Here is an 84,254-nt window from a genome sequence, read left to right on the forward strand (position 1 = left end):
CGAGGCTGAACAAAACCGTCGTCCTACCGGACAATCCCCAAGTGCGGGGAATGGTGCGGAGAGTCGACCATCTGGTGGACGTGGAGGAAGTCACGGAGTAAGGAGGTGGCAAGGTTGAGGCTTGAGGAACTCGCTCCGCCGGAAGGCGCCCGCCACTATCTCAAGAGGGTGGGCAGGGGCATAGGAAGCGGTCACGGCAAGACTTCGGGGAGGGGCCACAAGGGTCAGAAGGCTCGTTCCGGCGGCGCCAAGGGCGCGATGTTCGAGGGCGGCCAGATGCCGCTCGTCCGAAGGGTGCCGAAGCGCGGATTCACGAACCGCTTCAAGGAGGACTTCGCCGAGGTCAGGCTTTCTGAGCTTAATATGTTTGAGGAAGGCTCGCAAGTCACACCCGAGGACCTCAGGAAGTTTGGTATAATAAGGCGAGCCTGCGACCGTGTGAAGATACTTGGCAACGGAGAGATAACTCGGCCGCTCACCGTGAGGGCGCATGCCTTCACGCGCTCCGCGCGTGAGAAGATCGAGCAGGCGGGCGGCAAAGCTGAGGTGATATAGGTTGCTGGGATCACTTGCGAGCGCCTTCAGGGTTCCTGACCTGAGAAAGAAAATCATCTATACCGCGCTGCTGCTCGCGGTGTTCAGGATCGGCTCGTTCATCCCGGTGCCGGGCGTCGATGTGACCAGGCTGATCGAGACCTACGGGGAGACAGGCATCTTTCAATTCCTCGACCTTTTCTCGGGTGGAGCGCTGCGCAGGTTCACCGTGTTTGCAATGGGAGTGAACCCATACATCACGGCCTCCATTATACTCCAGCTCCTCACCATCGTGATCCCGAGTTTGGAGGAGCTCTCAAAGGAAGGCGTCGAGGGAAGGCGCAAGATCGCGCAGTGGACCAGGTACGGCACAGTGGTGCTGGGCGTTATCCAGGCGCTCGGAGTTACCATGGGGATACGGGGCGCGATTGAGGATCCCGGCATCCTTCCGGTGCTTCTCATCGTTGTGACCCTCACGGCTGGCACGTCGTTTCTGATGTGGCTCGGCGAGAAGATCTCAGAGCACGGGATCGGTAACGGGATCTCGCTCATAATCTTCACCGGCATAATAGCGAGGCTTCCGGCCGGGGTGCACACGACCGTGCTGACTATCGGAAGGGGCGGCATCAGCCCGATCAACGTGGTGCTGTTCCTTGTCCTTGGGCTCGCGTCGGTCGTGGGCGTCATATGGATCACCCTTGGTGCCAGGAGGATCCCTGTTCAGTACGCGAAGAGGGTCGTAGGAAGGCGGGTCTACGGCGGACAGACCACTCATATCCCGCTCCGCGTGAACCAGGCGGGCGTGATACCGGTGATCTTCGCTTCGTCGCTCTTGACGTTCCCGCTTACCATCGCTCAGTTTGTTCCCAAGCTCGCGTTTCTCACGGAATGGCTTCGCGGCGATAGCATCTCGTACATGGTGATCTATGCGGTGCTGGTGGTCGCGTTCACATACTTCTACACAGCGATCACCTTCAACGTGACTGAAGTGGCGAACAACATGAAGAAGTACGGCGGCTTCATCCCAGGCCTCAGGCCGGGAAGGCCCACTGCCGAGTACCTCGACCGGGTGCTCACCAGGATAACCCTGGTCGGCGGGCTGTTCCTCGCTGTCGTCGCGGTGCTGCCTAACATCATGACGAGCATTACCCGGCTCAGCACGATCTATTTCGGCGGCACTGCTCTCCTCATTGTGGTAGGGGTGGCGCTCGACACGATGAAGCAGATCGAGGCAAACCTCGTGATGAGGCAGTACGAGGGCTTCATGAAGTAGCTAATGTGAAAGTCATGGGAGGCGTTGTCGCGATGCGCCTTGTGTTACTGGGCCCGCCGGGGGTCGGCAAAGGCACGCAGGCCGAGAGGCTGAGCTCGCGTTTCGGCATCCCGCACGTCTCGACCGGCGAGATGTTCCGGGAAGCGCTTGCCCGGAAAACGCCTCTGGGCCTGGAGGCCCGCAAGTACATGAACGCCGGGAAGCTGGTCCCGGACGACGTCACGATCGGGCTGGTCAAGGATAGACTCGCTCATGCGGACGCACGTTCGGGTTTCATCCTGGATGGGTTCCCGCGGAACCTCACTCAGGCCAGGGCCCTCGACGACGTGTTGCGGGATCTGGGCGTGGCCCTCGACGCGGCGGTGAACATCAGCGCGCGCGCCGAGACAGTCGTGCGGAGGCTGTCGGGGCGGAGGCAATGCAGGCAATGCGGGGCTGTGTACCACGTCGAGTTCAATCCTCCACGCGAGGCGGGAAAGTGCCCCGAGTGTGGCGGGGAGCTTTACCAGCGTGACGATGATCGCGAGGAGACCGTCAGGAAGCGGTTCAGGGTATACACGGCGGAAACCGAACCGCTCGTGGAGTTCTACCGGGAAAGAGGCCTGCTTGTGACGGTCGATGGCGAGAAGCACATCGACGAAGTGACACAGTCGATCATATCTGCACTTGAAGAAGGCAATCATCTTGAGGAAAGTAGCTCCAATGGTCATTCGTAAAACGCCTGCCGAGATCGCGAGCATGAGAAAAGCCGGGCTGGTGCTGGCCGGTCTCTTAAAGGAGCTCGCCGACTTCATCAGACCGGGCATCACGACTGGCGATATCGACAGGTTCGCGGAGGACTACATCAGGGCTCGAGGCGCGGTGCCGTCGTTCAAAGGGTTGTACGGCTTTCCTGCCAGCGCGTGCATCTCTGTGAACGATGAGGTCGTCCACGGCATCCCGGGCAGCCGGCGCCTGCGGGAGGGCGACATAGTCAGCGTCGATGTGGGCGCTATGGTGGATGGCTTCCACGGGGACTCCGCTGTGACGTTTCCCGTGGGAAAGGTATCCGCTGACGCTGTGCGCCTCCTCCGCGTGACCGAAGAGTCTCTCTACAAGGGCATCGAGCAAGCCCTGCCTGGGAAACGCATCGTCGACATCTCCAGGGCCATCCAGGAGCACGTGGAATCGCACGGATTCTCCGTGGTCAGGGCGCTGGCGGGGCATGGCATCGGGCGAAGCGTCCATGAGGAACCCAGGGTGCCCAACTTCGTAGTCCGAGGCGACCCGGGGCCCGAACTTAGGCCAGGCGCCACGCTTGCCATCGAGCCCATGGTGAACGCGGGGAGTTTCGACGTAGTCACTCTTGACGACAACTGGACGGTCGTCACGCGCGACGGCTCGCTGTCGGCTCACTTCGAGCACACCGTGGCGGTGACGTCGGATGGTCCTGAGATACTGACCGCTCTGTGAGTATATGGGAGGTCGGTGCGCAAGTGGAGATGCGACCGGGTCAGGTTGTCGTATCGATCGCGGGGAGAGACAGGGGGAGACGGTACATCGTAATGCAGGTGATCGACGACACGTTCGTCGCGGTCGTTGACGGGACTTACCGCCGAGTGTCCAACCCAAAGAAGAAGAACGTGCGTCATCTGATGTGGACGCGAAAAGTGGACGGCCATGTCGGATCGAAGCTCCTTGCAGGGGCGCGCGTAACCGATGAGGAGGTCCGGGAGGCTTTGAGGTCGGTTGAGAATGATTCCTGCGGGAAGGCGGACTGGTCTCATGAGTAAGAAAGATGCCATTGAGGTCGAGGGAACCGTCATCGAAGCGCTGCCCAATGCGATGTTCCGGGTTGAACTCGAAAACGGGCACAGGGTTCTTGCTCACGTTTCGGGCAAGATGCGCATGAATTTCATACGCATTCTGCCTGGAGACAGGGTGAGCGTCGAGCTGTCACCCTACGATCTGACCAGGGGCAGGATAACTTACAGGTTCAAGTGAATTGCGTCGGAACCAAGCCCGAACTAGGCTGTGCGTGGTCTCCTGGGGGCTGGGCATCAATTGGCACTAACCGGGGACACCAGGGGGGGTTAAGATGAAAGTTCGGCCGTCGGTCAAAAAGATATGCGACAAGTGCAAAATAGTAAGGCGCAAAGGCGTGCTCCGGGTCATTTGCGAGAACCCCAAGCACAAGCAGCGCCAGGGCTAGGGCGGAGGTGAGATGAAGGAATGGCTAGGATCGCGGGGGTTGACCTTCCGAGAGACAAGAGAATCGAGATAGCCCTGACTTATATATACGGGTTGGGCCTCACGACTTCGAGGCAGATTCTCGAGAAAACCGGCGTAAACCCCGACACCAGGGTCCGTGACCTTACCGAGGAGGAGATCACGCGTCTACGGGAGGTCATAGACAAGGAGTATAAGGTCGAGGGCGAACTGCGGGCCGAGCAAGCAGCCAACATCAAGCGGCTCATCGATATCGGCACCTACAGGGGCCTTCGTCACCGAAGGGGCTTGCCAGTTAGGGGCCAGCGCACGAGGACCAATGCCCGGACGAGAAAGGGCCCCAGGAAGACAGTGGGCGTGAGGAGATCCAAGTGAGAAAGGAGAGCATGAAGCGTGCCGAGGAAGACGACCAAAGCGAAAAGGCGTGAGCGCAAGAACGTCGAGAGCGGGGTTGCCCACATCCGGTCGACGTTTAACAATACCATCGTCACGATAACAGATCCTCAGGGCGCTGTGATCGCGTGGTCGAGCGCGGGGAAGCAGGGTTTCAAAGGCTCCAGGAAGGGCACTCCGTTTGCCGCGCAGATGGCTGCGGAGGCAGCCGCACGGGCGGCCATGGACCACGGCATGCGCCAGGTGGAGGTGCTAGTGAAAGGCCCTGGAGCGGGCCGGGAAGCGGCGATCAGGTCTCTGCAGGCTACGGGGCTTGAGGTGAACATGATCCGCGACGTGACCCCGATCCCTCACAACGGGTGCCGGCCGCCGAAGCGCAGGAGGGTTTGATTGAACGGGACGGCGTTGGCAACATCAGGAGGTGGAAGCTCAAATGGCCAGGTACACAGGATCCGTGTGCAGGTTGTGCCGGCGTGAAGGTATGAAACTATATCTGAAAGGCGAGAGGTGCTACACCGAGAAATGCTCGGTTGATCGCAGGCCTTACGCCCCCGGCGAACACGGGCAGGGGCGCAAGAAGATGTCCGAATACGCGATCCAGTTGCGGGAGAAGCAGAAGCTACGCCGAATATACGGGGTTTTCGAGAGGCAGTTCGAACGCTACTTCGAGATGGCCTCCAGGAAACGGGGCGTCACAGGAGAAGCGCTTCTTCAGATACTCGAATCTAGACTGGACAACGTGGTTTACCGGCTTGGTTTCGCGAGCTCCAGGGCCGAGGCGCGACAGATGGTCAGGCATGGTCATATCGCCGTGAACGGCAACAAGGTCAGCATACCGTCGTACCTCGTGGAGCCTGGAGATACTGTGTCCGTGCGCGAGGGAAGCCGCGAACTTCCGCGGTTCAAGCAAGTGGCGGAAGCTGGTCAAGGTCGTACGGTGCCCGCGTGGCTGTCCCTGCATCCGGACGGCCTGAGCGCGACCGTGCTCAGCTTGCCCACAAGGGACCAGATCGACGTGCCCGTTCAGGAACACATGGTGGTTGAGCTGTACTCCAGATAAGATGACAGCGCCATCCAACGGGTCGCAGGGGCGTGGTGCCGCATAGTGGCAGGCTGATGGCGAACGGCGCGCGGTCCGCACAAACCAGAAGGGAGAGCTGCGGATGATCGAGATTGAGAAGCCCAGAATCGAGTGTGAGGAGGCCACAGAAAAGTACGGCAGGTTCGTGGTCGAGCCTCTCGAGAGAGGTTACGGCATAACCTTGGGGAACGCGCTCCGGAGGGTTCTTCTTTCGTCCCTCCCGGGGGCGGCGGTCACGTCCGTGAAAATAGAAGGGGTTCTTCACGAGTTCTCCGTGATACCCGGGGTTGTGGAAGACACTATCGATATTCTCCTAAATCTTAAGGAACTCCTCGTCAAGCTGCACTCGGACGGGCCGAAGGTGGTAAGGATCGAAGCCCAGGGCGAGGGAGAGGTCAGGGCCGCTGACATCATCGCTGACCCGGATGTCGAGATACTCAATCCCGAGCTCCACATCGCCACGCTCGATAAAGACGGCAGGCTCTTCGCCGAGATAACCATCGAGAAGGGCAGGGGCTACGTCCCGGCCGAGAAGCGCAGGGGCGAGCCGGTGATCGGTGTCATTCCCGTGGACTCGATTTTCACGCCCGTCCGCAAGGTGAACTATCAGGTTGAGAACACACGTGTCGGCCAGATCACGGACTACGATAGGCTCATACTGGAGGTTTGGACCGACGGAAGCGTGTCACCGAAGGAGGCCACGAGCCTCGCGGCCAAGATCCTGTCGAGTCATCTCGCGCTCTTCACAGGCTTGACTGAGACGTCCGACCGGGTTGAGATGATGGTGGAGAAGGCGGAGGACGAGAAAGACAAGGTCCTGGACATGCCCATCGAGGAACTCGACCTGTCGGTGCGGTCCTACAACTGTCTGAAGAGAGCGGGCATAAACACCGTGCAGGAGCTCATCAGGAAGACCGAGGAAGATATGATGAAGGTCAGGAACCTCGGAAAGAAATCGCTCGAAGAGGTCAAGGGGAAACTCGCGAATCTCGGCCTTTCCCTCCGTCCGTCTGACGACCAGGAGGACTAGAGGGCAGAGGATTAGGGGCATCGGAACGCGAAGCCGGACGAGAACGAGACCGCAAGACCGTTTAGGACCTCTGGTCCGGGAGGGATCTCGATATGAACCAGGCGAAATTGGGGCGTACCAGCGCCCATAGGAAGGCAATGCTTCGGAGCATCGTGACCTCGTTGTTCGAACACGAGCGCGTCCGAACGACTGAGGGCAAGGCGAGGCAGCTCGAGCCGGTCGCAGAGAAGCTCATTACTCTCGCAAAGAGAGGCGACCTGCATGCCCGTAGGTTGGTGGCGGGCTACGTCAGGAGCGACGCGGTCACAAAGAAGCTTTTTGACACCATCGCGCCGCGCTACAAGGATCGCCAAGGGGGTTACGTTCGCACCGTGAAGCTCGGCGAGCGCCGCGGCGATGCCGCATCCGAGGTCATAGTGGAGCTCGTGTAGCCTTGAGCCCTCGAGCCACTGGGGGATGTGCACGCGGTGGCCGAGGGTGGATGGCAGGGTGCGGCCTGGGCCGACGACCCGGGCGGGCTCGGTGTCGCATCAACCAAGACGAACCATTCCATCCTGCAAGAGTGCGCGATTGCGCACTTTTTGTGGGTTTTAAGGGGGCACCTGCTTGGAGGAGATGATCAGGGCCGAAAACCTGGGGTACCAATATGGGTCTGCCGGGGATATGAGGCATACCGCGCTTCGCGGCATAAACCTCTCCATACGGCCTGGCGAGTTCGTGGCCATAATAGGGCACAACGGGTCGGGCAAATCCACGCTTGCGAAGCACTTCAACGCCTTGCTCGTGCCCACCTCAGGGACGGTGACCGTCAAGGGTATGAAGACCAGCGACCCGCGGAACCTGTGGAGGATCCGCCAGACTGTGGGGATGGTCTTCCAAAACCCTGACAACCAAATCGTGGCCACCACCGTCGAGGAAGACGTGGCGTTCGGCCCCGAGAATCTCGGTGTGCCCCCTGCCGAGATCAGGCGGCGGGTGCGGGAAGCGCTTGAATGCGTGGACATGGTGGAGTATGTGCGACACGCCCCGCACCTCCTTTCGGGCGGGCAGAAACAACGCGTGGCCATCGCGGGCGTGGTCGCGATGCGGCCTGAGTGCATCGTGCTAGATGAGCCCACCGCGATGCTGGACCCGTCGGGCAGACAAGAGGTGATGCGGACCATCACCCGGCTGAACCGGGACGAGGGCATCACCGTGGTCCTCATCACGCACTTCATGAATGAGGCCGTCCAGGCCGACCGGGTCATCGTGATGGAAAGCGGCAGGATAGTGCTGGACGGCCATCCGCGCAAGGTCTTCAGCGAGGTTGAAACCCTGAGAGCTCTCCGTCTCGACGTTCCGCAAGTGACCGAGCTTGCTTACGAGCTGAACAAGGAGGGTGCCGGGCTTCCCGATGGTATCCTGACGGTGGAGGAGTTCGCCGACGCGATCGCCGGCGCGAGCCACGAGTCCCGCGCGATGGAAGGCGCAGAAGATGGGCGCGCACATCCGATGAGCATCGTACGCGAGGGCGCTGATCCCGCCCGGGACAGAAGGGCCAAGAACAGTGAGGGGAGCGATCGGGCGGGCTGCCGGGGTCGTGCTGCCACGGCCTGGTGCGGGGGCGGGTGATTGGTGACCGTGCCTATCAAAGTCGAGAACCTTTCCTACACGTATAATCCGGGCACGCCGCTCGCACGGACGGCGCTCGACGACGTTAACCTAGAGATTGGTGACGGTGAATTCATTGGCCTCATAGGAGCGACTGGGTCGGGGAAATCCACCTTGATCCAGCACTTCAACGGGCTTCTTAAGCCCACCCGCGGGCGTGTGCTCGTGGACGGCGTGGACATATGGCAGAAAGACGTCAGGCTCAAGGACATCCGCACGAAAGTGGGCTTGGTCTTTCAGTACCCGGAGCATCAGCTCTTCGAGGAAACCGTCTTCGCGGACATAGCGTTCGGCCCCCGAAACATGGGGCTGGGTGATGACGAGATAAACGCGCGGGTCAGGCGGGCGCTCGAGTTGGTGGGCCTTGATTTCGAGGCCGTGAAGGGGCGATCCCCGTTCGAGCTCTCTGGCGGCGAAATGAGGCGAGTCGCCATAGCCGGGGTGCTTGCCATGGAGCCGTCCGTGCTCGTGCTGGACGAACCAGTGTCGGGACTGGACCCGCGAGGCCGCGACGAGTTGCTCGAAGAGCTTGCGAGGCTGCACCGCAGGTCTGAGTGTACGGTCATATTGGTGTCACACAGCATGGAAGATGTCGCGAGGCTCGCGAAAAGGCTCGTGGTCATGCACAAAGGGAAGGTCGTGGCAGACGGGCCTGTGCGCGAGGTGTTCCGCATGACCGACCTTTTGAAGGAGGTAGGTCTCGGAGTGCCACAGGTCACCGAGGTCATGCACGAGCTCGCGAGACGCGGAAAGGACGTCAGGACGGACGTTCTCACGGTCGAAGAGGCCAAGGCGGAGCTCCTCAGGCTCTTGCGAGGTGAGGGCCGTGTTCGGTAATCTGACCATAGGTCAGTATATACCGGGCGACTCGCTGGTGCACAAGCTGGACCCGAGGGTGAAGATATTCATCACCTTGGTCGTCATTACGGTGCTCTTCCTTGTCAGCACGATGGCGGGGTACGGGTTGGTTCTCCTTTTCATCCTGGGCGCCGTGCTTCTCGCCCACCTGCCGATGAGGTTCGTGATGCGAGGCGTGCGACCGCTTCTTTTCATCCTCGTGCTGACGTTCGGGCTTCACCTCTTCATGAACGAAGGCCGTGTGCTCTTTCGGGTGGGGCCTCTGGTGGCGACGTACGAGGGGGCGTTCAAGGGGTTCGCGATGTCGATGCGGCTGGTGTTGCTCGTGCTGGCTACGTCCATATTGACGCTCAGCACGTCCCCCATCGAGCTCACCGACGGCATCGAGAGCATTCTCTCGCCGGCGAGAGTTCTGGGGGTTCCAGCGCACGAGCTCGCGATGATGATGACCATCGCGCTGAGATTCATCCCAACGCTCCTCGAGGAGACCGACAAGATAATGAAGGCCCAGATGGCGAGGGGTGCGGATTTCGAGACCGGCAACGTAGTGCAGAAGGCCAAAAGCCTGGTCCCGCTGCTCGTGCCGCTCTTTGTGAGCGCGTTCCGGCGGGCTGACGAACTCGCCATGGCAATGGAGGCCAGGTGTTACCGCGGGGGACAGGGACGGACCAGAATGAAGCAACTTCGCGTTGGGGCGAAAGACATCCTTGCAGCTATCGGCTCGACGGCCGCGCTGGTCGCCGTGGCGGTGTATCTCTAAACACGGCACGGTGCGTTTTCGTCCCTTCGCTTGGCAGGGGCGCCAGGGCTGCGCCGGTGCTTACACAACGGGCTGTGGGCGTTTGTCTGTTCTTGCGCCGAACTCGGACGACTCGCGCCCACGCTCGCGCGCCGCGCGCCGGGTGCCGGGCGCCGCGCGCCGGGCGCGCCATCCTCGGAGAGCGAGGAGAGCGAGGCTGGCAACCCTGAATGGATTTGGGTGCTGAGAAGTGGCGCGGACTTCTGGTGGAGCTTAGACGAGCAGCCTATGAGAAACATCAAACTTGTGCTCGAGTACGACGGGACCGCGTACTGCGGGTTCCAACGTCAAGACGGCCTGCGGACGATCCAGGCAGAGCTGGAGCGGGCTGTGGCAGTGATAACGAAGTCGCCCGCGAACGTGATCGGTGCGGGACGCACCGACGCTGGGGTCCATGCTCGGGGCCAAGTCGTGAATTTCCGTACAGACGCGAGGATGCCCGCGGAGAAGTTCGTTCCGGCGCTCAACAGCGTGCTTCCTGCTGATATCAGGGTGCTTCGGGCCGAGGATGTGCCGCTCGAGTTCAATGCGCGGTACGACGCCCGCGGCAAGACGTACGAGTACACGATGGATACGAGGCCCGTACCGTCGGTCTTTCTCCGGAACTACGCGTACCACGTGCCATTCCCTCTTGATCTCGAGGCGATGCGCGAAGGATGCAGCCATATCGTGGGGCGCCACGACTTCCGGTCGTTTGCTGCATCGGGCGGGGGGGCCAAGACGTTCACCCGGGAGGTGAGGCGGTGCGCCCTCGAGGCTGGAGAGGGTCTCGTCAAGATAACCGTGGAGGCGGACGGGTTTCTCTATAACATGGTGCGGATAATCGTGGGGACGTTGGTGCTCGTCGGTGTGGGCAAACTCACTCCACGCGACGTGGCAAGGATTCGTGACGCTCGCGACAGGCGTGTCGCGGGGCCCACTGCCCCTGCGAAGGGGCTGTGCCTAGTGCGTGTCGACTATGACGCGTGACGCGTGGGCGGCCGGGCCCGCCCGAGGCCGGAGGGGGACGGCAGGCCGAAGACTGAAGGGCGGGCCGAAGGCGGAAGGCGCCGGCGGGCCGGAAGGCGGCGGGATAGCGGGCGGGCGCTGCAGCGAGGTAGCTTCGTTCTTGACACGTTGCCCAGGCTATATTAGAATACGCCTTGGGGCTTGCGGCCCGCATTTGGTTTATCCAGCCGCGATTTGCGGCAGGGTGACATGAAGCTTTAAGGCTCGCGACGGAGCGGGCGAACGTGTGAATCGAGTTAAGAGGTCAAAAGTCTTGTGAGGTGGATCTTCTATGGCTGGCACTGGGCCCAGGCCCGAGGCACAGGGCGGAGAATGGTACGTGGTCGACGCCGAGGGAAAGACCCTTGGCAGGCTGGCGAGCCAGGTCGCCAGCGTCATACGGGGAAAGCATAAACCGACATATACCCCTAGTCTTGATACTGGCGATCACGTGATCGTCATCAACGCCGAGAAGGTGCGGGTAACCGGGAACAAAGAAAAGCAAAAGTTCTATTACCGGCATAGCGGCTATCCCGGAGGGCTGCGGGCTGTTCCCTACGAAGTTATGATGGCGAAGAAGCCTGAGGCAATTATCGAGCACGCGGTGAGAGGGATGCTTCCGCACAACCGGCTAGGGCGTTCGCTGTGGAGAAAACTTAAGGTGTACCGCGGCGCGGAACACCCGCACGCCGCGCAGAAGCCGAAACCCCTTGAGATCAAGGAGTAAGGGGGCCATGGCACAGGCACGAAAGGGGGGTAAGGCATGGCATTAGCTGAGATCGGGAACGCGCCTGCCGTCCTCGCGACAGGCCGGCGGAAGTGTTCGGTGGCGAGGGTGCAGTTGAAGCCCGGCCGTGGCGACATCATCGTCAACGGGAAACCCGTATCCGAGTATTTCGGCCGCAAGATCCTGGAGATCCTTGTAAGGCGGCCGTTTGCAGTGACGGACACCGCTGGCAAGTACGACGTGATCGCGAAGGTCGAGGGCGGAGGCCCCACCGGCCAGGCTGGCGCGGTGACGCACGGCATCGCGAGGGCCCTCGTGGCTCTGAACCCCGACCTGCGCCAGGCCCTAAAGGGAGCCGGGCTTCTTACGCGCGACCCGCGCATGAAGGAGCGGCGCAAGTACGGGCTCAAGAAGGCGCGCAAAGCACCTCAGTACTCCAAGAGGTGAACGGCGCCGGCTGATAATGGCTCAGAGCGTTCACACAACCGGTTCTTCCGACGCGCAAGCGGGGTTGAACCGGTTCGCTGTTTTGTTCGCTGTTTTCACGAGGGATTGCGTCTCCCGCACGGGTCGCGTCCGGTTGGCCACAGAATGTCAGGACCCCCTCAGCGCCGGTGGTCGCCGGGAAGGTTGAAGTCCGGCTGCTGACGAGAGAGGTCGGCGATAGGCGGCCGGAGGTCGGCAAAGCGCGCGAAGCACCTGGAATACTTCGTCCGCCCACGTAGGTGCGTCCATCTCGGGAGGAATGGCGAACCATATCCCGAACTATAGAACTGACTGTGGCGTCGTATGTTTTCGTCTCCTTCTTTTCTTTCTTTGATGACGTTGGGGTTGGGTTGCCGGTGCTCTCTCGACAGGGCGTGGAGAGCACGGCTGTGTCGCGCGCCAAGTCCGAGCCAGGCGCGCCGCGAATGCGCCGTCCGCGGGGGGCAGGACGGCAGGACCGGCAACCCTGGAGGGATAGAGGGAACCCCCGCGCCGGAAGAAACGCGAGTCTCTGGCGTACTTAGCTAGAACGAAAGCGTCCAAACCCGACCTGCTCTGGAGGGAGAGTCTTGCGAAGGTACGTGCCGAGAAGAACCAAAGCGCGACGGCGGGTCCTCGTCACGGTTATGCTGTGGTTCATCGCGGCGTGCGTCGTCGCCGGGTTCGTCGTCGCGAGGAACCCATCGCTCGTTCCGGGCGCGCCGGAGGCTCTGGAACGCGCGAGCGTGATCCGGGACCTCCTCTGTCTCAGGCGCACGGTGCAGGTGAACGTGCGGCGCGCAGAGTTCTGGGGATCGGACCTCCTCATCGTGGACATGGAGATTCGCAACCACTCCCCGGTCGTCATCCTGTGCCAAGACTTGCGTCTTGTTGACAGACGGGGGCAAGTCTTCTTTCCCAGCAGCACCAGCGTGTATTACGTGAATCGCCAGGAGTCCTTGTGGATGCGCCAGGTGAATCCTGGCCGGAGCGTGTCAGGGAAATTCGCCTTCGTGGTCCCCGACGGCACCTTTGGCCTCGCATGCGCCATTGAGACCGAGATCGGCGTGATCAAGCTCTCACCCGTGAAGGAGGTGTCGAGGCGAGACACGTGACCGCGCCTGTGTGACGTGGCGGGGGCACGGGCGTCCCGCCGGAGCCTGAGAGGAGACGTCTCGGAGACGTGCCAAGACGCTTGGAAAGGGGGCGTGTGATGTGGAGCTCGAGTTCGTCAGGGTCCGCCGGGACACCCGGTGCGGAGGAACGGTGGTCGTGACCATCGACCGACCTCCTGTGAACGCGTTGAACTTTCAGACCGTGAACGAGCTGGCATCCGCGTTCACGGAGCTGCGCGCGGACCCGAGCGTGATGGTCGTGGTGGTGACGGGAGCAGGGGAGCGCGCGTTCGTTGCGGGGGCGGACATCAAGGAGTTCCCTGGCCTTACGCGTGAGGCCGGGGTCGAGATGTCTAGAAGGGGCCAGGCCGCTATGGGCCTTATCGCTTCGTTTCCGCGCCCGGTCATCGCCGCCGTGAACGGCCTCTGCCTGGGTGGAGGGTGCGAGCTTGCGATGGCGTGTGATATCCGAATAGCATCGGACTTAGCAAAGTTCGGCCAGCCAGAGGTGAACCTCGGGCTCATCCCCGGCTACGGCGGCACGATGCGCCTCGCCAGACTCGTAGGGCCGGCCGCGGCGAGGGAGCTGCTCTTCACGGGCAGGGTGATCGACGCCCAGGAAGCATTGGCCATCGGCCTCGTGAACAAGGTCGTGCCTCATGCGGACCTGATGGACGTGTGCCTTGAGATGGCGGAGGTCATCGCCTCGAAAGCTCCGGTAGCAGTTAGGCTCGCGAAAACGGTGCTAAGCCAGGCCGAGGACGCGCGCTTCGAGGACGGGTTGGAAGTGGAGGCACGCTGCTTTGGGGACGCGTGTGCAACGGAGGACATGCATGAGGGAGTGAGGGCGTTCCTCGAGAAGCGCAGACCCGAGTTCGCGGGCAAGTAGCCGGGCGGGCTGCGCAAACTAAGTGTGGCGCCATAAGTTTTCGTCTCATTTCTTCACGGCGTTAGGGTTGCCGGTGCTTGCGCGACGGGGCGTGGAGAATTCGGCCGCCTTAAGCTCCGAATTCGAACGAGGCGCGCCGCAAGCGCGCCGTCCCCGGAGGGCAACACCGATAGCCTTAGGCAGGACCGCCCCGCCGAAAAGTAGCGCGAACTTTCGGTGACATACGACATACTTAGTCGTGATCCGTTTGAGGAGGCTTCGAAATGTCGTCGGAGTATCAATCCATCAACGTGACTGGGCTCGAGTTGGATCTGGACGAGGTTCAAGACGCTTTGGTTGAATTCGTGCGTGCCGAGGTGGCTCGGGCAGGCTACCGAAAGGTCGTGATAGGCCTCTCCGGCGGTCTGGATTCCTCGGTCGTTGCCTACTTGTGCGTGCGTGCGCTGGGCGCCGAGAACACCTTCGGTGCCATGCTGCCGTATCGCACGTCCAACCCTGCCAGCCTTTCGGACGCCAAGGAGGTCGCCAGTGTGCTTGGCATTGAGTACTGCGTCGTGGACATTACAGGCCCGGTGGACGCGTACTTCGCAGCCCTGCCACCCGAGGCAGGGCCCGAGGCGGACAAGCTCAGGCGGGGAAACAGGATAGCACGGGAGAGGATGGCGGTCATCTACGATCTGTCAGCGGCAAAGCAGGGGCTCGTGGTGGGCACGAGCAACAAGACCGAGCTTCTCTTGGGCTATGGCACGCTCCACGGCGACTTGGCGTTTGCTTTCGACCCCATCGGCGACCTTTACAAGACACAGGTGCGTGCTCTCGCCCGTCATCTCGGCGTCCCGCCCAGGATCATCGCGAAGGCGCCAAGCGCGGACCTCTGGTCCGGGCAAACTGACGAGGGAGAGCTCGGCTTCACTTACGACGACGTCGACAAGCTTCTCTATTTGATGGTCGACGAGAGGAGAAAGAAATCCGAGCTCGTCGCCATGGGGTTCAAACCCGAATTCGTCGATGCCGTGCAGAGGCGCGTCAGGGCTACGCGTTTCAAAGCGCGTATGCCTGTGTTGGCGAGGATCATGACCCACGGCGTGGGGGGTGATTTCCGATACTGGGAGAGCACTATTTCACGGAGACACCGACCTCGGCCCATGCCGAACGAGAGATAGAGGTCGAGCTCAGAGGCCGCCGCTTTCGCTTCGTGACGGACGCCGGCGTCTTTTCCAAGGGCAAGCTGGATCGGGGCACGCGTCTTCTGGTTGAGGCGATGGACGTGCCCGAAGGAAGCCTTGTCCTGGACCTCGGCTGCGGTTACGGCCCGATCGGGATCGCGGCCGCGCTTCTCTGCCCCACGTGTCGAGTGTGCATGACGGACGTGAACGAGCGGGCGTGTGAGCTTGCAAGGAGAAACGCGGTTCTCAACGGCGCCACGAACACGCGAGTCGTGTGCGGTGCCGGTTTTTCGCCGGTCCAAGACTTGAAGTTCGACCTCATTCTTTCAAACCCACCCATTAGAGCGGGGAAACAGGTTCTGTTCGAGATCATCGAGGGCGCCGCGATGCACCTCAATCCCGGTGGAAGGCTCGTTCTCGTGGCACAGACTAAGCAGGGCGCGAGGAGCCTTCTCCGCAAGCTTGCTGAGGTGTTTCCCGTGGCGCGCGTGGTGGACAAGGGGGGCGGTTACCGGGTCATGGAGGGTGTGATGGAGGCGTAAGGGCAGGGCCTCGTGCAGGGCCTCGTGCGGGGGAGCCCCCGCACGTGACGCGAAACACGATGGGATGAGGACAGGCCCGCGGCCTTCGTACACCGCTCGGAGGGCATTTTTCGGGGCTGGCACGCATAACTGTGGTAGCGGGCGGGTGGTGGAACGCACCGGGCGGGGTGCGCAGGGACGGGACGCTCGTCACAGAGGGTGAAGCCCTGTTGAGGAAGCCCATCGTGCTCATATGGACCCCGAGAGCGTGGCTCGTGACTTGTGCCGCGATAGGAGCGGTGGTGACCATGTTGCTCGTGCTCGCTCGCACGGCTGTAAGAGTGAGCGCTCCGCTCTCGGACGCCGTGTGCGGGAAGGTCGTGGCCATTGACCCGGGACATGGCGGTGATGACTGCGGCGCGCGGGGGCGCTCCGGCCTTGCCGAAAAGGACGTGGTGCTTGATATCGGCCGCCATCTGGCGGGGCTTCTCAACCGTGCGGCCGTGTACACGGTGATGACGAGGGATGATGACGACGACCTCGTCCGGGACGAGTCACTGGGGCCCGTGCAGCGGAAGCGCCTCGACCTCGAGAGCAGGGTGGACCTTGCGGCAAGGAGCCGTGCCGACCTCTACATAAGCATCCACGCGAACAGCTTTCCAGAGCCCGTTTGGTCCGGAGCACAGACGTTTTACCACAGCAGGTCCGAGGAGAGCAAGGCCCTCGCTCAGGCTATCCAGAAAGAGCTTGCAGCCCAGCTAGGGCCGAATCTCCGGAGGGCCAAGCCGGGCGATGACTACTTCGTGCTCAAGCACTCGAAAATGCCCGCAGTCATCGTGGAGGTTGGCTTCCTGTCGAACCCCCGCGAGGAATCCCTCTTGGCGCAGCCCGATTACCGGAGACGCGTGGCGGAGGCGATCTTCCGGGGGACCGTGAACTACCTGATAGAATCATACAGCGAACGCACCAAGGGCCAGGAGCGCCGCGGGGGCGAGCCGGGCCAAGGAGCCGAGCCGGCATCGGACAGCGGGATGCAAGTGGATAGGATGCCCCAGGAAGGCCCAGGCGAGGTCCTGAGGTCGAAAGCGCGGGCCGCCCTGAAACCTTCGGAGGATGAGGCCATACTCTATTTCGCCGGTCCCACCAATTTCGACGACGACCTTCTGCCTGAGGTGCGCAGGATCCCCGGGATGGCTGGCTCGCTGCCGCCGGAGGAGCGCGCCACCAGGATCGTCAACGAACTCATCAAGGGGCCGGCCGGGGGGAGCGTGTTGTGCCCGACTGTGCCGAAGGGCACGCGGCTCAGGTCGCTGCGGATCGTGGATGGCGTGGCCTACGTGGATTTCAGCAGCGAGCTCGTCTCGAGCCACTGGGGAGGAAGCAGGTCGGAGGAGATCACGATCTATTCGATCGTCAACACCCTGGCGGAGTTGCCCGAGGTGGAGCGTGTTCAGATCCTCGTGGAGGGCGCCTGGCCGGTCACCATCGCAGGGCACGTGATTCTTGACGCGCCCGTGAGCCCCAACTACGATCTCGTGAGGTTCGCAAAGTAGGCCGCGGCGTTGCCGGCTCTTGAACGATTTGCGGAGCGGCGCGACTCCGTGGTCATACCCAGAATGCCCGTTCGTCTGCTCTTTCCCTCATCCGTGCCCTCGTATGCCCTCGGATGGCGGTCCCTCCGAGAAGCCGATCCAAGGCAGGGTGGATAGCACAAAAAGGATATGATGATGGTCTGTAGAATACTGTAAGGAACGGGGACAGCCTTCCTTCTTCCCGCAGGGCTCGCGGTAGCGCGACCCGGGCAACCCGGGGTGGTCGTCACCGTCACGGACGGCTGTCGCCGGAGACGTAAAGAGAAGTAGGGGGGAGCGCTTTGGGCCTGCGAGACGAATACTCCACCATCGTGAAACGGCTCATGAACGAGATCGACTCAGCCGAAGCGGACGCAATCGAGAAGGCTGCGGACGCCATCGCCACGACGGTAAACGCAGGCGGGGTGTTGCACGTGTTCGGCGCGGGTCATTCCCACATGCTTGCTGAGGAGATTTTCTACCGCGCGGGCGGTCTCGTGCCGGTGAACGCCATATTCGACTCCGGGCTCATGCCCCACAGCGGCGCAGCCAGGAGCACGCTCCTGGAGCGGCTGCCCGGGTATGCCGCCGCCATCATGGGGGATCACGAGACCTCCGCGGGCGAACCTATTGTCATCGTCTCGTATTCCGGGATCAACCCAGTGCCCATCGAGGTAGCCTTGGAGGCACGGGCGAGGAGCCTCGTTGTGATCGCGCTCACGTCGGTGCAGGCTTCCGCGGCAGCGCGGCCTCGGCACCCGTCAGGGAACCGCCTTTACGAGCTCGCGGACGTCGTGTTGGATAACCACGCGCCCCCCGGTGATGCGCTAGTGGACGTTCCGGGGTATCCAGGCCTTAGGACGGGGCCCGTGTCGACCATACTGGGAGCGTACATCCTGAACAACGTCATTGTTCGGGCGGTGGAGAAGCTGGCGGGCATGGGCCAAGAGCCGCCGGTGTTCACCAGCGCCAACGTGCCGGGCAGCGCCGAGAGAAACGCGTGGCTGATCTCGCACTATAGGCGCCAGGTCAAGAGCTTCTAGGGTAAGGCTCCGCAAGTCTTCGTTCTTAGGATGGTGCGGAGATGTCCGTCCGTGGACCTGCGGCAGTCCCGAGAGTTGAAATAGACCTTGCCAAAGTCGAGGGGAACGCCAGAGCAGTCGTTGAAATGTGCGCGAAACACGGCATCCGGGTGGCGGGGGTCACGAAGGTCACCTGCGGTCACCCTGATGTGGCGAGGGCCATGTTGAGGGGCGGGGTGAGATGGATCGCCGAGTCCCGCCTTGCGAATCTTGAGCGTCTTCGCCGCGCCGGCGTCTCGTGCGAGACGATCCTGCTCCGCGCCCCAATGCTCCATGAGGCACGGGATGCCGTGCGCTTCGCAGACATGACGCTCGTCTCGTCAGTGGAGACCGCGAGAGCGCTCGGCGAAGCGGCCAGCGCCCGCGGCACGGAGCACAGGGTTGTTCTCATGGTAGACGTGGGCGACCTGCGCGAAGGAGTCCTCCCGGAGGACGCCATGGATGTTGCGGCCCGCATCGCGGGTCTACGCGGCGTCCGGCTGTATGGTCTAGGAACGAACGTAGCATGCTATGGCGGGGTGATCCCGACCCGCGAGAACATGGGGGTGCTTCTGACCTTACGGGATCGCATCCGTACCGACCTCGGAATAGACCTGGAACTGATATCGGGTGGCAATTCGAGCGCGCTTCCGCTCGTCAGCGCGGGCGAGGTGCCCCAGGGCATAAACCAGCTTCGCGTCGGCGAGTCCATGCTCCTCGGCAGGGACGTCACGCACCGGCGGCCGCTCCCGGGCATGCACCTCGACGCGTTCGTCTTCGTGGCCGAGGCGATCGAGGTGGAGAGGAAGCCATCGGTGCCGCGAGGAGAGATCGGGCAGGATGCTTTCGGCAAAGTCCGCCGATTCGAGGACAGGGGCGTGAGAACGAGGGCGCTCCTCGCGTGCGGCCGGCAGGATGTGGATCCCGAGGGCCTGAGGCCGCTGGAACATGGCGTGGAGGTGCTTGGCGCGTCCAGCGACCACCTGATCCTCGATGTGGAGGAGGCTGGGCGAAGGATAAGAGTCGGCGACGAGGTCAGGTTTACCATGAGTTACGGTTGCCTCCTTGCTGCCATGACTTCGCCGTACGTGCACAAGGTCGTTGTATGACTTTGTCGTATATCTGCAGCGCAGGACGGGTGTTCTGTGTTTGGGGAGGGGTTACAGGTGGCAAAAGCCGGGGGTGTCGTGTTGTGTGCGCTTGCCCCGCATCCGCCGCTTCTGATCCCGGAGATCGGCTCCAGGCATGACCTTGATGCCGTAAAGAACACGACGGAGGCCATGAAGAAGCTCGCGGCCACGGTGAGAGATGCCGACCCCGAGGTTGTGGTCGTGATCAGCCCACATTCACCGTTGTTCGAGGACGCAGTGGCGATACGGACCGCGAATCCGCTCGAGGGTGACTTCTCCATGTTCATGGCGGGCCAGGTCCGGCTGTCGTTCGAGAACGACCTGGCTCTGGCGAGCGAGATCGCCAGGCGCGGGGAGATGGAAGACGTTCCCGTGATCCTCTTGGGGGACCGCGAGCGCCGTGCGTACCGGCTGGAGAACCGCCTGGACCACGGCGTTCTCGTCCCGATGCACTTCGTGGCAGAGGCTGGGGTGAAGGCCCCGCTAGTGGTCATGGGCATGGCGCTGCTGCCCCGAGAAAAGCTGTACGCGTTCGGCAGAGCGATCGCGAAGGCCGTGGAGGCATTGGGCCGCAGAGCCGTGGTCATCGCGAGCGGTGACATGTCGCACCGCCTGAGCGCGGAGGCTCCGGCTGGCTACGATCCGCGGGGCGCCGAGTTTGATGCGCGAATAGTCAAGCTTATGCGGGCCGGAGACGTAGAAGGCATCATATCCCTCGACAATGTGCTCGTGGAACGCGCGGGAGAGTGCGGGTACAGGTCGCTCCTGATGGCCCTCGGAACCCTCGACGGGCGGCGATTCGAGCCGGAAGTCTTGTCGTACGAGGGCCCGTTTGGCGTGGGTTATGCCGTCGCCGTTTTCAGGCCTGGTGAGCCCGCCCCAGACAGAGCTTTGGTCGAGAAACTCATCGCCAGACGCAAGAAGACGCTGTCAAAGACGAGGGAGTCCGAGAGCCCTCTGGTGAGGCTAGCGCGATCGGCGGTGGAGGAGTACGTGAGGACCGGACGCGTGATCAAGCCTCCTGAAGACCTTCCCGAGGAGATGCGTGGCAGGGCCGGGGTGTTTTGTTCGATCAAGAAGGCAGGCCAGCTCCGTGGGTGCATCGGGACGATCCAGGCCACGACGCGCAACGTTGCCGAGGAGATAATCAGGAACGCCATCGCGGCCGCCACGGACGACCCAAGGTTCATGCCAGTGGAGCCCCGCGAGCTCGACGAGCTCATCTACTCCGTGGACGTCCTTACCCCTGCCGAGCGGGTCTCCGGCATCGATGAGCTGGATCCCAAGGTGTACGGGGTGATCGTCAAGAAGGGCCAGAGAAGCGGGCTTCTTTTACCGGATCTCGAGGGCATCGACGATGCGCGGGAGCAGGTGGCGATAGCAAAGCGAAAGGCGGGAATAGCGCCCGACGAAGACGTCGAGCTCTTCAGGTTCAGAGTAAAGAGGTATACCTGATGCGTGAAGCGTCTTACTGGACAAAGGAGAGCGGAGAGGAGGGCGTTGTAACGTGTCTCCTCTGTCCGCAGCACTGCAGGATCAGGCCGGGTCACGTCGGAGTGTGCAGAGCCCGCAAGAACGTTGACGGGCGGCTGTACTCTCTGATCTACGGGGAGGTCACGTCTTTCGGGCTCGACCCCATCGAGAAGAAGCCCCTTTACCATTTCTACCCCGGATGGGCGATCCTCTCAGTCGGCACCAGGGGGTGCAACCTCGCGTGCGGGTTCTGCCAGAACTGGCACATCTCCCAGGCGGATGCCAGGACTAGCACGCTTACGCCCAAGGAGCTGGCCGCCGTCGCAGCGGAGTACGGCCGGCGCAGGCGCTCGATCGGCGTAGCGTACACGTACTCCGAGCCTCTCATCTGGTACGAGTTCGTCATTGACGCCGCGAAGCTCGTGCATGATCTTGGGCTGAAGAACGTCCTGGTCACCAACGGCGAGGTTAACGAGGACCCGCTGAAGGAGCTCCTGCCCCACATCGACGCGATGAACATTGACGTGAAGGCGTTCACCGAGTCATTCTACGCGAAGGTGTGTCACGGAAGGCTCGCCCCCGTTCTGCGCACTGCGGAGCGGGCAAAGGCCGCTGGATGTCACGTAGAGATAACGAACCTCATAATCCCCGGCCACAACGATGCCCCGGACGAGATACGCAGGCTCGTCCACTGGGTCGCCTCGTCGCTAGGGGATGATACGCCTCTTCACTTTTCGAGGTACTTCCCGGCGTACAAGTTTGACGCGCCTCCGACGCCCATCAGCACCCTGCGCACAGCGGTAGAGATCGCCAAGGACGAACTCAAGTATGTGTACATGGGAAACGTGCCCGGCACCGAAGGGAACGACACCCGTTGCTACATGTGCGGGGAACTGCTCATCGAGCGGAGCGGATTTGACCTCGTGGCGTACAGAATAAAGGACAGAACGTGCCCAAAGTGCGGGGCGGAGATCCACATCACCGGTGCGCCGCCATCCTAGGCTCATCTTCCGTGGTTTCAGAGCGGAACCCGGTAGCCTTCGTCCTCCACGGCCCTCACCATGTCATCGCGAGTGGCCTTGTGCGGATCGAACGTCACTCTCGCGGTTCCCGATGCCAGGTCCACCTGCGCCGTCTTGACCCCGGGCACCTTGAGCAGCGCCCTTTCCACAGCGGCGCGGCAGTGATTGCAGCTCATCCCCTCGATGCGCAGCACGAGTATGTCTTCGTGATCGGGTCTGGATACGGTTGGATTCATGCCGAAGTGCCAAGGCGGCTTCCACTCGCAACCTCAGGCGCGTCGGGACCCCCGGCTACGTCTTCTGATCGAGGAAACCGCTCCTCCTTCCTGAAAAAGGTATGTCGTCCGGCCGCGAACAGGCTATTCGATCTTGATAGCTTCCACAGGGCACGACTCCGCGGCTTCCGCGCAACATGCAAGCGCGTCACACTTTTCCGGATGCGCGGCGTGGGCCTGCCCGTCATCTCCCATCTCGAACACCTCGGGGCAGATCTCCGAGCACAGTCCGCACCCGATGCAGAGGCTCTCGTCAACTGTCACTTTCGCCATGGGTTACGCGCGGCGCCCCGGCTGTTCGGTATCGGCCAGGCCGGGTGCCCGCTGCCCTCCTCTCGCTGCTCATCGCTCACCCTGGTCATCGCGGGGCGGCGATGTGCTCATCTCATGATGTATGTTCCTACAGGCGACACGGGGTTATACATGAGCCGGGCCGCCCACGAGCGCCTTGGCTGTGCGTTCGCGGCCCAGTCCTGTGTTCACCCCGCTCCTTTTGATGCCCGTGCGCTCGACGCTGAGCCCGTTGAGACTCCCTTCTGAGTCCGCGGCCGGGGCGGCCCCAGTGGTGATTTGTGGCCGCGCGCCGCCCCGGCCGATGCCACTATCCTGCAGTTCGCTTCGCAGTTCGGGGTTGAGAAACTTCACGAACATGCCCTTCATTCCCAGGGATTTTGTTCTGACGAGGCCCGCAGAGGACAGCTTCCGGAGAGCATTGACGACCACAGAACGCGTCATGCCCGCAGCGTCAGCGATCCTGCCGGCTACGACGAACCCTTGGTCGCCCGTGATGCTGTCAAGGATGGCGTGAACCGCCACGAGTTCGGAGTAGGAGAGGCTCCGGATCGCGGACCTCGCAACACGCTGGTTTGTCTCGCGATCCTCTTCGTCCCTCCGGCGTCTCGCCGCGAGCACTGCGCCGGAGGCCGCGGCAAGGGCTCCGAGCGCATCACGGTCATCTCGCGAGAGCTCGCGATCAAGCTGGACGACAAGCATGCCGAGGGCCTCGCCTAGCACCGTGATGGGCGCCGCCGCGTATGTGTGGCGATCGATCATCGCCGATACCGGTGTTTTGCGGGCTGCCACCGCCGCGCCGAGCGATGCTATCGTGCGAGGCGTGAGAGCGTCTCCGGAATGGTCCTCATGCGCATTGGGGCCTGGGGAATCCGCCAGGGCTTTCGCGGCGGAAGCGCCGGCCGCCATGCCGGCCGCCACGGAGTGCCCGGTGACGTGCCCTTTGGCGTTCACCAGGTAAACACGGGCACCGCCAAGACAACGGCTCACGACGGAGCACACCCCGTCGCCGATCGGGCCTGGAAAGTCATGCTGGAGGATCTCCGTCATAGCCTTCAGGGTTTGCCGGCACTTCACTTCAGGCGCCTCCCTTTTGTCTCCGTCTCGTCCCTTCGAACTTCCTTCTAACTAAACGTCCTCTCAAGCCTCCCTGGGGACGGCTCGCGCAGCACAGGGCATGGTCAACACTGTGTCATCGGCGGTTTCGGACGGGCAAGCAAACCGGCGCTGAGGTGACCCTTGGGCCCGGAGAGGGCCCTGGACGTACCCGCCGTAGGACACACCTGCCGCAGGCGCCGCAGGCTCAGTTAACCATAAATGGAAAGGTGTTCATGTTTCCGGACACATTTTACGACATCGACTTGATGCGTGTCAACGGATGTCGCGCACCATGGCGGTTTATGTCGACTCCCGGCCCGGACGTCCCACGCTTCGGCAAGGTTCGACCGCTAGACAGATCGCCATGGGTTCGTGCCGGGCTTGAGCGCGCAACCCTGTTCGGGCTTGCCGGCTTTGCCCTCGGGGGATGGCGCGCCTGTGCCGCACCTCGTTCGAATTCCGCGGGCGAGATAGCTGTTGGCACGGTGGCCGGCGACTCCTTCCGGGAGCCGCGAGCCGGAACCCGGAATCCGGGAACCGAGAGCGTCGTTGAGCGTTGTTGATGCGCCCCTAAGGAGGTTTCCACGTGTGTTCCTGGAAGTATCCCAAGAAGGGGGTGCGGAGGAAGAAAGGCATTCTCCCTGCCGCGCGCTCCGCTGCGACGAGACTGGGGCCGCGAAGCTGAAATGCCGAGACAAAAGGGAGGTTGGGATCTCTGGTGGGAAAGCTGGTTTTGGGGTGGCAGGTAGCGGGCTCCTGTGAGGGCGAGCGCTCATACAGGGAACATGCAGACGTGATAACTCACATCAGCCCTTGTTGGTACTCGATGAGCAGGGACGGAAGCATCAGGAGAGACGAGAACGGAGCAGCGGGCATCATCGAGCTGGCGAGGGCTTCGGGGACCGCCGTTGTGCCTCTCGTGGCAAATGAAGGCTTCAGCCCTGAGGTTGCCCACGAGATACTCCTCACAGCGCGTACCAGGCGGCTCGCGGCGGAGGCGATCGCCTCGCTCGTCCTGGAGCGCGGTTTTGATGGCATCAACATGGATTTCGAGGGCGCTTTCATAAAGGGCGACAGGGAGAGGTACACGCTTTTGATCACCGAGATCGTACATCTCCTCAAGCCTCACGGCAAGCACGTCTCGGTGGATGCCGTGGCGCAGACGGCGCCTCCACGGCCGGACGAGACAGGATGGGCCCAGGCGTACGACTATCCAGGCCTTGCCGCCGTCGCGGACTTTCTAATCATCATGGGATACGATTACTCGCCTGCGGGCGGCCCGCCCGGGCCGGTCGCCCCGCTCTGGTGGCTCGAGAAAGTGCTCGACTATGCGACTTCGTGCGTTCCGAGAGAGAAGATAGTGGTCGGCCTCCCGTTCTACGGGCGTCACTGGACCATTGAGAAGGGCGTGATATCGCAGGGCAGGGGGATTGACGCGAAGAAGGCCGCTGAGCTTGTGGAGCGGCAGGGGGTCGCTGCGGCCTGGGACGTCCGAGCGGCATGCCCTGTGCTCCGGTACTACGAAGGCGATGTCGAGCACGTGGTGTACTACGAGGATGCGGAAAGCCTTAGGCTCAAGCTGAGGCTTGTCAGGGAGTGCGGGATCGGCGGAATAGCGTTCTGGCGGCTTGGTTCAGAAGACCCAAGGATGTGGGAGGTCGTGCGGGAAGAGTTCCTCTCTTGATCCAGAGAATGACTCGCCGGTGAAGGAAGGACTTCGATTCTCATCGTCGAATCAGGTTCTAGACTTAGATCCAAACGAGGGGGGATAGTGATGAGGAAGGCGTTCCTATTGACGATCGCCGTGGCCATCGTGTTGGCCCTGGCCGGCGGCGTATCTGCGGCGGGCAAGATCGGTGTGGGCTACTACTTCCACCAGAGTGACTCCGCCATGTCGCTCGCGGGCGAACTAGGTCTCTCTGACAGACTGGCATTCGGGTTCGATTATGTGGCGCAAGCCGGCGAAGAGCCCAGCAAGACCGAGCTATACGGCAAACTTGCGCTGAAGGACCTGGGCGTCACCTCGGTTGGAGCCTTCGGGGGTGTGAAGATGACCGGGGCTTCCAATACGAGCTTCAAGGTCGGACTATACGGTGAGCAGCCGATCACGCCGCAGATCGACGCGTACGCCCGGGCGGGCGCGGCATTTGAGGGCAGCGCCAGCAGCGTATGGCTTGAGGCGCTCGGCGGCGTGAAAGTCAACGTGATGTCTCCGTTCTGGCTCGCGGGTGAGGCTCTTTACAACAGCCGGGAAGGTGCTGACGGCACTGCCTTCCGCGTGATCGTGGGAATGAACTTCTAGGGCCCCGAGTCCTGTGGAGGCGGGCGTCCCGGTACGTGCAGGCGGGCTTTCGCCGGGCCGGGGCATGAGGACGGAACAACGGCCCGGCAACGCAGGTCGAATGAACGGCGAACAAGAGGTTCATGAGTGGTAAGCAGGCTGCGTCACGCTTTGTTGCGGGGCGTAGCCTGCTTGGCTTTGCGCTGAGACCGGGCCTGTGTGATCGTTCGTATCGTTTGTTTCCTCGAAGCTGGAAGGATTGCGGTTTCTGGAGTAGAATCATAGAACAAGCCCGCAGAATCCGGGCCTTCGTGACGTCATCATGGAGGTGGTCGAGTTGATAGTCGGGGTCCCGAAAGAGATCAAGAATAACGAGAACCGGGTGGCTATCGTGCCATCGGGAGTGATGGCGTTGTCGGACAGAGGCCACACGGTGCTGGTGCAGAAAGGGGCGGGGATGGGAAGCGGCATATCCGACGAGGACTATGCGCGCGCTGGCGCACGCATAGTGGACAACGTAGCTGATTTGTGGGCCGAGGCCGAGATGATTATGAAGATCAAGGAGCCGTTGCCGCCTGAGTACCCGCTCATGCGGCACGGTCAGGTGATGTTCACGTACTTCCACCTCGCGTCCGACGAGACTCTGACTAGAGCGGTGCTTGATTCCGGCATAGTGGCTATCGCCTATGAGACGGTTCAACTTCCCGACGGCAGCCTTCCTCTCCTCTCTCCGATGAGCGAGGTCGCCGGCGCGATGGCGGCCGTTGTGGGGGCGAACTACCTCGCGGGTCCGAACGGCGGGCGGGGCGTGTTGATGGGCGGCATTCCAGGTGTGGAGCCGGCTCACGTGGTTGTCATCGGGGGAGGGACGGTCGGGACGAACGCTGCACTCATGGCTGCAGGGCTCGGTGCTCAGGTCACGGTGTTTGAGGTCTCCATCAGCCGCATGCGATACCTCTCCCACGTGTTGCCCAAGAACGTGAAGATACTGTATTCCAACAGGCATTCGATAGAGGCTGCGCTCGCCGACGCGGACCTCGTGATCGGGGCCGTCCTCATACCCGGGGCGAAGGCGCCGAAACTCGTCACGCGCGACATGATAAAGCTGATGAAGAAGGGCTCTGTCATCGTGGACGTGGCGGTGGATCAAGGAGGATGCATTGAGACTACCCACCCGACGACCCATGCCGAGCCCACGTACTTCGTGGACGGCGTGCTCCACTACGCGGTTGCGAATATGCCCGGCGCTTTCCCGAGGACATCGACGTTTGCCCTCACAAACGCGACTCTTCCGTACGCGATCAGGATCGCGGATCTCGGCGCGGAGGAGGCTATGAGACGTGATCCGGCTCTCAGGCTCGGTCTGAACGCCTACAAGGGCAAGCTGACGTGTAAAGGCGTGTCCGAGGCGTTCGGGATAGAGTATCATTCACCCGAGGAAGTGCTCGGCTAGGAAGCCCTCGGCTCAGAGTGAATCCTAACCAGAGCCGGGTGTGATGTTCCGACCACGGCCGCGGATAGAAAACGGCCGTGTTTTTTTCGCTATGGGTTGCATAGATATGCATCAATGATGTATAATTACCACAACCCCTGCCCAAACCTGGCTAGCAAGGAAACCACGGGCAGGCGTGGCGGAGGGTGCACTTTATGGTTCGAGTGGGAGTGGTCGGGGCGTCCGGTTATACCGGCGGGGAGCTTGTGAGGCTCCTCATTGGGCATAGGGAGGCGGCCCTCACAGTCCTCGCTTCTCGCGGAAGCGCCGGGAAAGCGGCTGCCGAGGTCTACCCGAACCTTCGTGGGTACGACCTTCCCCCTATCTCTGGCATCGCTGCGGACAGCCTCGCTCGCGACTGCGATGTGGTCTTCATCGCGGCGCCCGCGGGTGTGGCCGCATTGCTTGCGAAGGAGATCCTGACCGCACGCCCTTCGGTGAGGATCGTTGACCTCGGCGCGGATTTTCGGCTCAAGAGCCCGGCGTCGTATCAGGAGTGGTACGGCGTCCCTCACGAAGCCCCAGATCTTGTTGCGGAGGCTTCGTACGGTCTTCCAGAGCTTTACCGAGACGAGATACGCAAGTCGAGGATCGTGGCGAATCCGGGATGCTACCCCACAGCCGCCTTGCTTGCGCTGGCCCCGCTTGTGAGCCGCGGCATCGTTGATTTGCGGAGCCTCATCATAGACGCGAAGTCCGGGGTGTCCGGTGCCGGAAGGACGCCGTCGCCGGGATACCATTTTCCAGAGTGTGAGGAGAACCTTCGCGCGTACGGAGTCCCGCGACACCGCCACACGCCCGAGATAGAACAAGAACTGCGGCGGCTCGCCATGCAGGGTCTGGGCCCTCGAGGTGAAGCCGGCTGCGGCACGGGGACGGCCGCCGGGGCACCCGGCAGGGCTGATACGGATGAGGACGGGATCACAGTCACGTTTACGCCGCATCTCGTTCCGATGAGCCGTGGGATCCTGGTGACGGCGTACGGCCTGCTTAAGACACCGGCGCCCGCCGTCGCCGTGAGAAGCGGTGCGTCGAACAAGACCGGTCTACCCGGATACGTGCCACGCGATGCGGCTCCTTGCCCGGAGACCACCGGCGAGGGCCCTCGTCCCGATGCACTTACCGCCCTGTACGAAGAGTTTTATGCCCACGAGAGGTTCGTGAGAGTGCTCCGCGGGAGTCTCCCCGAGACGAAGGCGGTCCGTGGGTCGAACTTCTGTGACATCGCAGTGAGAATCGACGTGAGGACCGGTCGGGTCGTCGTGTTCTCTGCCCTCGACAACCTGGTGAAGGGGGCGGCCGGCCAGGCGATTCAGAACATGAACGTTCTGTTCGGGTTGGAGGAATCAACCGGCCTTGAGGCCCCTCCTGTCTGGCCGTGAGAGGCCGTGAGAGGCAGTATTCAAGACGCGAGGCTGAAGGGAAGGGAGCGTGCGGCATGATTTCAGTGGAAGCAGCGGCTATCGAACCAGCGGGCGCGACCGATTCGACCTGGCGAGAGATTCCTGGCGGGGTTACCGCTCCTCTGGGGTTCCGCGCTGCCGGGCTGCACTGCGGGATAAAGCGAGCGCGTCCTGATCTCGCCCTCATCCTCTCGGACGTGCCAGCGGCATGTGCGGCGGTGTTTACCACTAACAGGGTGAAGGCCGCGCCGGTCTTGGTCAGCATGGAGCACGTCAGGTCCGGAAAGTGCAGGGCTGCTGTGGTGGCGAGCGGCAACGCGAACGCATGCACTGGCCCGAAGGGCCTCGAGGACGCGCGGACCATGGCGAACGTAACAGGAGAGGTCCTGGGGATCCCGCCGGACGAAGTCATTGTCGCGTCGACGGGCGTCATAGGGGTCCCTATGCCCATCGAGAAGGTGTGCGAGGGAATCCGCCTCGCCGCCGGAGCGCTTGACCCGGGACCAACGGGCGGCGCGGCCGCCGCTGAGGCTATCCTCACCACGGATCGCACTCTGAAGGAGGTAGCCGTGGAGGGGGATGTGGGTGGACATAGGGTGCGGATAGGGGGTATAGCCAAAGGCTCGGGGATGATCCACCCCAACATGGCCACTATGTTGGCGTTCGTGACGACGGATGCCGCGATAACCCCCGGCATGTTGCGCCGAGCTCTCGCGCGCTCGGTGGAGAGATCGTTCAACATGATCACGATCGATGGCGATACGAGCACCAACGATATGGCCGTGGCGTTTGCAAACGGGACGGCCGGGAATCCCACGGTTGCGTCGGAGGACGCCTCCTTCGACGCGTTCTCGAAAGGGCTCGATCACGTGACGGGAACGCTCGCCCGCATGATAGTGCAGGACGGCGAGGGCGCAACCCGCATCATAAAGGTGGAAGTCCGGGGCGGGAAGACGGAGTGGGATGCACGGCGCATAGCAAGGACCATCGCTTCATCGAACCTAGTGAAAACCGCGGTATTTGGCGCCGATCCTAACTGGGGCAGGGTGCTGGCGGCGGCAGGGCGCGCGGGGGTGGAGTTCGATGCGGACCTCGTGGACGTGTTCATCGGCGATGTGCTCGTTGCGCGGTCCGGCGCGGCGGTGGAGTTCGACGAGGGGCGCGCGAGGGACGCAATGGCCCGCAAGGAAGTCCTCATCGTTGTTGACCTGCACGCAGGCGCCGAAAGCGCGTGCGCGTATACCTGCGACTTGACATACGAGTACGTGCGTATCAACGCAAGCTACAGGAGTTGAGGAGGTGAGACCGATGGACTTTCACAGCGCGATGGCTGGCGCGTCCGTCCCGTCCGTGACACGAGGCCTTTCCGGCGCGGACAAGGCGCAGGTCATCGTGGAAGCTCTGCCCTACATACGTACGTTTTTCGGAAAGACGGTGGTCATCAAATACGGCGGTGCTGCGATGACTGACGCGACCCTCAAGGAAATGGTGGCTCTAGACATAGTCCTTCTAAGGTATATCGGCATGAACCCAGTGATCGTACACGGCGGCGGCAAGGAGATCACCGACGTCATGAGACGCCTGGGCAAAGAGCCCGTCTTCGTGAACGGCCTGCGGGTCACGGATGGCGAGACGGCCGAGATAGCCGAGATGGTCCTAACTGGCAGGATCAATCAGGATATCGTCACCTTGATAAACCGGGGCGGCGGCAAGGCACTCGGGCTTTCCGGGAAGGACGCGAACCTGGTCGTGGCGCGGCGGATGGGCACGGAGGTCTGCGGCGAGACCCACGTCGATCTTGGATATGTTGGGAGCGTGACCTCAATCAATACCGAGATCATCGATGTGGTGTGCCGCGAGGGCTTCGTGCCTGTGATATCCCCCGTGGCGTGTGACGACGATGGGGCCACACTCAACATAAACGCCGACCATCTGGCCGGTCACCTCGCTGGGGCGCTCGGCGCGTTTAAGCTCGTGGTCCTCACCGATGTGGAGGGGATCTTTGCGGATCCAAGCGACCCCAGCTCGCTGCTGCCACAGGTGACCGTGGCCGAGGCAAAGGACATGATCGCCAAGGGACGCATCGCGTCTGGCATGATCCCTAAAGTGGACGCCTGTGTCACCGCCCTCGAGAGAGGGGTGCCGAGGACCCACATTATCGACGGCAGAAAGCCTCACTCGCTCCTGCTGGAGATGTTCACCAATGAGGGCATCGGCACGATGATCATCGGGGGACAGGGATGGCTGCCTGAAGGGGCGGGGCGATGAACCCCCCGGGCGTCTCCCCCACCACGCACGAAGGCTCGCGTCCGCTCCAGGGCGGAAATGGTCGGCTTGCGAGATTCGGCTGGCAGGGAAGGGATCCGTCCCGATGTCAGGCGGCGACATACGGTCGGTAGCGTTTGAACGCTGCACGGCATCGCTGGAGGCAGGGAGGGATTACGCATGGCAGAAACTGGCGTCAAAGAGCGCCGCGCCGCACCGCGCGACGGGAACACGCCAAGCGGACGTCTGGCGACCGAAAGCATCGCGGAGCTTGCGCGCATGTATCTGATGAACACGTATTCGAGGGCCCCCGTGGCCCCCGTGCGTGGCTCCGGAGTGCGCATCTGGGACGCTGACGGCAGGGAGTATCTGGACTTTCTCGGCGGGATCGCGGTGTGCGCGCTAGGTCACTCCCACCCCGCCGTGGTCTCGGCCATTCAAAAACAAGCCGCCACGCTGCTTCATTGCTCCAATCTGTATCTCGTCGAGCGGCAGGCCCTCCTTGCGAAGGCGCTCCTGGAGGGAACGCCGTTCGGAAAGGCATTCTTCTGCAACAGCGGGGCGGAGGCCAATGAGGCGGCGATCAAAATCGCCCGAAAATACGCCAGGGTCGTGCGGCGGGAGCAAGGCCGATACGAGATCATCACCGCGCTCAACTCCTTTCACGGGCGTACCCTGGCGACGGTCACGGCGACCGGCCAGCCCAAGTACCGGAAGGATTTCGAGCCCTTGCCGCCCGGGTTCAGGTACGTGCCGTTCAACGATGTTCCTGCCCTCGAGGCGGCCGTTGGCGAGCAGACCGCTGCGGTGCTTCTCGAGGCGGTCCAGGGCGAGGGCGGGGTCCACGTGGCAGACGAGGCTTACTTGAAGCGTGCGAGAGAGCTCTGCGACGAACGCGGCGCCCTCCTCATAATCGACGAGGTTCAGACGGGCATGGGGCGCACCGGGAGGATGTTCGCGTTCGAGCACTACGGGATCGAGCCCGATGCCGTGACGCTTGCCAAGGCCCTCGGCGGGGGGGTCCCCATAGGAGCGCTGCTCGCGAAGGACGAAGTCGCGGCGGCGTTCACTCCCGGCACGCACGCGTCTACGTTCGGTGGGAACCCTCTGGCGTGTGCAGCGGCTCTCGCGGTCGTGGAGACCATCAGGAACGAGCGCCTCGCTGAGCGGGCTACGGAAATGGGGGCCTACTTCGCCAAAGCCCTGATGACCCTCGCACGCAGATTCCCGCAGGTGGCCGAGGTGAGAGGCAAGGGCCTGATGATCGGCCTCGAGCTCAGGCCATCCGGGTGCCGTAGCGACGCACCGGCGCGCGCCGTGGCCGCGGCATGTCTTGAGGCGGGGCTGCTCATAAACGCGGTGAGCGACACAACCCTCCGGTTCTTGCCGGCGCTCGTGGTGAGCAAGGCGGACATCGACGAGGCGGTAGGCATTCTGGAGCGAGTGATGGAGGATGTGCTCGGCTGATGCTGATCCCTTCTCGCGATGTCAATGAGCCTTGTCACGTGAGTGCCGGCGGGCGCGACATGCGAGGTTGGTCGATTTTGTGCGCTGGCGCGGGCTGGGAGGTGAGGGCTAGGGACACGTGAGCGCCGTCCTCCTCGGTGTGCTGGCAGATCGAGGCCGGGAAGGAGTTTCTACCCGATCCTTGAATATATGTCGGTGCGCCGCGAGATACAAATGGCGGACGCACGGCTGGGATAGCACTTCACGAAAAGGACGGTGTTCAGCGTGACGGAGACACGGGATTACCTTCAGGACGAAGTCGCCCTCGGGATGAGGGGCAGGAGCCTCCTATCCATCCACGATCTCTCCGTGGCTGAGGTCGAGAAGATCTTCGAAGTCTCGGCGAGGCTGAAGGAGGAGACGAAGGCCGGGGTTGAGCACCATCTGCTGCGGGGGAAGACCCTCGCGATGATATTCACCAAGCCCTCCACACGCACAAGGGTTTCGTTCGAAGTTGCCATGTGGCAGCTGGGAGGGTACGGGCTCTTCCTCAGCGCGCAGGAGCTGCAGCTCCGGAGAGGGGAGACCATCGCTGACACGGCGCGCGTGCTTTCGCGCTACGTGGACGGCATCATGATACGAACGTTCGATCACAGGGATGTCGAGGACCTTGCCAGGTACGGCACGGTGCCTGTGATAAACGGCCTGACAGATCTCTTACATCCCTGCCAGGTTCTAGCTGACTACTTTACCGTGTACGAAAAGAAAGGCAGGACGAAGGGCCTGAAGATGGTGTACGTGGGGGACGGCAACAACGTCGCGCACAGCCTCATGTTCGGCGGCGCGAAGGTCGGCATGAACGTCACGGTGGCGTGCCCGCCGGGATACGAGCCCCTGTCTCACATCGTCGAGCTCGCCCGGGAGGACGCCAGGGCCACTGGCGCCACTATCGAGGTGACGCACGATCCTGTGGACGCCGTGAGGGGCGCTGACGTGATATACACTGATGTGTGGGCGAGCATGGGGCAGGAAGCCGAGCACGAGAAGAAGGCGCAAGCGCTCGCGGGGTTCCAGGTGAACGAGGCGCTCGTCAAGGCGGCAGGCAAGGAGGACGTCATGGTGATGCACTGCCTCCCCGCGCACCGGGGCGAGGAGATCACCGACGAGGTGATGGACGGCCCTCATTCGGTGGTGTTTGACGAGGCCGAAAACCGGCTCCACGTTCAGAAGGCCATCCTTGTCCTGCTGATGCAAGGGAGGAAGGCCGGTGAAAGCGGCTTGTAAATCAGCTCGTAAGGTTGTGCTGGCTTATTCGGGGGGCCTGGACACATCCGTGGCCATCCGGTGGATCAGCGAGCGTTACTCGGCGGAGGTCATCGCCGTCGCGGTCGACGTCGGCGCCAAGAAAGACCTGGATTTCATCAAGGAAAAGGCCCTCAAGGTAGGGGCGTCTCGTTCGTACGTGGTGGATGCGCGGCGGGAGTTCTTGGAGGACTATGCGTTCAAGAGCCTCAAGGCCAACGGGCTGTATGAGGGCAAGTACCCCTTGAGCGCCGCGCTTTCCAGGCCCCTCATAGCAAAGATCCTGGTGGACATAGCGCGTGCTGAGGGCGCGGACGCCGTCGCCCACGGGTGCACCGGGAAGGGCAATGACCAGGTACGGTTCGACGTGTCCATAGCCGCGCTCGCCCCTGACCTACGGGTCATAGCCCCGGTGCGCGAGTGGCCCATGTCACGCGAAGACGAGATAGAGTACGCGAAGGAGCACGGCATACCCGTCCCCGTGACGTCAGCAAGCCCTTACAGCATAGACGAGAACCTCTGGGGCAGGAGCATAGAGTGCGGCGTTCTCGAGGACCCGTGGTGCGAGCCTCCGGAGGACGCCTTCATTTGGACGTCCGGGCCGGACCAGTGCCCAGATAGCCCCACTTATGTCGAGATCGGGTTTGAGGCCGGCGTTCCGGTGAGCCTTGACGGCGTAGAGATGGACCCGGTGGAGATAGTCACCCGACTGAACATGCTCTGCGGTGCGTGCGGGGTGGGCAGGATAGACCAGGTGGAGAACAGGCTCGTGGGCATCAAGTCCAGGGAGGTCTACGAGGCCCCGGCGGCTGTCGCGCTCATCGCGGCCCATAAAGACCTGGAGAGCCTGACGCTCCCGCGGGAGACGTATCACATGAAACAGCTCATAGACCAGAAGTACGCTGAGATGGCCTACTTCGGTTTGTGGTTCTCGCCGCTCCGCGAGGCCCTTGATGCGTTCATAGAAAAGACCCAGGAGACGGTGACGGGCGTCGTTCGCCTGCGGCTGTTCAAAGGTTCGGTGGCCGTGGCTGGACGGAAGTCGCCGCATTCTCTCTACGACCACGCGCTCGCCACGTACGACAAGGACGACGCCTTCAACCACGCTGCGTCCGAGGGCTTCATCCAGATCTTCGGGCTTCCCACGGTCGTCGCCGCGAGGGCGAGGATGCGCGCAGCGGGTGCCGCGGAAGCCCTTTCGCCGGCTGCGGCGACGTCCGCGGCTGTCTCGGCCGCGACCGCGGGGCGTCGCGTCGCGCCGTGACGGCTGACTTGGCCGGAAAGAGGATTCAGAAGGGTTGCGGAAGGGCGACGCCCTGTGGGTGGCGGGATCATGTCCCCGACGAGCCACGAGCCGGGCGCGCGGTTCTCGGCGGCGCACGGCTCGTGGTCTTGGTCTTTGGGGAGGGCGGGCCCGGGAAGGGGAGCGGAGGCGAGGCCGTTGAAGCTGTGGGCTGGGAGATTTGAGAAGGAGACCTGTGGTAAAGTCGAGGAGTTCACCGCGTCGGTCCGATTTGACAGGAGGCTCTATCGTGAGGACATCGCGGGAAGCGTCGCCCACGCGCGCGCGCTTGCCGCGTGCGGCGCGATTTCCGCCGAGGAGGCCGAGACGCTCGTCGCGGGCCTCGGCGAGGTGCTTCGCGACATCCAATCGGGGGCTGCTGACTTCTCAGCGTCCGACGAGGACATCCACACCGCGGTTGAGAGGATGCTCGCTGCCAAGGTTGGTGAGGTCGCCAAGAAGCTGCACACGGGGAGGAGCCGCAACGACCAGGTCGCTCTCGACACGAGGCTGTACGTGACGAGCGAGGCCCGGCGATTGGCCGCGCTCATCGATGACGTGCGCCGCGCGCTCGTGGACGTGGCGGAGGCCAACGCGGATGCGGTTATGCCTGGGTATACCCACATGCAGCACGCCCAGCCTGTGCTTTTCGCCCATCACATGCTCGCCTATTTCGAGATGTTCACGAGGGACAAGGAAAGGCTGGCGGATGCCGCGCGCCGAGCGAACGTCTCGCCATTGGGTTCGGGCGCCATCGCAGGCACCGCTTACCAGGTGGACCGGGCGAAGGTGGCACGCGAGCTCGGATGCCTCGGAATTACGAGGAACAGCATCGACGCTGTCTCCGACAGGGACTTCGTCATGGAGTTCCTTGCTGCGGCCGCGATCATCATGATCCATCTCAGCCGACTGGCTGAAGAGCTGGTCCTTTGGTCGTCGCAGGAGTTCGGGTTCATTGAGCTGGATGACGCTTTCTGCACGGGCAGCAGCATGATGCCGCAGAAGAAGAACCCCGATGTGGCCGAGCTCGTGAGGGGCAAGGCGGGACGGGTCGTGGGAGACCTCGTGGCAGTGCTCACCGTGATGAAGGGGCTACCTCTGGCGTACAACCGGGACATGCAGGAAGACAAGGAGAGCCTCTTCGATGCGGTGGACACCGTCGCATCGTGCCTTGAGATAGTGGCGCCCATGCTCCGAACGATGAAAGTGAAGTCTGAGGTGATGCGGGAAGCCGCCGGGCGCGGGTTCACGACGGCCACCGACATTGCGGATTACCTGGTGCGGAGGGGCGTGCCGTTTCGGGAGGCTCATGCGGCCGTGGGACGGCTGGTGCTGAAGTGCGTACGCGAAGGGAAGAGATTCGAGGACCTTCCGCTGGATGACTGGAAAGCGTTGGCGCCATCGGTATCTGAGGATGTGTTGCGAGCAGCAAGCTTGGAGGCGTCTTTGGAAGCTCGAGCCGTTCCGGGTGGAACCGCGCCGGAGCGGGTGAGGGCGGCCATTCAGGAAGCCAGGGCCGCGCTTGAGATCGGGGACAAGAGCCGCCTGCTGGCGCGGCGCGGCGCTGAGGGCGGAGACAACGCATAAGGTACAAATGAGTGTCGCCTCGCCGATATCCCAACAATTGTTCTTTCATTTCCAGGGCCCGTTGTGTTATCCTCGTTGCGAAGCAGATCGCCATAAGCTTGCGCCACCTTTCGGCGCGCGGGTTCCGCCGAAGGCCGCTGGCCTCGGTCTCCCGGGCGGTACGCCCGCCGTGCGCGTCGTCCGAGCTCGGCGCGCCCTCTGCGAGATTCCAGGCGCGCCGCCGAACAAGAGCACCGGGGAGTACCGGCGACTCCAGCGCCCTCGGGGAAGGAGACGAGAGCTTATGGAGCCAGACTCAACGCTGCCGACCACGCGGGTTTTTTATTTTGGGGCCACGGCCCGGCAGGACAACGTCGTTTTTCGGCGTATCCTTATGCAACACCCATATGCATCGAGGCAGCGCGCGACCGGGGCGAAGGGGCGTGACGGTACGAAGCCCCGTGTCGGCTTCCCGATGTCTAGCATGAGGGGTACGGGAGGTTCGTGACGAACGGTGCGTGTGATTGTGCAGAAATTCGGAGGAACGTCCGTCGGAGACGATGAGGCGCGCCTGAAGGCGCGCGACAGGGTGGTCTTCGCAAAGAAGCAGGGATTCGACCCGGTTGTCGTCGTATCAGCCATGGGGAGGCGTCCCGGGCCCTATGCCACCGACTCGCTCCTTGACCTCGTAAGGGCCAAGGACTTGCCCGTGGACGCGAGGAGTCTCGACCTCCTCGCATCCTGCGGGGAGGTGATAAGCTGTGTGGTGATGGCGGGATATCTCAGGGCGGCGGGGTACGAGGCGGTCCCGCTCACTGGGGCTCAGGCCGGCATAAGGACGGACGCTCAGTTCGGCGATGCGAGCATTCAGGGCATCAACACAGCGCGGCTGCTCGATGTGCTTGCGTCCGGACGGATACCGGTTGTGGCGGGCTTTCAGGGCGTGACCGACGACGGGGAGGTCACGACGCTCGGGCGGGGCGGGAGCGATACCACTGCGACCGCGCTCGGGGTCGCGTTGAGGGCTGAGTGTGTTGAGATCTACACTGACGTTGAGGGCGTCATGACCGTGGACCCGAAGATTGTCCCCGAAGCTAGGCTCATCTCGGCTATAACCTATTTCGAAGTCGAAGAACTCGCCAACAACGGCGCGAAGGTGGTCCACCCACGGGCGGTGCAGATAGCGCAGCAAGGCGGCATCCCGGTGAGAGTCAGGAGCACCTTCGCGGAGTCCGAGGGGACCTTCATCACAGATGACGTTGCCCGCCGGGTGATAACCGGCATCGCCCATGTGGACGGGCTCGCCCGCGTCGAAGCGTTGTACCCGAACCCTGCCGAACCGTCCAAAGCGAGGGTGGCTATACTGAAGGCTATAAGTACCATAGGGATCAACGTTGACTTCATCAACGTCACGCCTAGGGCCATTTTGTTCACAGTGAAGGATGAGGTGGCCAAGGCGGCTGAGGAGGCGCTGAGGTCGGAAGGTTTCGCGTGCCACGTGATGGCCGAGTGCGCCAAGGTATCGGTGGTTGGCGCGGGCATGCAGGAAGTGCCAGGAGTCATGGCGAGAGTGGTCGAGGCCCTTCACCGCGCGGGAGTCCACATCATGCAGACGGTCGACTCGGAGATAACCATCTCGTGCTTGATAGACCAGGCAAGCGTGACGCGGGCCGTGCGGGCCCTCTACGAGGAGTTCGATCTCGGCCGTCCGAGCGCGTGAGCGCTTGAGAGCGCTGGCACCAGCCGGCACTGCCGGCGTTCGGAGGCCCAGATCGCGCGGCGTCCGCACGCTGGGAGTCGGCAGAGGCGGGAGGACGAGGGGGCTGACGGCTCCGCTCGCGCACGGGAATCGCGCCCGCCGCCGGGGCGCTCGGGAGTGCGTTGCCAGGACAGGAGACATCATCCTGTCCTGGCATTTTGCTTCCCATGATGCCATCACTTACATCGGCGCAATAACGAGCTCCATAGAGGAATAACGAGCAATGCGGAGAATTACGGGAATCAAAGGGGCCGCGCAACCAACGCTTGCGCCTGACAACTGCATAAGCCATGATCGCCGAAACAGGCATGACAGCAAGACACGCACAACAGACGAGGACTAGACGCAGCAGGAATTCCAGGCCCGGCAGGCGCGGGAAAGGAGGTGCTCCCTGAAGGGCGCCGGAGGCCGGCATCGATAATACGCACAACACGACGCAGCCGGGGACCGAAGCAAGGAAACGAGGATACTTGCCTCGCTCCCCAATCGCAGCATCAGTTGCAGCAGGTTCGGACCAGAAGACACACCAAGGGGGATGAACAATGAAGAAAACAGTCGCTGCACTAGCCGTCATCATGGCACTCGCCATAACGGCGCCGGTGTGCGCGGCCCCCAACATCGACTTGGGCGGGTCTCTCGAGACCACGCTCCAGATTGCACCACAGAACGCGCAGGACATGGGGCTTAGCGCCACATCGGATCTTCGTCTCAACTTCTCCATGGAGCTGTCCGGCGGCCAGCAGATCCGGGCGTTCGTCGGATTTGAGCCTCTGGAATACGCTCCCTTCGGCCCGACAGCCGCTCCGAACCCGGGCTCGGACGACCTGGTGGGCGGCAACATGGACCAGAAGGGCCTGACGCCGGTGACGCTCGGCCAGCCGAATCTGACCATCGAGAAGGCCTACCTCGAGACCACAGGGCCGTTCTACACGGGCGGACAGGACATCACCACCAGGTTCGGAGACCTTGCCATTGACTACTCGCCTTACATCGCCGATGTCTCTGCAACCGACGGCGAGATCGAGGGCGCTCAGCTGAGCGGCGTGCAGGTCGGCCCGGTGGAACTCGGTGCGTTCTACGGCTGGGCGAATCGCGAGGTCGCGGAAAACCAGCAAGAGAGGTTCGCGGCGGCCGGCGTGTCGGCAAAAGCTGACATCCAAGGCATCAGCCTTGCTGGTGCGGCTCTGAGGACGGGCAAGGACATAGCTCTTGCGGGGTCCGTTCAGCTTGCGCCCCTCCCGGGCCTCGACTTGGTCGGCGCGGCGGCGTGGGACGGCGCGAACGAGGCTTCGGCGGTAAAAGCCGAGGCGGGCATAGCCCAATTGCCCATGCTCCCTGGAGTCAGCGCGAAGCTAGGCTTCCGGAACTTCGATCCGAAGTTCAACCCGCTCTACCGCGATGACAGCCAGGACGAGGACGGCAACGACATCAACGTTGTGGACCTCAATGCGGGCAAGCGCGGCGTGAGCGGCCAGATCGCCACCACAATCAGCGGCGTGAAGCTGGTCGGGACCGCCGACTGGCACGAGCAGAGGAATGCCGATCGCCAGCTCGTTGGCGAGAGGAAGACCATCGGAGCCACCGCCGCCACCCAATACGCCGGCCTGGACATCGAGGCGGGCGTGACGAGCATGTGGTCTACGGTGAACGCGGACTACACCATACTCGACCGGCAGGAGAAGGCCGACCCTGGGCAGGAGACCACCGTGACGCTTGGTCTCGGGTATGACATCCCGGTCGGTCCCGTCGTGGTGGATGCCAGGTATGACCTGACGATGTCCACCGTGGATTCGACCGTCCACGAACTCGCGGCTTCCACAACCTTCGACACGCCCATGTTCTCGGGCGTCGGGTTGTCGGGCAACGCTAAGTGGGCGAACGGGGAGCTGGCGTACATCGGCCAAGCGCAGTACACGGCGCCCTGCGGCATCCAGTTCATCGGCAGCTACGCTAGCTACGATGAGAATAACTTCGAGGACTTCACGACCAGGCCGAATGGGCTCTGCCTGACGGCCGGCATGAAGGTCGAGTTCTAAGACAGAAAACCCACCTTCTCACTTGTCACGCCGCCGGGTGCGTCGAACCCGGCAACGCCCCCGGGCCTGTTCGTTGGGCCCGGGGGCTTTCGCACGTTGTGGCGGCGTCGCGAGGCAGGCCATCCGTCTCCATGAATGCCAGTTTCAGATCTGGTTAGCAAGTGTTGCTTGACATGGCTTATGGCTGGATCCTATAATGAGGGTGGGCTACAACGTTGTAGCAGCGGCGGCTGCGACGTGCGACAATGAATCGACAACGAATCGGCCTGGGCGCGGGCTGAACGGTGAGCACGTGCCGAACGCCCTGAGTCGGTCGGGCTGATTCGGGCGGACCGGGCGCACACTCGGCGCGGGCGCCAGTCCAAGCAGGCCCACGGGCACATGAGACTGACGTGGCGAAGAGGGGCGAGGCATTCAAGGCAGCAAAGCAGCAAGGCAGCAAAGGAGCTACAAGCGTGGCGACCATAAAAGACATCGCGAAGAGAGCGGGTGTGTCCGTTAGTACGGTTTCCCACGTACTGAACGGCTATGGTGACATAAGCGCAGACACCGAGAAGCGTGTACGCGCGGTCATGAGAGAGCTGAACTATCACCCGAGCGCCTTGGCGCGGCGCCTCGTGCGGAAGAGAAGCTATGTTGTTGAGTTGATGCTCTTTTCCGTGGAGGGCTTGCGCCATCCGTTCTTCTATGAGGTCATATGCGGTATCACCGCTGAGATAGAAAAGGCTGGCTACGACCTGGTGTTGAGCGTGAAGGATGCAGGGGACAGACGCTGGAGGGAGAGTCTGAGAAGGTGCTATGAATCCAAGGTGGAGGGACTTTTCCTTATGGGAACCCTACCAGGGCCCGCGATTCTCGATGAGGTCGCGGCCAGCGGCATTCCTACGGTGCTCATTGACATACCCTACGAGGGTCCGAGAATGACCTACGTTACCTCAGACAACGTCGGCGGTGCTGCGTCTGCTGTGGAGCATCTGATATCCCTGGGGCACCGGCGGATTGCATACATAGACGGACACACTCCGTCCGCCATTTCTGAGGGAAGGTTCATCGGGTACAGACAGGCGCTTCTCCGACACGGCCTGCCGCTTGATGCTGCGCTTGTTGCGAACGGCGACTTCACCGAGGAAGGCGGCAGGGCGGCCATGAAACGTATCCTTGAGGCCTCCCCTGACATCACGGGAGTCTTCGCGGCGAGCGACCTCATGGCGATAGGTGCAATGAAGGCGCTGCGCGAAGCGGGGCGAAAGATCCCGCACGACGTGGCGGTCATTGGCTTCGACGACATAGAGGCGGCGTCGTACGTGAGGCCCGCGCTGTCCACCATAAAGCAGCAAGGAGATGTCATGGGCAGGAGCGCGGCCAAGGAGGTTCTGAAGCTCATAAACAACCCCGCCAGGAAGCCGAGGAAGATCGTTCTCCCCACCACCCTTGTGGTCAGGGAGTCATGCGGGGCGAAAGCCAGGTCGTCCGAGGGAGGTGGTGCGGTGGAAAAGGCCGGTTCAGCCTCAGGTGATCGAGCGTGACTCGGTGAGCGCCGGCCTGGATCATCAGGTTTCTTCGGGGTGCGGCGGACGCTCGTGGTCTAGTGGATCTCAGTGGGCAGCGATTGCGGAACACGCGAAACGATAAGGGAGGGGACCCATAGTGAGAAGGACTGTTGTTTGTGTGCTGGTTCTTCTGATGCTGGTTGCCCTGATCGTGCCCGCCGGTGCGATGGCCCAGAAAAAGGTGTCCCTTACGATCTGGACCAAAGAGGGTGAGGCAGAAGGCGTTCTGCAGGAGATCATCGCGCTTACACAGGAGTATTCTAAGAGCCACGCGGGCGTGACGTTCGAAGTGGTGAACTATGGTGTCGAGGACTTGCGCCAGAACTTCCAGTCCGCGGCGTTCGCGGGCACGGGCCCGGACCTTCTTTGGACAGTCTCCGACCATGCCGGTCCGTTCACGGCCATGAAGCTCATCAAGCCAGTGGATGAGATCTTCCCCGCAGGCTACATGGGGAAATTCGTGAAGCCGGGCGTGGAGGCCGTCGAACTCAATGGGAAGGTTTGGGGAGTCCCTCTCAGCGTTGGCAACCACCTGATGCTGTTGTACAACAAGAAGCTTATCAAGACGCCTCCCAAGGACACGGACGAACTCATCAAGGTCGGCAAGGAGCTTACCAAGGATCTCAACAACGACGGCAAGCCCGACCAGTACGGGCTCGTGTATAACCTCAATGAGCCTTTCTGGCTCGCTCCATGGTTGGGTGGGTTCGGTGGATGGCCTCTCGACGGGACGAAGCCCACTCTCAACACTCAGGCCATGGTTGACACGCTCCAGTTCCTCCACGACCTGAAGTTCGTGCACAAGATAGTGCCGACTGAAGCGGATTACAACGCTGCCGATTCCCTCTTCAAGGAGGGGAAGGCAGCCATGATCATCAATGGCGACTGGTCCCTTGGTGCCTATGTCACAGAGGACGTCAAGAAGAACGTGGACCTTGGGGTCGCCCGGATTCCAAAGGTCACGAAGACCGGCCTGTGGCCTTCACCCATGACCAGCGGGATCTACCTCATGTTCCCGGAGTACCTTGAGGGCGATAAGTTGGACGCCGTGAAAGGGTTCGTGGATTTCCTCGTTTCTGACGAGGTGCAACTCAGGTTCTTGCAGAAGTTCAAGAGGCTTCCGGCGACGGATAGCGCGCTCAAGAACCCCCTTGTTACACAGGACCCGATCCTCAAGGGCTCCTCTGACCAGATGGTCGTGGGCAAGCCCATGCCGACGGTGCCTGAGATGCGAGCTTGCTGGGACGCCATCAGACCCAACCAGGAGGCCGTGATGGCTGGGAAGATGTCCCCGAAGGATGCTGCCAAGGCGATGCAGGAAGCCGCTGAGAAGGCCATACGCGAGATGACCAAGTAAACGAGCTTTCGCACGACAGGGCTCGATGCACAGGGCGGGCCCGGAGACCGAACTTGCCAAGCGCGGCGCCATGGGTTTTCATCTCCTTTCTTGACGGCGCCAGGGTTACCGGTGGTTGGACGACGGGGCGGGAAGAATCTCGCTATCTCGCGCGCCGAATTCGAACGGGGCGCGCCGTGAGCGTGCCGTTCCTCCCCGGATGGTGGCACCGGCAACCCTGGGCGGCGGCCCCGGGCCGGAAAGTGGCGCGAACTTCTGGTGGTGTGCTTGGTTCGCCCGGGCCCGCTCGTTTCCAAGGTGGTGATAGTGTTGATCCCTTTGACCTGGGATGTCGTCGTGCGGGGACTAGGCGAGATCGGTAGGCTCCTCGGGATCGTTGCCGCAGTCGTAGTTGTCCTCGAGATCGCGGCTTACATCGTCCTTCACAAGCTTCTGAAGTGTAAGTACTCGTTGCCGCTCATGCTGCTGCTCCCCGCGCTGGTCGGGGTGATGGCGCTGATCGTGTATCCATTTGGGTTCAACATCTACCTTGCCTTCAGCAACATGAACATGTTCCGGTTCAAGGATTTCTCTGTGGGCCTCTCGTACGGTATCAGCAACTTCCTGGACGTCTTCAGGTCGCCTGTGCTTCAGAAAGTCACCTTTTTCCAGCTCCTTGGGCGGACGATCCTTTGGACGGTCGTCAACGTGGTGTGTCATGTGCTGGGCGGCCTGGGCCTCGCGCTTCTCCTCAACAGACCCATGAGGGGAAAGGGCGTTTACAGGACACTCCTAGTTGTGCCGTGGGCGCTTCCGCAGGTTATCTCGGCGCTCGCATGGCGTGGCGAATTCCACTACCAATACGGTTTCGTCAACCTCTTGCTGGAGAGGCTGGGCGTTCAACCGGTGCCGTGGCTGAGCGACCCGAAGTGGGCTTTTGTGGCTGTCGTGCTTGTCAACGTGTGGCTTGGGATCCCGTTCATGATGGTGGTGCTGCTGGGCGGGCTGCAGAGCATCTCTCAGGATTATTACGACGCAGCCCAGATCGACGGGGCGTCAGGATGGCAGCAGTTCCGGTCCATCACGATGCCTCTCTTGAAGCCGGTCCTGACGCCCGCCGTGATCCTCGGGGTGGTGTGGACCTTCAACAATTTCAACGTCATTTACCTTGTGACGAAGGGCGGTCCAATGGAGGGCACCGACCTCCTTGTGACATCCATGTTCAAGGCGGTGTTCGAGTTCTATCGTTACGGGTTCGGAGCCGCATACGCTATGGTCATCTTCGTGTTCCTGTTCATATTCTCCGCCGTGTACCTGCGTCTTAGCGGTGGCTTCAAGGGGGCCTGGGAGTCGTGAAACTAGTGGCGAGGCGAAGCTTCTTCAGGAGGGCGAGGGGCGACAGCCCGGCAAAGAGGATAGCGATTCACGCCGTGCTTATACTTGCCAGCATCATTTCGATCTACCCGTTCCTTCGCGTCATCAGCATATCTTTGCGCCCGAGCAACCAGTTGCTCTCGACGAGCCTCGCGATCATACCGCCCGGTGCAAGCCTTGAGAACTACCGTGCGCTCATCTTCGAGAGAGACTTCACGATATGGGTTTGGAACAGCCTAATAGTGAGCGCGGCATCGGTTCTCGTGGGGCTCATGCTTGCTGCGACGGCCGCGTACGCGTTTTCGCGCTGGCAGTTTCCTGGCCGAAGGCAAGGGCTGCTCTTTCTCCTGACCACTCAGATGATCCCCGCAGGGATGCTGCTTCTTCCGATATGCATCATGGTGGTGAGACTGAAGCTTTTCAACACGTACACCGGCATGGCTATCGCCTACTCGGTGGGGTCAGTCCCGTTTTCCATTTGGATCCTCAAAGGATACTATGATACAATACCACGAGAGCTTGAGGAAGCGGCCCTTGTGGATGGGGCTAGCCCGCTCGGCGCGTTCTGGCGGGTCGTGATACCTCTTTCCACGCCGGCGCTGGCTATTGCCGGCCTCTTCAGCTTCATGACAGCCTGGAACGACTATATGATGGCCCGGGTGATGCTGCAGAAGCCGGACATGTTTACGTGGCCGGTGGGCTTCCAGAAGTTGATGGACCAATTCCAGACCGCATGGGGCCAGTTCGCCGCCGCTTCTGTGCTCGTGGCCATTCCAGCACTCGCGTTGTTCCTGTACTCCTCGAAGTGGCTGGTGTCTGGTATGACCCTTGGTGGGGTCAAGGGATAGGAAGTACGGCTCAAGGGCGTAAAGAAGGATTGTGGACCGATTTGTTGAATAGTTTTTCGGAGCGTCGGAGAACGAATTCTCCGGCATGTCTCGTGCGGAGGTGGTGTTGGGGGTCGCGGTAAAGCGGCATGGTTGGCGAAGTCTCTTGTGCTGGCGTTTACGCGTGTGCGGCTTGTTATCTCGAATTACGCTGCCTTGGGAGTGCGCTACGCACGGCTCCGCAAGACGGCACAGGGGGTAAGCAACAAATGGCAAGAGTTTATCTGGAGCATGTGACCAAGAAGTTCGGTAATGTCGTCGCGGTGAACGACGCTACGCTCGAGATCAAGGACAAGGAGTTTCTGATCCTGGTCGGCCCGTCCGGGTGCGGCAAGTCTACCACGCTCCGGATGGTAGCAGGCCTTGAGGAGGTCACCGAGGGGAACATCTATATCGGCGACACGATCGTGAACGACATCCCGCCGAAGGACCGAGACATCGCGATGGTCTTCCAGAACTACGCCTTGTATCCTCACATGGATGTATACAACAACATGGCCTTCGGCCTCAAGCTCCGCAAGTTCCCGCGCGCTGAGATCGACAAGCGGGTCAAAGAGGCCGCGGCGATCCTCGGCATCGAGAACTTATTGAAGAGAAAGCCGAAGGAGCTTTCGGGAGGCCAGAGGCAAAGGGTGGCGCTGGGAAGGGCGATCGTGCGCGAGCCCAAGGTGTTCCTCATGGACGAGCCTCTCTCAAACCTCGATGCGAAGCTCCGCGTCCAGATGAGGGCGGAACTCGCGAAGCTTCATAACAGGCTCCAGACGACGATCATCTACGTTACCCACGACCAGACGGAGGCCATGACCATGGGCGACCGCATAGTCGTCATGAGAGACGGCTTTATCCAGCAGGTGGGCGCGCCTATGGAAATCTATGATCATCCCGACAATGTGTTCGTTGCGGGGTTCATCGGAAGCCCTGCGATGAACTTCCTGGACGCTGTCATCCTGAGAGAGGACGGCGAACTGTGGGTCGATGCCAAGAGCTTCAAGGTGAAGCTGCCACCGACGAGGTTTGAGACGGTCGGGGAGTATATCGGCAAAGAGGTCATTTTCGGAATCAGACCCGAGGATATCGACGACAGGGACTTCGTCCCCGATGCGCCGGCTGACCGGATAGTGACGGCCGATATCGATGTGACCGAGCCGATGGGCTCCGAGGTATACCTCTACGCAACCGTCGGACCCCACTCGTTCATAGCCAGGGTGGATGCGCGCACGACGGCAAGAGACGGGTCGTCCCACCAGCTTGTGTTCAATACCGACAAGGCCCACTTATTTGATAAGACTACGCAAAAGGCCATCAGGTAACCTGGCGCAGCCTCGCGCCCAGCGTTCCCATGGCGAGAGCGATTGTGCCTGGGGATAGTTGGGGAGAATATCTCCAGCTATCCCCTTTTTCATGGTGGATGTGGTTTCGGTCAAGGAGGGCAATGAGGTGGCTGCCGACGTAAGAGATTCTGAACATGGCGATGGCGATATTGAAGGCAGGGCCGTTCTCGATAGCGTGGAACGAATGACTCGGCTGGACCCAGGCGGGATGCTGAAGACAGTGAGCGACCTTCCCCAGCAGATCCGGGATGCGCAGAACATCGCACGGCACGTGGAACTCCCGGAGGATTTCTCCGGGGCGCGCTCTATTGTCGCGGCGGGGCTCGGTGGATCCGCCATCGGCGGAGACGTTGTTCGCGAACTGGTCGCTGGCGAGCTCAAGGTGCCGATGTTCGTCGTGCGGGACTACGATCTCCCCGCGTTCGTGGACAAGGACACCTTGGTATTCGTGTCGAGTTACTCTGGAAACACGGAGGAGACGCTGAGCGCATACGGCATCGCGCGTGAGCGGGGTGCCCGGATACTGTGCATCACGAGTGGAGGGCGTCTTGCGGAGCTTGGGGCGCGCGATGGAGTGCCCGTGGTCACCATCCCACCGGGGCTCCCGCCTCGAACAGCGCTAGGGTACATGTTCGTTCCCATGCTGGTCGCTCTCGCACGGCTCGGGTATGTGAAAGAGGCTGGCGAGGGGTTTGACGAGGCGGAGCTTATTCTCCGTGACCTTGCGCTCGTGTTGGGTCCAGAGTCGCCTACTTCGGTCAACCAGGCGAAGCGGCTCGCGCTTGCGATGTACGGCAAGATCCCGCTTATCTACGGAGCGTCCGGGATCACTGCCGCAGCGGCGCTGAGGTGGAAGACCCAGATCAACGAGAACAGCAAAACGCACGCTTTCTGGAACGCATTCCCCGAGCTAAACCACAACGAGACCGTTGGGTGGGGGGCGAGGAAAGACATCGCGGGTGCTCTGCGGGTCGTGCTCCTCAGAGACAAGGGAGATCACCCCAGAGTGCAGCGAAGGATGGAGATAACCTCAACTCTGATGAGTAACGCAGCTGGCATAGACGAGGTTTACAGCCTCGGAAGGTCGAAGATAGCCAGGCTGCTGTCTCTGGTGTACGTCGGTGATTTCGCCAGCATTTACCTGGCCTTCCTCTATGGTGTAGACCCTAAACCCGTGAAGGTGATAGACTATCTCAAGGGTGAGCTCGCCAAGGGCTGACCCCTCCGCCTCCGGGTTGTTCGTTCGTGAGAGGATGCACGGGCGGAAGGCTCGAGAGCCCGTGGAGAGGAGATGTGGGGGTAAGAGATGGCTGAACCTCTCGTCGTTGGGGTGGATTTGGGGGGCACGAAGGTTGCGACGGCGGTCGCCCGGCTGGACGCCACCATCGTTTCGCGGGTGACCAGACCGACCTTGCCCGAGCGCGGCGTGGATGCCGTCGTGGCAACCATAACGGATTCGGTGCGCGAGGCCGTCAAAGAAGCCGGCCTGACGCTTGACCGTGTGGCGGGGGTCGGGGTGGGAAGTCCGGGCCCGCTCAATCCCGAGAGCGGTGTCGTGACGTTCGCACCCAACCTGAAGTGGCACGATGTGCCGCTTGCGGCGTTGATGAGAGAGGCGCTCGGAGTGCCCGTGTATCTCGAGAACGACGCAAACCTCGCCGCACTCGGCGAAGCCCGTTACGGTGCGGGTCGCGGCTCCAAGAACATGATCTACATCACGGTCAGCACGGGCATCGGTGGTGGGCTCATTCTGGGCGGACAGATCTACAACGGCTCCTCGTTCGTGGCGGGTGAGGTCGGGCACATGACCATCACGGACGAGGACGGCAGCCCGCAGTGCGGGTGTGGAAACTACGGGTGCCTTGAAGCCTTGGCGTCAGGTCCTGCCATCGCGCGGATGGCCCGTGAGCTCATACGTCATGGCGAGGAGACGATGATACTCGACCTTGTCCATGGGGATATCGAGCTCGTAACCTCAGAGGTTGTTGGCAGGGCCGCGCTGGCCGGCGACGCAGCAGCCATCGCAATCCTCGGCAAGGCAGCGGACTACCTCGGGATAGGGATTGCGAACCTCGTGAACATCCTCAATCCCGACACCGTGGTGATAGGGGGAGGGGTCTCCAAGGTAGGGGAGATACTCCTCAAGCCGGTTCGCAAGGTAGTGGCCGAGCGCGCGCTCAGGTCGGCGTTCGAGGCGGTGAGGATAGTCCAGGCAGAGCTCGGTCAAGACGCTGGGGTGGTCGGCGCCGCATGTCTCGTCTTGTCAAAGCTGGGGATGCCCGGCCTCGGAAATGCGGGCTGTTCGCTAAGCTAGCCTGGATGCCTCTCACAGAGGCCTGCGGGCGCCATGTGCCGGGCTCATTTCCCACCTTGGAAGTCCGCATTACGCGATGCATGCCCGAATATGTTCATTAAGGGCGAGCGCCACTCTCGAGCGGAGATGGGGGGCATGTGTGCGATGCGGCGTGTGTTTCTGGCTGTGGCGGCACTTGTCGTGACGGCGCTTGTAGGTGCGGGGCTGGGCGGCTTCGTCGGTCGCGCGGCGTTGGCCGAGCCGCTCGTCGTCCTCGAAATGGACGATCCCGTCGGCGACGATTACGGGCCGGGCACGTACGTGTATCCCACGCACAAGGCTTTCGTGCCGGGTCTCTTCGATCTCACCCATTTCAAAGTGAGTCATGATGCGGAGTACGTCTATTTCGACGCCACGTTTCGAGAGGTCACGAACCCGTGGAATGCGCCGGAGGGGTTCAGCCACCAACTCATCAACATATACATCGACACGACGCCCGGGGCTGGGCGAACGGACACCATTCGGAAAGGCGCACTTGTCGCCTTCGAAAGGAAGCATGCCTGGGACCTCGTTATCAAAGCCCTCGGTTGGGGCGGGTGCAGGGTCTTTACGGCGCAGGATACCGCGGAGGCCAGGGGGATATCCGAGGGGCTCTCCGCGAGCGTGCTGCCGGACGGCAAGACCGTCAGGGTCGCGGTGCCGAAAGCGATCATTGGCGAGCCGGGAAAGGGCTGGGGATATTACGTGCTCGTTGGTTCGCAGGACGCGTTCGGCGACGACGACTTCCGCCCGGTGATGGAGGAAGCTGGCTCCTGGACGTTCGGTGGCGGGACCGACCTCGACATAGATCCTAACGTCATCGACATGCTTGCCCCGGCAAGAGGACGGGGTTCGCAGGAGCGGCTTCTCGGGTCGTATGATGTGCAGAAGGGAACGCTTGCAGTGCTCACTCCCGTCGTTGCCGGTGCCGCGGGCGGCTCGCGGGTATTTCCCGCGGTTGTCGTAGTAGGCGTCGCCGTCGTGGCCGCTGGACTGGCGGCTTGGTACGTCAGGCGCCGGAGGCCGACATCGCCGCCGCGAGCGTAAGCAGAACTCTTTGCCGGTGTCGGAGGGTCACAATGGGCACAAGGGAACTCGTCTTTGGAGCATTACTCGTAGCACTGGCGCTCGTTATCCCGTTGGCATTCGGTGGTTTTCTGGGCGTCGTTGTGCCGCCGTTTTCAGCGACGCTAGCGTCCCACGTGCCGGTCATGATCTCCATGCTCCTGGGCCCTTGGACGGCCGTGTTAGTGGGCTTGGGCTCCGCCTTGGGTTTTCTCGTCAAGCTGGGGCCTGTGATCGCCGCCAGGGCCGCCATGCACGCGGTATTTGCCGGGGCCGGGGCGGTCCTCGTGAAGAGGGGCCTGCCGTTTTGGAAGGCGCTCGCGTGGACGCTCCCGGTCCACGCATTCACGGAGGCCCTCATAGTATTGCCCTTTGGATTTACGCTGGAGAGGGCCGGAATCGTGGTCGGCCTCGGCACCGCTCTTCATCATCTCGTCGACGCCGTGATAGCTCTTGCAGTTGTGAGAGCCGTGGGGCTAGCGCAGCGGTCTCTCGGTAAGACAAGCTAACGCCGAAAAAGCAGGGGTTTGCCGGAGGCACCAGGTCTCGTACGACCTGGTGTTTCTGTTGTCTCAAAGGAGGAATTCGCGCAGGCATATAGTATATATCATAATGCCAAGTGCATCATTGTTGTTATATCAACGCCCGGCCGTGTGTGCAGCGCGAAAGAAAGGACACGCCTTTTTGCGATGGTATGATGATGAGGAGGTCCGCAGGATGATTCCAAACAGAGGCATTTCGACCCCCCTGTACCACCAAATCCGCGATTTCCTGCGGGACGAGCTGCAGAACGGTACGTTCAAACCTGGCGAGAAGATTCCCTCGGAGGCAGAGCTGAGCGCGAGATACCATGTGAGCCGGATTACCGTCAAGCAGGCGATTCAGAGCCTGGTCCAGGAAGGGCTCCTTTACAGGATCCAGGGCAAGGGCACATTCGTGGCGCGCCCCAAGGTTGCTCACAGTTTGAATCGCATTACCAGTTTCAGCCAGCAAATGCGCGATCGGGGAATGGAGCCTTCCACGAAGATACTCGAGATAGAGATCGTCGCGGCAAGAGGACGAGTGCGTGAGGCGCTGGCGGTGTCTGACGGGACCCTCGTTACCAAAGTGCGCCGCCTGCGCCTTGCGGACGGCGAGATCATGGGAGTGCAGACCGCGTATGTGCCGGTGGATATGTGTCCAGACCTTGCCGATCACTTGGAAGAGAATGTATCGCTGTATGAGTTGCTGAGCGCGAGGTACGGGCTTGTGCCTGCCCGGGCCATCGAGAACTACACCGCCATCGTGTTGGACTCATACGACGCGAAGCTTCTGGAGGTGGCTGAAGGGTCGCCGGCTCTTTTTGCGGAGCGTATGACCTATCTTGCTGACAATAGAGCTCTTGAGTACGTCGTTTCCATCCTCCGCGCAGACAGGTACACGCTGAGCGTGGATCTGCAGGGCTAGCGTTTGCCATTTCAAGACGGGGCATCGGCGAGAGGGCGATGCCGCGCAAGGAGCCGAGGGCATATCTGCCGACTGCCGGCACGCGGATGATTGCGCCATGGTGGGCGAGGCAGGCTCGCGGCCCGGTCGGTCGCAAAGGGGGTGAGGTACGCAGAGCTGAGGAGTTGCTTAGACCGCGGACGCCATGTGGAGATATCCAGAGGTTCCGACCGGTAAGCCGTTTCGTGACTCGGCCAAGGGAAACACACCTAGTATGGTGAAGGAGGCTGCGGTGAACCATGAGAAGGTGTGTCGCGCTCGTCGTTTGCCTCTGCGTGTTGCTTTGGCTTGGTGCAACCACCGGCAGCGTCGCGGCAGCCAAGACCAAACTGGTATGGCAGGTGCACTGGAGCGACTTTCAAGTGGAAGGTGTGTATACAGGGGAGGGCGCCAACAGGAAGCTGGTGAGCAAAGGGCTCCGCCAGTACGTCGAAGAGTATATGAAGTTGCACCCTGACATCGAGATCGAGATCCAGTCGGTCCCCATGGAAGAGTACCTGCAAAAAGTGCTGGTGGCGCGTTCGTCCGGCGTCGCGCCCGACATATACGGCATATACTCGCTCTGGGGAGTCCAGCTTGTGCAGAACGGCATTCTGGACGCGCCGCCTCAGGCTGTGGTGAACGACGTCAAGCAGAACTATACCCCGGTGTCCGTGGCAGGTGCGACGATTGATGGCAAGATCTGGGGAATCCCGATGGAGGTAGGCAACTACTGCCTGGTGTACAACAAGGAGCTTCTTAAGGCGAAAGGCTATACCTCCCCTCCGAAGACATGGAAAGAGCTGGTTGACATGGCTTCGAAGCTCACCGTGCGTGATAAGTCCGGTGTCATCACCCAGTATGGCTTCGCGTTCTTAGCAGGTTGGGAGTCAGCTGTCGTTCATCCGTACTTCGGACTCCTCTGGGACCTGGGCGGTGACTTCCTGTCGCCCGACTTCAAGAAATGTGTGGTAAACAGCCCGGAAGGTGTGCAAGCGCTTGAGGCCGAGCTTGAACTCTTCAAGACCGGTGGCACCGACCCTGCAGGGAGCGTGTGGGCGTTTCCCGAGGGAAAAGTTGCGATGATGATAATGGCTTCGTGGTATGAACAGAGCTTGAAGCAGGGGCTCGGCAACAAGTATGACAAGGTGGTCGGCGTTGCCCCGGTTCCGTACGTAAAGAAGCCGGTGAACGCCGGGTACACTTGGTTCCTGGCGGTGGACAGTGCTTCAAAGAACAAGAAGGCCGCGTGGGACTTCCTGATGTGGTTCACTGCGGAGGTTCAAAAACCCAAGAACACCACGCGCCTGGGTGACCTAATGGTTGAGACCATAGGAAGCCTACCATGCCGAGAGATCGACCTCGCCAATCATCCGGATACCCTGAACGATCTTTACACGAAGACTTTCGTCGAAGAGCTCAAGAACTCGAGGCCTGAGCCCAACGTCGCCCAGGGGGCCGAGGTGAAAACGATCCTCGCCAACGAGATCGTGGAGGCATGGCACGGGCGAAAGACGGCGAAGCAGGCGCTGGATGATGCTGCGCTCAAGATCAATGAGATCCTTGCGGAGTTCTATTAATGTGAGGGCGGCGAAGCCCGAAATGTAATGTGTCCCTTGCAGCGGCTCGCGAGAGGCGGGCTCTCATCGGGTCCGCCTCTCGCGGAGGATCGCCAAGGTCGGGACGCGGCGCGACGAGAGACGGGCGTAACCGCTGGTTACAGGCCGCCGGGAGGTGAGGGCGTTGAGGCCTAGTGCAGTCTCCGCCAGGAGGAGTGTCCTCAGACGGACCTTCACAGGTTACCTGTTTCTTTCCCCGGCACTCGTTTTCTATCTGGTCTTTCTTGTGATACCGATTGGGATGTCCTTGTATATCTCGTTCCGAGACTGGAACATGCTCGTCCCCTTGACGAGTTCACGGTTCGTGGGGCTAAGGAACTATACGTATCTCCTGACCAGGGATGAGCTGTTCCTTATCGCCGTGAAGAATACGATCATCTACGCCACTGGGACCGTTTTTATCGGCATGGTGCTCGCTCTCGGTCTCGCCATCATGCTCTTGAGGGTGCGTGGCGCGACTTTCTGGAGATTTGTGATGTTCGCGCCGGTTGTGACACCCTCCGTCGCGGTGGCGCGGATCTGGGGAGGCCTGTACCGTCCGGCAGAAGGTCTGGCCAACGCCATATTGAAGATAGTTCACCTTCCGCCCCAACAGTGGTTGGCAGATCCCCGGATCTGCCTGTACTCCATAATGCTGATAGCGATATGGAGCGGGATCGGTTCCACAGTGATCGTGTTCACAGCGGGCCTGAAGGGTATCCCTGATGTTTACTACGATGCTGCGAAGCTGGACGGTGCGAGCCCATGGGCGGAGTTCAGGCACATCACCGTGCCGATGCTCAGGCCGACCATCCTTTTCCTGTCCGTGACCGGCCTCATAGGCGCATGGCAGGCCTTCGACCTCATTTTCATGCTCGCGGTGGGTGGCACTGAGTCAGGCACGAGCCCTGTCAGGAGCGTGATCGTGCTCGCTCTCTATCTCTACCAGATGGCGTTCAAGAACCTGCGCATGGGGAGGGCCTGCGCGGGAGCATTTCTCCTCTTCCTGATAGTGCTGGGATTCTCCTTCATAGTGTTGAGGGTGCTCAGGAAAGGAGGCGTAGAGTCCTATGAGTGAGCAACTGCCTCCAACCGTGTTGCTGGCGGCCGACGGTAAGCTCGCACAAGTGAGCGAACGAGGCGGTCGAGGCAAGCGAAAAGGGCGAATAAAGAGACAAGGTGGCCACCGTGCGCGGTTCATCCGCCGGATCATGTTGCATGTAGCGGTGATCATCATCGGGCTTGCCATGTTTCTGCCTTTCTATTGGATTCTATCTGCGTCAGTAATGACGTACGAGGAGATCACGGCGATACCTCCGAGGTGGGTGCCGTCGGTTCCTCAGTGGGGCAACTACAGCGCCGTCCTTCATGATCCCAACGTGCCGCTCTTCAAGTACTTCAAAAACAGCTTCATCGTCTCTACAGCCGTTACCCTGGCGGTGCTCTTAACGAGCTCGCTCGCGGGATACGCCCTTGCGAAGCTCAAGTTCCCAGGGCGTGACGCCGTGTTCACGTTCACTCTCTCCACGATGATGTTTCCGGTGTTCCTGTTTCTGATCCCTGTGTACTACATCCTGAAGAGGTTCCCCCTGCTCGGTGGGAACGACATCTTTGGCATCGGAGGGACGGGAGCTCTTCAGTCGTACGTGTCGCTCATTCTGCCCTTCGTGGTGAGCGCGTGGGGGATATTCTTGATGCGACAGTTCATGATGACCATCCCTGACGAGCTCATCGACGCTGCGAGGATAGATGGCGCTTCCGATCTGGGCATCTTCGGCAGGGTCATGATGCCACTAGTGAAGCCAGCCCTCGCGACGCTCGCGATATTCACCTTCATCGGGCAATGGAACTACTTCCTCTGGCCGATGATCGTGACCACGTCCGCCCCGCACCTAATGACGGTTCCGGTGGGCCTGCGGCTTATGGGAACGGCTTACAGCACAGCTGTGAACATGAACAAACTCCTTGCGGCGACCGTGATGGCGATAGCGCCCTCTGTGTGCGTGTTCCTCGCGCTCCAGCGGTATTACATCAGAGGGTTCGTCCTGAGCGGGTTCAAATGAGATCGCCATGGCGGCGGGTGGACGAGGGCGAGAGGAGGCATCGGGGTGAAGAAGCACTTTCCAATGGCCGTGTGGTATGGAGGCGGTCGCACGCGGGCAACGATGGTGAAGCATCCCGGGCCCGGCGCGGCCGACGAATGGCGGCGGGACATTGCTAACATCAAGGAATGCGGGTTCAACACGATTCGCTGCTGGGTTGACTGGGCGGCGAGCGAACCGCTGCCGGGTGAGTACAGGTTTGACGCGCAGGATCTCGTCATGGATCTCGCGCGCGAGGCGGGCCTTCAGGTCATAATCCAGCTCTACCTTGATTCTGCGCCCGACTGGCTTCTCGACGAGTTCCCGGACTCCGCGTACGTGTCACAAAGTGGTGACACGGTCATCTCACAGGGGTCGCCCGGGTACTGCTACGACCACCCTGGCGTGCGACGGAGGGCGGAGGACTTCATGACTGCCGTCGCAGCGCACGTGAGGGATCGCGAGGAGTTCTTCGGATGGGACCTTTGGAGCGAGCCGCACGTGGTCCAGTGGGCCTACTTCGATTACCTTCCGCAGCCCGCCGTGTTCTGCTACTGCCATTATACCGTGAGGCGCTTCCGCGAATGGCTTAAGGCCAAGTATGGGACCATAGACGCGCTCAATGAGGCATGGTATCGCACGTACTCGAGTTGGGACGTGGTGGACGCGCCTCGTTTTATCTCGCTCATGACGTACACCGACTTCATTGACTGGCAGGAATTCATCCTCGATAAGATCGTTCAGGACCTCGCGTGGCGGGCTAGGACGGTCAAGGCCGCCGACCCGCACCACGTGGTCACCAGCCACTCGGACATCCCGTGCATCATGACCCTTCCAATGCTCGGCCAAGGGGCGCCAGACGACTGGCGGATGGCGAAAGTCGTGGACGTGTGGGGAACCTCTTTCTACCCCAAACACGTTGGTGCGAAAGAGACCAATGACCCCTCGCTTCGCTCCGCCATGCTGTGCTCGACGCGCTCGGCGTGTGCATCGGCGGGGAGTCCCTTCTGGCTGGGGGAGCTGCAGGGCGGCCACGGGTACGTGGGGGCGTTCGCGACCACCGCGACCGCCCAGGATGAAGCCGAGTGGACGTGGCAACCAATCAGCCATGGCGCGAAGGGTTTGTGCTTTTACGCATGGTACCCCATGACACGAGGCTACGAATCCGCCGGATTCGGCCTTGCTGGACTGGACGGCACACCTAGCGAGCGGGCGAAGGTCGCAGGGGCGGTGGGGAAGATCGTGAGCGCCAACATGGAGCTCTTCCTCGAGGCCAAGCCTCCAAAGGCCGATGTGGCGATACTATACAACGTCCTCGCGAACATCATGTGGACAGCCATGCGGGAGAAGTCTACGTACATCCCCTCAAGGTCCCTGGCCGGGGCTTACCGGCCGCTCTTCGAGGAGAACATTCCCGCGGATTACGTCCATTTGGACGAGGTCGAACAGGGTGCCCTTGCGAGGTACAGAGTCCTGTACATGCCCTTCTCGCTCATGGTGACGCGCAAGTCCGCCGAGAGGATCGCTGAGTTCGTGCGCAACGGCGGCACGGTGGTGGCCGAAGCGCGTACGGGTTGGAACGATGAGATGGGTGCATGCGGGAATGCCGTGCCCGGGTTCGGCCTCGAGGACGTGTTCGGATGCAGAGAAACCGGCGCGTGCAAGGTGGACGACACCGTAACCCTAGTGATGACTCCCGAGGGGGCCGGGTGTGTTGCTTCCGTGCGATCAGGGGACGAGCTTAGAGGGTACGGCATCAAACAGGCCTTGGAGGTAACAGCGCCTTCCGCCCATGTGGTGGCCACCTTCGACGACGGCGCGCCCGCCGTGGTGGCAAACAGGTACGGCAAGGGGTTAGCCGTGCTAGCCGGCACTTTCCTGAGCTTCGCCTATGAAACGCGGCGCCATGTCGCAACCGGCAGATTCCTTGCGAGCTTCGCGGAGAGTGCAGGCGTTGCGCGCCCCGTCATCGTGGAGACCGCCGCTCCCCGCGGGACCGTGGAGGCGCGGGTGCTCCAGTCCGGACTGGGTACCGCTCGGGAGACGCACATCCTCTTCGTCTTCAACCACGGCGGTGAGCCAGTGACCGCGCGATTCCTGGTTGCGCTGGGTGGTCTGGAGGGCCGCGGGGCAGTCGCAGGCGTGAACCTCGTCACTTCCGAAAGGGTGAACGTGAGCGTGCGCAACGGTCAGGAGCGCTGCGCGGAACTGTGGAAGCGGCTCGACGGAGGAGAGATCTGGGTTGTCAAAATCGGCTTCGGACTTGAATGAGACTGCGAGCAAGGCGGCGGTGGGTGTTGACGTCGGTGGCACGAAGATTGCGTGCGGTCTTGTCGATGCGACAGGGGCGGTGCTCGAGAGCCGACGCGTGACCATCGACGCGAACGACCCGACAGGGAAGGGCCCGTTCAGGCAGATAGCCGAGATGGTTTGTCAAGCCGTTGACGCGGCGCGCGGCATGAGACTCGCCGTGGTCGGGTGCGGTGTCGCGGTGCCCGCGGTCCTCGACAGGGGGAGTGGCGTGGTGATTTGGGCGCCCAACATCGCCGGATGGCGGGGCTTCCCCCTCGGCGATCTTCTCCAGGATGCGACCGGCGTGCCGGTGCTGCTGGACCATGACGGTCCTGCCGCTGTCCTGGGCGAACAGTGGATGGGGGCCGCACGAGGCTGCGACCACGTGGTGTTGCTGATCATCGGCACGGGAGTGGGAGCTGGCTTCATCCTTGACGGCCGGGTGTACAGGGGGGCCCGTGGCATCGCGGGGGCGGTGGGATGGTCGTGTCTCGAGCCAGAGGCTGTCGAGGATCCGGTATATCGCGAAAAGGGCTTCCTCGAGACCGTGGCCGCCGGCCCGGGCATAGCGCGGCAATTGCGCGAGAGGATCACACGCGGGGAGCCGAGCATCGCGTTGGATATCGCGGGCGGGGACGTGTGCGCGATCACCGCGGAGGTGGTATTCAGTTCCGCGGAGAAAGGCGACGAGACGGCGAGACGGGTTGTCGGTAGGGCCGTGAGGTACATAGGTATGGCTGTCTCGAACCTGGTGAGCGCGTTCAACCCCGAGGTGGTCGTGCTGGGCGGCGGCGTCGGCCACAGGCTCGGACCTTACCTCGGAGAGATTCGACGTGTCGTTGATGCCACGGCCCAGCCCCAGTCCGCTCCCGTGGTGAGGGTCACATGCGCCAAGCTCGGCGACGACGCAGGTGTGATCGGCGCTGCAAGGCTGGCCATGGAAGCTTTCGGACCGGGCGTGAGGGCGTCGCACCATGAGGCACACTGATGCGCTGATGTGCTGGCTGCAGGCGGTGGACGCGACGGACGCCTGCGGCGATCCCGGCTACACGGTGAACGCCGCGGCATGAGAAAGGGATTTCCTGTTGTGGCCGTCCACGCAATACGAGACGCCGGTGCGCAGGACAGGAGGCAGAAATGATGGGTGCAATCACGTATTTTCGAAGGATCGAGGAGATCATGGACGAGATCCGAGTCAGTGAGTTGCGCAACATCCAGAAGGCGGCCGAGCTCATGGCAGGTTCCATAAGAAGCGGCCACCTGGTGCACCTCTTCGGGAGCGGTCACTCCGTGATCCCTGTCATGGACGTGTTCCCACGCTATGGCAGTTTCGTCGGATTCCATCCGTTGCTCGACCCTAGACTGATGTGGTGTAACGTCGTTGGCCCGGGCGGCGCCCGGGAGCTCCTCTGGCTCGAGCGCCAGGAGGGTTACGTCGCCACGTTCCTTCAGAGCTTTGAGCTTCGTCCGCAGGACACTATGTGCGTGTTCTCTCACGGCGGGCTCAACGCTGCGCCTGTCGAGGCGGCGCTGTACGCACGGGAGAGGGGTCTCCCTGTGGTAGCAGTGGTGTCCGGCGACAACCACAGAAAGGCGAAGCCCACCCACTCGAGCGGCAAGAAACTCGGCGACGTTGCCGACGTGATGATCGACACCCATGTGCCCCTCGAGGACGCACTGGTGCATGTGGACGGTCTCAACGCCCCGGTAGCAGCCGGATCCACGGTGGCAGTTGTGGCCATCTCGTGCGCCATCGTCGCGGAAGTGGCGAAGCTGCTCGTGGAGGCGGGGATGAAGCCTTCGACCTTCGTCTCTCCGAACGTGAAGGGCGTCGGCCCCGACCACAACGCGGCTGTCTTCGACGAGTACGCCTCGCGGGTGCGGAGATGACACACGCTTCGGCAAAATAGGTCGCCACAAGTTTGCGCCGCTTTTCAGCGTGCAGACCTTGCCTGGGGCTGTCGGACTCGCCCTTCAGGGCGAGGCGCTTGCAGTGCGCCTGGTTCGGATTTGGCGCGCAGGCTGGCCAAATTCTCGACCCCCCATTTGTGCAAGCACTGGCAACCCCGGTGCCCTCAAGAAAAGAGGCGAAAGCTTGTGGCGTCATACCTAGGCCGGGCGCTCGGATGCCTCACGAACCCAGGCGGGAGTGTCGTTCTGGTCGGGCGATATGGTCGGACACCGGCGCACGCGCGGATGCGCGCGCCAGGACGCGCTTGTACACTTCGAGAGTCTGGCGAGCCATCGCGTCCGCGGTGAGAGAGGCCTCGAAGCGGGTGCGCCCCAGTGCGCCCATTTCCCGCCTTTTCTCGGGGTCGCTGGCGAGGGTGAGCAGTGCTGAGGCCAGGGCCGCATTGTCTCCCGGTGGCACGAGCAGTCCGGTCTCACCGTGGACCACCGCTTCAGGGATGCCCCCGACGGGCGTAGCCACCACGGGCTTCGCCCTGGCCATAGCCTCCAAAATGGCCATTCCAAGCGCCTCCCGGAATGAAGGGAGGGCGAAGATGTCCATCGCTTCCAAGGCGTCGCTGGGGTCGTCGAGGGCACCGGTGAATACGACCCTGTCACTGATGCCGAGGCTGCTGGCAAGGCGCTCGAGCTTCGGCCTCATCGTCCCATCCCCGACTATCAGCAGGCGAGCACCAGGGCACCGTTGGGTGATGCGGGCGAACGCCGATATGAGATGTGACGTGCCTTTCCCGCGCTCAAGGCGCGACACGGTTCCGATGACAACCGCGTCTTGTTGAAAGCCAAGGCGTTCTCGGAGCTGGCGCCCCCGGGAAGACGCGGCGGGCATCGGCGGGGCAACGCCGTTTCGGATCACCGTAAGACGATCCTTTCTGAACCCATACCTCTGTGCCGTTCGCCGCTCCGCCTCGGAGACGCAGATGACCTCCTCTACGATACGGTTAGCGAACAGGCCGCTTATGACGTAGCTTGCCACGTCGGGATACCCGTGGATCGTGAAGACGATCGGCACTTTTGGGGCCGCGAGGTGTGCGGCGACGGCGCATTCCATGCCACCGTGGACGTGAATGAGGCTTGGCCGGAACTCGGTCACAAGCTCTCGGAGAGCTGTGCTATGCGCCCTCAGCTCGCGGCGCGTGCCCAAACCCAGGCTCAGGGGTTGTACGGTGCGGTAAGGCACCCCGAGGTCTCGGAAGAGCCGGAGCGCGTCTCCGTGCGGTGCAATGAGACATGGGACCACCTCGTGATGAAGCGCGCTGACCAGGGTGAGCAGGTGTTTTTCCGTCCCTCCGAGGTTTGCGAACGGAAGCTCATAGAGCACGGCAAGTTTACCCTGTGTTTCGATGATGCCTCCCTCCAAATCGTCCATACCGCAGGCTTGAGTCAAGCGAGGCGCGCCACAGGCAGGCCGCCCCGAAGGGCGAGGTCGACAGCCTCAGGCGAGACCCCCGCGCCGAAAGGTTAGCGCGAACCTTTGGCGATTCACCTAGATTGTACCATGGGATTCGTGCTTGGCAACGTGCAGCATCGGTTAGTGAAGCCGCAGACACTTCGCGCATGCATGTTCCGTCAGGGGGATCTCAAGGTCATTCTTTTGCGTTAAAATAAAGCTGAAAGGGGCTAGCTCACATCCGCGCAGCCGCTCAAGCGCAAGCGCCGCGTGCGCACGTTGCGTCGGGGCGACGCGAGGCGCACGACGCGACGAGGCAGGCAACCAGGTCCGTTCCGTCGACAGGACTTGCGCGTTGGGAAGCAGCGCGAACTCGTGGCGATCTGCTTGGGGAGGTGAAGGCGGGATGATAAGCCGGGCGAAGAAGCTCGAGGCGCTTCAGAACTTCACCATGATGGTTGGAGGCGACCCTGCGTTTGCCTACCTCATGGGATTCTTGACCGGCCAGGTGGACCGAGTTCACTTCGTCCAGGACCCCACGGGCGCGGACATTGCGGTCAGGCTGTCGCAGGGAAGGCTCACGGTTTGGCCCGCCGAGCCGTTTCGCGCAACCGTAGGTGGAGTGATCATGCCGAATCCCATAGCTTTTGTGGCGGCGGCAAGCAGAAGCGACAGACAGATCTGTGTCTCCTTGAATTTCGAGAGACAAGACGAGGCTTCATGGTATCAGGAGGTGCTCGTCCCAGACGTATCGCATGTGAAGGGCCCTTCGGAGGCGGCCGAGGAACAGGCAAAAGCGCTGCGCGCAGAGATGGATCGCGCGCTTGACATATACGCCGAGTGCAAGCGGATGCTCGAGAAAGACGAAGAAGGGCGCAAGAAGGAACTCGATTACTATATGAAGCTTGCCCAGGAGCAGATGAGGCAGCTCAGCAGCAAGCTGGAAGAGGTGAACGCGGAGCTTCGGCGTTTGGCGGCCAAGTGAAGTCCGCTGTTCGGTTGGCAGGTGATGCCGACGCTGCTCACTCAACCACCGCCCCGGCCCTGACGGAGCACCGTCTTCTCCGCGGGGACCTTGGGGATGACGCGGCCCCATCGAGATCCTGCGAAATGCCACCGGTCTTCCATAAGCAGGGACTTGGAAACCTCTCGCGAACTAGTCAGTGGGGGATGCCATGATACCGTGAGACGGAAGGCGGGGGAGGATATCCATGGAGGCAAGCGCGACAGGGTTTATCGATGGGGCCGGTGGGGTCAAGCTGTTTTACCAGTGCTGGCTACCGGGGGCGGGTGAAGGGCGGCCGCGAGCCGCTGTGGTGATCACGCACGGGGGCGCGGAGCACTCGGGACGCTACCAAAACGTGGTGGGCTACCTGGTGCCACAGGGTTATGCTGTCTGGGGGCTCGACAACCGGGGGCATGGAAGGTCCGAGGGTAGACGCGGGCACGTGGACGCGTACGACCAGCTTGTGGATGACCTCTCATTATTCTGCCAGCTTGTGCGAGAGAGAACGCCGAGCGAGGCCAAGGTGTTCCTCTTGGGCCATAGCATCGGAGGGCTTACTGCGCTGTCTTATGCAGTGAAATACGGGGCGCGCGATGGGTCATGCCCGATCGACGGCGTGATCGTCTCCGGACCGTGCCTGGCCCTGTCCATGAAGGTGCCAAGACTCAAAGAGGCCCTCGGGCGGGCGGCGGCATATCTCTTCCCAAGGGTGACGGTGGACGCCGGGATCCCAGCTCAAGCCATATCGCGGGATCCCGACGTGGTAGCAGCATATGTGAGCGACCCGCTGAGATATCCTCGCATCACGTTGCGTTTCTACGTGGAACTGGCGAAGCAGATGAAGAAGACCATGGCGGCCGCACCCTTTGTCAAACTTCCGTGCCTCATCCTTCAAGGGGGCAAAGACGCTTTGGTCTCTCCATACGCCACAAGGCGTTTCTACTCAGCCATGACCTGCCGAGACCGCGAACTGCGGTTTTACCCCGACAGCTTTCACGAGCTCTTTAACGACGTCAATCGCGAAGAGGTGCTGGCGGACGTCGGGAGTTGGCTGGCACGGCACGGCGCCTGACCGCGCCGCGGGTCTCGGCCCGCGACCAGGGCGCGACCAGGGTGCCTGTGTCGGTTACAATAAGCACCGGAGTGATCGCTTGTGGCCGCAATCGGGATGATCCTGGCAGTCCTCTTGTTTCTGCTCGGCCTTGCCGGGACCGCGCTGCCGATCCTGCCTGGAGCCCCGCTGGTTTGGCTCGGGATGCTTGTGTACGGCCTATTCACGGGCTTTGCGAAGCTGACAGCGGGGTTTTACGTGTGGCAGGCAGTCGCGGTCGCCCTGACATTGGTCATCGATTACGCTGCAACAGCGTACGGCGCTCGGCGATACGGAGGATCGTCAGCGGCCATCTACGGCAGCCTCGCGGGGCTCGTGATTGGCCCGCTCATCCTCGGTCCGATCGGTTTCGTCATCGGGCCCTTTGCGGGAGCGCTCATGGGCGAGCTCGCGACAGGAAAGCGGCTGCAAGGCGCGTTTAGGGCAGCTTTTGGGACTCTCGTGGGCATGATCGGCGGCACCCTCCTCAAAGTCGCGGTGGAACTAGTCATGATCGTGTGGTTCTTTGTGGTAGTGCTTAGTGCGTGAGACCGTCGGACCCCTGCCCAGATTGTGCCATTTCGGCCCAGTTGAAGCCGCAGAGCCGTCGATGCGGTTGCGCAAATCGGCAGTGACTTGCGAAGTTCAACAGTCTTGCGGTTCTCGCGACGGGCCAGGCGCGCTGCGCCAGTAGTGCACGAGGAAGACTCCGAAGACGCTCACCATCAAGCCAAGCACGCCCGCTATCGTGACGTTGAGGAGCTTTCTCGGGCCCGAAGGCCTAGTGGGCAAAGTCGCCGGCGCGACGACGCCGACGGCGGCCTGGACTATCGCCCCTGCGTCCTGTCCCTCAAAGTTCTGAAGCTCGGCTGCGAGCTCAATCGACCGCGACTGAGCGCTGTTGAGGGCGCTTTCCAACGCTTCTTCGACGGCCCTTTGTCTCACCAGCTCGGCCTTTAATCTCGAGATGTCTGCCTCGAGCGTGGGTATCGCCTGCCGAGTCGCTTCGAGGCGCGCCTGGATGTCGGCGAGGTCGGCGCGTTTCCGTGAGACTTCTTCCAGCAAGGATATGTACGCAGGATTGACCTGGGTCATTGTATATGCTTCACTTGCAGGCGGTTGCTGGGCGCCGCCCGCGCTGGATGACCAGCCGAGCTGGATCGTGTGGGGAATTGCGGCGAGCTGTTGCTCAAGCACCTTGAGAGCCTCTGTTGCGGCTCGCGCTTCACTGGTGAGTTGGTCAGACTCCCACCGGTAGTTCGCAAGCGCCGCGGTCTTCGCGTTGATCTCTTCTGTGATGAGGTCGCTTCCGCCGGATTCCTGCACGAGCTTCTCGACCTTCTCGACCTCCTCTGAGGCAACCGCCTTTTGGCCTGCCAATGCCTCAGAGATCGCCTGCCTGCGCGAGGTGAGCCGGGAAGCTACGAGTTCAGACAAGTAGTCCTTGTATGACTCGATGACGGCCTTCGCAAGGGCCTGTGCGTTCTCCGGAACGGAGTCCCTTACCGTGACCTCGACCAGCCGGTCTCCCTTTGCGGCATCTCCCACGACCCTGGCCGTGACTCTGTCCGCGAGCGCCGCTGCACTCAAGGAACCGTCCCTCAGTGATCGGGCAGCCCTCTCAAGAACGGCCGGATCCTGCAGAAGCCGCATCTGTGCCTGTGGCGTGCCTCCAAGGATGCCGGCAATGACGGGGTCTTTGAGACTATCCTGCACCTCCTGAGGAAGGCTCACTGTGAACATCACGCTGGACTCATACACCGGGTCCAATACGAACAAGCTTACAAGCCCGGCCGAAATCATGGCGCAGACGGTCACCGCGAGAATGAGCCATTTCCCACGCCATAAGATCTCGATGTACTGTCTCAGGTCTATTTCGTCCAGATACGCGTTATCTTGCTCCATGCCTTGTGCCACACTCGATTTCGCCCGCGCATGAGGCGAGAGCGACGTAGCTGTCTCTCCTTTCTTGCGGAGTCTGGGAATCCGAAGACTGCGGGAGCACTCCCACCCAACCACCAGTTTCGCGCTACGGGGCTGAATTCCTTCCTCCGCAGCGCAACCGTCTGTAATCAGTTCTTGCTCCCGCGCTCACGGATTCTGGGGCGTACGCCTGCCGGGATTCACAGGGCGAGAGCTGTCAGAACGCGACGCGCCCTGTGACCATCACCCTGCTTGCCACGGCGAGCGTATCATCGAAGGCGAGGGCGACGTCCGTCGATACCCGGCCCATCCGGAGCCCGACTCCCGCTGTTGCGCTAGGGCCTCGGCTCGGAGACAAATAGAGGTATCCTGTGCCTGTGAACCCGGGCATGACCTCGAATTGAGCCCCCAAGCCAACGCGCCACGGCGCTGCATATGGGACGACACCCGCCGTTCTCAACAGATCTCCCCCGCCTCCGGATGACTCGAATGAGGCTCTGAGGGCACGGAGTGTGTTAAGTGACGGCCTCATTTCCAGGGACATCGCGAAGCAAGGCGAAACGCCTTCATCTCGGCTCCATGCTTGAGTCGTCCCGTCCGAGGTAATCGAGCCTCGCCACGCCATCACACCCGCCACGCTCATCAACCCGGCCTCTGCAGCGATTTCCCTGGCAGGGTTCGCAGCGACCCTGGCTCTCAGCGCGAGGTCTACAGAGTAGCCGCGCCCACGTGCCAGAAGGGTTGTGCCCTCGGTTGACTGGCTGGAGAGGTGGTCCTCGAGCGACCCATCCAGCAGATGGACCCTTGCCCCCAAGGAGAGACTCCCCACGGGGAGTCCTGCCTCCACGACCCAGGCATTGACCGTCCGGATCTCGCCGGCCCGTTCTTCATCCTCGGACCATCCTAGCGCCAAACCCGTCTCGGTCCTGATGAGTCCCAGTCTCAGCGCGCCGGCACCGGGCACGATGAGGTCTCTCATGCCCCATGCACGACTCACTCCAGCGAGGAACCGGTAGTCGCCAGCGGGCTCTCCACGTATCAGCTCGAGACCGCGAGACCACGATATTCCTTTCGTTCCCTCTGGGACCCAGGCGCCCGCCGAAAGAACAAGCGTTCCGGGGGTGTCGGCCCCTGAGAGCTGACCAGGCCACACGGCCGGACCGGGCCATACGGCCACTGAACCACCGGCCAGTTCCGGCGCGCTGAGGGGTAAATACCACGCGCCCGTCAGGGTTTCCGTGAGCAACTCGCCAGGAACCGGCGCGGTCGCTGCGTGGCACGGTGTGGACCCTAGAGCTAGGATCATCATGAGCACGACGAGCCGTCGCACGCTCTCACTCCTTTCGGCGCCTCCGCTCCTGCGCCCGATACGCTGCCTCCCGGGCGCCTGCACTGCGCTCTCGTCCGTCAGAGCCATGGCCTCGTCATTGACCCCAGACGAACTTGAGCGATAAGCCGACGCTTGCCTCAAACGTCTCTGCTGAGGGCACATGACCTGCGTTCCGCACCTTTTCGACGATCGTCGCGAACTCGAGGGCGCAGTGGGGAGCGCCAGGGACAGCGCAGAGGGCCGAGCCCAACTGGCCCGTGGCCCACACTCCAAGGCTGGCGCGGGTCTCGACAGTGCCTGCGAGGAACTCGCGGCTTACGCCCTCCGAGGGGCTCCATGCGTGTCCGACGATGCCTTCACCGTGGCGCTCGTATCCGAGCCTGCCCGTCACCTCAACGTCTCGGCACGGCCCGAACCCGATGGTGTCATCTAGGTCGACTCTACGACTCACGAAGAGATAAAGAGCGTCCGCATCCGGGCCGAGCGGGTGCCCGATAAGCTTGCCGTCTGCGACTACGTAGGTGTTCTCCGGGTTCTTGTGGGAATACACATAGTTGTTGATCCTCACATATTCCACGGCCACACGGCACGGGTTGGTCTGACGAGGCACGTCCACCTGAATGCCTGCAAGTCCGCCGACCATGTACGGGACCCGGCCCCGCGCGCTTGGCGCCCACGGGAAGTCGTCCGCCATGAACTCTCCGTATAGCTTGACACCACGAGTCACGTCAAGACTCGCGTCGAGCGCCGCTAGGACGTTTGACCACCAGTCCTGGGTCCTCTCATCCTGCATGCTCAGGTGTTGGGCCAAGAAGTACGGGCATCCAGGAATGAGGTGGTAGGGCTGAAGGTGAAAGCCCGAAGAAACGGAGCAGGCTTCCGATATACCCACCTCGGCGCTGCTGCCAAGACGTCCCACGATGCGGTGTGCGAAGAGCCATTTGCCTTCCGACGCGTCTCGCGCCGCGGCGAGTTGCTCATAGAGAAGGCGACCGTCTGAGACCGATAAGGATACCCCATCGAGCGGGGTTGAGCCGGAGAGAAGCAACGACCCCGAGACCCCTGGGCCCCATTTCCAGGTCTGACGTCCTATTGTGATGGTGCTGCCAGGCAGCCACCTGTCTAGCGCCCCCGCAATGGTGGCGCTTACCTTGTCAAGCGAAAGATGCAGTTCATGGGCGGTGGAATCCCATTCCGCCCCAACATCGAGCGAACACGATTGAAAGAGAGCTGGCAGGGTCGCAGCGGCGCACGCCTCCAAGCTGAACAAACCTAGAGCCGCAGCAACGAGGGCTGCGAGGACATGCGGGGTGGCCGCCCCAATTACGCGCGGATGCCAGCGCTCCCTCGGCTGCCAAAGGCACCCTTTTTCTTTGTGTAGACCCTTTCGGCCGCTCTTAGGGCTTCGTTCGACCCTTGCGTCCATGTGAAGCCATCCTCTCCGCCCAGGGCAAGGGCTCGGGTATCTGCCTGAGCATGGCGCAACGAGTTCTCGTCTCTCATCTTGAGGGCGCGATGGTCACCGGTCCTTGGCACGACGGGACGCTCGGAATTCGGCCGGCTTACGCGCCAGATCCCGACGAGGCGCGCAGCGAGCACGCCGTCCCCAGAGGGTAAGGCCGATAGTATTATTAGGCAGGACCCCCGCCCCCGTACCGAAAGGCAGCGCGAACTCCCGGCGGTATACCTAGCCAAACAGGAACCACTTTCTCCGCACGAACTTTTCCGGGCTTTCTAGCTGCACCGTCTCCGCGCGAACGACCGCACGTGGGATGTCGCGCACGGCACGCAAGGCGGCCTCGCGTCCCACGAGCCTGGACGCGGCCGCAAATGCTAGGTCAAGCCTGCAGGGCCGATCCTCGGGTGAGTGTCCATCGCTTGCTATGAGATGGGCAAGCCCGTGTCTAAGAAGGGTTTCCGCCGCCTGCCGGACGGACCTGCCGAACGCGCCGGTGAGGCTTCCGGCGTTCACTTGGCCCATGGCGCCTGCCCGCACCAGCCGGTACATACGGTTCGGGTCGGTCGCGACCTCGGAGCACCGTTCGGGGTGAGCGATCACCGGGACATAGCCCGCGCTGGATAGGTCGAACACGGCTTTCTCGGCGTACGTGGGAATCTGCTGAAACGGCAGCTCAACGAGGACGTACTTTCCAGCATCCCCTATGGTCAGTGCGTCGCCGTGTCTTAGCAGTTCCAGGACCCGAGGGTGCATCGCGATCTCCATCCCCGGCAAGACCTTCACGGACAAGCCCGAGGACTCGAACACGGCGTTGAGAGCGGCAACCCTGCTTCGGATGGTGCTGGCCACACCCTGCCACCGGCGCCCCGCGAAATCGGCATGAGGCGTTGCCACCATGAGGACGCTGCCGCGCTCCTGCGCTGCCTTTGCCATGACGATGGCCTCATTCAGGTTCCTGGCACCGTCGTCCACCCCTGGGAGGATGTGTGTATGGATGTCGACGGCTCCCGGAACAGCGCTGTCACGGCTCAACCGCATCTCACCCGCCACCGCTGGCTTCTCCGTTCGAGACCGCCGCGGCCTCCTTGCTGGAGAGCGCGGAGCCGGAATCGCCCTTGTAATAGTAGTAATAGTAATAGCCGTACCCTCGACCTGGCTTTACCTGATTCAGCACCACCCCGAGAAGTCTCGAATGCGCGCCAGAAAGCAGCTGTTTAGTCCTCTTGGCGGCGTCTCTCGACGTCACTCCGATCCTGATGGTCAGAAGCACGCCATCGAGCCGGGGCGCGAGGAGTATGGCGTCAGTCACTGCCATCACCGGCGGCGCGTCGTATATCACAAAATCTGCCTCCGACGCGAACGCGTCGATGAGTGCGCCCATTGTGCTTGAGCCAAGGAGCTCCGCGGGGTTCGGAGGAATGGGCCCGCTCGTGACCAACCGCAAACCGGGAACAAACGTGTCCTGGTAGATGTCAGGCACCACCCCTTTGACAAGGGCTGTCGTGAGCCCCACGGCGTTTGGAAGCGAGAAAAGCTCATGCTGAACGGGCTTGCGCATGTCAGCGTCGACGAGCACCACCTGTTTTCCGCCCTGAGCTATCGAGATCGCAAGATTGGCTGCTACCGTGCTCTTGCCCTCGGACGGACCAGGGCTCGTTATCAGGAGAGAACGCACAGGTCTGTCAGGTGACACGAATTCAAGGTTCGTTCGAAAAGTTCGAAATGCCTCTGACACGGGAGACCTCGGGTCATGGTAGACTATGAGGCTCCTGTGGCGGCTCCTAGACTGTGGCAATTCAGAAAAACCCTCCTCTCGCGCAGGGTCAACGCGTCAACAGTGCTGAAGGAGCGGGATTCCAAGCAGGACACAACAAGTTGGCGTTGCCTCTCAGTTGCGTGCGTCCCGCCCCAGATCATTGCCCTCACCCTACGGGGACGGAGCGTTCGCGGCGCCCAGCTCGAATCCGGACGGTGCTCAGGCCATGTTCGGCCCATGCTCGGCCGCCGCGCCGTGCCTGCGCCGACAACCCTTGCGACCCTCAAGAAAAGAGACGAATACCGCGCCTCCCTATTGCGTCACGCTTAGGACGCTGCGGGTTCGCCCCCTCCCAATGGCTCGCCTTTCGGATGCTTGCGACGGAACCTCCGCATATCGGGGACAACCCCGAGCACGGGAAGCTCAAGGAGCCGTTCGACCTCCTCCTGGGTTTTGAATGACGTGTCCACGTACTCCATGACGAACGCGACACCTACTGCGACGAAGAGCCCGAGAAACGCGGCGATAGCCGTGTTGAGCAGCTTCCTCGGCTTGATGGGCTTCTCGGGAACCACCGCGCTATCTATCACGTAGACGTCCGACACTTTCATGGCCTCTGTGATCCGCATTTCCTCGTACTTCGTGCGCAGCATCACGTAGATTTCTTCATCTACACGCTGCTCTCTCATGAGGCGTGCGACGTCCATTTCTTTCTCCGGGATCGCCGCCAGTTTCGCCTCGGCGTCAAGAAGCATTCCGCGGAGCGCGGCTTGTTTCGCTTCGAGCCCCACGATGCGAGATTCGTTCTCCACTAGTTGCGTGCGCAGTGCCTGATAAATGGGGTTGAGGGAGCTAGTCTGCGAGCCGACCACGTTCTCCACTTCTTGGGCGAGTTTGGCCTTCACATCAGCGATCTGTGCCTTCAGGCTGATGACAGCCGGGTGGTTATCGGTGTATCGCTCGCGTGCTCCTGCTAGCTCGGTCTCAAGGTCCGACAGCCGGATCTTGTATTGCTGCACGAGCGGGTTATTCACAAGTGTCGTCGACGTGACGAGCGTCGGATCCGCCGACCTAAGGTTGCGCTCTATCTCCTGCCTCTCCGCCATGGCCGCGTTGAGCTCTACCTGGGCCGCGGCGAGCTCTTTCTCGATCTCGGCGATCTTGTCTATCTGAGCTTTCGTTTCTTCTGTCGGCTCCACAACCATGCTGGACTTCTTGTATTGAAGGAGGGCATCCTCGGCCTTCCGGAGCGCTTGTTCGGAGATGGAAAGCTGCTGCGCGACAAACTCCCTTGCCGCACGCGCCGATTCCTGGTTCATCTTCTGGCTGTGTTCCCTGAAGACCTCGATCAGGGCATTCAGAAACGCGGCCGACCTCTCAGCATTGTCTGATTCCACGGAGAGCTTTGCCACGTTCGTTCCCTGGACTTGCTGGACCGATAGGCTCTTCTGCCACAGGGCGACGTCCTCGGGGGACACGGGAGTGTACCAGCCCAACCGCGTTAGGACTGACTCCACAATGGTTCGGCTCTTAAGGAATTCCATGTAGTTTCTGATGTCATTTCCCGAAGTGCCCATCATCTCCTCCATGAACGGCATCGTGCCCACCGCGCTATCAGTTCTCACCATTATCGTCGCAGTGGCTTGATAGATCTCGGTCATCCCGGCGCTGACCACGTACGCGGTCAGCGCACTGGTGAGAACAAGCGCAAGTATGAGCCATTTCCTGCGGGCGAGCACCCTCAGGTATTCGAGGAGATCAACTTCCTGCTCAAGCTGATCCATAAGGCTTCGTCATCTCTCCTTAAAGCCCCGCACCACGCTATGGTGCGACAATGTCCTTGATAAGCTTCAGGCCGGATAGGAACGACAGCACTTTTTCCCAATCTATCTTGGACGTGGCCGGCACGTAAACGATGTCGCCGCCCAACACGGGCGGGTTATCCTCAGCCTTGCCGGCGAAAAACAGGTCGTCCCGGCCGAGCACGATTTCCTCACCTGCCGCGACCTGGCCGTTTCTGAAGATGCACACAGACTCAAGCGCCGCGCGCTTGGTAGGGCCGCCTGCAAGGGCCAGGGCGTCCATGAGCCGAGCGCTTTCGCGGATCGTGTAAACGCCGGGTCTGGCGACCTCGCCCACTACCACCACCTCGCGCCGGGCCTTGGGAACGAAGATGGTGTCCTGGTCGGATACGATCCGGTTGGAAGCGGGGTCTGAGCCTTTTAGAATCTTGTCCGCGTCGAGGAGGTACACCTGAGCGCCGTGTTCAGCTGACGCGGACGTGCCCGTGCCGTTCGTATGGGTTGTGAGCGTTACTTGCGAGCGGTCTGCGTCGTCAGTGAGCCCTCCCGCTACCGCCAAGGCGTCGGCAACGGAGCTCCCTGCCTTCAAATAGTAAAGGCCGGGCTTCGCCACCTCGCCGACGACATGTACTGCGATGGACCTTGGCACGTAAACGACTTCGCCCCCACGTAGAACCCACGAGGAAGCGTCCGCAGCCTCAGTCGGATGTCCCACGTCGAACTCGACGGCGTGCGGCGACCCATCTGCCCCCTGGGTCGTGACCCTCACTGCGCGGTCGTCGCCCAGTTGGGTGACTCCTCCCGCCATCGCCAGAACCTCGAGAAGAGTCGTGCCCTCGCGTATCGGATATACTCCGGGTCTTGCCACCTCACCGAGCACTGAAACCTGCCGCACGTTCAACGGGACGAACACTGTATCACCGTGATGAACGATGATGTCCCGATCGAGGCTCTCAACGTCCACTTCAAGCACTTCGCCGGCGCCGTCTTGGGTCCGCCTCGTGAGCCTGATGGCGCTGTCGTCGCCCGTGTCGGTGACACCCCCTGCCATTGCGAGCACTTCGAGCAACGTCGTCCCGTCGCGTATCTTGTATACCCCGGGCTTCATCACCTGGCCCATGACCGAGACCTCTCTCACGAGCTCGGGCACGAAGATGATGTCGCCGTCCCGAAGCGAGATGTTCTGATCCTCAGCGCCCGCCATTATAGACCGCATGTCGACGGTGTGTACCCTCGCGGTCTCGCCCTGTCGTGTGAGGGTGACTGCTGACGGGTCGCCGTCCTCGGCGACTCCCCCCGCCCGCGAGATGGCGTCCATGAACCGAGCCGTGGCTCGGAGGCTGTAAGTCCCCGGCGCTTTCACTTTCCCGAGGATCATGACTGAGATCGCCTTAGGGACATAAAGGACGTCGCCGTTTCTGACAATGTAGTTTTCATCGCCCCCGCCGGCGGCTTGGAGCCTGTCCAGGTCGACCGTGCGGCGCACCTCGCCGTCAGGGCCCTTACTGGTAAGGACCGCGCTTGTTGCATCACCCTCCGGCCGCACGCCGCCCGCGAGCGCCAGCACGTCGAGAACGCGCGTTTCCTTGTGAATCTTGTACGTGCCCGGGCGGTCCACTTCTCCGAGGACTGACACCTCCTGGATGAGTTCTGGGATGGAGATGATGTCCTGGTCTTGAAGAACGACGTTGTCCTCAGGCTTGGCACCGTTGAGTATCCCTTCGAGGTCGAGGACTCTGGCCGTCACGGATGCCGCGGCACTCGCGTTCTTTGCGGACGTGCGCGTGAGGGAAACCTGCGACGAGTCCGCGACGTCCGTGGGCCCACCAGCCTTAGCGACGGCGTCGACCAGGCGGCTGCCTGCGCGCAATCGGTAAGTGCCGGGGGATTTCACCTGCCCGAGCACCTGCACCTCAATGGCTCTCGGCACATAAACCATGTCGCCGGGTTCCAGCTTGAAGGCGCTGCCCATGATGATGCGCGAGTCACCGCCTTGGCTCGCGATGTTGCCGGAATCGCTCAAGTCTATCTCGAATACCTGGGTCGTTCCGCCCTTGCTCCGGCTCACTCGGACGCAAGTGATGTCGCCATCGAGCCCGGGCCCTCCCGCCGCCGCGATGGCGTCGAAGACTTTGGTGTCGGGGCCGACGGGGTACACACCAGGCTTTTCAACTTCGCCCAGCACGGAGATGGTACGCACCGCCTCCGGGACGTGGATTATGTCGCCGTCCGCGAGAAGGAGGTTGTCCCTGCTGTCTGGAGCGGCGACAGCAGCCCTGAGGTCCACGGTCCGCGCGCCGTCCTGTCGCGACACCGAGACATTGCTGGGGTCGCCCTCGGGAAGCACGTCTCCAGCTCTCGCGATGGCATCGGCGAGGCGGGCTCCACGCTCCAGGTAGTACGTGCCCGGTGCCCGGACCATTCCCATGACTTTGACTGCGAGCGCCCTGGGCACGAAGACCGTGTCGCCGTCGGCGAGAACGCATGCTGAGGGTTCTGCGGTGCCTGCAAGCACGGCGCGCAAGTCGACGGTGGTCGGCTCCGCGCCGGGGCCGGGCGCGGCCCCCGAAGGCGTCGCAAGCCCCGCCCTGTGCGTGACCTTGATACAAGTCACGTCAGCCTCAGCTGTGTCTCCTCCGGCCGCCGCGATCACATCCAGAATGTTGGGTGGCTCGGGAAAGCTGAACGTTCCGGGGGAGCGGACGCTTCCCATGACGTTTACGCGGACGAGCCGCGACTCGCGGACCGACACTGTGACCCTGGGATTCTTGAGATAATAGGAGAGTTTCTCGGTGAGGACCTCCTGGAGCCCTGGCACGGTCAACCCAGCCGCCTGGACCTCTTCTATGAGGCTTGTGAACGATATCTTCCCGTCCTCCCTGACCCTTACCATCGCGGACAGGTCTTCATAACCCCATACGGCTATATCGAGCAGGTCGCCGGCGGAGATGATGTAGCCCGCTGGCGACTCACGAGCGGCCGACGAGGCGACCTGGGCAGATGTGGTCTGCACGAACGCCGCGAGAAGCACGCAGATGCAGACAAGGAGCGCGGGAACACCTGTTGGCAGCGCGGGCGATACGAAAACAGAACGCAACCGCTTCATCATATCGTGTGGACGTGTCACCCTTCCGTTACCGTCTCACGTTCGTGAGTTCCGGGCACTGGCACGGTGCCGGAGACTCTTACGACACCAGAATTCTACCATCTCCGAGCGATTCCTTCCTGCGAGTCGCATTTCCTCGGATCGGCTTTTCGTCAATGCCTCTATCCTTGAGGATTTTAGAAAATGTTTTCATCTAGTCGTGTCCCGGCACTTGACACATGAAGGAAATCCTGGCGCTTGCGACGAACACATCAACGCACGGTGTTTCCGCGCGGTCGGCGCCTGTGCGGGAGCGGGCGTGGCGGTGAGGAGCCGCGGCTCGTGGCGCAAGATCCCGCTCAACCACGGAGTTGGAGTGTGAGGTCCCATGACTCGCAGGGCAAGGAGAGCTATCCTTGTGAGCTGCGACATTGCGTGCTGCCTTGCAAGCGTCTTTATGGCACTGCTCGTGCGCTTTGAGTTCAACCAGGCACGAGCACTGCCATATCTCAATATGATCTCGCCACGCCTGCCTGCACTGCTGGTACTTAGGATCGCTTCGTACCAGGCATTCGGCCTTTACGATAGACTGTGGCAATTCGCAAGCGTCCGGGAGCTCGTGGCCATCGCTGAAGCCGGCACCGTGGCATCGATCGGCGATTACTTCCTGCTACACCTAATCCATGGACCTGGCTTTCCTCGAAGCGCCACCATTCTCATGTGGCTATTCAACATCAGCCTTGCTGGCGGGCTGCGCCTCTTCGCCCGGCTGAGGCGGGAATGGATTCTGACGGGCAGGTCCCGGGCCTGGGCGACCAACGGAGCGGCGCCTACACGACCTGGGCCTGGGCCGGGTGGCGCTGAGTGGCAGGTCGGCCCGTGCCGGCGTGCTCTCATCATAGGTGCCGGCGAGGCTGGCGTGCTGGTGGCGAAGGAGCTCCGAGCCCATCCGGAGCTGTGTTACGACATAGTCGGGTTTGTGGATGACGACCGTTCAAAGCAGGGATATATGGTCGCAGACTTGCGAGTGCTGGGCACGCGCGCTGATCTCCCGAGCCTTGTCGCGCGGCACGACGTGGACGAGATCATCATAGCCATGCCGTCGGTGCCTGGCCGTGTCGTGAAGGAGATCGTGGCCGCGTGCGAAGGGCTCGGGACGCGCGTCAAGACTCTTCCAGGAGTGTACGAGCTCATTGACGGCAAAGTGGATGTGAGCCGTATCCGCGACGTCCAGATAGAAGACTTGCTGAGGCGGGAACAAGTCAGGGTGGACCTCGACAAGATCGGCGGTTACTTGACAGGTCGGCCGGTACTCGTGACGGGCGCCGGCGGATCTATAGGACAGGAGCTGTGCCGACAGATCGCGAGGTTCCAACCGGCAAGCCTCGTGCTCTTGGGGCATGCAGAAAACGACATATACGACATCGACCTCGAGCTCAGGGAGACGTGTCCCTCTCTCAACGTCGTGCCCGTCATAGGCGATATACGGGACGCGGCGCGCATGGAAAGCGTGTTCGCACGCTACAAGCCGGACGTGGTCTTTCACGCGGCCGCCCACAAGCATGTGCCGCTCATGGAGATGCATCCCGAAGAGGCGATAAACAACAACGTTTTCGGCACTTGGAATGTTGCGTGCGCGGCCGATCGGCACGCTGCTTCCAGGTTCGTGCTCATTTCGACTGACAAGGCCGTGAACCCCGTGAGCATCATGGGCAGCACCAAGCGGGCGGCTGAGCTCCTCATCCAGGCCTTGAACGAGCATAGCAACACGAGATTCATGGCGGTCAGGTTCGGGAACGTCCTTGGGAGCAGGGGGAGTGTGATACCGCTCTTCAAGCGGCAGATCGCAGCGGGCGGCCCGATCACGGTGACCCACCCCGATATGGTGCGCTACTTCATGACCATCCCCGAAGCTGTCCAACTCGTTATACAGGCTGCCGCAATGGGTGAAGGCGGAGAGGTCTTCGTGCTCGATATGGGGGAGCCTGTCCGCATAGTTGACCTCGCTCGCGATCTCGTGCGACTGTCTGGCCTTGACCCGGACAAGGACATAGAGATCAAGTTCACGGGCGTGCGTCCTGGTGAAAAGCTCTTTGAAGAGTTGCTTACGGCGGAGGAAGGGACGGTAGCCACCTGTCACGAACGGATATTCATAGCGAGGAGCACGGCTACGCTTGACGGGAGCGTCGAGGAGTTCCTCAAGACCTGCCGTGAGCTTGCGGCAGCGGGCGAAGCAGGCGGAGCCCAGTTCGTGAGCTGGGTTCGTGAGCTCACGAGCCATGACGGGGCCCGCCGTGCTGGGGCGTCAGGGGTGCGTCCCCTGGCAGCGAGGAGCGGCACGTGATGGCTCCAGCGCAAGCCGTTCCTCGGAGCCTGAGGTGAGGAGAGAGCTGGAAGAGCGAAGCCGAGGCGAGCGGGGGCTGACGAAGGGAAAATGGTGACTCCTCTTGAAGCGTTGTTCGTCCTGGCTGCCGCTGGGTACGTCCTTGGCGGCATCAGTGTGGGAAGCATGCAGCTCGGGACGTCGGGGGTGCTGCTCGCGGCGCTGTACTTCGGGCACCTGGGATACGAGATACCAGGCATCGTGCGCGATCTCGGGCTTGCGCTGTTTGTAGGTTCCGTGGGTCTCACGGCGGGCCCAAGGTTTTTCAGGAACCTTAGGCGAAACGCGCTATCGTACGGCGCGATAGCTCTTCTCATAGTGGGTTCGGGAGCAGCGGCAACGGTGCTTCTTGCAAGGGCTCTCGACATCCCGCGGGCGCTTGCAGTGGGCATTTACACGGGCGCCCTCACCACCACGCCGGGCCTTGCCGTGGCGCTTGAGGCCACGGGCGACAATGCGGCGTCGATCGGGTACGGGATAGCCTACCCCTTCGGCGTGGTAGGCGTTGTACTCTTCGTGCAGCTCATGCCGCAAATCCTTCGAAGGAATCTGAAGGAAGAGGTAGCAAGGCTATCGCGGGCGCCAGAGAGAGGCGTGAAACTCGCGGAGACGCTCCTTGTGCGTGAATTCATCGTGGAAAATCCCGATGTGGAGCGCAAAACCCTCGCTGAGCTCGGTGTGCTCTCGCGCACGGGGGCCGTGGTGTCCCGTGTGCAAAGAGGGCGCCAAGTCTTCGCGGCGCTCGGCGATACCGTGCTCATGAGGGGGGACGGAATACGTGCCGTTGGGACCGACGAGGCGCTTGCGAAGCTGGAGGCGCTCGTCGGGCGCCGCGCGTACCTCTCCATGGACGAGCCGGGGGTGGATCTGCGCGACCTTACCCTGGAGAGCCGCGAGGTCGCTGGGACCACCGTCCGCGAGCTAAATCCCAGCGAGCGTTACGGGGTGGTGCTTACCAGGGTCAGACGGGCCGGCGTTGAGTTCACGCCACGCGCAGACACCCTGCTCGAGCAAAAGGACGTCGTGCGAGCGGTGGGCGCACCGCACGCGCTTGATAAGTTCGAGGCGGCCTTGGGGCGTCAGAGGCGGCCGCTAGAACGGACGGGCATGCTCGCTTTGACGCTTGTGTTGGCCGCAGGGCTGCTCATAAGCCGGCTACGCGTGCAGATTCCCGGTGTCGGACCCCTGAGCCTTGGCATCGCCGGCGGACCTCTCATGGCAGGGCTCGTGGTCGGGCATTTCGGCGGCGTGGGACGGTGGTCCCTTAGGCCGCCAGGGCACACGCTCGGGATCACGCGCGAGATGGGTCTCATGCTCTTTCTAGCTGGCGCGGGCGTTGCTGCAGGGCGTGGGTTCGTAGCCACCGTGGCGAAATACGGTTGGCTGCTCTTCGCGAGCGGCGCGCTCATCACGTTGGTTCCGATGGTGCTCGGGTTCGCTGCATCGGCGTGGCTTTTCAAGCTCAACCTGCCCGACAACCTAGGAAGCATCTGCGGAGGGATGACGAGCACGCCGGCTCTCGGAGCACTCATAACTGCCGCCGGAAGCGACGAGGTCGCGGCTCCATACGCGGCCACTTACCCGTTCGCACTCGTGTTCGTGGTGCTCGCCACCCAGGCCCTCGCGATCGTCTTGTAGTGCGCCGGTCGCGGGCGCAGGTAGTGATGGTCTTTCTCGTGGGCCCTGCCAACATGTGCGGAGCACGGCGACTAGGGGCCGCCCGAGAAGTGCATGGCGGGAACGAAAGGAACCTGCCATCGGGCGCCAGCCCGAACCTTGCGCGAAACTGGCTGGAGGAGTCGCTCGCCAAGAACTGCTGGATTCGCATAGCCGCACTTTAACCTCCCACCCATAGCTTGCCACAGTCGCCGTCCATCCGGGATCCCCCGACCTGGCTAGGACCACATTCCTGTCCTTTGTGTCTTACATGTGCCTTACAGAATCCGCGATTGTTGCGGAAAACCATTGCACTTCGCGCGGCTGGGGTAGTATAATACTGCCAGCAGCCTGGAAAACACAATATGGAAGGCTCTTATCAAGAGCGGCGGAGGGACTGGCCCGATGAAGCCCGGCAACCGGCGGCGGACTCGCCTGCACGGTGCCAATTCCTGCAGAACTTTCCGTTCTGGGAGATGAGAGATGCAGCGCCTCTTCCTGAACGCGGAAGGGGCGTTTTTGTGCGTCTCGGGTGCAGCTGCGCGGTGCGATCGAGCGGCGCGACTCGCCGGGACAATGCTGGGCCGATTGAGACGGTTGGGCTTAGGTGACAGGTTCCGAAATACAGAGCAGGAGGGGTGCTGACATGGGAGAAACGACAGGGAGATGCTCAACAAAGGCGAGGAGGCTTGTTACGTCAGAGTCAGTGACCGAAGGTCACCCGGACAAGCTCTGCGACAAGATCGCCGACTCCGTGCTCGATGCTATCCTGAAGGAGGACGCTAATGCCCGCGTGGCGTGCGAGGTTGCCGCGACGACGGGCGTGGTCTTCGTCATTGGTGAGATCACCACGTCTTGCTACGTGGAGATCCCAGAGATCGTCCGCAATACAGTGCGGGAGATCGGGTACACCAGGGCCAAGTACGGATTTGACGCTGATACCTGCGGCGTTATCACGTCCATCCACGAGCAGTCGGAGGACATTGCCATGGGAGTGAACCGGTCGCTCGAGGTTAGACAGCTCGAAGCGGCCGGGGTCGCAAACGGTTTCGAACATTTGGGCGCTGGCGACCAGGGCTTGATGTACGGGTTTGCCACACGTGAGACCCCGGAACTGATGCCCATGCCGATAATGCTTGCGCACAAGCTGGCCCGGCGGCTCGCGGAGATCCGTAAGCAGGAGATCGTGGACTATCTGCGCCCGGACGGGAAGACGCAGGTCACCGTGGAGTATGACGGCGACACGCCTGTGAGGGTGGACGCCGTGGTGATCTCCGCCCAGCACCACCCGGAGGTCGACTATGAGACACTCAGGCGCGACATTATCGAAAAGGTAATTCGCCACGTGATCCCGCCGTCTCTCCTCGATGAGCGCACGAGGTTCTTGATCAACAACACAGGCCGGTTCGTCGTAGGCGGCCCCCACGGCGACTCGGGGCTCACGGGCCGAAAGATCATCGTGGACACGTACGGAGGTGCGGCACGCCACGGTGGCGGATCGTTTTCGGGCAAAGACCCGACCAAGGTTGACAGGTCGGCGTCCTACGCTTTGAGGTGGGTAGCGAAGAACCTCGTCGCTGCGGGCCTTGCGGACAAATGCGAGGTGCAGGCGTCTTACGTCATCGGGTCCTCGCGTCCCGTTTCGGTCGGCGTTGAGACCTTCGGCACGGGTAAGCTGGATGACGACGATATTCTGGCGCTCGTTCGCAAGCATTTCGACTTGCGTCCGGCCGCCATCATTGAGAGGCTGGACCTTCGGAGGCCGATTTACAGCCCTGTGGCGGCGTACGGCCATTTCGGAAGGACCGATCTGGACCTCCCATGGGAGAGGCTGGACAAGGTCGACGACCTGAAAGCCGATGCCTTCTAGCGCAACCACCGGTGATCCTGTCTAAGTACGGCGCCATAGGTCTTCGTCTCCTTTCTTGACGGCGGTAGGGTTGCCGGCCACGCCCTCCAGGCACGGCGCGCTTGCGGCGCGCCTCGTTCGAATTCGGCGCGCAAGCCTGCCGGACTCTCCACGCCCCGTCGTGCAAGCACCGGCAACCCTGGGCAGGATCCCTCGGCCGGAAGTAGCGCGGACTCTTGGCAACATACTTAGAACCTCGGAAAACGAGAGGGGACTAACGGGCGCGCGCGGCCCCGAGCTCCGGGGCGGGGAGGCACGGCGTGCCAAGCGCGCTGAGCTGCGGCCGCATGTCATATGCGCGCCCGCGTGCTTCGTACAGCGCTCCATCAGTGCTTTATGTAGTCTGTGCAGGGGCGCTTCGTGCAGCCCCGCTTTACGTGTGCGGCCCTGTCGGTGGGGGAAAGGGACGCAAAACGAGGCGGGGTTGCGCGAGGTCCAGCGCTTTTGTGACGGCAGGGACATACTAGGAAGAGGAATTCGGGGCTTTATGTAGAAGTAGACGTGGACATTGGCTTGCCGCGGGTGGACGCAAGCCTGTCTCATGGAGGTTCTGGTGACGGTGCGGGCTCGACCGCATCGGTCGAGTTCTATGTTGTGGTGTGTCGGCCCGTCCTGCCATGTAGCGTCGGCCTGTCGCCTCCGGGCATTGTGAGGAGGATAACCAGCGTGGTGAATGTGGGTGTGATCGGGTGTGGTAACTGGGGGAAGAACTATGTCAGGAACTTTTCCGAGATCTCCGAGGCGAAGCTGGTAGTCTGCTGTGACACCAATCAGGCCAGGCTTGCGGCAATCAGAGAGAGATACCCGCTTGTGAGGCTGACTAGGAATTTCCAGGCGGTGGCGTCTGATCCGAAGATAGATGCGGTGGTGGTGGCGACTCCCCCCGCAACTCATTACAGTATAGCTCGTGCGTGCCTTCTTCGGGGGAAGCATGTCCTCGTGGAGAAGCCGTTCACGCTTTCCTCGGAGGACGCGGATCACCTTGTGGATATCGCCGAGAAGGCGGGCAAGGTCCTGATGGTTGGGCACATCATGGACTATCACCCTGCGATGCGCGTGGTCAAGGAGTACGTCGACTCAGGCGAGCTGGGAAAGATCTACTACATGCATGCTGCCCGCACGAGCCTCGGGATCGTGCGCGAAGACGTAAGTGTGTTGTGGGACAAGGCTCCACACGACATAGCGACCCTTCTCTATTTGCTGGGCGATGAGCCAGTGAGCGTGGCGGCTACTGGTCAGGCCTACGTGAACGACGGCATTGAGGACGTGGCCTTCGTGACCATCCGCTTTGGCTCGGGAGTGATGGCGAACATCCATCTAAGCTGGCTTGACCCGTGTAAGACGAGCCGGACGACGATAATCGGCGAGAAGAAGATGATAGTGTTCGACGACGCGGAAACGCTGGAAAAGGTCAAGGTTTACAACAAAGGTGTGAACCGCCGGCGCGACTTCATGAAAAGGTCCGAAAACGGCTCCCACCCCAACGGGGTCGCGGAGGCCACCGAAACCACCGGCGATGCGCCGAACGGCGCGGACGCGCTGAACGGCTTTTCAGGTTTCCAGTACACGTTCACTTACGGCGATGTGTACATCCCCAAACTCAAAATGAGCGAACCCCTCCGAAACGAATGCCTCCATTTCTTGGAGTGTATCCGCGAGGGCAAACGCCCTCTCACCGACGGCGTGAACGGAGCGAAGGTGGTCAGGGTGCTTGAGCGAGCCGAGGAGTCGCTTCGGCGCGGCGGAGAGTATGTTCCTGTAGAGTCGGGTGTGGCCGCGGCCGCCACGAAGGAGGGGTTCATGGCTCGGGCGCGCTCTTTCTGGAAGGGCCTGGGGTTTTGAACTCTATGAGATCATGAAATAACCGGGCTGAGACATAGTTATTTGTCGCATCTTGGGAGGTGACGCGCTCGTGTATTCGTCTGGCAGTAAAGGGGAGGATACGGTCGAGCGGGTCATAAAGGCCCAGGAGGAGGAGCGGCGGCGTGTCGCAAGAGACATCCACGATGGTCCTGCCCAAATGATGGCCAATGCCATCCTGCAGTTGGAGATAGTCGAAAGGCTCATCTCCGAGGATCCTCCCCGCGCTCTCGAGGAGATCCGCGACCTCAGAAAAGCTATCACCGAATGCCTTCGCGAAATCAGACGCATCGTCTTCGACCTGCGGCCCATGATGTTGGATGACCTTGGGCTGGCACCTGCGTTGCGGCGGTACGTGAGCGACTTCAGTCAACGCCATGGCCTACCTGTGGAAATGAACGTGCTCGGCAAAGAAACGAGGCTTGACCCCGTGGTCGAGCTCGTTCTCTTTCGCATCGTACAGGAGGCGCTCAACAACGCGCGCAAGCACGCATTGGCTTCCAAAGTCGTGGTCACCCTTGGGTACGGTGTAAGTGCGGTCGGAGCGAGCATTGAGGACAACGGCAAGGGCTTCGATCTTGCCGCGGTCTCTCGGGGCGTCGGGAGGTCGGAGAAACTGGGGATCGCCGGGATGAAGGAGCGCGCAAAGCTCCTTGGCGGGTCCCTCGACATAGACACGGCCCCGGGCAGAGGCACCAGGGTGGCCGTTAGGATCCCTATCGCGGACCCTGACACGCGCGGGTCCGCGGGAAGGTGAGGGACGGGACGTGGCTGTGCCGTCCGGCACCGCCCGCGGGGCGCGAGTGATCAGGGTGTTCATCGTTGATCAAAGCTCTCTTTTCCGGGCGGGCATGTGTCGCGCCATCGAGTCCGAGCCCGATCTCAAGGTAGTCGGCGAGGCGACCGATTTGGAGCAGGCTGCTGAGGTCGTTCCCGCATGCCGCCCAGACGTGATCGTGGCGGGCAGTGTGCCGTCCTCGGGCGCTGGAACGTGGCGGGCCGCGCTCGCTGCTTGGGCCCTTGGCCTCGACACAAGCCTTTCCGCGTTTGCAGCAGCGGGAGGACAACAAGCCGGGCAGAGCGCGCACGCCGGCGTGCGACAGACGTACGCGACGGTGGCCGTGGTAGATGTTGGTGACGCTGGGCGGGAGGTTCTTGATGCCGTCATGGACGCGTTCACGTCGGGGGTGCTCGCATGCCTGGATCGCTCGGCGTCTCCGGAGGACCTCGTTTACGCGATTCGGGCGGCTGCCCGCGGGCACCAGTATGCGTCGCCGCGACTGGTAAGAGTGTTGGTGGAGGGTGTCGCCAGGCTGCGCGACGTGGCTTCGGGGTTCGAAGAGGCGGTTCTGCATGCGATGGCCGCGCCGTCGGATGCAGTCGCCGCCTCATCCTACGCAGGGACGGAGGGCGCGCGGCACCGATTGACTGCCAGGGAGCGCGAGGTCCTTTCCTTGGTCGCCCGGGGCAAGAGCAACCGGGAGATCGCGAGGATGCTTTCGATAAGCGAGAAAACAGTCAAGAACCACGTCAGCAACCTTCTTCACAAGCTCGGGGCGGACCGGCGCACCCAGGCCGCCATATGGGCCATCAGCCAGGGGTTCTCGGGGTCTGGGGGGTCCCAGGACGAAGGGCCCATGACCAAAGTCCCGTCCAAAAATGAGCCATCGGGCTGATAGGCAAGCCTTGCCATCGTATGATACTTTTCTAGGCGGGAATTGAGGATCCCTTATAACTGAAAAACCGAGAACGTTCTCCCGACAAAGGCAAACCCGTCGAAAGGCGGGGACGCAAAGCCACGGGTCTAAAGCCAGGAGGGGTTCTGGCCATGATAGCCGGGTTGCCGAAGAGAAGGGACTTTTGGAGCCTGCTCGTTTG

77 protein-coding genes and 2 riboswitches (1 of these 79 running past the window's edge) are annotated in these 84,254 nt (G+C 62.0%); of the genes, 66 read left to right on the forward strand and 11 right to left on the reverse strand.

Features of this window, described 5'->3' with window-relative positions; genetic code table 11:
• The 28 genes from rpmD to amrS form a co-directional block, all read left to right on the forward strand.
• A protein-coding gene (gene rpmD / locus GX515_01320; protein ID HHY31650.1) for a 50S ribosomal protein L30 crosses the window boundary here: on the forward strand, positions 1 to 101 show its 3' portion. It extends 79 nt beyond the left edge of the window; the window shows 101 of its 180 coding nt (coding positions 80-180); its start codon lies beyond the left edge, outside the window; its stop codon occupies positions 99 to 101.
• 13 nt (positions 102 to 114) lie between these two features.
• A complete protein-coding gene (rplO, locus tag GX515_01325; protein ID HHY31651.1) occupies positions 115 to 555 on the forward strand; it encodes a 50S ribosomal protein L15 in 441 nt (146 codons plus the stop codon).
• 1 nt (position 556) lies between these two features.
• On the forward strand, positions 557 to 1,807 hold the full coding sequence (gene secY / locus GX515_01330) for a preprotein translocase subunit SecY (protein ID HHY31652.1): 1,251 nt from the start codon (positions 557 to 559) through the stop codon (positions 1,805 to 1,807).
• Between the two features lie 32 nt (positions 1,808 to 1,839).
• On the forward strand, positions 1,840 to 2,523 hold the full coding sequence (locus tag GX515_01335) for an adenylate kinase (protein ID HHY31653.1): 684 nt from the start codon (positions 1,840 to 1,842) through the stop codon (positions 2,521 to 2,523).
• Entirely contained in the window at positions 2,510 to 3,259 is a 750-nt protein-coding gene (gene map / locus GX515_01340) for a type I methionyl aminopeptidase (GenBank protein HHY31654.1), read from the forward strand. Before GX515_01335 ends, map begins: the two co-directional genes overlap by 14 nt.
• Positions 3,260 to 3,288: 29 nt before the next feature.
• Positions 3,289 to 3,579, forward strand: a complete 291-nt coding sequence (locus tag GX515_01345) for an RNA-binding protein (GenBank protein HHY31655.1) — start codon at positions 3,289 to 3,291, stop codon at positions 3,577 to 3,579.
• Positions 3,572 to 3,790 carry a translation initiation factor IF-1 gene (infA, locus tag GX515_01350; GenBank protein ID HHY31656.1) on the forward strand — a complete coding sequence of 73 codons (219 nt, stop codon included), beginning with the start codon at positions 3,572 to 3,574 and terminating at the stop codon, positions 3,788 to 3,790. Before GX515_01345 ends, infA begins: the two co-directional genes overlap by 8 nt.
• A 94-nt stretch (positions 3,791 to 3,884) precedes the next feature.
• Complete coding sequence (gene rpmJ / locus GX515_01355; GenBank protein ID HHY31657.1) at positions 3,885 to 3,998, forward strand: 50S ribosomal protein L36; 114 nt, start codon at positions 3,885 to 3,887, stop codon at positions 3,996 to 3,998.
• Positions 3,999 to 4,018: 20 nt separating this feature from the next.
• Entirely contained in the window at positions 4,019 to 4,390 is a 372-nt protein-coding gene (gene rpsM, locus GX515_01360; protein ID HHY31658.1) for a 30S ribosomal protein S13, read from the forward strand.
• Positions 4,391 to 4,408: 18 nt separating this feature from the next.
• Positions 4,409 to 4,798 carry a 30S ribosomal protein S11 gene (gene rpsK, locus GX515_01365; protein ID HHY31659.1) on the forward strand — a complete coding sequence of 130 codons (390 nt, stop codon included), beginning with the start codon at positions 4,409 to 4,411 and terminating at the stop codon, positions 4,796 to 4,798.
• Positions 4,799 to 4,841: 43 nt separating this feature from the next.
• A complete protein-coding gene (gene rpsD / locus GX515_01370; protein HHY31660.1) occupies positions 4,842 to 5,468 on the forward strand; it encodes a 30S ribosomal protein S4 in 627 nt (208 codons plus the stop codon).
• A gap of 103 nt (positions 5,469 to 5,571) precedes the next feature.
• Positions 5,572 to 6,519 (forward strand): DNA-directed RNA polymerase subunit alpha, encoded by a 948-nt coding sequence (locus GX515_01375; GenBank protein ID HHY31661.1) that lies wholly within the window; start codon positions 5,572 to 5,574, stop codon positions 6,517 to 6,519.
• Positions 6,520 to 6,611: 92 nt separating this feature from the next.
• On the forward strand, positions 6,612 to 6,950 hold the full coding sequence (rplQ, locus tag GX515_01380) for a 50S ribosomal protein L17 (protein HHY31662.1): 339 nt from the start codon (positions 6,612 to 6,614) through the stop codon (positions 6,948 to 6,950).
• A 175-nt stretch (positions 6,951 to 7,125) separates the two neighbouring features.
• Positions 7,126 to 8,130, forward strand: coding sequence for an energy-coupling factor transporter ATPase (locus GX515_01385; GenBank protein HHY31663.1), 1,005 nt, complete (start codon positions 7,126 to 7,128; stop codon positions 8,128 to 8,130).
• 9 nt (positions 8,131 to 8,139) lie between these two features.
• Positions 8,140 to 9,006, forward strand: coding sequence for an energy-coupling factor transporter ATPase (locus GX515_01390; protein HHY31664.1), 867 nt, complete (start codon positions 8,140 to 8,142; stop codon positions 9,004 to 9,006).
• Positions 8,996 to 9,787: an energy-coupling factor transporter transmembrane protein EcfT gene (locus GX515_01395; GenBank protein ID HHY31665.1), complete on the forward strand. Its 792-nt coding sequence runs from the start codon at positions 8,996 to 8,998 to the stop codon at positions 9,785 to 9,787. The genes GX515_01390 and GX515_01395 overlap by 11 nt, the downstream gene beginning before the upstream one ends.
• A gap of 267 nt (positions 9,788 to 10,054) precedes the next feature.
• The gene (gene truA, locus GX515_01400; protein HHY31666.1) at positions 10,055 to 10,795 is read left to right on the forward strand and encodes a tRNA pseudouridine(38-40) synthase TruA; all 741 of its coding nucleotides are present in this window, start codon (positions 10,055 to 10,057) and stop codon (positions 10,793 to 10,795) included.
• A 310-nt stretch (positions 10,796 to 11,105) separates the two neighbouring features.
• Entirely contained in the window at positions 11,106 to 11,540 is a 435-nt protein-coding gene (rplM, locus tag GX515_01405) for a 50S ribosomal protein L13 (GenBank protein ID HHY31667.1), read from the forward strand.
• A 36-nt stretch (positions 11,541 to 11,576) separates the two neighbouring features.
• The gene (gene rpsI / locus GX515_01410) at positions 11,577 to 11,987 is read left to right on the forward strand and encodes a 30S ribosomal protein S9 (GenBank protein ID HHY31668.1); all 411 of its coding nucleotides are present in this window, start codon (positions 11,577 to 11,579) and stop codon (positions 11,985 to 11,987) included.
• 608 nt (positions 11,988 to 12,595) lie between these two features.
• Positions 12,596 to 13,120, forward strand: a complete 525-nt coding sequence (locus tag GX515_01415; protein HHY31669.1) for a DUF4352 domain-containing protein — start codon at positions 12,596 to 12,598, stop codon at positions 13,118 to 13,120.
• Between the two features lie 151 nt (positions 13,121 to 13,271).
• Positions 13,272 to 14,009, forward strand: a complete 738-nt coding sequence (locus GX515_01420) for a hypothetical protein (protein HHY31670.1) — start codon at positions 13,272 to 13,274, stop codon at positions 14,007 to 14,009.
• 263 nt (positions 14,010 to 14,272) lie between these two features.
• A complete protein-coding gene (locus GX515_01425; protein ID HHY31671.1) occupies positions 14,273 to 15,172 on the forward strand; it encodes an NAD+ synthase in 900 nt (299 codons plus the stop codon).
• Positions 15,115 to 15,717, forward strand: a complete 603-nt coding sequence (locus GX515_01430) for a class I SAM-dependent methyltransferase (protein ID HHY31672.1) — start codon at positions 15,115 to 15,117, stop codon at positions 15,715 to 15,717. Before GX515_01425 ends, GX515_01430 begins: the two co-directional genes overlap by 58 nt.
• A gap of 209 nt (positions 15,718 to 15,926) precedes the next feature.
• Complete coding sequence (locus GX515_01435; GenBank protein HHY31673.1) at positions 15,927 to 17,249, forward strand: hypothetical protein; 1,323 nt, start codon at positions 15,927 to 15,929, stop codon at positions 17,247 to 17,249.
• 320 nt (positions 17,250 to 17,569) lie between these two features.
• Positions 17,570 to 18,310, forward strand: coding sequence for an SIS domain-containing protein (locus GX515_01440; protein HHY31674.1), 741 nt, complete (start codon positions 17,570 to 17,572; stop codon positions 18,308 to 18,310).
• Between the two features lie 41 nt (positions 18,311 to 18,351).
• The gene (locus tag GX515_01445) at positions 18,352 to 19,437 is read left to right on the forward strand and encodes an alanine/ornithine racemase family PLP-dependent enzyme (GenBank protein ID HHY31675.1); all 1,086 of its coding nucleotides are present in this window, start codon (positions 18,352 to 18,354) and stop codon (positions 19,435 to 19,437) included.
• A gap of 57 nt (positions 19,438 to 19,494) precedes the next feature.
• Complete coding sequence (gene amrA / locus GX515_01450) at positions 19,495 to 20,913, forward strand: AmmeMemoRadiSam system protein A (protein HHY31676.1); 1,419 nt, start codon at positions 19,495 to 19,497, stop codon at positions 20,911 to 20,913.
• Positions 20,913 to 21,932: an AmmeMemoRadiSam system radical SAM enzyme gene (amrS, locus tag GX515_01455; protein ID HHY31677.1), complete on the forward strand. Its 1,020-nt coding sequence runs from the start codon at positions 20,913 to 20,915 to the stop codon at positions 21,930 to 21,932. The genes amrA and amrS overlap by 1 nt, the downstream gene beginning before the upstream one ends.
• 17 nt (positions 21,933 to 21,949) lie before the next feature.
• On the opposite strand, the gene GX515_01460 is transcribed toward amrS, so the two are convergent.
• From GX515_01460 to GX515_01470, 3 genes are all read right to left on the reverse strand, one after another.
• The gene (locus GX515_01460) at positions 21,950 to 22,189 is read right to left on the reverse strand and encodes a heavy-metal-associated domain-containing protein (GenBank protein HHY31678.1); all 240 of its coding nucleotides are present in this window, start codon (positions 22,187 to 22,189) and stop codon (positions 21,950 to 21,952) included.
• A gap of 123 nt (positions 22,190 to 22,312) precedes the next feature.
• Positions 22,313 to 22,501, reverse strand: a complete 189-nt coding sequence (locus GX515_01465; protein HHY31679.1) for a ferredoxin — start codon at positions 22,499 to 22,501, stop codon at positions 22,313 to 22,315.
• A 144-nt stretch (positions 22,502 to 22,645) separates the two neighbouring features.
• Positions 22,646 to 23,596, reverse strand: coding sequence for a hypothetical protein (locus GX515_01470; protein ID HHY31680.1), 951 nt, complete (start codon positions 23,594 to 23,596; stop codon positions 22,646 to 22,648).
• 739 nt (positions 23,597 to 24,335) lie between these two features.
• Between GX515_01470 and GX515_01475 the strand changes: the two genes are divergently transcribed.
• From GX515_01475 to GX515_01610, 28 genes are all read left to right on the forward strand, one after another.
• Positions 24,336 to 25,301, forward strand: coding sequence for a hypothetical protein (locus GX515_01475; GenBank protein HHY31681.1), 966 nt, complete (start codon positions 24,336 to 24,338; stop codon positions 25,299 to 25,301).
• A 90-nt stretch (positions 25,302 to 25,391) separates the two neighbouring features.
• Complete coding sequence (locus tag GX515_01480; GenBank protein HHY31682.1) at positions 25,392 to 25,919, forward strand: hypothetical protein; 528 nt, start codon at positions 25,392 to 25,394, stop codon at positions 25,917 to 25,919.
• A gap of 316 nt (positions 25,920 to 26,235) precedes the next feature.
• Positions 26,236 to 27,351: an alanine dehydrogenase gene (gene ald / locus GX515_01485; GenBank protein HHY31683.1), complete on the forward strand. Its 1,116-nt coding sequence runs from the start codon at positions 26,236 to 26,238 to the stop codon at positions 27,349 to 27,351.
• 194 nt (positions 27,352 to 27,545) lie between these two features.
• The gene (locus tag GX515_01490) at positions 27,546 to 28,772 is read left to right on the forward strand and encodes an N-acetyl-gamma-glutamyl-phosphate reductase (protein ID HHY31684.1); all 1,227 of its coding nucleotides are present in this window, start codon (positions 27,546 to 27,548) and stop codon (positions 28,770 to 28,772) included.
• A 56-nt stretch (positions 28,773 to 28,828) separates the two neighbouring features.
• Positions 28,829 to 30,088 carry a bifunctional glutamate N-acetyltransferase/amino-acid acetyltransferase ArgJ gene (gene argJ / locus GX515_01495; GenBank protein HHY31685.1) on the forward strand — a complete coding sequence of 420 codons (1,260 nt, stop codon included), beginning with the start codon at positions 28,829 to 28,831 and terminating at the stop codon, positions 30,086 to 30,088.
• Positions 30,089 to 30,119: 31 nt separating this feature from the next.
• A complete protein-coding gene (gene argB / locus GX515_01500) occupies positions 30,120 to 31,061 on the forward strand; it encodes an acetylglutamate kinase (protein ID HHY31686.1) in 942 nt (313 codons plus the stop codon).
• A gap of 177 nt (positions 31,062 to 31,238) precedes the next feature.
• Complete coding sequence (locus tag GX515_01505) at positions 31,239 to 32,525, forward strand: acetylornithine transaminase (protein HHY31687.1); 1,287 nt, start codon at positions 31,239 to 31,241, stop codon at positions 32,523 to 32,525.
• 309 nt (positions 32,526 to 32,834) lie between these two features.
• Positions 32,835 to 33,788, forward strand: a complete 954-nt coding sequence (gene argF / locus GX515_01510; protein HHY31688.1) for an ornithine carbamoyltransferase — start codon at positions 32,835 to 32,837, stop codon at positions 33,786 to 33,788.
• Positions 33,772 to 35,070: an argininosuccinate synthase gene (locus tag GX515_01515; protein HHY31689.1), complete on the forward strand. Its 1,299-nt coding sequence runs from the start codon at positions 33,772 to 33,774 to the stop codon at positions 35,068 to 35,070. The genes argF and GX515_01515 overlap by 17 nt, the downstream gene beginning before the upstream one ends.
• A gap of 69 nt (positions 35,071 to 35,139) precedes the next feature.
• Positions 35,140 to 36,675 (forward strand): argininosuccinate lyase, encoded by a 1,536-nt coding sequence (gene argH / locus GX515_01520; GenBank protein HHY31690.1) that lies wholly within the window; start codon positions 35,140 to 35,142, stop codon positions 36,673 to 36,675.
• A 493-nt stretch (positions 36,676 to 37,168) separates the two neighbouring features.
• Positions 37,169 to 38,374, forward strand: a complete 1,206-nt coding sequence (dapG, locus tag GX515_01525) for an aspartate kinase (GenBank protein HHY31691.1) — start codon at positions 37,169 to 37,171, stop codon at positions 38,372 to 38,374.
• A gap of 581 nt (positions 38,375 to 38,955) precedes the next feature.
• Entirely contained in the window at positions 38,956 to 40,449 is a 1,494-nt protein-coding gene (locus GX515_01530; GenBank protein ID HHY31692.1) for a hypothetical protein, read from the forward strand.
• A gap of 455 nt (positions 40,450 to 40,904) precedes the next feature.
• Positions 40,905 to 41,975, forward strand: coding sequence for a LacI family transcriptional regulator (locus GX515_01535; protein ID HHY31693.1), 1,071 nt, complete (start codon positions 40,905 to 40,907; stop codon positions 41,973 to 41,975).
• A gap of 121 nt (positions 41,976 to 42,096) precedes the next feature.
• On the forward strand, positions 42,097 to 43,356 hold the full coding sequence (locus tag GX515_01540) for an extracellular solute-binding protein (GenBank protein ID HHY31694.1): 1,260 nt from the start codon (positions 42,097 to 42,099) through the stop codon (positions 43,354 to 43,356).
• A 318-nt stretch (positions 43,357 to 43,674) separates the two neighbouring features.
• Positions 43,675 to 44,691: a sugar ABC transporter permease gene (locus GX515_01545; protein HHY31695.1), complete on the forward strand. Its 1,017-nt coding sequence runs from the start codon at positions 43,675 to 43,677 to the stop codon at positions 44,689 to 44,691.
• A 5-nt stretch (positions 44,692 to 44,696) separates the two neighbouring features.
• A complete protein-coding gene (locus GX515_01550) occupies positions 44,697 to 45,557 on the forward strand; it encodes a sugar ABC transporter permease (protein HHY31696.1) in 861 nt (286 codons plus the stop codon).
• Positions 45,558 to 45,805: 248 nt separating this feature from the next.
• Complete coding sequence (gene ugpC, locus GX515_01555; GenBank protein ID HHY31697.1) at positions 45,806 to 46,906, forward strand: sn-glycerol-3-phosphate ABC transporter ATP-binding protein UgpC; 1,101 nt, start codon at positions 45,806 to 45,808, stop codon at positions 46,904 to 46,906.
• Positions 46,907 to 46,997: 91 nt separating this feature from the next.
• Complete coding sequence (locus GX515_01560; GenBank protein HHY31698.1) at positions 46,998 to 48,146, forward strand: bifunctional phosphoglucose/phosphomannose isomerase; 1,149 nt, start codon at positions 46,998 to 47,000, stop codon at positions 48,144 to 48,146.
• 87 nt (positions 48,147 to 48,233) lie between these two features.
• The gene (locus tag GX515_01565; protein HHY31699.1) at positions 48,234 to 49,241 is read left to right on the forward strand and encodes an ROK family protein; all 1,008 of its coding nucleotides are present in this window, start codon (positions 48,234 to 48,236) and stop codon (positions 49,239 to 49,241) included.
• Positions 49,242 to 49,385: 144 nt separating this feature from the next.
• Entirely contained in the window at positions 49,386 to 50,306 is a 921-nt protein-coding gene (locus GX515_01570) for a hypothetical protein (protein HHY31700.1), read from the forward strand.
• A 32-nt stretch (positions 50,307 to 50,338) separates the two neighbouring features.
• A complete protein-coding gene (locus GX515_01575; protein ID HHY31701.1) occupies positions 50,339 to 50,833 on the forward strand; it encodes an ECF transporter S component in 495 nt (164 codons plus the stop codon).
• Positions 50,834 to 51,041: 208 nt separating this feature from the next.
• Entirely contained in the window at positions 51,042 to 51,770 is a 729-nt protein-coding gene (locus GX515_01580; GenBank protein ID HHY31702.1) for a GntR family transcriptional regulator, read from the forward strand.
• Positions 51,771 to 52,048: 278 nt separating this feature from the next.
• A complete protein-coding gene (locus tag GX515_01585) occupies positions 52,049 to 53,368 on the forward strand; it encodes an ABC transporter substrate-binding protein (protein ID HHY31703.1) in 1,320 nt (439 codons plus the stop codon).
• Positions 53,369 to 53,531: 163 nt separating this feature from the next.
• The gene (locus GX515_01590; protein HHY31704.1) at positions 53,532 to 54,464 is read left to right on the forward strand and encodes a sugar ABC transporter permease; all 933 of its coding nucleotides are present in this window, start codon (positions 53,532 to 53,534) and stop codon (positions 54,462 to 54,464) included.
• Positions 54,465 to 54,597: 133 nt separating this feature from the next.
• The gene (locus GX515_01595) at positions 54,598 to 55,449 is read left to right on the forward strand and encodes a carbohydrate ABC transporter permease (protein ID HHY31705.1); all 852 of its coding nucleotides are present in this window, start codon (positions 54,598 to 54,600) and stop codon (positions 55,447 to 55,449) included.
• Positions 55,450 to 55,494: 45 nt separating this feature from the next.
• Positions 55,495 to 57,738: a cellulase family glycosylhydrolase gene (locus GX515_01600; protein HHY31706.1), complete on the forward strand. Its 2,244-nt coding sequence runs from the start codon at positions 55,495 to 55,497 to the stop codon at positions 57,736 to 57,738.
• Positions 57,710 to 58,747, forward strand: a complete 1,038-nt coding sequence (locus GX515_01605; GenBank protein ID HHY31707.1) for an ROK family protein — start codon at positions 57,710 to 57,712, stop codon at positions 58,745 to 58,747. The genes GX515_01600 and GX515_01605 overlap by 29 nt, the downstream gene beginning before the upstream one ends.
• Before the next feature lie 152 nt (positions 58,748 to 58,899).
• On the forward strand, positions 58,900 to 59,649 hold the full coding sequence (locus GX515_01610; GenBank protein ID HHY31708.1) for an SIS domain-containing protein: 750 nt from the start codon (positions 58,900 to 58,902) through the stop codon (positions 59,647 to 59,649).
• Between the two features lie 241 nt (positions 59,650 to 59,890).
• On the opposite strand, the gene GX515_01615 is transcribed toward GX515_01610, so the two are convergent.
• A complete protein-coding gene (locus tag GX515_01615) occupies positions 59,891 to 61,096 on the reverse strand; it encodes a glycosyltransferase (GenBank protein ID HHY31709.1) in 1,206 nt (401 codons plus the stop codon).
• A gap of 427 nt (positions 61,097 to 61,523) precedes the next feature.
• Between GX515_01615 and GX515_01620 the strand changes: the two genes are divergently transcribed.
• The 3 genes from GX515_01620 to GX515_01630 all read left to right on the forward strand — a co-directional run bounded on the left by GX515_01620 (position 61,524) and on the right by GX515_01630 (position 63,762).
• The gene (locus GX515_01620; GenBank protein HHY31710.1) at positions 61,524 to 62,102 is read left to right on the forward strand and encodes a hypothetical protein; all 579 of its coding nucleotides are present in this window, start codon (positions 61,524 to 61,526) and stop codon (positions 62,100 to 62,102) included.
• A gap of 226 nt (positions 62,103 to 62,328) precedes the next feature.
• Entirely contained in the window at positions 62,329 to 63,195 is an 867-nt protein-coding gene (locus GX515_01625) for an alpha/beta hydrolase (GenBank protein ID HHY31711.1), read from the forward strand.
• A gap of 81 nt (positions 63,196 to 63,276) precedes the next feature.
• Complete coding sequence (locus GX515_01630) at positions 63,277 to 63,762, forward strand: DUF456 domain-containing protein (GenBank protein ID HHY31712.1); 486 nt, start codon at positions 63,277 to 63,279, stop codon at positions 63,760 to 63,762.
• Positions 63,763 to 63,858: 96 nt separating this feature from the next.
• Here the strand turns inward: GX515_01630 and GX515_01635 are convergent, their stop codons facing one another.
• From GX515_01635 to GX515_01645, 3 genes are all read right to left on the reverse strand, one after another.
• Complete coding sequence (locus tag GX515_01635) at positions 63,859 to 65,118, reverse strand: hypothetical protein (protein HHY31713.1); 1,260 nt, start codon at positions 65,116 to 65,118, stop codon at positions 63,859 to 63,861.
• 235 nt (positions 65,119 to 65,353) lie between these two features.
• Positions 65,354 to 66,466, reverse strand: a complete 1,113-nt coding sequence (locus GX515_01640) for a hypothetical protein (protein ID HHY31714.1) — start codon at positions 66,464 to 66,466, stop codon at positions 65,354 to 65,356.
• A gap of 94 nt (positions 66,467 to 66,560) precedes the next feature.
• A complete protein-coding gene (locus GX515_01645) occupies positions 66,561 to 67,736 on the reverse strand; it encodes a capsule assembly Wzi family protein (GenBank protein ID HHY31715.1) in 1,176 nt (391 codons plus the stop codon).
• A gap of 40 nt (positions 67,737 to 67,776) precedes the next feature.
• Between GX515_01645 and GX515_01650 the strand changes: the two genes are divergently transcribed.
• A complete protein-coding gene (locus tag GX515_01650) occupies positions 67,777 to 67,896 on the forward strand; it encodes a hypothetical protein (protein HHY31716.1) in 120 nt (39 codons plus the stop codon).
• Positions 67,897 to 68,153: 257 nt separating this feature from the next.
• Here the strand turns inward: GX515_01650 and GX515_01655 are convergent, their stop codons facing one another.
• The 4 genes from GX515_01655 to GX515_01670 all read right to left on the reverse strand — a co-directional run bounded on the left by GX515_01655 (position 68,154) and on the right by GX515_01670 (position 74,592).
• Positions 68,154 to 68,975, reverse strand: a complete 822-nt coding sequence (locus tag GX515_01655) for a phosphotransferase (GenBank protein ID HHY31717.1) — start codon at positions 68,973 to 68,975, stop codon at positions 68,154 to 68,156.
• Entirely contained in the window at positions 68,965 to 69,720 is a 756-nt protein-coding gene (locus GX515_01660; GenBank protein ID HHY31718.1) for a CpsD/CapB family tyrosine-protein kinase, read from the reverse strand. The genes GX515_01655 and GX515_01660 overlap by 11 nt, the downstream gene beginning before the upstream one ends.
• 287 nt (positions 69,721 to 70,007) lie before the next feature.
• Positions 70,008 to 71,465 carry a hypothetical protein gene (locus GX515_01665; GenBank protein HHY31719.1) on the reverse strand — a complete coding sequence of 486 codons (1,458 nt, stop codon included), beginning with the start codon at positions 71,463 to 71,465 and terminating at the stop codon, positions 70,008 to 70,010.
• 37 nt (positions 71,466 to 71,502) lie between these two features.
• Positions 71,503 to 74,592 (reverse strand): hypothetical protein, encoded by a 3,090-nt coding sequence (locus GX515_01670; GenBank protein ID HHY31720.1) that lies wholly within the window; start codon positions 74,590 to 74,592, stop codon positions 71,503 to 71,505.
• A 433-nt stretch (positions 74,593 to 75,025) separates the two neighbouring features.
• Between GX515_01670 and GX515_01675 the strand changes: the two genes are divergently transcribed.
• From GX515_01675 to GX515_01700, 6 genes are all read left to right on the forward strand, one after another.
• Entirely contained in the window at positions 75,026 to 76,912 is a 1,887-nt protein-coding gene (locus GX515_01675) for a polysaccharide biosynthesis protein (protein HHY31721.1), read from the forward strand.
• Between the two features lie 93 nt (positions 76,913 to 77,005).
• Positions 77,006 to 78,589: a YidE/YbjL duplication gene (locus GX515_01680; protein HHY31722.1), complete on the forward strand. Its 1,584-nt coding sequence runs from the start codon at positions 77,006 to 77,008 to the stop codon at positions 78,587 to 78,589.
• A gap of 391 nt (positions 78,590 to 78,980) precedes the next feature.
• Positions 78,981 to 79,090, forward strand: a riboswitch (SAM riboswitch).
• A 163-nt stretch (positions 79,091 to 79,253) separates the two neighbouring features.
• On the forward strand, positions 79,254 to 80,477 hold the full coding sequence (locus GX515_01685) for a methionine adenosyltransferase (protein ID HHY31723.1): 1,224 nt from the start codon (positions 79,254 to 79,256) through the stop codon (positions 80,475 to 80,477).
• A gap of 705 nt (positions 80,478 to 81,182) precedes the next feature.
• Entirely contained in the window at positions 81,183 to 82,358 is a 1,176-nt protein-coding gene (locus tag GX515_01690) for a Gfo/Idh/MocA family oxidoreductase (GenBank protein ID HHY31724.1), read from the forward strand.
• Between the two features lie 70 nt (positions 82,359 to 82,428).
• Entirely contained in the window at positions 82,429 to 83,133 is a 705-nt protein-coding gene (locus GX515_01695; protein ID HHY31725.1) for a sensor histidine kinase, read from the forward strand.
• Positions 83,134 to 83,734: 601 nt separating this feature from the next.
• Entirely contained in the window at positions 83,735 to 84,052 is a 318-nt protein-coding gene (locus tag GX515_01700; protein ID HHY31726.1) for a response regulator transcription factor, read from the forward strand.
• Between the two features lie 79 nt (positions 84,053 to 84,131).
• A riboswitch (cyclic di-GMP riboswitch) is annotated at positions 84,132 to 84,224 on the forward strand.
• Positions 84,225 to 84,254 lie beyond the last annotated feature (30 nt).

It is taken from the genome of Bacillota bacterium, from assembly GCA_012842395.1.
In the GTDB taxonomy this organism is placed as follows: domain Bacteria; phylum Bacillota; class SHA-98; order UBA4971; family UBA4971; genus UBA6256.

What these genes read in the sequence shown, in the direction of transcription:
- GX515_01700 (HHY31726.1), top strand. Translation starts at nt 83,735, where the DNA reads ATGGCCGCGCCGTCGGATGCAGTCGCCGCCTCATCCTACGCAGGGACG.
- GX515_01625 (HHY31711.1), top strand. Translation starts at nt 62,329, where the DNA reads ATGGAGGCAAGCGCGACAGGGTTTATCGATGGGGCCGGTGGGGTCAAG.
- GX515_01560 (HHY31698.1), top strand. Translation starts at nt 46,998, where the DNA reads ATGGTGGATGTGGTTTCGGTCAAGGAGGGCAATGAGGTGGCTGCCGAC.
- GX515_01670 (HHY31720.1), bottom strand. Translation starts at nt 74,592, where the DNA reads ATGATGAAGCGGTTGCGTTCTGTTTTCGTATCGCCCGCGCTGCCAACA.
- rpsI (HHY31668.1), top strand. Translation starts at nt 11,577, where the DNA reads ATGGCATTAGCTGAGATCGGGAACGCGCCTGCCGTCCTCGCGACAGGC.
- GX515_01575 (HHY31701.1), top strand. Translation starts at nt 50,339, where the DNA reads ATGGGCACAAGGGAACTCGTCTTTGGAGCATTACTCGTAGCACTGGCG.
- GX515_01490 (HHY31684.1), top strand. Translation starts at nt 27,546, where the DNA reads ATGGTTCGAGTGGGAGTGGTCGGGGCGTCCGGTTATACCGGCGGGGAG.
- GX515_01480 (HHY31682.1), top strand. Translation starts at nt 25,392, where the DNA reads ATGAGGAAGGCGTTCCTATTGACGATCGCCGTGGCCATCGTGTTGGCC.
- rplQ (HHY31662.1), top strand. Translation starts at nt 6,612, where the DNA reads ATGAACCAGGCGAAATTGGGGCGTACCAGCGCCCATAGGAAGGCAATG.
- GX515_01580 (HHY31702.1), top strand. Translation starts at nt 51,042, where the DNA reads ATGATTCCAAACAGAGGCATTTCGACCCCCCTGTACCACCAAATCCGC.
- GX515_01665 (HHY31719.1), bottom strand. Translation starts at nt 71,465, where the DNA reads ATGGATCAGCTTGAGCAGGAAGTTGATCTCCTCGAATACCTGAGGGTG.
- amrS (HHY31677.1), top strand. Translation starts at nt 20,913, where the DNA reads ATGCGTGAAGCGTCTTACTGGACAAAGGAGAGCGGAGAGGAGGGCGTT.
- GX515_01675 (HHY31721.1), top strand. Translation starts at nt 75,026, where the DNA reads ATGGCACTGCTCGTGCGCTTTGAGTTCAACCAGGCACGAGCACTGCCA.
- rpmJ (HHY31657.1), top strand. Translation starts at nt 3,885, where the DNA reads ATGAAAGTTCGGCCGTCGGTCAAAAAGATATGCGACAAGTGCAAAATA.
- GX515_01530 (HHY31692.1), top strand. Translation starts at nt 38,956, where the DNA reads ATGAAGAAAACAGTCGCTGCACTAGCCGTCATCATGGCACTCGCCATA.
- GX515_01610 (HHY31708.1), top strand. Translation starts at nt 58,900, where the DNA reads ATGGGTGCAATCACGTATTTTCGAAGGATCGAGGAGATCATGGACGAG.
- GX515_01505 (HHY31687.1), top strand. Translation starts at nt 31,239, where the DNA reads ATGGCAGAAACTGGCGTCAAAGAGCGCCGCGCCGCACCGCGCGACGGG.
- GX515_01595 (HHY31705.1), top strand. Translation starts at nt 54,598, where the DNA reads ATGTTGCATGTAGCGGTGATCATCATCGGGCTTGCCATGTTTCTGCCT.
- GX515_01620 (HHY31710.1), top strand. Translation starts at nt 61,524, where the DNA reads ATGATAAGCCGGGCGAAGAAGCTCGAGGCGCTTCAGAACTTCACCATG.
- GX515_01565 (HHY31699.1), top strand. Translation starts at nt 48,234, where the DNA reads ATGGCTGAACCTCTCGTCGTTGGGGTGGATTTGGGGGGCACGAAGGTT.
- map (HHY31654.1), top strand. Translation starts at nt 2,510, where the DNA reads ATGGTCATTCGTAAAACGCCTGCCGAGATCGCGAGCATGAGAAAAGCC.
- GX515_01460 (HHY31678.1), bottom strand. Translation starts at nt 22,189, where the DNA reads ATGAATCCAACCGTATCCAGACCCGATCACGAAGACATACTCGTGCTG.
- argF (HHY31688.1), top strand. Translation starts at nt 32,835, where the DNA reads ATGAGGGGCAGGAGCCTCCTATCCATCCACGATCTCTCCGTGGCTGAG.
- argH (HHY31690.1), top strand. Translation starts at nt 35,140, where the DNA reads ATGTCCCCGACGAGCCACGAGCCGGGCGCGCGGTTCTCGGCGGCGCAC.
- rpsM (HHY31658.1), top strand. Translation starts at nt 4,019, where the DNA reads ATGGCTAGGATCGCGGGGGTTGACCTTCCGAGAGACAAGAGAATCGAG.
- GX515_01585 (HHY31703.1), top strand. Translation starts at nt 52,049, where the DNA reads ATGAGAAGGTGTGTCGCGCTCGTCGTTTGCCTCTGCGTGTTGCTTTGG.
- GX515_01570 (HHY31700.1), top strand. Translation starts at nt 49,386, where the DNA reads ATGCGGCGTGTGTTTCTGGCTGTGGCGGCACTTGTCGTGACGGCGCTT.
- GX515_01445 (HHY31675.1), top strand. Translation starts at nt 18,352, where the DNA reads ATGTCCGTCCGTGGACCTGCGGCAGTCCCGAGAGTTGAAATAGACCTT.
- GX515_01335 (HHY31653.1), top strand. Translation starts at nt 1,840, where the DNA reads ATGCGCCTTGTGTTACTGGGCCCGCCGGGGGTCGGCAAAGGCACGCAG.
- GX515_01465 (HHY31679.1), bottom strand. Translation starts at nt 22,501, where the DNA reads ATGGCGAAAGTGACAGTTGACGAGAGCCTCTGCATCGGGTGCGGACTG.
- argB (HHY31686.1), top strand. Translation starts at nt 30,120, where the DNA reads ATGGCTGGCGCGTCCGTCCCGTCCGTGACACGAGGCCTTTCCGGCGCG.
- GX515_01375 (HHY31661.1), top strand. Translation starts at nt 5,572, where the DNA reads ATGATCGAGATTGAGAAGCCCAGAATCGAGTGTGAGGAGGCCACAGAA.
- GX515_01345 (HHY31655.1), top strand. Translation starts at nt 3,289, where the DNA reads ATGCGACCGGGTCAGGTTGTCGTATCGATCGCGGGGAGAGACAGGGGG.
- truA (HHY31666.1), top strand. Translation starts at nt 10,055, where the DNA reads ATGAGAAACATCAAACTTGTGCTCGAGTACGACGGGACCGCGTACTGC.
- rpsD (HHY31660.1), top strand. Translation starts at nt 4,842, where the DNA reads ATGGCCAGGTACACAGGATCCGTGTGCAGGTTGTGCCGGCGTGAAGGT.
- infA (HHY31656.1), top strand. Translation starts at nt 3,572, where the DNA reads ATGAGTAAGAAAGATGCCATTGAGGTCGAGGGAACCGTCATCGAAGCG.
- GX515_01615 (HHY31709.1), bottom strand. Translation starts at nt 61,096, where the DNA reads ATGGACGATTTGGAGGGAGGCATCATCGAAACACAGGGTAAACTTGCC.
- GX515_01425 (HHY31671.1), top strand. Translation starts at nt 14,273, where the DNA reads ATGTCGTCGGAGTATCAATCCATCAACGTGACTGGGCTCGAGTTGGAT.
- GX515_01685 (HHY31723.1), top strand. Translation starts at nt 79,254, where the DNA reads ATGGGAGAAACGACAGGGAGATGCTCAACAAAGGCGAGGAGGCTTGTT.
- ugpC (HHY31697.1), top strand. Translation starts at nt 45,806, where the DNA reads ATGGCAAGAGTTTATCTGGAGCATGTGACCAAGAAGTTCGGTAATGTC.
- GX515_01635 (HHY31713.1), bottom strand. Translation starts at nt 65,118, where the DNA reads ATGGAGCAAGATAACGCGTATCTGGACGAAATAGACCTGAGACAGTAC.
- rplM (HHY31667.1), top strand. Translation starts at nt 11,106, where the DNA reads ATGGCTGGCACTGGGCCCAGGCCCGAGGCACAGGGCGGAGAATGGTAC.
- argJ (HHY31685.1), top strand. Translation starts at nt 28,829, where the DNA reads ATGATTTCAGTGGAAGCAGCGGCTATCGAACCAGCGGGCGCGACCGAT.